Origin of the sequence: Microbacterium oryzae, from assembly GCF_009735645.1 — a bacterium.
Taxonomy (GTDB): Bacteria; Actinomycetota; Actinomycetes; order Actinomycetales; family Microbacteriaceae; genus Microbacterium; species Microbacterium oryzae.
Map to the genome: position 1 here is coordinate 2,319,263 of NZ_CP032550.1, position 113,804 is coordinate 2,433,066.

General features: G+C 68.7%; 101 protein-coding genes (2 of these 101 running past the window's edge). 55 read left to right on the forward strand and 46 right to left on the reverse strand.

The window, feature by feature from the left end; translation table 11 throughout:
- The 4 genes in view from D7D94_RS10870 to mnhG are tightly spaced (each overlapping or abutting the next) and all read left to right on the forward strand, a layout consistent with a single transcriptional unit that may run on beyond the window.
- Nucleotides 1-679 carry the end of a Na+/H+ antiporter subunit D gene (locus D7D94_RS10870; protein ID WP_156242622.1) on the forward strand. The gene continues 878 nt to the left of window position 1, outside the view, so 679 of the gene's 1,557 nt are visible here — the last part of the coding sequence; its start codon lies off the left edge, out of view; it ends in the stop codon at nucleotides 677-679.
- Nucleotides 676-1,266 (forward strand): Na+/H+ antiporter subunit E, encoded by a 591-nt coding sequence (locus tag D7D94_RS10875; RefSeq protein ID WP_156242623.1) that lies wholly within the window; start codon nucleotides 676-678, stop codon nucleotides 1,264-1,266. The genes D7D94_RS10870 and D7D94_RS10875 overlap by 4 nt, the downstream gene beginning before the upstream one ends.
- On the forward strand, nucleotides 1,263-1,529 hold the full coding sequence (locus D7D94_RS10880; RefSeq protein ID WP_156242624.1) for an MrpF/PhaF family protein: 267 nt from the start codon (nucleotides 1,263-1,265) through the stop codon (nucleotides 1,527-1,529). The genes D7D94_RS10875 and D7D94_RS10880 overlap by 4 nt, the downstream gene beginning before the upstream one ends.
- The gene (gene mnhG, locus D7D94_RS10885; RefSeq protein ID WP_156242625.1) at nucleotides 1,526-1,882 is read left to right on the forward strand and encodes a monovalent cation/H(+) antiporter subunit G; all 357 of its coding nucleotides are present in this window, start codon (nucleotides 1,526-1,528) and stop codon (nucleotides 1,880-1,882) included. The genes D7D94_RS10880 and mnhG overlap by 4 nt, the downstream gene beginning before the upstream one ends.
- 6 nt (nucleotides 1,883-1,888) lie before the next feature.
- On the opposite strand, the gene ald is transcribed toward mnhG, so the two are convergent.
- Nucleotides 1,889-2,986: an alanine dehydrogenase gene (ald, locus tag D7D94_RS10890; protein ID WP_156242626.1), complete on the reverse strand. Its 1,098-nt coding sequence runs from the start codon at nucleotides 2,984-2,986 to the stop codon at nucleotides 1,889-1,891.
- A 147-nt stretch (nucleotides 2,987-3,133) separates the two neighbouring features.
- Here ald and D7D94_RS10895 point away from each other — a divergent pair, with 147 nt between their 5' ends.
- From D7D94_RS10895 to D7D94_RS10905, 3 genes are all read left to right on the forward strand, one after another.
- Nucleotides 3,134-4,051 (forward strand): MetQ/NlpA family ABC transporter substrate-binding protein, encoded by a 918-nt coding sequence (locus tag D7D94_RS10895; protein ID WP_156242627.1) that lies wholly within the window; start codon nucleotides 3,134-3,136, stop codon nucleotides 4,049-4,051.
- A gap of 75 nt (nucleotides 4,052-4,126) precedes the next feature.
- The gene (locus D7D94_RS10900; protein ID WP_156242628.1) at nucleotides 4,127-5,158 is read left to right on the forward strand and encodes a methionine ABC transporter ATP-binding protein; all 1,032 of its coding nucleotides are present in this window, start codon (nucleotides 4,127-4,129) and stop codon (nucleotides 5,156-5,158) included.
- Nucleotides 5,155-5,826 carry a methionine ABC transporter permease gene (locus D7D94_RS10905; RefSeq protein ID WP_156242629.1) on the forward strand — a complete coding sequence of 224 codons (672 nt, stop codon included), beginning with the start codon at nucleotides 5,155-5,157 and terminating at the stop codon, nucleotides 5,824-5,826. Before D7D94_RS10900 ends, D7D94_RS10905 begins: the two co-directional genes overlap by 4 nt.
- Nucleotides 5,827-5,922: 96 nt before the next feature.
- On the opposite strand, the gene D7D94_RS10910 is transcribed toward D7D94_RS10905, so the two are convergent.
- From D7D94_RS10910 to argG, 3 genes are all read right to left on the reverse strand, one after another.
- Nucleotides 5,923-8,208 carry an immune inhibitor A domain-containing protein gene (locus tag D7D94_RS10910; protein WP_156242630.1) on the reverse strand — a complete coding sequence of 762 codons (2,286 nt, stop codon included), beginning with the start codon at nucleotides 8,206-8,208 and terminating at the stop codon, nucleotides 5,923-5,925.
- A 161-nt stretch (nucleotides 8,209-8,369) separates the two neighbouring features.
- Complete coding sequence (locus D7D94_RS14560; RefSeq protein WP_425486971.1) at nucleotides 8,370-8,462, reverse strand: VOC family protein; 93 nt, start codon at nucleotides 8,460-8,462, stop codon at nucleotides 8,370-8,372.
- Nucleotides 8,463-8,832: 370 nt separating this feature from the next.
- Nucleotides 8,833-10,251, reverse strand: a complete 1,419-nt coding sequence (gene argG, locus D7D94_RS10915) for an argininosuccinate synthase (protein WP_156242631.1) — start codon at nucleotides 10,249-10,251, stop codon at nucleotides 8,833-8,835.
- Between the two features lie 89 nt (nucleotides 10,252-10,340).
- Between argG and D7D94_RS10920 the strand changes: the two genes are divergently transcribed.
- Nucleotides 10,341-11,051, forward strand: a complete 711-nt coding sequence (locus D7D94_RS10920) for a ZIP family metal transporter (RefSeq protein ID WP_156242632.1) — start codon at nucleotides 10,341-10,343, stop codon at nucleotides 11,049-11,051.
- A gap of 27 nt (nucleotides 11,052-11,078) precedes the next feature.
- Here D7D94_RS10920 and D7D94_RS10925 read toward each other — a convergent pair whose 3' ends face one another.
- From D7D94_RS10925 to D7D94_RS10945, 5 genes are all read right to left on the reverse strand, one after another.
- On the reverse strand, nucleotides 11,079-11,834 hold the full coding sequence (locus D7D94_RS10925) for a Pr6Pr family membrane protein (protein ID WP_173024302.1): 756 nt from the start codon (nucleotides 11,832-11,834) through the stop codon (nucleotides 11,079-11,081).
- A gap of 44 nt (nucleotides 11,835-11,878) precedes the next feature.
- Nucleotides 11,879-12,940: a D-cysteine desulfhydrase family protein gene (locus D7D94_RS10930; RefSeq protein ID WP_156242633.1), complete on the reverse strand. Its 1,062-nt coding sequence runs from the start codon at nucleotides 12,938-12,940 to the stop codon at nucleotides 11,879-11,881.
- Between the two features lie 70 nt (nucleotides 12,941-13,010).
- Entirely contained in the window at nucleotides 13,011-13,739 is a 729-nt protein-coding gene (locus D7D94_RS10935; protein WP_156242634.1) for an amino acid ABC transporter ATP-binding protein, read from the reverse strand.
- Nucleotides 13,736-15,211: an ABC transporter permease subunit gene (locus tag D7D94_RS10940; protein WP_173024303.1), complete on the reverse strand. Its 1,476-nt coding sequence runs from the start codon at nucleotides 15,209-15,211 to the stop codon at nucleotides 13,736-13,738. The genes D7D94_RS10935 and D7D94_RS10940 overlap by 4 nt, the downstream gene beginning before the upstream one ends.
- A 107-nt stretch (nucleotides 15,212-15,318) precedes the next feature.
- Nucleotides 15,319-16,671, reverse strand: a complete 1,353-nt coding sequence (locus D7D94_RS10945) for a M20/M25/M40 family metallo-hydrolase (RefSeq protein ID WP_156242636.1) — start codon at nucleotides 16,669-16,671, stop codon at nucleotides 15,319-15,321.
- Nucleotides 16,672-16,896: 225 nt separating this feature from the next.
- On the opposite strand from D7D94_RS10945, the gene D7D94_RS10950 reads away from it, so the two are divergent.
- The 3 genes from D7D94_RS10950 (at nucleotide 16,897) to D7D94_RS10960 (ending at nucleotide 20,204) form a co-directional block, all read left to right on the forward strand.
- A complete protein-coding gene (locus D7D94_RS10950; RefSeq protein ID WP_156242637.1) occupies nucleotides 16,897-18,180 on the forward strand; it encodes an adenylosuccinate synthase in 1,284 nt (427 codons plus the stop codon).
- A 293-nt stretch (nucleotides 18,181-18,473) separates the two neighbouring features.
- Nucleotides 18,474-19,859 carry a lactonase family protein gene (locus tag D7D94_RS10955; protein ID WP_156242638.1) on the forward strand — a complete coding sequence of 462 codons (1,386 nt, stop codon included), beginning with the start codon at nucleotides 18,474-18,476 and terminating at the stop codon, nucleotides 19,857-19,859.
- Nucleotides 19,860-19,901: 42 nt separating this feature from the next.
- A complete protein-coding gene (locus tag D7D94_RS10960) occupies nucleotides 19,902-20,204 on the forward strand; it encodes a chorismate mutase (protein ID WP_156243424.1) in 303 nt (100 codons plus the stop codon).
- 311 nt (nucleotides 20,205-20,515) lie between these two features.
- On the opposite strand, the gene D7D94_RS10965 is transcribed toward D7D94_RS10960, so the two are convergent.
- From D7D94_RS10965 to D7D94_RS10980, 4 genes are all read right to left on the reverse strand, one after another.
- Nucleotides 20,516-21,247 (reverse strand): hypothetical protein, encoded by a 732-nt coding sequence (locus D7D94_RS10965; RefSeq protein WP_156242639.1) that lies wholly within the window; start codon nucleotides 21,245-21,247, stop codon nucleotides 20,516-20,518.
- The gene (locus D7D94_RS10970) at nucleotides 21,244-22,155 is read right to left on the reverse strand and encodes an ABC transporter ATP-binding protein (RefSeq protein ID WP_156242640.1); all 912 of its coding nucleotides are present in this window, start codon (nucleotides 22,153-22,155) and stop codon (nucleotides 21,244-21,246) included. Before D7D94_RS10970 ends, D7D94_RS10965 begins: the two co-directional genes overlap by 4 nt.
- A gap of 29 nt (nucleotides 22,156-22,184) precedes the next feature.
- Nucleotides 22,185-22,553 (reverse strand): GntR family transcriptional regulator, encoded by a 369-nt coding sequence (locus tag D7D94_RS10975; protein ID WP_156242641.1) that lies wholly within the window; start codon nucleotides 22,551-22,553, stop codon nucleotides 22,185-22,187.
- Between the two features lie 129 nt (nucleotides 22,554-22,682).
- On the reverse strand, nucleotides 22,683-23,987 hold the full coding sequence (locus D7D94_RS10980) for an MFS transporter (protein WP_156242642.1): 1,305 nt from the start codon (nucleotides 23,985-23,987) through the stop codon (nucleotides 22,683-22,685).
- Between the two features lie 79 nt (nucleotides 23,988-24,066).
- Between D7D94_RS10980 and D7D94_RS10985 the strand changes: the two genes are divergently transcribed.
- Nucleotides 24,067-24,654, forward strand: a complete 588-nt coding sequence (locus D7D94_RS10985) for a winged helix-turn-helix domain-containing protein (RefSeq protein WP_156242643.1) — start codon at nucleotides 24,067-24,069, stop codon at nucleotides 24,652-24,654.
- A 93-nt stretch (nucleotides 24,655-24,747) separates the two neighbouring features.
- Nucleotides 24,748-25,845, forward strand: coding sequence for a Gfo/Idh/MocA family protein (locus D7D94_RS10990; protein ID WP_156242644.1), 1,098 nt, complete (start codon nucleotides 24,748-24,750; stop codon nucleotides 25,843-25,845).
- A 15-nt stretch (nucleotides 25,846-25,860) separates the two neighbouring features.
- On the opposite strand, the gene D7D94_RS10995 is transcribed toward D7D94_RS10990, so the two are convergent.
- Complete coding sequence (locus D7D94_RS10995; RefSeq protein ID WP_246171776.1) at nucleotides 25,861-26,649, reverse strand: ABC transporter permease; 789 nt, start codon at nucleotides 26,647-26,649, stop codon at nucleotides 25,861-25,863.
- Complete coding sequence (locus D7D94_RS11000) at nucleotides 26,646-27,779, reverse strand: ABC transporter ATP-binding protein (protein ID WP_156242645.1); 1,134 nt, start codon at nucleotides 27,777-27,779, stop codon at nucleotides 26,646-26,648. The genes D7D94_RS10995 and D7D94_RS11000 overlap by 4 nt, the downstream gene beginning before the upstream one ends.
- Nucleotides 27,780-27,854: 75 nt before the next feature.
- Here D7D94_RS11000 and D7D94_RS11005 point away from each other — a divergent pair, with 75 nt between their 5' ends.
- Complete coding sequence (locus D7D94_RS11005) at nucleotides 27,855-28,817, forward strand: DUF4352 domain-containing protein (RefSeq protein ID WP_156242646.1); 963 nt, start codon at nucleotides 27,855-27,857, stop codon at nucleotides 28,815-28,817.
- Here D7D94_RS11005 and D7D94_RS11010 read toward each other — a convergent pair whose 3' ends face one another.
- From D7D94_RS11010 to D7D94_RS11020, 3 genes are read right to left on the reverse strand one after another with little or no spacing between them, the layout of a single operon-like run.
- Nucleotides 28,818-29,585 (reverse strand): hypothetical protein, encoded by a 768-nt coding sequence (locus D7D94_RS11010; RefSeq protein ID WP_156242647.1) that lies wholly within the window; start codon nucleotides 29,583-29,585, stop codon nucleotides 28,818-28,820.
- Nucleotides 29,586-29,635: 50 nt separating this feature from the next.
- A complete protein-coding gene (locus tag D7D94_RS11015) occupies nucleotides 29,636-30,505 on the reverse strand; it encodes a serine hydrolase domain-containing protein (protein ID WP_156242648.1) in 870 nt (289 codons plus the stop codon).
- Nucleotides 30,506-30,509: 4 nt separating this feature from the next.
- Nucleotides 30,510-31,373 carry a serine hydrolase domain-containing protein gene (locus D7D94_RS11020; RefSeq protein WP_156242649.1) on the reverse strand — a complete coding sequence of 288 codons (864 nt, stop codon included), beginning with the start codon at nucleotides 31,371-31,373 and terminating at the stop codon, nucleotides 30,510-30,512.
- A 105-nt stretch (nucleotides 31,374-31,478) separates the two neighbouring features.
- Between D7D94_RS11020 and D7D94_RS11025 the strand changes: the two genes are divergently transcribed.
- The 3 genes from D7D94_RS11025 (at nucleotide 31,479) to D7D94_RS11035 (ending at nucleotide 33,717) form a co-directional block, all read left to right on the forward strand.
- The gene (locus D7D94_RS11025) at nucleotides 31,479-32,288 is read left to right on the forward strand and encodes an ATP-binding protein (RefSeq protein ID WP_173024305.1); all 810 of its coding nucleotides are present in this window, start codon (nucleotides 31,479-31,481) and stop codon (nucleotides 32,286-32,288) included.
- Between the two features lie 65 nt (nucleotides 32,289-32,353).
- Nucleotides 32,354-32,695, forward strand: a complete 342-nt coding sequence (locus D7D94_RS11030; RefSeq protein WP_156242651.1) for an ArsR/SmtB family transcription factor — start codon at nucleotides 32,354-32,356, stop codon at nucleotides 32,693-32,695.
- Nucleotides 32,696-32,739: 44 nt separating this feature from the next.
- Nucleotides 32,740-33,717, forward strand: a complete 978-nt coding sequence (locus D7D94_RS11035) for an SRPBCC family protein (RefSeq protein WP_156242652.1) — start codon at nucleotides 32,740-32,742, stop codon at nucleotides 33,715-33,717.
- Nucleotides 33,718-33,741: 24 nt separating this feature from the next.
- Here D7D94_RS11035 and D7D94_RS11040 read toward each other — a convergent pair whose 3' ends face one another.
- A complete protein-coding gene (locus D7D94_RS11040) occupies nucleotides 33,742-34,638 on the reverse strand; it encodes a carbohydrate kinase family protein (protein WP_156242653.1) in 897 nt (298 codons plus the stop codon).
- A 234-nt stretch (nucleotides 34,639-34,872) separates the two neighbouring features.
- On the opposite strand from D7D94_RS11040, the gene D7D94_RS11045 reads away from it, so the two are divergent.
- From D7D94_RS11045 to D7D94_RS11065, 5 genes are read left to right on the forward strand one after another with little or no spacing between them, the layout of a single operon-like run.
- Nucleotides 34,873-35,583, forward strand: a complete 711-nt coding sequence (locus D7D94_RS11045) for a GntR family transcriptional regulator (protein WP_156242654.1) — start codon at nucleotides 34,873-34,875, stop codon at nucleotides 35,581-35,583.
- Nucleotides 35,584-35,603: 20 nt separating this feature from the next.
- Nucleotides 35,604-37,313 carry an allophanate hydrolase gene (gene atzF / locus D7D94_RS11050; RefSeq protein ID WP_156242655.1) on the forward strand — a complete coding sequence of 570 codons (1,710 nt, stop codon included), beginning with the start codon at nucleotides 35,604-35,606 and terminating at the stop codon, nucleotides 37,311-37,313.
- A 39-nt stretch (nucleotides 37,314-37,352) separates the two neighbouring features.
- Entirely contained in the window at nucleotides 37,353-38,309 is a 957-nt protein-coding gene (locus D7D94_RS11055) for an ABC transporter substrate-binding protein (protein WP_156242656.1), read from the forward strand.
- A gap of 24 nt (nucleotides 38,310-38,333) precedes the next feature.
- On the forward strand, nucleotides 38,334-39,209 hold the full coding sequence (locus tag D7D94_RS11060; protein WP_156242657.1) for an ABC transporter permease: 876 nt from the start codon (nucleotides 38,334-38,336) through the stop codon (nucleotides 39,207-39,209).
- A gap of 14 nt (nucleotides 39,210-39,223) precedes the next feature.
- Nucleotides 39,224-40,042 (forward strand): ABC transporter ATP-binding protein, encoded by an 819-nt coding sequence (locus tag D7D94_RS11065; RefSeq protein WP_156242658.1) that lies wholly within the window; start codon nucleotides 39,224-39,226, stop codon nucleotides 40,040-40,042.
- 92 nt (nucleotides 40,043-40,134) lie between these two features.
- Here the strand turns inward: D7D94_RS11065 and D7D94_RS11070 are convergent, their stop codons facing one another.
- The 4 genes from D7D94_RS11070 to D7D94_RS11085 all read right to left on the reverse strand — a co-directional run bounded on the left by D7D94_RS11070 (nucleotide 40,135) and on the right by D7D94_RS11085 (nucleotide 43,424).
- Nucleotides 40,135-41,562: a MinD/ParA family ATP-binding protein gene (locus tag D7D94_RS11070; protein WP_156242659.1), complete on the reverse strand. Its 1,428-nt coding sequence runs from the start codon at nucleotides 41,560-41,562 to the stop codon at nucleotides 40,135-40,137.
- A gap of 10 nt (nucleotides 41,563-41,572) precedes the next feature.
- Nucleotides 41,573-42,631: a M23 family metallopeptidase gene (locus tag D7D94_RS11075; protein ID WP_156242660.1), complete on the reverse strand. Its 1,059-nt coding sequence runs from the start codon at nucleotides 42,629-42,631 to the stop codon at nucleotides 41,573-41,575.
- Nucleotides 42,632-42,634: 3 nt separating this feature from the next.
- Complete coding sequence (locus D7D94_RS11080) at nucleotides 42,635-43,057, reverse strand: hypothetical protein (RefSeq protein WP_156242661.1); 423 nt, start codon at nucleotides 43,055-43,057, stop codon at nucleotides 42,635-42,637.
- A 121-nt stretch (nucleotides 43,058-43,178) separates the two neighbouring features.
- Nucleotides 43,179-43,424: a helix-turn-helix domain-containing protein gene (locus tag D7D94_RS11085; protein WP_246171777.1), complete on the reverse strand. Its 246-nt coding sequence runs from the start codon at nucleotides 43,422-43,424 to the stop codon at nucleotides 43,179-43,181.
- A 172-nt stretch (nucleotides 43,425-43,596) separates the two neighbouring features.
- Here D7D94_RS11085 and D7D94_RS11090 point away from each other — a divergent pair, with 172 nt between their 5' ends.
- From D7D94_RS11090 to D7D94_RS11125, 8 genes are all read left to right on the forward strand, one after another.
- A complete protein-coding gene (locus D7D94_RS11090) occupies nucleotides 43,597-44,229 on the forward strand; it encodes a DUF6668 family protein (protein ID WP_156242663.1) in 633 nt (210 codons plus the stop codon).
- A complete protein-coding gene (locus D7D94_RS11095) occupies nucleotides 44,226-44,528 on the forward strand; it encodes a hypothetical protein (RefSeq protein ID WP_156242664.1) in 303 nt (100 codons plus the stop codon). Before D7D94_RS11090 ends, D7D94_RS11095 begins: the two co-directional genes overlap by 4 nt.
- Nucleotides 44,529-44,541: 13 nt before the next feature.
- Nucleotides 44,542-45,297, forward strand: coding sequence for a DUF8175 domain-containg protein (locus D7D94_RS11100; RefSeq protein WP_156242665.1), 756 nt, complete (start codon nucleotides 44,542-44,544; stop codon nucleotides 45,295-45,297).
- A 6-nt stretch (nucleotides 45,298-45,303) separates the two neighbouring features.
- The gene (locus D7D94_RS14530; RefSeq protein ID WP_156242666.1) at nucleotides 45,304-47,160 is read left to right on the forward strand and encodes a TrbL/VirB6 family protein; all 1,857 of its coding nucleotides are present in this window, start codon (nucleotides 45,304-45,306) and stop codon (nucleotides 47,158-47,160) included.
- Nucleotides 47,147-48,658, forward strand: a complete 1,512-nt coding sequence (locus tag D7D94_RS11110; protein ID WP_173024306.1) for an SCO6880 family protein — start codon at nucleotides 47,147-47,149, stop codon at nucleotides 48,656-48,658. The genes D7D94_RS14530 and D7D94_RS11110 overlap by 14 nt, the downstream gene beginning before the upstream one ends.
- A gap of 122 nt (nucleotides 48,659-48,780) precedes the next feature.
- Nucleotides 48,781-50,256 (forward strand): ATP/GTP-binding protein, encoded by a 1,476-nt coding sequence (locus D7D94_RS11115; protein WP_216648718.1) that lies wholly within the window; start codon nucleotides 48,781-48,783, stop codon nucleotides 50,254-50,256.
- Nucleotides 50,253-52,049, forward strand: coding sequence for a type IV secretory system conjugative DNA transfer family protein (locus D7D94_RS11120; RefSeq protein WP_156242668.1), 1,797 nt, complete (start codon nucleotides 50,253-50,255; stop codon nucleotides 52,047-52,049). Before D7D94_RS11115 ends, D7D94_RS11120 begins: the two co-directional genes overlap by 4 nt.
- Nucleotides 52,046-52,435 carry a DUF4913 domain-containing protein gene (locus D7D94_RS11125; RefSeq protein WP_156242669.1) on the forward strand — a complete coding sequence of 130 codons (390 nt, stop codon included), beginning with the start codon at nucleotides 52,046-52,048 and terminating at the stop codon, nucleotides 52,433-52,435. The genes D7D94_RS11120 and D7D94_RS11125 overlap by 4 nt, the downstream gene beginning before the upstream one ends.
- A gap of 13 nt (nucleotides 52,436-52,448) precedes the next feature.
- Here the strand turns inward: D7D94_RS11125 and D7D94_RS11130 are convergent, their stop codons facing one another.
- Complete coding sequence (locus tag D7D94_RS11130; protein ID WP_156242670.1) at nucleotides 52,449-53,123, reverse strand: hypothetical protein; 675 nt, start codon at nucleotides 53,121-53,123, stop codon at nucleotides 52,449-52,451.
- Between the two features lie 95 nt (nucleotides 53,124-53,218).
- On the opposite strand from D7D94_RS11130, the gene D7D94_RS11135 reads away from it, so the two are divergent.
- Together D7D94_RS11135 and D7D94_RS11140 are read left to right on the forward strand one after the other, a co-directional pair.
- Nucleotides 53,219-54,442, forward strand: coding sequence for an ATP-binding protein (locus D7D94_RS11135; RefSeq protein ID WP_156242671.1), 1,224 nt, complete (start codon nucleotides 53,219-53,221; stop codon nucleotides 54,440-54,442).
- Nucleotides 54,443-54,572: 130 nt separating this feature from the next.
- The gene (locus D7D94_RS11140) at nucleotides 54,573-55,016 is read left to right on the forward strand and encodes a hypothetical protein (RefSeq protein WP_156242672.1); all 444 of its coding nucleotides are present in this window, start codon (nucleotides 54,573-54,575) and stop codon (nucleotides 55,014-55,016) included.
- A gap of 26 nt (nucleotides 55,017-55,042) precedes the next feature.
- On the opposite strand, the gene D7D94_RS11145 is transcribed toward D7D94_RS11140, so the two are convergent.
- Nucleotides 55,043-55,195: a hypothetical protein gene (locus tag D7D94_RS11145; RefSeq protein ID WP_156242673.1), complete on the reverse strand. Its 153-nt coding sequence runs from the start codon at nucleotides 55,193-55,195 to the stop codon at nucleotides 55,043-55,045.
- Between the two features lie 200 nt (nucleotides 55,196-55,395).
- On the opposite strand from D7D94_RS11145, the gene D7D94_RS11150 reads away from it, so the two are divergent.
- The 6 genes from D7D94_RS11150 to D7D94_RS11175 all read left to right on the forward strand — a co-directional run bounded on the left by D7D94_RS11150 (nucleotide 55,396) and on the right by D7D94_RS11175 (nucleotide 64,228).
- Nucleotides 55,396-58,200, forward strand: coding sequence for an alpha-galactosidase (locus D7D94_RS11150; RefSeq protein WP_173024307.1), 2,805 nt, complete (start codon nucleotides 55,396-55,398; stop codon nucleotides 58,198-58,200).
- Nucleotides 58,201-58,277: 77 nt separating this feature from the next.
- The gene (locus D7D94_RS11155; protein WP_173024308.1) at nucleotides 58,278-59,309 is read left to right on the forward strand and encodes a LacI family DNA-binding transcriptional regulator; all 1,032 of its coding nucleotides are present in this window, start codon (nucleotides 58,278-58,280) and stop codon (nucleotides 59,307-59,309) included.
- 87 nt (nucleotides 59,310-59,396) lie between these two features.
- Nucleotides 59,397-60,692 (forward strand): ABC transporter substrate-binding protein, encoded by a 1,296-nt coding sequence (locus D7D94_RS11160; protein ID WP_156242676.1) that lies wholly within the window; start codon nucleotides 59,397-59,399, stop codon nucleotides 60,690-60,692.
- Between the two features lie 7 nt (nucleotides 60,693-60,699).
- Entirely contained in the window at nucleotides 60,700-61,656 is a 957-nt protein-coding gene (locus D7D94_RS11165; RefSeq protein ID WP_156242677.1) for a carbohydrate ABC transporter permease, read from the forward strand.
- Nucleotides 61,656-62,564, forward strand: a complete 909-nt coding sequence (locus tag D7D94_RS11170) for a carbohydrate ABC transporter permease (protein WP_156242678.1) — start codon at nucleotides 61,656-61,658, stop codon at nucleotides 62,562-62,564. The genes D7D94_RS11165 and D7D94_RS11170 overlap by 1 nt, the downstream gene beginning before the upstream one ends.
- 32 nt (nucleotides 62,565-62,596) lie before the next feature.
- Complete coding sequence (locus D7D94_RS11175; protein WP_156242679.1) at nucleotides 62,597-64,228, forward strand: FAD-dependent oxidoreductase; 1,632 nt, start codon at nucleotides 62,597-62,599, stop codon at nucleotides 64,226-64,228.
- A 102-nt stretch (nucleotides 64,229-64,330) separates the two neighbouring features.
- On the opposite strand, the gene D7D94_RS11180 is transcribed toward D7D94_RS11175, so the two are convergent.
- Entirely contained in the window at nucleotides 64,331-65,167 is an 837-nt protein-coding gene (locus D7D94_RS11180) for a cation-transporting ATPase (RefSeq protein WP_156242680.1), read from the reverse strand.
- 191 nt (nucleotides 65,168-65,358) lie between these two features.
- Here D7D94_RS11180 and D7D94_RS11185 point away from each other — a divergent pair, with 191 nt between their 5' ends.
- On the forward strand, nucleotides 65,359-65,850 hold the full coding sequence (locus D7D94_RS11185; RefSeq protein WP_156242681.1) for a hypothetical protein: 492 nt from the start codon (nucleotides 65,359-65,361) through the stop codon (nucleotides 65,848-65,850).
- A gap of 22 nt (nucleotides 65,851-65,872) precedes the next feature.
- On the opposite strand, the gene D7D94_RS11190 is transcribed toward D7D94_RS11185, so the two are convergent.
- A complete protein-coding gene (locus D7D94_RS11190) occupies nucleotides 65,873-66,475 on the reverse strand; it encodes a TetR/AcrR family transcriptional regulator (RefSeq protein ID WP_156242682.1) in 603 nt (200 codons plus the stop codon).
- A gap of 65 nt (nucleotides 66,476-66,540) precedes the next feature.
- On the opposite strand from D7D94_RS11190, the gene D7D94_RS11195 reads away from it, so the two are divergent.
- Nucleotides 66,541-67,083: a hypothetical protein gene (locus tag D7D94_RS11195; RefSeq protein ID WP_156242683.1), complete on the forward strand. Its 543-nt coding sequence runs from the start codon at nucleotides 66,541-66,543 to the stop codon at nucleotides 67,081-67,083.
- Between the two features lie 57 nt (nucleotides 67,084-67,140).
- Here D7D94_RS11195 and D7D94_RS11200 read toward each other — a convergent pair whose 3' ends face one another.
- The 3 genes from D7D94_RS11200 to purL form a co-directional block, all read right to left on the reverse strand.
- Nucleotides 67,141-68,274, reverse strand: coding sequence for an L-dopachrome tautomerase-related protein (locus D7D94_RS11200; RefSeq protein WP_156242684.1), 1,134 nt, complete (start codon nucleotides 68,272-68,274; stop codon nucleotides 67,141-67,143).
- 202 nt (nucleotides 68,275-68,476) lie between these two features.
- Complete coding sequence (locus D7D94_RS11205) at nucleotides 68,477-68,635, reverse strand: hypothetical protein (protein ID WP_156242685.1); 159 nt, start codon at nucleotides 68,633-68,635, stop codon at nucleotides 68,477-68,479.
- On the reverse strand, nucleotides 68,635-70,962 hold the full coding sequence (purL, locus tag D7D94_RS11210) for a phosphoribosylformylglycinamidine synthase subunit PurL (RefSeq protein ID WP_156243427.1): 2,328 nt from the start codon (nucleotides 70,960-70,962) through the stop codon (nucleotides 68,635-68,637). Before purL ends, D7D94_RS11205 begins: the two co-directional genes overlap by 1 nt.
- 800 nt (nucleotides 70,963-71,762) lie before the next feature.
- Here purL and D7D94_RS11215 point away from each other — a divergent pair.
- A complete protein-coding gene (locus D7D94_RS11215) occupies nucleotides 71,763-72,206 on the forward strand; it encodes a hypothetical protein (RefSeq protein WP_156242686.1) in 444 nt (147 codons plus the stop codon).
- 7 nt (nucleotides 72,207-72,213) lie between these two features.
- Here D7D94_RS11215 and D7D94_RS11220 read toward each other — a convergent pair whose 3' ends face one another.
- The 4 genes from D7D94_RS11220 to D7D94_RS11235 all read right to left on the reverse strand — a co-directional run bounded on the left by D7D94_RS11220 (nucleotide 72,214) and on the right by D7D94_RS11235 (nucleotide 77,383).
- Complete coding sequence (locus D7D94_RS11220; RefSeq protein WP_156242687.1) at nucleotides 72,214-72,966, reverse strand: hypothetical protein; 753 nt, start codon at nucleotides 72,964-72,966, stop codon at nucleotides 72,214-72,216.
- Nucleotides 72,967-73,298: 332 nt separating this feature from the next.
- Entirely contained in the window at nucleotides 73,299-74,708 is a 1,410-nt protein-coding gene (locus tag D7D94_RS11225; protein ID WP_156242688.1) for a phosphotransferase, read from the reverse strand.
- Nucleotides 74,701-75,480, reverse strand: coding sequence for a GHKL domain-containing protein (locus D7D94_RS11230; RefSeq protein WP_173024309.1), 780 nt, complete (start codon nucleotides 75,478-75,480; stop codon nucleotides 74,701-74,703). Before D7D94_RS11230 ends, D7D94_RS11225 begins: the two co-directional genes overlap by 8 nt.
- Before the next feature lie 67 nt (nucleotides 75,481-75,547).
- Nucleotides 75,548-77,383, reverse strand: a complete 1,836-nt coding sequence (locus D7D94_RS11235) for an AAA family ATPase (protein WP_156242690.1) — start codon at nucleotides 77,381-77,383, stop codon at nucleotides 75,548-75,550.
- A 115-nt stretch (nucleotides 77,384-77,498) separates the two neighbouring features.
- Between D7D94_RS11235 and D7D94_RS11240 the strand changes: the two genes are divergently transcribed.
- Both D7D94_RS11240 and D7D94_RS11245 read left to right on the forward strand, forming a co-directional pair.
- On the forward strand, nucleotides 77,499-77,768 hold the full coding sequence (locus D7D94_RS11240; protein ID WP_156242691.1) for a hypothetical protein: 270 nt from the start codon (nucleotides 77,499-77,501) through the stop codon (nucleotides 77,766-77,768).
- Nucleotides 77,769-77,911: 143 nt separating this feature from the next.
- A complete protein-coding gene (locus tag D7D94_RS11245; protein WP_156242692.1) occupies nucleotides 77,912-78,319 on the forward strand; it encodes a very short patch repair endonuclease in 408 nt (135 codons plus the stop codon).
- 18 nt (nucleotides 78,320-78,337) lie between these two features.
- Here the strand turns inward: D7D94_RS11245 and D7D94_RS11250 are convergent, their stop codons facing one another.
- The 5 genes from D7D94_RS11250 to D7D94_RS11270 are packed head-to-tail and all read right to left on the reverse strand — an operon-like array spanning nucleotide 78,338 to nucleotide 90,083.
- Nucleotides 78,338-81,379 (reverse strand): Z1 domain-containing protein, encoded by a 3,042-nt coding sequence (locus D7D94_RS11250; RefSeq protein ID WP_156242693.1) that lies wholly within the window; start codon nucleotides 81,377-81,379, stop codon nucleotides 78,338-78,340.
- Nucleotides 81,376-82,359: a PD-(D/E)XK motif protein gene (locus D7D94_RS11255; RefSeq protein ID WP_156242694.1), complete on the reverse strand. Its 984-nt coding sequence runs from the start codon at nucleotides 82,357-82,359 to the stop codon at nucleotides 81,376-81,378. The genes D7D94_RS11250 and D7D94_RS11255 overlap by 4 nt, the downstream gene beginning before the upstream one ends.
- Nucleotides 82,340-83,869, reverse strand: a complete 1,530-nt coding sequence (locus D7D94_RS11260; protein ID WP_156242695.1) for an ATP-binding protein — start codon at nucleotides 83,867-83,869, stop codon at nucleotides 82,340-82,342. The genes D7D94_RS11255 and D7D94_RS11260 overlap by 20 nt, the downstream gene beginning before the upstream one ends.
- A complete protein-coding gene (locus tag D7D94_RS11265; RefSeq protein ID WP_156242696.1) occupies nucleotides 83,869-87,258 on the reverse strand; it encodes a Swt1 family HEPN domain-containing protein in 3,390 nt (1,129 codons plus the stop codon). Before D7D94_RS11265 ends, D7D94_RS11260 begins: the two co-directional genes overlap by 1 nt.
- A 2-nt stretch (nucleotides 87,259-87,260) precedes the next feature.
- Nucleotides 87,261-90,083 carry a DUF1156 domain-containing protein gene (locus D7D94_RS11270; RefSeq protein ID WP_216648657.1) on the reverse strand — a complete coding sequence of 941 codons (2,823 nt, stop codon included), beginning with the start codon at nucleotides 90,081-90,083 and terminating at the stop codon, nucleotides 87,261-87,263.
- Nucleotides 90,084-90,243: 160 nt separating this feature from the next.
- Here D7D94_RS11270 and D7D94_RS11275 point away from each other — a divergent pair, with 160 nt between their 5' ends.
- The 3 genes from D7D94_RS11275 (at nucleotide 90,244) to D7D94_RS11285 (ending at nucleotide 94,480) form a co-directional block, all read left to right on the forward strand.
- On the forward strand, nucleotides 90,244-92,853 hold the full coding sequence (locus D7D94_RS11275; protein WP_173024311.1) for a sigma-70 family RNA polymerase sigma factor: 2,610 nt from the start codon (nucleotides 90,244-90,246) through the stop codon (nucleotides 92,851-92,853).
- A 144-nt stretch (nucleotides 92,854-92,997) separates the two neighbouring features.
- On the forward strand, nucleotides 92,998-94,089 hold the full coding sequence (locus D7D94_RS11280) for a DNA cytosine methyltransferase (protein WP_156242699.1): 1,092 nt from the start codon (nucleotides 92,998-93,000) through the stop codon (nucleotides 94,087-94,089).
- Between the two features lie 70 nt (nucleotides 94,090-94,159).
- The gene (locus D7D94_RS11285; protein ID WP_216648658.1) at nucleotides 94,160-94,480 is read left to right on the forward strand and encodes a winged helix-turn-helix domain-containing protein; all 321 of its coding nucleotides are present in this window, start codon (nucleotides 94,160-94,162) and stop codon (nucleotides 94,478-94,480) included.
- Nucleotides 94,481-94,649: 169 nt separating this feature from the next.
- Here the strand turns inward: D7D94_RS11285 and D7D94_RS11290 are convergent, their stop codons facing one another.
- Complete coding sequence (locus tag D7D94_RS11290) at nucleotides 94,650-95,456, reverse strand: DeoR/GlpR family DNA-binding transcription regulator (protein WP_156242700.1); 807 nt, start codon at nucleotides 95,454-95,456, stop codon at nucleotides 94,650-94,652.
- Between the two features lie 218 nt (nucleotides 95,457-95,674).
- On the opposite strand from D7D94_RS11290, the gene D7D94_RS11295 reads away from it, so the two are divergent.
- The 6 genes from D7D94_RS11295 (at nucleotide 95,675) to D7D94_RS11320 (ending at nucleotide 101,980) form a co-directional block, all read left to right on the forward strand.
- Nucleotides 95,675-96,973: an ABC transporter substrate-binding protein gene (locus tag D7D94_RS11295; protein ID WP_246171778.1), complete on the forward strand. Its 1,299-nt coding sequence runs from the start codon at nucleotides 95,675-95,677 to the stop codon at nucleotides 96,971-96,973.
- A gap of 79 nt (nucleotides 96,974-97,052) precedes the next feature.
- A complete protein-coding gene (locus D7D94_RS11300; protein WP_246171779.1) occupies nucleotides 97,053-97,967 on the forward strand; it encodes a carbohydrate ABC transporter permease in 915 nt (304 codons plus the stop codon).
- Nucleotide 97,968: 1 nt separating this feature from the next.
- Nucleotides 97,969-98,871 carry a carbohydrate ABC transporter permease gene (locus tag D7D94_RS11305; RefSeq protein ID WP_246171780.1) on the forward strand — a complete coding sequence of 301 codons (903 nt, stop codon included), beginning with the start codon at nucleotides 97,969-97,971 and terminating at the stop codon, nucleotides 98,869-98,871.
- Nucleotides 98,872-98,904: 33 nt separating this feature from the next.
- Nucleotides 98,905-99,768 (forward strand): ketose-bisphosphate aldolase, encoded by an 864-nt coding sequence (locus D7D94_RS11310; protein ID WP_156242702.1) that lies wholly within the window; start codon nucleotides 98,905-98,907, stop codon nucleotides 99,766-99,768.
- 26 nt (nucleotides 99,769-99,794) lie between these two features.
- Nucleotides 99,795-100,979: an ADP-dependent glucokinase/phosphofructokinase gene (locus D7D94_RS11315; protein WP_156242703.1), complete on the forward strand. Its 1,185-nt coding sequence runs from the start codon at nucleotides 99,795-99,797 to the stop codon at nucleotides 100,977-100,979.
- Complete coding sequence (locus D7D94_RS11320) at nucleotides 100,976-101,980, forward strand: class I mannose-6-phosphate isomerase (RefSeq protein WP_156242704.1); 1,005 nt, start codon at nucleotides 100,976-100,978, stop codon at nucleotides 101,978-101,980. The genes D7D94_RS11315 and D7D94_RS11320 overlap by 4 nt, the downstream gene beginning before the upstream one ends.
- Nucleotides 101,981-102,020: 40 nt before the next feature.
- Here D7D94_RS11320 and D7D94_RS11325 read toward each other — a convergent pair whose 3' ends face one another.
- Complete coding sequence (locus D7D94_RS11325) at nucleotides 102,021-103,031, reverse strand: restriction endonuclease (RefSeq protein ID WP_156242705.1); 1,011 nt, start codon at nucleotides 103,029-103,031, stop codon at nucleotides 102,021-102,023.
- 49 nt (nucleotides 103,032-103,080) lie between these two features.
- Complete coding sequence (locus D7D94_RS11330; RefSeq protein ID WP_173024312.1) at nucleotides 103,081-104,091, reverse strand: restriction endonuclease; 1,011 nt, start codon at nucleotides 104,089-104,091, stop codon at nucleotides 103,081-103,083.
- Between the two features lie 212 nt (nucleotides 104,092-104,303).
- On the opposite strand from D7D94_RS11330, the gene D7D94_RS11335 reads away from it, so the two are divergent.
- Together D7D94_RS11335 and D7D94_RS11340 are read left to right on the forward strand one after the other, a co-directional pair.
- Nucleotides 104,304-106,496 carry an AAA family ATPase gene (locus tag D7D94_RS11335; protein WP_173024313.1) on the forward strand — a complete coding sequence of 731 codons (2,193 nt, stop codon included), beginning with the start codon at nucleotides 104,304-104,306 and terminating at the stop codon, nucleotides 106,494-106,496.
- A gap of 1 nt (nucleotide 106,497) precedes the next feature.
- The gene (locus tag D7D94_RS11340; RefSeq protein ID WP_156242708.1) at nucleotides 106,498-107,673 is read left to right on the forward strand and encodes an McrC family protein; all 1,176 of its coding nucleotides are present in this window, start codon (nucleotides 106,498-106,500) and stop codon (nucleotides 107,671-107,673) included.
- 33 nt (nucleotides 107,674-107,706) lie between these two features.
- Here the strand turns inward: D7D94_RS11340 and D7D94_RS11345 are convergent, their stop codons facing one another.
- The 4 genes from D7D94_RS11345 to D7D94_RS11360 form a co-directional block, all read right to left on the reverse strand.
- Complete coding sequence (locus D7D94_RS11345; RefSeq protein ID WP_246171940.1) at nucleotides 107,707-108,621, reverse strand: IS481 family transposase; 915 nt, start codon at nucleotides 108,619-108,621, stop codon at nucleotides 107,707-107,709.
- A gap of 220 nt (nucleotides 108,622-108,841) precedes the next feature.
- Nucleotides 108,842-109,144 (reverse strand): ScoMcrA-related endonuclease, encoded by a 303-nt coding sequence (locus D7D94_RS14380; RefSeq protein WP_216648659.1) that lies wholly within the window; start codon nucleotides 109,142-109,144, stop codon nucleotides 108,842-108,844.
- A 49-nt stretch (nucleotides 109,145-109,193) separates the two neighbouring features.
- Nucleotides 109,194-111,341 (reverse strand): caspase family protein, encoded by a 2,148-nt coding sequence (locus tag D7D94_RS11355; RefSeq protein WP_156242709.1) that lies wholly within the window; start codon nucleotides 111,339-111,341, stop codon nucleotides 109,194-109,196.
- Between the two features lie 49 nt (nucleotides 111,342-111,390).
- On the reverse strand, nucleotides 111,391-113,397 hold the full coding sequence (locus D7D94_RS11360; RefSeq protein ID WP_173024314.1) for a CHAT domain-containing protein: 2,007 nt from the start codon (nucleotides 113,395-113,397) through the stop codon (nucleotides 111,391-111,393).
- Here D7D94_RS11360 and D7D94_RS14295 point away from each other — a divergent pair.
- Nucleotides 113,380-113,804, forward strand: the beginning of a protein-coding gene (locus D7D94_RS14295; RefSeq protein WP_173024315.1) for a hypothetical protein. It continues 517 nt past the right edge of the window; the window shows 425 of its 942 coding nt (coding positions 1-425); it begins with the start codon at nucleotides 113,380-113,382; its stop codon lies off the right edge, out of view. The two genes, D7D94_RS11360 and D7D94_RS14295, sit on opposite strands and share 18 nt — an antisense overlap.

Genomic DNA, 113,804 nt, shown 5'->3' on the forward strand with positions numbered 1-113,804 from the left:
GCAGGCCGAGCTCAAGCGCATCCTGTCGTTCACGCTCGTGAGCCACGTCGGGTACATGATCTTCGGCCTCGCGATCGCGACCGAGGAGGCCGTCGGCGCGACGATCTACTACATGGTCCACCACATCGTGGTGCAGACGACGCTGTTCCTCGCCGTCGGCCTCATCGAGCGCCGCGCCGGGTCGACCTCCATCCTGCGCGTGAAGGGCCTGTTCACCGCGGCGCCGCTGCTGGCCGCGCTCTACTTCATCCCCGCGCTGAACCTCGGCGGCCTCCCGCCGTTCTCCGGATTCATCGGCAAGTACGCTCTGTTCGAAGCCGCAGCGCGCGTGGGCACGCCCCTCATGTTCACCGTCATCGCCGCCGGCATCATCACGTCGCTGCTGACGCTCTACGCGCTCATGCGGGCGTGGAACCTCGCCTTCTGGCGCGAGGAGGAGGACTCCAGCGAGACCGAGGCGCGCATCGAGCACCTCGCCGACGCCCCCGCGGCCGACGACGAGAGCGAGCGCCGGGCCATCCCGCACATCATGACGGCGGCGACGGTCGGCATGGTGGCTGTGACGGTCGGCCTGACGGTGTTCGCGGGGCCGATCTACGATGTCTGCGAGCGCATCGGCCAGTCGCTGCTCGAGCCGATCTCGCTCGTGCAGCTCGAGGACGTGGAGGGCGACTCATGAGCCCGGACAGCCCGCGGCAGAGACTGCGCCAGCTGTGGACGCAGCTGCCGTTCTTCCTCTGGCTCGTCGTGCTCTGGATGCTGCTGTGGGGCCAGTTCACGGTGCTCGCCGCCGTCACCGGCCTCGTCATCGCCGTCTTCGTCACCACGGTCTTCCGCCTGCCGACGGCGGAGCTGTCGGGGCGCGTCAGCCTGCGCCACGTCGTGCTCTTCGTCGTCGTCTTCCTGGCGTCGCTCATCCGCGGCGCGCTCACCGTCGCCTGGCAGACCGTGACGCCCGGGCAGCCGGGAGCGGCGATCATCCGCGTGCCGCTGCGCACCGACGACGACCTCGTCATGGCGCACACGGCCGTGGCGACCTCGCTCATCCCCGGGTCGCTCGTGGTCGAGGCCGACCGCGAGCGCCGCGTGCTCTATCTCCACGTCATCGGCGTGCGTTCGCTGGACGACGTCGAGCACCAGCGCCAGAGCGCCCTCCGCTGGGAGGCCAGAGCCGTGCGCGCGGTCGGCTCCCGCGCCGACCTCGCCCTCATCCGCTCGGGCGCTCCCGCGTACGAGCAGCGCCTCGCGCAGGAAGGGACCCGATGAGCCCGCTCGTCATCGCCATCCTCGCCCTCTTCGCGATTGCGGCCGGTCTCACGATCGTCCGGATGGTCGTGGGCCCGTCGATCCTGGACCGCGCGGTCGCGAGCGACGTGCTGCTCACCACCGTGCTGTGTGTGTTGGGAGCGGAGGCGGTCATCAACCAGCACACCCGCACGCTGCCGATCATGCTCATCATCGCCGCGATCGGCGTGTTCGGCTCGATCGCCGTCGCCCGCTTCGTCGCGCGGAAGGAGCAGGACCGATGATCATCGACACGATCGCGCTCGTGCTCGTCCTCATCGGCGCGCTCCTGTGCGTGACGGCTGCGATCGGCCTGCTGCGCTTCCGCGATGTGCCCTCGCGCCTGCACGCCGCGACGAAGCCCCAGGTGCTGGGGCTGCTGCTCATCGCGATCGCCGCAGGGCTGTCGCTGCGGTCGTGGGCCGCGGTGGCGATGCTCGTGCCGATCGTCGTCATCCAGATGGCGACCGCGCCGCTGTCGGCGCACATGGTGGGGCGGCAGGCGTACCGCAACCGCACGATCGACGCCGGCGCGCTCGTCGCGGACGAGCTGGCCGACGACGACGAGCGACCGGAGGACGCCGGCCGCTCGCAGTAGGCGCCGTCAGCGCGCGAGCTCGAACCCGAAGGCGGCAGCGACGCCCGGGTTCGCGACCGCGCCCGCGCGCACGTTGAGTCCCTTCGCGAGGGCGGGGTCGGCCTCGGCCGCTCCGTCCCAGCCGCGGTCGGCGATCGCCCCGATATAGGGCAGCGTCGCGTTCGTCAGTGAGCGGGTCGACGTCTCGGGCACCGCTCCGGGCATGTTCGCGACGCAGTAGTAGACCGCGTCGTGCACGGGGAAGGTGGGGTCGTCGTGCGTGGTGGGGTGCGAGCCCTCGAAGCAGCCGCCCTGGTCGATGGCGATGTCGACGAGCACCGAGCCGGGCTTCATCGTCGCGACCATCTCGTCGGTCACGAGCTTGGGCGCCGCGGCCCCCGGGATGAGCACCGAGCCGATGACGAGATCGGCGCCCTGCAGCGCCTCGGCGACGGCGTAGCGCGTGGAGTGCCGGGTCTGCAGCGCGCCGCCGTAGCGGTGCTCGAGCTCGCGCAGGCGCGCGAGGTTCACGTCGATGACGGTGACCTGCGCGCCGAGGCCGAGCGCGCTCGCCGCGGCGTGCTCACCGGCGACGCCCCCGCCGATGACGACGACCTGCGCGCGCGGGGCGCCCGCGATGCCGCCGAGCAGCATGCCGCGCCCGCCCTGCGGCCGGGTGAGGTGGTAGGCGCCGACCGCGATCGAGAGCCGCCCGGCGACCTCGCTCATGGGGGTGAGGAGCGGCAGCGACCGGTCGGCGAGCTGCACGGTCTCGTACGCGACCGCGGTCGTTCCCGATGCCATGAGCGCCTCGGTGAGCGGCTGGTCGGCGGCGAGGTGCAGGTAGGCGAACAGCGTGAGGTCGTCGCGGAGGTAGCCGTACTCCGATGCGACGGGCTCCTTCACCTTCACCAGCAGCTCGGCGTCGCCCCAGACCTCGGCGGCGTCGGACACGATGCGGGCGCCGGCTGCGCGGAAGTCGTCGTCGGAGAAGTGCGAGCCCGCTCCCGCGCCCGCCTGCACGAGCACCTCGTGTCCGCGGTGCACGAGGGCATCCGCCCCCGCCGGGGTGAGTGCCACCCGGTTCTCGTTGTTCTTGATCTCCGTGGGGATGCCGATGCGCATGGTGTCTCCTTCGACGAACGGGCCTCGTGGGCCATCCCCTCGATCGTGGCAGGAAAACCGCCGCAGGTGTTGCATTCTGTGTCGCTCGGTTCGCGTCACGGCGGCCGCTCTGCCTACCGTGGAATCCCTGCACCCGAGGAGCTTCACATGGCATTCCGCATCCGCACCCTGGCCCCCATCTTCGCGGTCGGCCTCCTGGCCGTCGCGGGCTGCGCATCCGACGGCGGCGACGCCGACGCCGGCGCATCGGCCGCATCCGACGAGCGCGGCAGCGAGGCGCAGCCCGTGCAGCTCGGCGTCGTCGGCGCCAGCGAGCCGTACTGGGACGTCTTCGTCGACGCGGCCGAGGAGGAGGGCATCTACGTCGACCTCGTGGACTTCACGGAGTACACGCAGCCGAACCCCGCGCTCAGCGAGGGCGAGCTGGACATGAACCAGTTCCAGCACATCCTCTACCTCGCCGACTACAACAACGCCGCCGGCGACGACCTGCAGCCCATCGGCTCCACGGCGATCTACCCGCTCAGCCTGTACTCCGACAAGTACGACGACGTCGCGGACATCCCCGACGGCGAGACGGTCATCGTCCCCAACGACACCACGAACCAGGCCCGCGGCCTGCTCGTGCTGCAGTCCGCCGGTCTCATCGAGCTGAAGGACGGCGGCAGCCCGTTCTCGACGCTCGACGACATCGAGGACTCCTCCCGCGTGAAGGTCGAGGGCCTCGACGCCTCGCTCATCCCCACGTCGCTGCCCGATGTCGCCGCGGCGATCATCAACAACGACTTCCTGCAGAACGCGAACCTCACCGGTGACGACGCGATCGCGTCGGACGACCCGGCCGACCCGTCGGCGTTCCCCTACATCAACATCTTCGCCACCCGCGCCGAGGACGTCGATGACGAGGTGCTGAACAAGCTCGTCGAGATCTACCAGACGAACCAGGACGTGCTCGACGGCGCCCAGGAGTCCGCGAGCGGCACGGCCGAGTTCGTGCAGACGCCCAAGGAGGACCTCCAGTCGTCGCTGGCCGAGGTCCAGGAGCAGGCGAAGAACGCCGGCTGACACGACCCCAGCGGGTACGATACGCGGGTGGCCCGAGGCCGCCCGCGTATCGCGCTTCCACCGAGCCGAGGACACATGCCGCACATCACGATCTCCGACGTCACGAAGAGCTATCCGCCGCCGCGGCGGGGCGGAGACGCCGTGGTCGCCGTCGACGGGGTCTCCCTCGAGATCGAGCGCGGCGACGTCTTCGGCATCATCGGCTACTCGGGCGCGGGCAAGTCGACCCTCGTGCGGCTCATCAACGGGCTGGAGCCGGTGACCGCCGGGTCGATCGACGTCGACGGGACCGACATCACGGCCATCCCGGAGCGCCGCTTGCGCGAGGTGCGGCAGGGGATCGGCATGATCTTCCAGCGGTTCAACCTGCTGCGCTCCCGGACGATCAGCGGCAACGTCGCGTATCCGCTCGAGGTGGGCCGGATGGCCAGGGCCGAGCGGACGAAGCGGGTCGCGGAGCTGCTCGACTTCGTCGGGCTGGCCGACAAGGCCGGCGCCTATCCCGAGCAGCTGTCGGGCGGCCAGCAGCAGCGCGTCGGCATCGCCCGAGCGCTCGCCGCGAACCCCGGCATCCTCCTGGCCGACGAGGCGACGAGCGCGCTCGACCCGGAGACCACCGACGAGGTGCTCGACCTGCTGCGTCGGGTGAACCGCGAACTCGGCATCACCATCGTCGTCATCACGCACGAGATGGACGTCATCGCCCGCATCGCGAACAAGGTCGCCGTCATGGAGCGCGGCCGCGTCGTCGAGGCCGGGGAGACGTACGACGTGTTCACGCGGCCGCAGACGGAGACCGCCAAGCGCTTCGTGCGCACGGTCGTCCGCGCGCTGCCCGACGGCGACGCGCTCGCGGCGCTCCGCGCGCAGCACGACGGCCGCTTCTTCACCATCTCGTTCACCGACGAGGGCGCGACCGAGGCGCGCGTGTTCGGCGCGCTCGCCCGCGCGGGCGTCGACTTCAACCTCGTGCACGGCGGGGTGGACGACATCCAGGGCCGGGTCTACGGGCTCCTCACCATCGCGGTGCGTGGAGACGAGCAGGCGGTGCGCGACGCGCTCGCCGAGGTGGGCCAGGGCGTGACCGTGGCGGAGGTGGCGGCATGAGCGACATCATCGACGAGGTCGGCGACATCTACCCGGATCTGCTCGAGCAGACGGGCATCATGCTGTGGCTGGTGGCCGCGGCGCTCGTCATCGGCGGCATCGCCGGGCTCATCATCGGCACCGCGGTCACCGTCACGCGCCGCGGCGGCGTGCTGCAGCAGCCGGTCGTCTACTGGGTGCTGAACGTCCTCGTGAACACGTTCCGGCCCATCCCGTTTATCATCTTCATCGCTGCTCTGCAGCCCCTCGCGCGCGCGATCGTCGGCAAGGGCATCGGCAACGAGGCGGTGATCTTCGCGATCTCCATCGCCGCCACCTTCGGCATCGCGCGCATCGTGGAGCAGAACCTCGTCACGGTCGACACCGGCGTGATCGAGGCCGCGCGGTCGACGGGCGCGGGCCCGTGGCGGATCATCCTCACGGTGATCCTGCCCGAGGGCCTCGGCCCCCTCGTGCTCGGCTACACGTTCGCCACGATCGCCATCATCGACATGTCGGCCGTGGCGGGCATGATCGGCGGCACGGGGCTCGGCAACTACGCCATCGCCTACGGCTACCGGCAGTTCGACTGGGTCGTGACGGTGAGCGCGCTCGTCGTCATCATCATCGTCACGCAGATCGTCCAGGCGGTCGGCAACGTGCTCGCGCGGCGCATCCTCCGCCGCTGACGCGCTCGTAAGCCGTCGACGTCCGCGACCGACGGACAGAAGCGGATGGCCGCGCCCCCGGAACCGGGGACGCGGCCATCCGCTTCTCTGCTGGACTCAGCCGGCCGCGTCGACCTGCACGGTCATGGTGCCCTTGTTCTTGTTGGCGCCCTTGACCTCGATCGTCGTGCCGGTGCCGCCGACGATGACGGAGTTCTGCGGGTTCGCGGCGTCGTAGTAGGCGTTCGGGTCGCTGTCGTCGAAGACCCGGATCGCCTTCTGCGACGGCACGGTCAGCGTCGTCATGCCGGCCTCGGTCTCGCGGTGCAGCGAGATCGCATCGGTCTTCTGGCTGCCGAAGGTCGCGTCGAACGCCTGGATGCGGTTGCGGGCGATCGTGCCGTCGGACCACGTGAGCGCCTTCGCGCGGGCGTCGACGGGCAGGGCCTGCCCGCCGCCGGGGTGCGCGGAGGTGTTGTTGTCGGCGTAGAGGCCGTTCACGTACCAGACGAGCAGGCCGTCCTGGTAGGGGAAGTGCTCGACCCCGTCGGGGCTCGTCAGCGGCCATCCGAAGTTGTACGGCCCGGTGCGCAGCACCTCGTCGTACCCGCCGTACGCGCGGTTCTCCGCGATGTAGAAGTGGCTGTACGGCTGCAGGTAGCCGCCGCCCTCGATCACGCTGAAGCCGTCGAGCGTCCAGTCGCTCGCGCCGTCATCCGTCGCGAGCGCGTCGCCCACGGCGATGGCGTCGACCCGGAAGCCCGGGTGCGTGGCCGCGACGTCCGTCCAGTACCGGAAGCGCACCTGCGCGGTCTGGCCGGCGTAGGCGGACAGGTCCGCGGTGAGCGCGGTCCAGCCGTCGGTGGCGCCGGTGATGCCGAAGCCCGCGTTCTGGCCGTTCGGGTCCTCGCTCGTCGAGAGATTCGTCTGCACGGGCGTCCAGGTGGAGCCGTCGGTCGACACCTCGAGGTAGGCGTAGTCCCAGTCCTGCTCGATGTCGTAGTTCACCTGCGCCGTGAGCGAGCCGCCCGCCGGCACCGTGAAGGCGGGGCTGGTGGCGGTGTTGTCGAGGTCGTCGCCCGAGCCCGAGAACAGCTGCTTGCTGCCCTCAGCGGCGTCGCCGACCTCGATGAACTCCTCGCCCTCGGGCAGATCCACGATCGCGGCCTGTGCGCCGCGCGTGCTGGCGTGGAAGGACGGGCCGAGGTCGACGCTCTCGCTCGTGCCGCGCTCCACCACCTCGTAGTCGAGCCAGCCGAGGAACAGCTTCTCGTTCGGACCCATGTGATTCGGGGTGGTGCCGATGGCGCCGTCGCCGTGGCCGAGCCACGATCCCGAGCTCATCAGCGTCCAGTACGCGGTGCCGTTGTCGCCGCCCGCGGTGTCGTAGTAGTCGGGCAGACCCAGGTCATGGCCGAACTCGTGCGCGAAGACCCCGAGGCCGCCGTTCTCCGGCTCGGTGGTGTAGTCGCGGATCCAGATGTCGCTGTCGCCGATCTGCACGCCGCCGAGCGGTAGGTAGGCCGACGGACCCCACTCGCCCACGCCATCCTGCCCCACCGACCAGCGGTGAGACCAGATGGCGGACTCCGGAGCGCCGGCCTCCTCGCCGGGGCCCGCGTGCAGCGCTTGGAAGTGGTCGATGTACCCGTCGGGCTCGTTGATGATGCCGTCGCCGTCGAGGTCGTAGCGATCCCAGACGTCGTAGCTCTGCAGCTCGGCGACGATCTGGTCGCGCGTCTTCCCCGCCGCGACCTGCGCGTCGTACCAGGCGTTCGCGGTGTCCTGGATGAAGCGGGTCATGTCGTCGGCGGACTCCGTCTGGCCGTACGACGCCTCGTTGTTCGCCACCCGGACCCAGTCCGAGACGCCGCCCTCGAGGTCGAAGCGGCCCGACGACATCTCGTCGTACACGCCCCGCATCGACTCGCCCTCGCCGAAGAACATGTCCTCGTAGTGCGCCTTCGAGAAGTCGGGGAGCCAGTAGGTGGAGTTGTCCTCGGCGGTCGGCTCGGGGATCTCGTTGTGGACGGGGCCGGCGGGGGCATCCGGGAAGCGCGGGTCGACGGTGTCGCCGAACTCCACGAGGATCGTGAAGAGCTGAGCGGTCTCGGCCGTGCCGTATTCGACGTACTCGCCGGGCTTCAGCTCGACGACCTTGCTCTTGTGCTTGCCCTGGCCCCTGCTCTTGACCTGGGCCTTTCCCGTGGCGACGAGCTGCGCCGCCTTCTGCTTCGTCGCCGTGCGCTTCTCGGCGAGGGGGTCGGGGCGGTTGTGACTCTGCTCGTGGGCCTGTGCGCCTTCCAGGGGGGCCGGGGCCGCGGATGCCGCGGTGGGAGCAAGGAGCGTGCCGGCCAGCAGGATCGCTGCCGTGCCGAGCGCGCAGGTGGTGCGTGTCTTCACTGTTCCTCCGGAGGTGGGAACCGGCGACCGCTGTGATCGTCGGAAGCCGCGTCGGGAAGTCGCAGTGCGGCTCCCGGAGTCTTCGCGGTGTGCTCACATTACTTTCACAGTCACGAGACCCGGGAAGCTCCGCATCGCGTGTCGAAGAAGCCCGGTGGACGTCAGGAGGTCGCGCTGTTGACCATCCAGTGCACGCCGAACGGGTCGACGAGCATGCCGAAGGAGTCGCCCCAGGGCGCCTGCGCGAACGGCACGACGACCGTTCCGCCCGCGGTGAGCGCGTCGAAGAAGCCGCGCAGCTCGTCCGGAGGATGGCACGCCCCTCCGAGCCGCGGAAGGGCGCTGCAGGCTGGTGTGCCGGGGGTTCGGTGGTGCGGTTCTGGCGTTATGCGGGTCGTATCGGCGACTTCCGCACTGCCGAGTCGGATGGCGCGAGTTTCGGTGGTGCGGTTCTCGCGTTATGGGGGTTGTATCGGCGACTTCGACACCACCGAGTCGGATGGCGCGAGTTTCGGTGGTGCGGTTCTGGCGTGATGCGGGTCGTATGGACCCCCTCCCCGCCACCGAACGAGAACGACGAAGGGCGGCACCTCCGAGGAGGGGCCGCCCTTCGTGAGGAACGCGTCAGTCGGTGCCGGTGTCGAACGCGGCGGACTCGCCCGCGGCGTCCAGCGCCTCGTCGTGCTCGCCGCCGGCGCTGATCTCGTCGGCTTCGCCCTTCTCAAGGGCGCCGATGAGCTCGCCGGTCGTGCCGCCGATGAGGCCGCGCGAGACGTAGCCCTCCAGGCGCGAGCGCGAGTCCGCGATGTCGAGGTTGCGCATGGTGAGCTGGCCGATGCGGTCGGTGGGGCCGAAGGCGGCGTCGCCGACCCGCTCCATCGAGAGCTTCTCGGCCGCGTACGACAGGCCCTGGCCATCCGTCGCGAGGATCGTGTAGTCCTCGCCGCGACGCAGACGCAGCGTGACGGTGCCGGTGATCGTCGACCCCACCCACTTCTGGATCGACTCGCGCAGCATGAGCGACTGCGGCTCGAGCCAGCGTCCCTCGTACATGAGGCGGCCCAGGCGGCGACCCTGCTCGTGGTAGGTGGCGAGGGTGTCCTCGTTGAGGATGGCGTTGACGAGACGCTCGTAGGCGATGAAGAGCAGGGCCATGCCCGGCGCCTCGTAGATGCCGCGCGACTTCGCCTCGATGATGCGGTTCTCGATCTGGTCGCTCATGCCGAGACCGTGGCGGCCGCCGATGCGGTTGGCCTCGAAGACGAGCGCGACCGGGTCGGAGAACTCCTGCCCGTTGAGGGCGACGGGGCGGCCGGCCTCGAACGTGACGGTGACGTCCTCGGTCTCGATCTCGACCGACGGGTCCCAGAAGCGCACGCCCATGATGGGCTCGACGGTCTCGAGCGAGACGTCGAGCTCCTCGAGGGTCTTCGCCTCGTGCGTCGCGCCCCAGATGTTGGCATCGGTCGAGTACGCCTTCTCCGCGGAGTCGCGGTAGGGGTAGTCGTGCGCGACGAGCCACTCGCTCATCTCCTTGCGCCCGCCGAGCTCGGCGACGAACTGCGCGTCGAGCCACGGCTTGTAGATGCGCAGGCGCGGGTTGGCGAGCAGGCCGTAGCGGTAGAACCGCTCGATGTCGTTGCCCTTGTAGGTGGAGCCGTCGCCCCAGATGTCGACGCCGTCCTCCTTCATCGCGCGCACGAGCAGGGTGCCGGTGACGGCGCGCCCGATCGGCGTGGTGTTGAAGTAGGTGCGACCGGCGGAGCGGATGTGGAAGGCGCCGCACGCGAGGGCGGACAGGCCCTCCTCCACGAGCAGCGGCTTGCAGTCGATGAGGCGCGAGGCCTCGGCGCCGTAGGCGAGGGCGCGGCCGGGAATCGACTCGATGTCGTCCTCGTCGGGCTGGCCGAGGTCACCGGTGTAGGTGAACGGGACAGCGCCCTTGTCGCGCATCCACGCGACCGCGACGGAGGTGTCGAGACCCCCGGAGAAGGCGATGCCGACGCGCTCGCCGACGGGGAGGGATTCCAGGACCTTCGACATGGGTTCCATCCTAGATGCGCGCCGTGCCGCGCCCGTCACCATGCCTCTCGCCGCCCTCGCCCCCCGCGCGGTGCGCGAAAGTGGGAGGCATGTGGGAGAGCGTGCTGTGGGGAGTCGTCGGCGCCGCGCCGCTGATCGTGGGAGCGGTGCTGGCGGGTGTCAGGAGCTGGCCGCCCCGGCTGCTGGGCGTGATCCTCGGCTTCGGCGCGGGCGCGCTCATCGCCTCGATCGCCTACGAGCTGTGGGAGGAGGGGCTGCGCGTCGGCGGACCGGTCGCGCTCGCCATCGGCGTCGCCGCGGGCGCCCTCACCTACTTCCTCGCCGACCGCGTCGTCGATCGGTGGACGCGACGTCGCGGCGGCTCCGGTGCGGCCGGCGCACCGCTCGCGATCGGGGCGCTGCTGGACGGCATCCCCGAGCAGCTCGTGCTCGGCATCGGGCTGGCCGCCGGGGAGGGCGTCAGCGTCGCGCTCGTCCTCGCCATCGTCGTATCGAACCTGCCGGAGTCGATCGGATCGGCCTCCGAGATGCGCGACGCGGGAACCTCGCGCGGGCGGGTGCTGAGTCTGTGGGGAGCGGTCGCCGTCGTCTGCGCCGCGGCGACGGTCGTCGGCTTCCTGCTCGCCGACATCGCGACGGACGGCGTGCGGGCGGCGGCCAGCGGCTTCGCCGCGGGGGCGCTTCTCGTCATGCTCGTCGACTCGATGGTGCCGGAGGCCCAGGAGCGCGCGAAGGACGTCACCGGCCTCGCCACCGTGCTCGGCTTCGCGGGGGCGGCCGCCCTCGCCTTCGCGGGCTGACCTGCGGGATGGCCGTGGCCATCCGCCCTACTCGGCCGCGGCCATCCGCTCGGCGGCGCCGCGACGGCGGAAGGCCCAGATGACCCCCGCGCCCACGACGCAGATGCCGATCGCGATTGCCACGATGTAGAACACCACGCCTCCGAACCCGCCCTGCAGGTTCGGGTCGAGGAAGGGGTACGGGTACCACCACGCCGTGCCCGTGACCGGGTCGCTCACGTAGTTCGCGCGGATGAGCGTGTACACCGCCCACACGAGCGGGTACGACACGATCGCCGGGATCACCTTCCAGGGCACGGGCCGCCGGTGCGGCGCGACCAGCGCATCCAGCAGGAGGAAGAGCGGGCAGATGACGTGCAGCAGCTCGTTGGCCCATCCGATGCGGGTGTCGGGATTCTCGATGGGGCGCAGCAGCACGTTGTACACGAGTCCCGTCGTGATCATGTACGTCGAGACGCACGCGAACAGCGTCGAGATCCAGGCTGGCTCCTGCGCTGCCCCGTGCCCATGCCGCCAGGCCCATACGGCCGCGACGACGAAGAGGATGGCCGCCGCGAGGTTGGACTCGATCGTGAAGTAGCTGAAGAAGTTCACCACGATCGTCGGGATGTGGGACGCGAACACCGGCCCTCGCGAGTGCGCGTCTTCGATGGTCCTGACGAGCTGCACGGTCATGGCAGACACGAGACCCACGGCGATGACGACGCGGGCGATCTGCCAGGCGTTCGTCCACCTGCGGGAGGGGGTCTTCCTGACCGCGCTCGTGGTCGCGGCTGCTGTCATTTTTCCGACTCTAGCCGTTCACGCCCGGTGGTCTGCACACCCGGTCAGGCGGTGAATGCGGCGGTGAGCGCCGGAGCGTGGGCGAACAGCGCGGGGGCGCCTCCCGTATGCAGGAACAGCACGTCCTCGTCGCCCGTATATGCCCCGGAGCGAATGCGATGCAGCAGGGCCGCCGCGGCCTTTCCTGTGTAGACCGGGTCGAGCAGGATGCCCTCGGTGCGGCCGAACAGGCGGATGGCCTCGATCGCCCCCGAGGTGAGCGCGCCATAGGCCGGGCCGGCATGTTCGTCGTCGACGACGGCCGGCTCCGAGAGCTCCCGCCCGAAGAACGCCAGCGTCTCCGTGGCGATCGCCGTCGCCGCGGCCGCGAGCTCGTCGGCCTCGGGGGACACCGCGACGCCGTGGATGCGCGGGCGGTCGCTGTCCGCGAGCAGCTCGCGCCCGGCGAGCAGGCCGGCCTGTGTGCCCGCGCTGCCGTTGGCGAAGACGATCTCGGTGAAGGCGGTGCCCGCGGCGACGATCTCGGCATACGACTCGACGTAGCCGAGGGCGCCGATCGCCGTCGACCCGCCGGTCGGGATGAGGTAGGGGCGCAGGCCGTCCGCCCGGAGCTGCGCGACGACGGCGTCGGCCGCGGCGAGCTCGGGGTGCGGATCGTCTGCGCTCTCCTCCACGAGCACGACCTCGGCGCCGAGGGCGCGGTCGAGGAGGATGTTGCCGGACGTCCGGTACTCGGGCGTCGCGTCCTGAGGGACGCGCAGCACGAGCACGGCCTCGAGGCCCGCGCGTGCGGCGGCCGCGGCCGTCTGCCGGGCGTGGTTCGACTGGCCGGCACCCACCGTGACGAGCACGTCGGCCCGCTGCGCGCGGGCATCGGCGAGGAGGTACTCGAGCTTGCGCGTCTTGTTGCCGCCGAGTGCGAGCCCCGTCAGGTCGTCCCGCTTGACCCAGAGGCGCGGGCCGCCGCCGAGGTGATCGCGCAGCCGATCCAGCGGCTGCAGGGGCGTCGGCGTGACGGCGAGGTCCTCCCGCAGCGTGCGCAGGTCGCGGAGGGCGGGGTCCGTGACCTCGAGGAACAGCGGGTCGAGAAGCTCGTCGACGGTCATGACGGCCAGCATAGGGCGAGAGCCGGCACCCCGTCGGGGTGCCGGCTCTCGCCGCGGATCGCCGTCGCGATCACAGGACCTTGGAGAGGAAGTCCCGGAGGCGCTCGTTCTTCGGAGCCCCGAACAGCTCGGCCGGGGGCGCGGACTCGACCACGACACCGCCATCCATGAAGACCGTGCGATGCGAGACCTCGCGCGCAAAGCCCATCTCGTGCGTGACCAGCACCATGGTCATGCCGCCGGAGGCGAGGTCGCGGATGACCTGCAGCACCTCGCCCACCATCTCGGGGTCGAGGGCGCTCGTCGCCTCGTCGAACAGCATGACCTCGGGGTCCATGGCCAGCGCGCGGGCGATCGCCACGCGCTGCTTCTGGCCGCCGGAGAGCGACGCGGGGCGCGCGTTCGCCTTCTCGGCGAGCCCCACGCGGTCGAGCAGTGCCAGCGCGCGCTCTTTCGCCTGCGCCTTGGAGGCCCGGCCGAGCTCGACGGGCGCGAGCGTGATGTTCTCGAGCACCGTCATGTGCGGGAAGAGGTTGAAGTGCTGGAAGACCATGCCGATGCGCTGACGCACCTCGTCGAGCTTCACGCTCTTGTCCATGAGGTCGACACCGTCGATGATGACGTGACCGGACGTGGGCTCCTCGAGCTTGTTGAGGCAGCGCAGGAGGGTCGACTTGCCCGAACCCGAGGGGCCGATGACGGCGACGACCTCGCCCTCCGCCACCTCGAGGTCGATGCCCTTGAGGACCTCGTTGTCGCCGAACGACTTGTGGAGGTCCTTCACGGCGATCTTGCTCATGCGTTGAACTTCCTCTCGAGGCGGTTCGCGAGAACCGTGAGCAGCGTGATGACGACGAAGTAGATGACGGCGACGATCGTCAGGACCTGCGCCGACAGGTACGTCGACGCGATGATCTGGCGCGACTGGAAGGTGAGCTCGGCGAGGCCGATGACGCTGAGGAGCGAGGTGTCCTTGAGCGTGATGATGCCCTGGTTGACGAACGAGGGGATCATGATGCGGAACGCCTGCGGCAGCACGACCTTCTGCATCGTCTTGCCGTGCCCGAGGCCGAGCGAGCGCGACGCCTCGGTCTGGCCCGGGTCGACGGCCAGGATCCCGCCGCGGATGATCTCCGTCATGTACGCGCCCGTGTTGAGCGAGAGCGTGATCGCGCCCGCGACGAACGGGTTGAACTGCACGCCGTCGATCAGCTGCGGCACGGCGAAGAACACGAAGAACGCCTGGATGAGGATGGGCGTCCCGCGGAAGACGTAGACGTACGCCGACGAGATCCACCGGAACGGCGCGATCTTCGACAGGCGGCCGAACCCGAAGACGATGCCGAGGACGAAGGCCACCACCAGCGCGATGAGCGTGGCGAGGATGGTCATCCACAGACCGTCTATGAGGGCCGGCCAGTACTTCGCCGCGACGGAGAAGATGCTCGCGGGTGCGGCGGCGGACTCGCCGGTGCCGATGTAAGTGTCGAGGATCTCCTGGTACTCGCCGGAGTCCTTGAGGTTCGCGAGCCCCTCGTCGAACATATCGATCAGCTCGCCGTTCTGGCCCTTGTTCACGGCCATCCCGTACTCGCCGCCGAGCTCGGGCTCGCCGACGAGCTCGAAGCCCGATCCCTGCTGGATGCCGAACGCGAGGACGGGGTAGTCCTCGAAGTAGCCCACGGCCTGCTGCGCCTTGACGGCGTCGACCATGTCGGTGGTGTCCTGGTACGGGCTCACGCGGAAGCCGTACTGGTCCTTGATCTCCTCGGCGAAGGTCTGCCCCTGGGTGCCGGTCTTGACGGCGACGGTCTCGCCCTCGAGGTCGTCGTAGGAGTCGATCTCGCTGCCCTCGAGGACGCCGAGCTGGATGCCGCCGGTGAAGTAGGGGTCGCTGAAGTCAAAGGTCTCCTCGCGCTCCGGCGTGATCGACATGCCGGCCATGACCGCGTCGACCTGGTCGGACTGCAGCGCCTGCACGGCGGCGTCGAATCCGAGCTGGCGGATCTCGACCTCGAAGCCCTGGTCCTCCGCGATGGCGCGGAGGAGGTCCATGTCGATGCCGACGAGCTCGCCGTCGCTGTTCGAGAACTCGAACGGAGCGTAGGTGGTGTCGGTGCCGATGACGTAGGTCGGGGTGTCCTCGGCGGCCGTGGCGGCGGTGGCGCCGCCGAGGAGCGAGACGAGGGCGATCGCCGATGCGACGAGCCCCGCTCCCGCTCGTCGACCTGCCGTGCGCACCTGGTGCGCGCGGTCGCTGATCTGATGCACGATCTGAATCTCCTCGGGGTGAGCCGGCCCTTCGAGCCCAGCCGGCGACCCTCCACCTTAAATGGTGCTCGACGCGCCCGGAGACCCGAGGAGTCAGTGGGCGGGGGTCAGCGCTTCACGCGCACGCCGTGGTCGCGGCCGAGGAACTCCCGCACCACGTGGTTCAGGGCGTCGACCGTGAGATCCAAGGACTCGAGATCGATCCGCTCGTTGTGCCCGTGGAAGAGGGTGCGGAATGTGCCGTAGTCCCAGCGATCGCTGAGCACTCCGAAGCCGTAGGCCGGAACGCCCCGCAGGCGGTAGAAGCGGCCATCCGTCCCGCCGGCGGCCAGCATCGGCAGGAGGTCGGCGGCGGGGCGAGCACGCCGCACCGCTCCGCGCAGCACGTCGAAGAGCGGGGTGTCGGTGGGCGAGACCGTCGAGTCGACGAACTGGTCGCCCTCGATCTGCACGTGCTCCATCAGGTCGCCGAGCGCCTCGCGCAGATATCCCTCGACGTCGTCGGGGGAGACATCGGGCAGCACGCGGATGTCGAGCTGCACCGTGGCCTCGCCGGGGATGACGTTGTGCTTCTCGCCCGCGCGGAGCACGTTCGGCGAGATCGTCGTGTGCGTGGAGGCGTGCGCGAAGCCCTGCAGCAGGCCGGTCTGGGGGAGCCCCTCGAACAGCCGCTCGGGGCTCTGCAGCGCCGCGGTGGTGTCGACGTCGAGTTCGAGCGCCTCGGCGTACGCGCGCCACTGCGGCGTGATCACCGTCGGCGTGCGGAAGCGCGCGATGCGGGCGATGGCCTCGGCGGCGATGACCGCGGCGTTCCGCGACCCCCACGGCGCGGAGCCGTGCCCGGGCACTCCCGTGACGCGCAGCGTGCGCTGCGCCTGCCCCTTCTCGCCGATCATCACGCCGATGGATGGCCGGCTGCCGGCTGGAGCACCGCCGGACTCGGTGAGGACGTAGTCCGCGTCGATGAGGTCGAGGCGGTGCTCGGTGAGCCACCCGGCGCCGTACACCCCGCCGTTCTCCTCGTCGGCGACGGCCGCGAAGACGAGGTCGCCGCGCGGGCGGAACCCCTGCCGCGCGATCTCGCGGGTCACCACGGCGTACGCGGCGGTGAGGTTCAGCATGTCGATGGCGCCACGGCCCCACATCACGCCGTCGATGATCTCGCCGCCGAACGGGTCGCGGTCCCATCCGGCCGGCTCGACGGGCACGACGTCGGTGTGCCCGAGGAGCGCGAGCGACGGCGCGTGCGGGTCGGTGCCGGGGATGCGGATGATGAGGCTGCCTCGACCGGGGTGCGGCTCGACGACGACGCCGTCGAGCCCCGAGCCCTCGAAGAACGCCTGCAGGGTGCGCACCTGGCGGATCTCGTGCCCGGAATCGGGCGAGCCGTCGTTGACGGCCGCGTTGCGGATCATCTCCTGGAGAAGCCGCGCCGTCTGCTGGCCGAGGGGCACGCTCATGCCGCCACCGCCATCCGCGTCGGCTGCCGATCGATCTCCCTCGTGCGCATCTCCTCGACGGTATCGGAGAACGCCGGGTTTCGAGGGCTGGATGACGTCGGATGGCGGTGCTGCGGCCGCGCGTCGGCCCGCCGATAGGATGGCCGGGGAGAGCGGCGCGGTGATCGTGCGACTCCTCCGGGGCTCGTTTCGGGCCGTCGGGCACAACGACCCAGGAGGTATTCCATGCCGGGCATCGTGATCGTGGGCGTCCAGTGGGGCGACGAGGGCAAGGGCAAGGCGACCGACCTGCTCGGCGAGCGGACGGACTGGGTCGTCAAGTTCAACGGCGGCAACAACGCCGGCCACACCGTCGTCATCGGCGATGAGAAGTACGCGCTGCACCTGCTGCCCTCGGGCATCCTCAGCCCCGGCGTGAACCCGGTGATCGGCAACGGCGTGGTCATCGACCTCGAGGTGCTCTTCGCGGAGCTCGACGCGCTCGCCGCCCGCGGCATCGACGTGTCGAAGCTGCGCGTCTCCGCGAACGCGCACATCATCACGCAGTACCACCGCACGCTCGACAAGGTCACCGAGCGCTTCCTCGGCAAGCGCCAGATCGGCACCACCGGCCGCGGCATCGGCCCGGCGTACGCGGACAAGATCAACCGCGTCGGCATCCGCGTGCAGGACCTGTTCGACGAGAGCATCCTGCGCCAGAAGGTCGAGGGTGCCCTCGAGCAGAAGAACCACCTGCTCGTGAAGGTCTTCAACCGCCGCGGCTCGACCGTCGACGAGGTCGTCGAGGACCTGCTCTCGTACGCCGAGCGCCTCCAGCCGCTCGTCTGCGACACCGGGCTGCTCCTCAACCAGGCGCTCGACGCCGGCGAGGTCGTCGTGTTCGAGGGCGGCCAGGCCACGATGCTCGACATCGACCACGGCACCTACCCGTTCGTCACGTCCTCCTCGGCGACCGCGGGCGGCGCCGCGACCGGCTCGGGCGTCGGCCCCGGGCGCCTCGACCGCATCGTCGGCATCGTGAAGGCGTACACGACGCGCGTCGGCTCCGGGCCCTTCCCGACCGAGCTCTTCGACGAGCAGGGCGACTGGCTGCGCGCGGCGGGCTTCGAGTTCGGCACCACCACAGGGCGCCCGCGTCGCGTCGGCTGGTACGACGCGCCGATCACGCGCTACGCGACCCGCATCAACGGCATCACCGACCTCGTGCTGACGAAGCTCGACATCCTCACCGGGCTCGAGCAGATCCCGGTGTGCGTGGCATACGACGTCGCGGGCGAGCGCTTCGACGAGGTGCCGGTGAACCAAACCGACTTCCACCACGCGAAGCCGATCCTCGAGCACTACGCGGGCTGGAGTGAGGACATCTCCGGCGCCCGCACTTTCGCCGACCTGCCGCAGAACGCGCAGGACTACGTCCTCGCGCTCGAGGAGATGAGCGGCACCCGCATCTCGGTCATCGGCGTCGGCCCCGGCCGGGACCAGGTGATCGTGCGCCACGACCTCGTCTGACGCGGGCGGCTCCGCGCGCTGCGGGCGAGGCGGCGTGTGGGGCGGGGCTCCCGGGCCGGGGCTCCCGGGCCGTCGCTCCTGGGCCGTCGCTCCTGGGCCCTCAGTCCTGGGCCGGGGCTCCCGGGCCGTCAGACGATGTCGTCTCATCCAGGCGACACGATCTTCCGGGACTTTCCGCGTCGCGCCGGTGAGACGACATCGTCTGACGGCTTGCGACGGGCGTCTGACGGCTTGCGACGGGCGTCGGGCGGCTTGCGACGGGCGGATGGCCGGGGCCGGGGGAGGATGAACCCATGAAGTTCTGGATCGGCGGCTGGGGCCCTGCGCAGGGCGGGGAGTCCGAGGGCATCTCGCTCATCACGGCGGGGGAGGCTGAGTCGACCCTCTCGGGCGGCATGCTCGCGCACCGCGGGCTCGCCGCCGCGGCCGAATCGCCGTCGTGGCTCGCCGCGCACCCCGCGCACGACGTCGTGTACGCCGCGCTCGAGGCGGATGGCCGGATCGCGGCGTTCGCGCGCACGGGCGACGCCTCCCTCGCCCGCCACGGCGACGCCGTCGAGGCCGGCGCGGCGGTCTGCCACATCGCGGTCGCCGCAGACGGCTCGCACCTCGTCGCCTCGTGCTGGGGCGACGGTCGGGTCGTCCACGTCCCGCTGCGCGCCGACGGCTCGCTCGGCGCTCCGAACCTCGGCGACCCCGCCGCGGACCCCTACGCCACCGCCCCGGAGCCCGACTTCGCCGCCGCGCTCGAGGGCGAGGGCACCGTCGACGCCCAGGACCTCCTGCGTCAGGGAGCGGACCCCACCGACATCGCCGCCCTGCTCGCCGGCGAGACCACGCGCACGGACTGGTCCGGTGCGATGGACCTCCGCGCGCTCGTCGACGGCGACGCCGACCCCTCCCGCATCGCCGCGATGCTCGCGGGGAATGACGCCGACGACGGCCTCGCCGGACTCCTCGCCGCCCTCGGCCAGGGCGCGGCGGACCCCTACGACGACCCCGCGGTCCGTGGGATCCTCGACGCCGCCCGCGCGCACGAAGGCGACATCCTGCAGAAGGTGACGCCCGCGCCATCCGAGCCGCGGCCATCCCGCGCTCACTCGGCGCTGTTCCTGCCCGGCGGGCTCGTCGCGACGACCGACCTCGGGTACGACCTCGTCCGGTTCTGGCGCGATTCGCCGCGCGGCCTCGCGCCGCACCACGAGGTCGTGCTGCCGTTCGGCACCGGCCCGCGCCACCTGGTGCTGCACCCGAGCGGCTACCTCTATGTGCTCACCGAGTTCTCGGGCGAGGTCTTCGTCCTCGGGCGACGACCGGATGGCCGGTGGGCGCTGCAGAGCGGAACCGCGGCTTCCGGGGCCTCGCTTCCCGGCGACACCGGCGCGGAGATCGCGCGCTCGCGCGACGGCGAGTTCCTCTACGCGGGCCTGCGCGGGAGCGACACCATCGCCGTGCTGCGGGTGCGCGGCGACGGCGGCGTGCTCGATCAGGTCGCGCTCGTCGAAGCCGGGGTCGCGACGCCCCGCCATCACTTCGTCGGTCGCGACGCCGTGCTCGTCGCCGGCCAGGGATCGAACGAGATCGTGTCGCTGCCGCTCGACACGCGCACTGGCGTGCCCGCCCGCCCGCGGTATCGGCTGGCGGTCGGATCGCCGACCCACCTCCTCCCGACGCGCTGACGCGGGGCGGATGGCCGCGCCGGTACTCTCGAACGCATGAGCATGAACGACGAGGAAGCCCGCGCCGAGCTGCTGCGCCTGCGCGCCAGCATCGACAACATCGATGCCGCGCTCGTCTACATGCTCGCCGAGCGCTTCCGCTGCACGCAGCAGGTCGGGCAGCTGAAGGCCGAGCACGACCTCCCTGCCTCCGACCCGAAGCGCGAGGAGCAGCAGGTCGCTCGGCTGCGCGCGCTCGCCGAGGCCGCGCACCTCGACCCGGAGTTCGCGGAGAAGTGGTTCAACTTCGTCGTGGCGGAGGTCATCCGCCACCACACGGCGGCCGCGGAGCAGCGCCAGAACTGACGCGAGCACGCGAAGAGCCGCCTCCCTCTCGGGAAGCGGCTCTCGCCATCCGCTCGCGCTGGGGCATTACGCGGCGCCGTGGGACTAGTGCTCCCTGCGCTAGGTCGGTGCTCCGAACGCGAGGAGTGGTGCTCCGAACGCTAGGAGCGGCGCTTCCTGCGCTCGGAGCGGTGCTCCGAACGCTAGGACTAGCGTTCGGGGTCGAGACCAGCGCTCGGAGCACTAGCCTCGACGACCGGCGCTAGGCCTAGTGCTCCGAGCACTAGTCCTAGCGCGGGGCCGCCGGCCATCCCCACGCCGCCCCCGCGTCCCTAGGCCGGCATGCGGCGCAGGGTGAGATACGAACCGCCCGCGAGCAGGACCACGACCGGGATGGCCCAGAGGGTGAGCCCGAGGGCGCCGGTCTCGGCGAACCAGCGCCAGACATCCGGCCAGGCCTCCTGCCACGTCGCGAGGGCGATGAGGCCGAGGAGGGCGAGGCCGATGGCGAACAGGGTCGCGGTGAAGATCAGCGTGCCGAAGCGCTTGTAGATCGTCGCCGCCCAGAATCCGAGCACGAAGACGAGCATCGTCGCGACGAAGTACGTCAGGGTCGCGGCGGCGGGCCCCGCCTCCCACATCCAGGGGAGGTAGGCGTAGTACCCCGTCATGCCGTAGCCGTCCGTCGCCTGCTCGAACAGACCCAGCGCGAGGAAGATGAGCGACAGGGCGAGCGCGCTGAGCGCCGCGGCCACCAGGGTGCCGAGGTAGAACTCTCGCCGCGTGAGGCTCATCGCCTGCGAGAACGGGAACGACATCGTCAGGGCGTAGACGCCGATGACGAGGAAGTACCACAGCGGGGCCTGCGCGGCTCCCGCCACCTTGTACGCCTCGGGGCCGGCGGCGCCGCTGATCAGCCAGAAGATCAGCAGCGAGAGAACCCACGAGCCCCCGAGGACCAGCAGCGGAACCCAGATGAACGTCTGCGTGTTGACGAACTGCAGACGCACGACGTTGAGGATGCGGCCCCGCGGGATGGCGGGACCGGCGGCGATGGCGGTCATCGGAGTGCTCCTTCCGGGGATGACGACGAGAGGTCGCCTGCGGTGTGCTGCGTGCGGCGCACGATGAGCTGCTGCAGCGAGACGGGCGCGAGGTCGAGCCCCGCGGCGGAGAGGGCGGCGCGTTCCAAGGCGTCGAGTCGGCCGATGAACGTCGCCGACGTCACCCGCCCGAGGCTCTCGCGATGGATGACCTCGCGCCCGCGGATGGCCGCTTCCACGGCCGACGCGTCGCCGACGATGTTCGTCGCCTGAGCGCGGGCGTCGTCGGTGGACTCGTCCATGATGATGCGGCCGTCGTCGATGACGAGCACCCGCTCGATGAGGTTCGCGACCTCGTCGATGAGGTGGCTCGACAGCAGCACCGTGCGGGGATGCTCGGCGTAGTCGGACAGCAGCCGGTCGTAGAAGATCTGCCGCGCGACCGCGTCGAGCCCGAGGTAGGGCTCGTCGAAGAACGTGATCTCCGCCCGCGAGGCCAGGCCGATGACGACGCCGACCGCCGAGAGCTGCCCGCGGGAGAGCTTCTTGATGGTGCGCTTCATCGGCAGCTGGAAGTCGTCGATGAGCCGCTCGGCGAGCTCCTGACTCCAGTTCGGGAAGAACAGCCGCGCCGACGCGAACGCGTGACGCGGGGTCGCGTCGTCGGGGTACTTCTGGCTCTCCCGCACGAAGCACATGCGGCTGAGCACGCGCGCGTTCTCGTACGGGTCCTCGCCGAACACGCGGACCTCGCCGCTCGTGGCGAAGTTCTGCGCGGTGAGGATCGACATGGCGGTCGTCTTCCCGGCGCCGTTGCGGCCGAGGAAGCCGTAGATGGTGTCCTTCTCGACGTCGAAGCTCACGCTGTCGAGGGCGACCTTGTCCTTATAGCGCTTGGTGAGGTTCCGAACCTCGATCACGGCGGTCATGATGTCCCTTCCGGATGGCGGTGGCGGGGTTATGAGGTGGGGTGCGCGACGCGCGCGCGGATGATGTCGGCGACGTCATCAGGGCCGAGCCCGAGCTTCCGGGCTTCGACGAGCAGCGGCTGGACGTAGCGGTCCGCGAATGCGCTGCGACGCTCTTCCAGCAGCAGGTCGCGGGCGCCCGGGGAGACGAACATGCCGATGCCGCGGCGCTTGTAGAGCACGTTCTTGTCGACGAGCATGTTCACTCCCTTCGCGGCGGTGGCCGGGTTGATGCGGTAGAAGGCGGCAAGCTCGTTCGTGGACGGGGCCTGCGCCTCTTCCGCCAGGCTGCCGTCAACGATCGAGTCCTCGACCTGCTCGGCGATCTGCACGAACAGCGGCTTGCCTTCTTCGATCACGGCGGCCTCCGGTGTGTGGGTTACTTACTCAAGTAATGAACCACAGAAGGAGAACTGCGTCAAGAGGGGTTCGGGGCGAATCGCCTGAGCGTGCCGCGAATCCCGGAGGATGGCGGTTGCGAAGGACTGTCAGCCGCGAATTGCTCCGTGGTAAGCGCGATCCTCCGGGTGAAGCGGCCGCTCGTCGAACTGCGCAGCGTGCGCGGTCCACTCCGCCTCCCGTGGCAGCTGCCGCAGCGGACGGCTCGTCGCCGCGAGCACCGTCGCCACCAGGCACAGCGCAGCGGCGAACGTCAGCGTCGTTCCGCGGCCGATCCAGGCGAGCCCGAAGCCGGCGATGAGCGGCGACAGCGGCATCGCCCCTGTCGCGAACACCTGCAGGGCGCTGATCGCGCGCCCGAGCAGCTCGCTCGGCGTCGCCACCGTGAAGTAGCCGAGCAGGCCGGCGTTCAGGGCGGGGATGCCCACCACCGCGATCGACAGCACGACCGCCACGGCGACGGGATCCTCCACGAACGCGAGCGCCACGGTGCCGCCGGTCGCCAGGAGCAGCCCGATCACGAGCAGCGCGCCTGCCCGCACCCGGCGCACGACCGGCGGTGCGACCAGCGCGCCTACGAGAAGGGCGGCGCTGAGTGCGGCCATGACCCATCCGATGTTCGTCGCCGAGGCGCCGTCCTGCTGCAGCGCGTACACCGTGGTCGTCGTCGCAGCGTTGAACCCGAGGTTCACGATCGTTGTCACGAGCAGCACGCCGCGGAGGTCCCGCCGGCTGAGAAGCCACGCGATCCCCTCGCACGCTTCCCGAACGGCGGATGACCGGGGCTCGGCTGCCTGAGGAGTGCGCACCTCGCCGGATGGCGCCGTCCGCACCAGCACCCAGGAGGTGACCGTCGCGATCGACTGGCACACGGCCATCCCGAGCCCGACGAGCCACCCGCCCGCGACGAGGAGCGCGCCGCCGAGCGGGGCGCCGGCGAGGGAGATGACCGCGTCGCGCGCCTGGTTCGCGGCCTGCGCGCGGCCCATCGCCTCGTCGGGGACGAGCTCCTTGATGGCGGACTCGCTCGCGACGCCGAAGAGGCCGCTGCGCAGGGCGATGGCGGCGTTCACGAGGAGGAGGGAGACGAAGGTGACGCTGTCCGTCGCGACGGCGGTGAAGACGAGAGCCAGGGCGAGCCCCGTGACGGCGCCCGCGAGGGTGAGCGGCAGACGGCGGTGTCGGTCCGCGAGGACGCCGCCCGCCAGTGTCGCGACGACGCGGGTCGCGACGCCCACCGCGGCGATGACGCCGGCCTGCGTGGGGTCATCGGTCGCGACGAGCGCGAGCAGGGGGATGGCGAAGCCCACGAGGGTGGCGCCCAGACCGGTCGCGCTGTCGCTCGCGAGCCAGAGCAGATAGGGGCGGTTGCGGGTGAGGCGGTGGCCGGTCATGAGGTCAAGGTAGATGCGCAAGGAGAGTTGCGCAAGTACTCTTGCGCAATTTCTCGCGCGGAAGCCCTAGGCTGGGGGGATGGCGGATTCCGAGGCCTCGCAGCGTCGTTCCGGGCGGACGCTCCCGGCGAAGCAGCTGAAGGCGATGGCGCATCCCGCGCGGCTGGACATCCTCGACGGCGTCGCCCGCCGCGGCTTCGCGCGTGCCGCCGATCTGGCATCCGACCTGGGGCTTCCCGCGAACCAGGTGAGCTTCCACCTCCGCGTGCTCGCCGACGCGGGGCTCATCGAGGAGGCGCCGGAACACGCGCGCGATCGCCGCGACCGCGTGTGGAAGCCGGTCGAGGAGACGTGGCAGCTCGGCACGCCGGAGCATCCCATGGAGGACGAGCGCTTGGGCGGGGTCGTGCTCCACGGCATCGCCGCGCAGCATCAGGACCTGCTGCGCCGCGTCGTCGAGTGGGCGCCGGAGTACACGAGCGGACGCACGGCCGAGGTGCACGGCACCCTGAACCAGCACTCCGCGTGGCTGACGGAGGGCGAGGCGCGCGACCTCCTCGTGCGCATCGGCGACCTGATCGAGGAGGCGCGCACGCGGCACGAGCCCGGCGAGGAGGGCGTGCGCTACTGGGCGATCGACGTCCTCGCGGCCGACGACGCGATCTGACCGGCCACCCGACCCGGGCCATCCGCGGCGGCCGACCCTGGCCATCCGGGCGCTCGACGTGATTCACTCGGGGCACGGCAGCGAGGGGGAGCGATGACCGAACTCGGGGATGGCCCGGTGCGCGTCGTGCAGGTCGGCGCGGGCGAGATGGGGCGGGCGTGGATCGCCGCGCTCGCCGCATCGGACGAGGCGGAGCTCGTGGGGCTCGTCGATCTCGACGTCACCGTCGCGCACGAGGCGCTCGCGGACGCGGAGATCGAGGACGTCCACGTCGGGACGTCGCTCACCGAGGTCGCGCACGCGACGGGTGCCGACGTCGTCGTAAACGTCACCGTGCCGATCGCGCATCTTCCGGTGAATGTCGAGGCGCTGGCTGCGGGGTATCCGGTGCTGTGCGAGAAGCCGGCAGCTCCCACCGTGTCGGATGCGCTGCGCCAGGCCGCCGCCGCGGAGGTGCACGGACGCCTGCTGATGATCAGCCAGTCGCGACGCTGCGTCGGCGGGCTGCGCGCGCTGCGGGATCAGACGCGGCGGCTCGGCGACATCGGGGCGGCGGCGACGGAGTTCTTCCGCGCCCCGCACTTCGGCGGGTTCCGCGAGGAGATGGAGCACGCGCTGCTCGTCGACATGGCCATCCATCACTTCGATGCCGCGCGGTTCGTGCTCGAGCGCGACCCGGTCGCCGTGTACGCGGAGGAGTACAACCCGAGCTGGAGCTGGTACCGCGGCGACGCGAACGCGACGGCGATCTTCGAGTTCGAGGGCGGCGCCCGGTACACGTACAGCGGCAGCTGGTGCGCGCCCGGACGCGAGACCTCGTGGAACGGGCGCTGGCGCGTGAGTGGGGCGGATGGCGCGGCCGAATGGGATGGCGATGGTGCGCCGTCCGCGGAGATCCGCGGGTTGGCCGCGGAGCAGGAGCTCGACACCGCGCCTGAGGACATCGACGGTGCGCTCGCCGACTTCTTGGCTGCGCTGCGCACGGGCGAGCGCCCGGAGACCGACGCGCGCGCGAACATCGCGAGCCTCGCCATGGTGGAAGCCGCCGTGCGGTCGGCATCGACGGGTCGACGCGTGCGCCTGGACGCGGTGCTGCAGGATGCGTACGCGACCGCGCTCGTCGACGAGCAGGATGGCGCCGTGCGCGCGGTGCTGGAGAGCTGGCGCGCGGAGGCGGACGCGGAGGGGTAGCGGGGTCGCCCTGCCTCAGCCGCGGATGTCCCGGCGAGTGAGAGCCGCGACGCTGCCCGCCAGCAGCACGGCGACGCCGATCCACAGCGGCCAGAGGCCGGGGGACGGGCCATCCGAGAGCGGCGTCTCGTGGAAGGCCCACGAGTACGGCGAGAACACGCGCAGCGCGTCGAAGTCGTCCCTCTGGTTGGCGATGCCGTTGAAGAGGAAGGCAGCAGCGGCGACGAGCGCGCCGGCGCCGGTCGCCCAGGCGCGACGCCCGGTGAGCGACCCGACGAGCAGGGCGACCGATCCGCTGAAGAGCCAGAGCCCCACCGCGGCGGCGGTCTGCGGCACGATGTTCGCGCGCTCGAGGTCGAGCTCGAAGGGAGCGCTCACGAGGGCGAGCAGCACGCCGGCGTAGACGCCCAGCCACAGCAGGCGCGCGACGAGCGCGAGCGCCTGGCCGGCGACGTAGCCGCTGCGCGAGATGCCGTGCGCGAGGTCGAGTTCGAGCCGGCCCTGCTCCTCGGCGCCGGCGACCGCCGCGGAACCCCATCCGATGGCGGCGACCGTCGGCAGCACGAAGCCGAGCAGCCCGTAGAAGGTCGCCTGCGCGTAGCCGGCTCCCGTCGCGATCTGGTCGAAGCCGAGGGTGTTGACGAGCGAGGGCGGAAGGGTCTCGAGAAGGCTCATCATCTGGCCATCCAGCCCGATGCTCGGGTACAGCGAGAGGTAGAGCATCATCACGGCGCTGATCGCGAGCGTCCAGATGAGCAGCGCGCGCCACGTCTCCGCCAGCGCCCGCACGAACACGGCGATCACGACGCACTCCCACGCCCGTGGGGCGTGGCGTCGCCGGGCGGGGTGCCGCGGCGTCGGTCTCGCCGGAGCCTGGGCGCGCCGCCCTCCTCGCCAGACGATGTCGTCTCACCGAGGGGACGTGATTCGTCGCGGCTTTCCGTATCGCGTGGATGAGACGACATCGTCTGGCGGCCGGGATGGCCCCCCTCCCGCTCGCGAGACCCGTCCCGCTTCCCGAGCCCGGTGTGGCCCGGCTCGCCATACAGCCGGAGCACCGACTCCTCGAGGTCGGGCTCCTCGACCGTCAGGTCCACGAGCCGGAAGCGCGCGAGCGCCTTCACGAGCGGGTCGATATCGCCCTCCGCGGTGAAGGCGACCCGCACCACGCCCGCCGCGGAGGTCACCGAGAGATCGTGCACGCGGAGCGGCTCCAGCAGCGCCCGCACCGCGCCCTCCTCGACGTCGGCGATCCCCGCGCGCACTCGTCGCACGGATCCGAGCCGCAGCGACGCCACATCGCCCGAGGCAACCACCCGGCCCGCGCTCAGCACCGCGACCTCGTCCGCCGCCTGCTGGATCTCGCTCAGCACGTGCGAGCTCAGCAGCACGGTCTGCCTCCGCTCGCGCGCCTCGCGCACGAGCTCGAGGAACGCCCGCTGCACCAGCGGATCGAGCCCGCTCGTCGGCTCGTCGAGCACCAGCAGTTCGGGCTCGTGCATGAACGCCTGCACCAGTCCGAGCTTCTGCTTGTTGCCCTTCGACAGCGTGTGCACGCGGCGCCCGAGGTCGAGGCCGAGCCGCTCGGCGAGCTCCTCCACGCGCCCCGGCGCCACCGGCCCCGACACCCGCGCGTAGAATTCGAGCATCCCGCGGCCGGTGACCCTGCCATCCAGCCGCAGCTCGCCGGGCACGTATCCGATGCGCCGTCGCAGCGCCGGCCCGCCGTGCTGCGGGTCCTCGCCGAGCACGCGCACCTGTCCGGCGGATGGCCGGATCACGTCGAGCAGGATCCGCAGGGTCGTCGTCTTGCCGGCTCCGTTCGGCCCGATGAGCCCGAAGACCGTGCCCGGCTCGACGCGCAGGTCGAGACCGTGCAGTGCGGTGTGCTGGCCGTACCGCTTGTGGAGCCCGGTGGTCTCGATCGCCGCCATGGCCACACGGTAGCGCCGGGGGAGGGTGCGCGGTAGGAGCTCGTCGGCGACCGTCGCCTCTGCGAGAGTGGAGGCATGACCGACTCCGAGCGGCCGGCGCCGCACTCCTCGCCGGACGAGCCGTCGCCGCTGTCCCAACCCCTGGTGCCGCCGCCCTTCACGGGCGCGGACCAGTCTGCGTATGGGCACCGGCCCGCGGACGCGCCGCCGTTCCAGCCGCCGCACGCGCCGCCATCCGCGCAGCCGTACGGAGTCGCACCGTACGGCTACCCGACGGCACCCCCGGCGATGCCGGGCGGCGGAGGCGGCGGGCGCAACGTGCTCGGGATGATCGCCCTCGTCGCGGCCATCGTCGGCGCCCTGTTCGCGATGATCCCGGGCATCTTCGTCATCGGATGGGGCCTGTTGCCGATCGCGTTCGTGCTCGCGATCATCTCGCTGTTCCAGCGCGGCCCGAAGCGCGCGGGCGTCGCAGCCCTCGTCGTCTCCGTCCTCGGCACGATCATCGGCATCGTCGTCGCGTTCGCGACCCTCGCGTTCTTCTTCACCAGCACGTACGAGGGCGTGAGCGAGGTCGCCGGAAGCCCCGACAGCGGCGTGGTGGAGCAGGGCCGGTCCCCGGCCGATCCCCTTCCCCTCGGCACCACGATCACGAGCGCCGACTGGTCGGTCACCGTCCACAGCGTCGAGTTCGGTGCGACCGACGCCGTCCTCGCCGAGAACGAGATCAACGAGCAGCCCGCGCAGGGGGAGGAGTACATCCTCGTGAACCTCTCCACCACGTACCTCGGCGAGACCGAGGGCTACCCCGCCGAGGTACAGCTCCAGTACGTCACTCCGGATGGCGTGGGCATCGGCGGGTGGGAGACGGTGACGGTCGTGCCCGACGCGCTCGACATCGGCGGCGCGCTACCGACGGATGGCCGGGCCAGCGGGAACATCGCCTTCCTCGTCCCGTCGGCGACGGCGAGGGATGGCGTCCTCTCGGTCTCCGCAGGAATCCTCGCGGACCCGGTGTTCGTCGCCCTCGAGTTGTGACTACGCCTCCGCGCGCGGCGGCTGCAGGGGCGTCTTCCCGGCCTCGAGCTCGGGCGCGACCTGCTTCTCCAGCACCTCGACCGCGTCGTCGGACAGGACGATGAGCCCGTCGAGCTCCTCTCGCACACGCTTGTACGCCACCTGCCGCTCCGCCGCGGTCGCGGACTGGTCGACCGCCGTCCGCAGCAGCTGCTGCGCGCGGTCGAGGCGCTTCCGCTCGGTCTCCGTGAAGCCGCTGTCGCGCACGCGCCGCGCGTCCTGCTCCGCGACGTCGAACGCGACCTCGAAATCGTGCACGGCGTCGCGGTACTCCGCGAGCGTCTCCGCGTCGATCCGCACATCCGCGGATGGCGGCCTCAGGCCATCCGCCACCTTCTTCGCCCGCAGGAACGCGGCCGTGAGCGGCTGCCGCCCGTCGCTCATCGTCGGGAAGGCGATGAGCTTCGCGACGTCGAGCTCGTAGTCGAGCCACCGGTGCATCACCTCGTCGTGCGTGGCCATGAGCCGCTTCAGCCGGTCGTGCCGACTCGCGGCGTCGGATGCCTCGACGTCGTGAGCGGGGCCATCCTGCGCCTTCGCGGCCTTGAGCTGCGCTCGCGCCTGCATCTCGATCGACCGTGCCTCGCTCTTGGCCTTGATGAGCTCAAGGCGGCGCTTGTGGCGCTCCTTCGACTGCTTCGACCACCATCCGCCGAAGCCGCTGGCGACGCCCATGAGCGGGAAGGCGAGCCACCAGTAGCTGCCGAGGAAGTCGAAGAGGGGTTCCACGGCTCCATGCTAGGCGCGCGCCGTCTCGCGCGCGGGGCAGTGAATGGTCGTCAGCCGTCGAGCGCCTCGACCGCGAGCTCCGCCAGCCGATGGTCGCGCGATTCCTCGTGCGCGGTGATCGTGATGACCGCGTCGTGCGCCTGATGCACGATGACGTACTGCCCGTACGCGCCGTCGAGGCGCCATGCGTCACCGGGGCCGTCCCACACGGCGAGCCCGTAGCGCCGGAAGTCCTCAGGGCCCTCGGCGCGCACCCAGTCGCGGTGCATCGCGTCGACGTACTCGGCCGAGACGAGCTGCCGGCCCCGCCAGGCGCCGCGGTCCCGCAGCACGCGGCCGATGCGGGCGAGCTCCTCGGTGCGCAGCTCGAGGCCGCTGCCGCCGACGATCCATCCCTGCGGGCACCGGTGCCACTGCGGGTTGTGGATCTCGAGCGGGTCGAACAGCCGCGGCGTGAGCCAGTCGCGCACGTCGCCGACCCGCGCGCCCAGGGCCCGCATCGCGACGTATGTGCTCGCGTCGGAATAGTGGAAGACGCGACCGGCGGATGGCCGTCGCAGCATCTCCTGCGCGAGGTCCGGCCAGGGGGCGGGCTGGTTTCCGAACCACTCGAAGTCGATGCCGCTCGTCATCGTGAGCAGGTGACGCAGCGTGACGGCTTCGACGCCCGCGCCGAGTTCCAGGTTCGGAAGGTAGTCCGCGACCGGATCGTCCAGCCGCGCGATCCCCTCGTCCACGGCCATCCCCATCGCCAGCGCGCACACGCCCTTGGAGACGGAGTAGATGTTCTCGCGCTCATCGCTGCGCCAGCGATGCTCGGCAGTGTCACCGCGGATGAGCACGTGAAGGCCATATGCGCCGAGGCGCTCCTGCTCTATGCCGCGAACGACATACTCGAGAACGCTCTGCGCCGAGGTCATGCGGTCAGTCTGCCAAAGACCCCACCGCGAGCGCGGCCATCCGGTCGCCGCCGATGTGATCGTGGGCGGTGAGGGTGACGACGGCGTCGCCGCGGAAGACGAGGAGTTGCCCGTACGCGCCGTGGAGGCGCCACGCATCATACGGCCCGCCCCATCCGGCCAGCGCGTAGCGCTCGTATCCGGGGCCGGCATCGCGCTCGACCCAGTCGGAGTGCATGGCATCGATCCATCCGCTCGAGACGAGGGCGCGGCCATCCCACTCGCCCCGGTCGCGGATGAGGCGCCCGAGGCGCGCCATCTCGTCCATCGTCAGGTGCAGGCCGCCGCCCGCGCGGATGAACCCGAGTGGGCATCGGTCCCATTCCGCGTCGGCGATGCCGAGCCGTGCGAAGAGGCGCGGCTCGAGGTAGGCGTGCACGTCGCCGACGACGGAGCCGAGCGCGCGCATCGCCGTGTACGTGCTGGCGTTCGAGTACTGGAAGACGCGGCCGCGCGACGGTCGGCCGAGGAACTCTCGGGCGAGGTCGGGCCAGTCCTCGAACATCGTCTCCGACCACGGCAGGTCGATGCCGCTCGACATCCGCAGCAGGTGCCGCGTCGTGACGGCGTCGACGCCCGCGCCGAGCTCGAAGTCCGGAAGGTATGCGGCCACCGGGGCGTCGAGGTCGAAGGCGCCCTCGTCGGCGGCGATGCCGGCCGCGAGCACGCAGACGCCCTTCGCGACGGACTGGATGTCGATGCGGACATCGGGGGTCCAGCGGTGCGCGGCCGCGTTGTCTCCGATGAGGACGTGCGCCCCATCCGCTCCGAGCCCTTCGGCCTCGATCCCGCGGACGAGGCGGTCGAGGGCGATCTGCGCGCGGTTCATACAGCCAGTGTCCCAGCCCAGCGTGATCTGCAACTAAGCTTCGGCCGAACCGCGCGAAAGGGGCTGCCCAGGATGCCATCCAATCCGTTCACTCCGACATTCGGCGTGACGCCCCCTCTCCTGGTCGGCCGACAGGACGAGATCGACGACTTCCGGTTCGCTCTGCAGGAGGGCATCGGCGCCCCCGAGCGCATGACGCTGCTGACCGGCATGCGAGGCACCGGCAAGACCGTCCTCCTCACCGCGTACGAGGACGTCGCGCGCAGCGAGGGGTGGCTGGTGATCTCCGAGACGGCCGAGCCCGGGATGATCGACCGGCTCACGAAGACGGCCGTCCCCGGGCTGCTGGCCGAGATCGACGAGCAGCATGAGCCGCGACCGGACTTCCGATACCGCATGAACCAGCTGCTCGACGCGATCGAGCCCGAGGACGGCGTGCTGATCAGCATCGACGAGATCCGCGGCACCGAGGACTTCGAGCTGCTGAGCCACACCGTGCAGCATCTGCGTCGCGAGGAGCGGAACGTCGCCTTTGTCGGCGCGGGTCTGCCCTCGTCCGTGCAGACGGTCCTCTCCGCAGATCGGCCGACGACGTACCTGCGGCGTGCCGACCGTCGCCACCTCGGCATGCTGGAGGCCGACGAGGTGCGCGCGGCGCTGGAGGTGCCCATCCTCGACGCCGGACGCGGCATCGCCTCCGATGCCCTCGACATCGCCGTGGAGGGCACTCGCGGGTATCCGCTCATGGTGCAACTCGTCGGATTCGAGACGTGGCAGGCGTCTCGAGACGACAACGAGATCACCGCCGAGCACGCGCAGCAGGGCGTGGCGACGGCGCAGCGCAGGATCGGCGAGCTCGTGCACGAGCCCGCTCTGGCCGATCTCTTCCCCGCGACGAGCAGCAGCCGCGGCTGACGAGTCGGAAGGGCCGGCGCTCGGCCCCTTGACGCCGCCCGCACAACGCCCTAACGTACAACCAAATGGTTGCACGAAGTGATTCACACGAAGCCGAGGTGGACCGGATCTTCCGGGCACTCGGCGACGCGACGCGCCGCGACATCCTGCGACGCACCCTCGACGGCGAGCAGTCGGTCTCGGCCCTCGCCGCCGGATACGAGATGAGCTTCGCCGCCGTGCAGAAGCACGTGGCGGTGCTCGAAGCCGCTGAACTCATCGTGAAGCGGGCCGAAGGAAGGGAGCGCCTCGTGCGCGCCGACCCGGAGACGATCGCGAAGGCGCAGCGTCTCCTCACCGAGTACGAACAGCTCTGGCGATCGCGCATCGACCGCCTCGACGAGCTGCTCGCCGAAGACGACACCTGATTCGCAGAGGATGCCGCGGCATCCGCTTTCAAAGGAGAAATGCCATGCCTGTCACCTCCGTCGTGAGCGACCCCCACGCGCTCACCGTCACGCTGGTCGCCGACTTCCCGGTCGGCCCCGAGCGCCTCTGGAAGGCCTTCACCGACCCGCGTCAGCTCGAGCGGTTCTGGGGTCCTCCCGGATACCCCGCCACGTTCGGCGCGTTCGACCTCCGCCCCGGCGGCATCGCCGACTACGCGATGACCAGCCCGCGCGGCGAGGTCTCGCGCGGACGGTGGGAGTTCACGAAGGTGTCGGACCCCAGCTCCTTCGAGGTCATCGACACCTTCGTCGACGACTCGGGCGACGCGATGGACATGCCCGCGTCGCGAACCGAGTTCGCCTTCACCGGCACGGATGGCGGTGGCCGCGTCACAAGCACCACCCACTTCACCTCGGTGGAGGCTCTCGAGCAGCTGACCGCCATGGGCATGATCGAGGGCCTGACGATGGGGGTCAATCAGCTCGATATCGTGCTGCGGGATCTGCGCGAGTACGCGCAAAGCCGGGGCGCGGAGCTCGAGATCCTCGACGATCAGCACGTGCGCATCACCCGGGTCATCCGCGGTCCGCGTGAGCTGGTGTGGCGCGCGCACTTCGAGCCCGAGCTGATGCAGAAGTGGCTGCTCGGTCCGGATGGCTGGACGATGCCGGTCTGCGAGACGTCCACCGAGGTCGGCGGCACGTACCGGTACGAGTGGGAGCCCGCCCCCGGCGTCGAGGGCGAGCGCTTCGGCTTCGAGGGCGAGGTGCTGCACGTCGAGCCGGGCCGCCGCGCGGTGACGACCGAGCGCATGATCGGCATGCCGGATGGCCCGACGACGATCAACGACCTCTCGCTCTACGAGGAGGACGGCGTCACCCTGCTCACGCAGCTCATCGAGTATCCCGATGCGGCGACGCGCGACATGATCCTCGAGACCGGCATGGTCGACGGCATGGAGGCCTCGTACGCGCGGATGGAGGCGCTCGTGCTGGCGTGATGCCCGGGGCACGCGAGCTGCCGGTCAGTCGCGGGCGGCGAGCTCCCGTGCCCACGGCAGATCGGCCCCCGCGCGCGAGACCGTGACGGCAGCCGCAGCCGCGGCGGCGCGCCCGATCGAGGCGATCGCGGCCTCGTCGAGGTCGCGGCTGCCGGTCTCGACGAGCGAGCGGATCAGCGAGGCCATGAACGTGTCCCCGGCCCCGATCGTGTCGACGACGTCGACCCGCACGGGAGGGATGCGGACGACGTGCTCGGCGGTCGCGAGCAGCGCGCCGTCCCCGCCGAGCGTGACCGCGACCATCCGCGGGCCGAGCGCGAGTACCCGCTGCGCGACCTCATCGACCGGAGTGTTGGGGAACAGCCAGGCCGCGTCCTCGTCGCTCATCTTCACGACGGTGCATTCCGCGGCGATCTCCTCGAAGCGGGCCAGTGCGGTCGGACGCTCGCCGACCAGCGCGGGGCGGATGTTCGGGTCGAACGTGATCTCCTCGGCGTCGCTCGCGCGCAGGATCGCGAGCACGGAGGTCGCGCCGGGCTCGAGGAAGGCGGCGATCGAGCCGGTGTGCACGACCTGCGCAGCCGGGGCGGCGCTCTCCGGCAGTGACCAGTCGATGTCGAATGCGTAGGTCGCGCTGCCGTCGGCGCCGATGCGCGCGGTGGCGGTCGACGTGGCCGCCGGGAAGACGGACTCGGGCAGGACCTGCACGCCCGAGTCGCCAAGGCGAGCGGCGATGCGCGCGCCGCGCTCGTCGTTGCCGATGCGGGTCAGGAGCGCGACGTCGACGCCGAGACGGCCGAGTCCGAGCGCGACGTTGGCAGGGCTCCCGCCGACGTGCTCCTCCGATCCCTCCGCCGCGGTCACGATGTCGATGAGGGCCTCGCCGATGACGAGGACGTCGGTCTGCGAAGGCGAGGTCATGAGTTCTCCAAGCGATACGCGCGGGATGGTGCGGAGGGGGTCAGTGCGTCAGCGCGGTGACGAGGCGCCGGGGATGGAGCTTCTGGTCTGCTGTGACTTCCCTCGATGCTACTCGTCAGCCCTCGGCCGCTTCGGAAGTGATGTCCGCCGGCTCGCGGCACGCGCGGCGATGTTCACGCGGTCGCGACGACCCCACAACATGCCGGAAACATGTGCCCCGCACGATGTCCAGCAATGGATACGTTCACGAGCACAGAGTCGGCGGGCCCTCGCGGTGCCCGCGTTCCCGCTCGCCGCCGCGTGTACGAGGCGCTGCGGACCGAGCTGCTCACCACGGCCGTGTCGCCCTTTCAGCGGTTCACCGAGGAGTACGTCGCCGAGCGCTTCGCGGTCTCCCGCACGCCGGTGCGCGACGCGCTCGCACGGCTCGAGGGCGACGGCCTGCTGATCAATCGCGGCGGCGCGCTGTACCGCTACATCCCCACGCTCGAGGAGTTCACCGAGCTCTACGAGCTGCGGATCCTGCTCGAATCCCACGGCATCGACCGCGCCATCGCCGACCCGACCGTCGGACACTCGCGCCCGGTGCTCGAGCGCGAGATGACGCTGTGGCTGGAGCGCGGCGCACGCCGGGTCGAGCCCGACCCGGGCTTCGTCGACGCCGACGAGCAGTTCCACGTCGAGCTGCTGCGCGCGGCCGGCAATGCGCAGCTCGTGCAGTCGCTGCAGCAGGTGAACCGTCGGATCCGGCCCATCCGCATGCACGACTACCTCACTCAGGATCGCGTCGACGCCACGGTCACCGAGCACCTGGAGATCCTCGACCTCACCCTGCGCGGGCGTCTGCGTGAGGCCCGCGACGCCCTGCGCAAGCACGTCGGCCTGTCCCAGTCCATCGTCGAGGCGCGTGCCGCGCGCGCCATGCAGATCGCGCAGATGTCGTGATCGCGGAAACGGAGAACACCATGCCCGTCCTCAGCTCCCACCTCGCGCCCGTCGCGGCCGTCGCCCGGCTCTTCGACGCCATCCGCTCGGCCCCCGCGGAGATCTGGATCACCCTGCGCGATGAGCAGGACGTGGCCGCCGACGTCGCGGACGTCCGGCGCCGCACCGAGGCGGGCGAGACCCTGCCGCTCGCCGGCTACGTGTTCGCGGCCAAGGACAACATCGACGTCGCGGGGCTCCCGACGACCGCCGCCCACCCGGCCTTCTCGCACATCCCCGAGCGCACCGCGACCGTCGTCCAGCGTCTTCTCGACGCGGGCGCCGTGCTCGTCGGCAAGACGAACATGGACCAGTTCGCGACGGGTCTCGTGGGCGCGCGCAGCCCGTACGGCGCAGTGTCCAGCGCGCACGACGCGGACCGCGTCTCGGGCGGGTCGAGCTCGGGTTCCGGGGCGGCGACCGGATGGCGCATCGTCGACTTCGCCCTGGGCACCGACACGGCAGGGTCGGGGCGTGTGCCCGGCGCCTACAACCGCGTGGTCGGACTGAAGCCGACCCTCGGTCTCCTGCCGCTCGACGGCGTGCTGCCGGCGTCGCCCTCGTACGACACCGTGTCGATCTTCGCGCCGGACGTCGCCCTCGCCACGAAGGTGCTCGACATCGCGGCAGGCGTCTCCGACCTCGACCCGCACAGCCGCTCGTGCCCGGCGGACGTGCCGCAGGCGGCGCCCGTGCGCCCGCGGGTCGCCATCCCTGACGACGCGTCGCTCGTGTCGCTGTCACCCGCCATGCGCGAGGCCTTCGCCGGTGCCGTGCGTCGTGCCGAGGAGTTCGGCGCCGAGGTGCAGACCATCGACTTCGCTCCCTTCCTCGAGGCCGCGCAGCTGCTGTACGACGGCGGACTCGTCGCCGAACGAGGCTGGTCGTTCGGTGCGTTCCTCGCCGCGCACCCCGAAGGTGCCGACCCCTCCGTCGCAACGATCGCAGCCGGTGCCATGGCGGTCGACGGGGTGAGCGTCATCGACGCGCAGCAGACGCTCCTCGCGCTGACCGCCGAGGCGCGGCGTCGCATCGACGCCGTCGACGCGCTCCTCATCCCGACCGCGCCCATCCACCCCCGTCACGACGAGCTCGCCGCGGATCCCCTCGGCGTCAACCGCACGGTCGGCACGTTCACGAACTTCGTGAATCTCATGGACCTGGCCGCTGTGGCGGTGCATGCGGAGACCGTGCCCGGCGAGGGCGAGTTCGGCGTCTCGTTCGTCACGCCGGCCTTCCACGACCAGGTCGCGGCCGACCTCGCTGCGCGCTTCTGCGCTGAGGACCCGGGGGAGCCGCTCGCGTTCTCGGGCGGCGTGGATGTCGCGGTGTTCGGCGCGCACCTTCGAGGCGAGCCGCTCAACGGCCAGCTCCAGGCGCTCGGCGCGCGCTTCGTCCGCGATGTCGTGACCGCTCCGACGTTCCGCATGCTCCTGGTCGAGGGGGAGGTGGACCGCCCCGCGGTCATCCGGTCAGCGGACGGCGCAGAACTGCCGGGCGAGCTGTGGCGCCTCTCTCCGCTCGCGGTCGCGCAGCTGCTGGGGACCATCGCCCCTCCGCTCGCCCTCGGGCACATCGAACTCTCCGACGGCAGCGTCGTCCTCGGATTCACCGCGTCGGTCGTCGGCGAGGAGCGCGACATCACCGATCTCGGCGGCTGGCGCGCCTACCGTGCCGTCGCCTCCGTCTGACCACCCGAGCACTGACCACCCGAGCACGAGGAGAACCCCATGAACGTCACCCAGCCCCTCGCCCTGACCGGTGCTCTCGCCGCGGTCACCCTCATCGCCGGCTGCGCTCCGGCCGAGGCCTCCGCCGAGGGCGACACCATCACCATCGGCACGTTGCGCAGCCAGCCACACCTCTTCAGCCCCTACTTCTACGAGGACGTCGCGGCAGACGGGCTCGAGTTCGAGATCGTGCTGTTCGACACGTCGAGCGACATCAAGAACGCGATCGTGTCCGGCTCCATCGACTTCGGCGTGACGGGCGCGGCATCCGTCATCTCGGGCGTCGCCGAGGAGCAGGACGTCCGCGTCGTCGCCTCAGCAGCGGACGGCGGCACACGCATCGTCGCCTCCCCCGACATCGAGACGGCGGACGACCTCAAGGGCAAGAAGGTCGGCTTCCCCATGGGCGCCACGCAGGAGATCCTTCTCAAGCGCACGCTCGAGGCCGAGGGCATCGACCCCGCAGCCGACGTCGAGCTCGTCAACCTCCCGTTCGCCGACATGGCAGGCGCCTACGAATCGGGTCAGATCGACGCCTTCATCTCCGCTGAGACCGGTCCGTCGATCGCGATCGTCGGCGGTGCGCACGAGCTGCTCTCGGCATACGACACCCCGATCGGCAAGACCAACATCGTGCTGGCCACGAGCAACTCGCTTATCGAGAGCGACCCCGAGCTCGTGCAGGACGTCGTCGACACGCACGTCGCCGCCATCGAGGAGATGAGCGCCGACACCGAGGCGTGGGCGGATGGTCTCGAGAAGGAGTTCGCGCTCGACCCGGAGGTCACGCAGACGGCCATCGACAACACCTGGGCGCGCTGGGAGCTCGACGACGCCTACGTCGCGACCCTCGAGGCGATGGGCGCCGAGATGTTCGCCTTCGACCAGATCGCATCCGAGATCGACCCCTCGCTCCTCGTCGACACCACCTTCGTCGACGCCGCGTCGGCGTCCTGACCCCGAGACCCGAGGGAGACTTCGATGACCGTCACCCTGGAGGCGCTCGCGCCCGACCGCTCGGCGCCACCCGCGCCATCCGCTCGCCTGCGCAAGCGACCCCGTCTCTCATGGACGTGGGCGGTCGCGCTGCCCGTCCCGATCCTTATCCTCATCGGATGGCACCTCGGCGCCGTCAGCGGATGGGTGCTGCCGTTCGACATCAAGATGGCGTTCCTGCCCACGCCGGCGGAGGTGGGTCTGCGGCTGGTGGACTTCGCGGTCGGCGGCATCTACGACGACTCGTACAGCGGAACGCTCTGGGGCCACCTCGGAGCCTCCGCCCTGCGGGTGCTGCAGGGCTTCCTCCTGGCGGTCGCGGTCGGCGTGCCACTCGGGGTGCTCATGGGACGCTCGAAGCTGCTGTTCCGGATGCTCGAGCCAACCGTGAACCTCGTCCGCCCCATCCCGGTGACGGCATGGGCGCCGCTGGCGCTCCTCCTCATCGGGTTCGGCGACCGCTCGACGGTGTTCCTCGTCTTCCTCGCGGCGGTGTTCCCCGTGCTGCTCAACACGATCAGCGGTGTGAAGCAGGTGCCGACGCGCCTGTTCGAGGCCGCGGCCATGCTCGGCACCCCGCCGCTGCAGGCCCTGGCGAAGGTGGTGCTGCCCGCCGCGGCGCCGCAGATCATCGCCGGTATGCGCATCGCAATGGGCCTGGCGTGGGTGATCCTCGTCGTCGGCGAGACCGTCGGCATCAACACCGGCCTCGGCGCCCTGATCACCCAGGCACGGGAGCAGTCGCGGACCGACCTCATCATCGTGGGGATGGTCGTGATCGGCCTCGCCGGGTTCGTCGCCGACCGTCTCCTCTCGCTCGTCTTCGCCGTCGCCTTCGGGCGACGCCCCATCCAGACCTGATGAAGGGAACGCACATGACCGAGAACGACGCCCCCACCGCGGGAGCCCCGGCCGACATCGTGATGGACGGCCTCGGCAAGAGGTACCCCGGCTCGCCGATCGCGGCCGTCGAGGGCGTGGACCTCACGGTCGCCGCCGGCGAGGTGGTCTGCATCGTCGGGGCCTCCGGGTGCGGCAAGTCCACCGTCCTGCGGATGGTCGCGGGCTTCGAGACCGTGACGGATGGCGCGCTGCGGGTCGCAGGGAAGGACGTCGCGGGCGCCGGCCCTGATCGCGGCGTCGTCTTCCAGGACTACGGCCTCTTCCCGTGGCTCACGGTCACCGAGAACATCGCGTACGGGCCGAAGCAGGCGCGGCTGCCGAAGGCCGAGGTGCGGGAGCGCACCGCGCAGGCGCTCGCCGCGGTGGGCCTCGCCCGCGTGGCGGCGTCGTTCCCGCACCAGCTGTCGGGCGGCATGCAGCAGCGCGTGGCCATCGCGCGACTGCTCGCCAACCGGCCGTCGGTGATGCTCATGGACGAGCCGTTCGGCGCGCTGGACGCGCTCACCCGCACGGATATGCAGCATGAGCTCCAGCGCATCCAGCGGCTCGCAGGCACGACCATCCTGTTCGTCACGCACAGCATCGAGGAGGCCGTCTACCTCGGCGACCGCGTCGTGGTCATGGCCGGCGGCACCGCGCATGGCATCTCGGGTCATGTGCGGGAGATCGTCGACATCCGGCTGGGGGCCGACCGCGACCCCACCTCGCCGGAGTTCACCGCCTACGAGCGCCGCATCGACGCGCTCGTGCACGCGGGGAACGACCGGCGGCTGGAGCCCGTCGCCGGCTGACGCGCGGTTCCTGCCATCCCCCTCATTCGCCAGTGCGGGCGACTCGCTTTCCGCCCGGATAGCGGGTCGCCCGCACTGGCGAACGGTCGGAGTCAGAGGCCTCGAGCGACCGCAGCCCCTGCGGCGAGCCAGGCCCGCTGCGTGATCGGCCGGAGGGAGTCGTAGCTCACCAGGCCGTCGACCATCGCCGGGTCGTGCGGGATGGTCACCGCCTCGCGCACGAAGGTGCGGTAGCCGTCGGCGACTCGGGCCACGTCCGCGGCGGTCGCCTTCGGGTCGGCCTGGCTGACGACGGCGACGGCGTTCGCCGCGAGCTGCGCGGAGCGCTCGTCGCGGTCGGAGAGGCTCTCGAGGAGGAGCGCTCCGGCCTCCGCGTGGTCGGCCCGCGTCGTGGTGGCGAGCACGATCTGATCGGTGTGGTCGATCATCCGCAGCCACAGCGGGTCGGTCTCATCGTTGCCGGAGTCGATGATGATGAGCCGGTAGTACTTGGCGGCGACGGCGTGGATGGCGTCGACGTCCTCCGCGGTGATGCGCTGCTGCGTCGCGAGCACGGCGGGCTTCGACCGCAGCACGTCGAAGCGGTCGGCGCTCTGGTGGTGAACATAGCTGGCGAGGTCGGCCGACTGCGCCGAGGTGCTCAGCAGGTGCCGCGTCTGCGGCAGCAGCTCGAGGAGCGTCGCGTCGTGCGGCCCCTGCTCGGTGCGCCATCCGAGCGTGCCGCGGGTCTGGTTGTTGTCCCAGGCGAGCACGCCCGCCCCGCCGTTCCGCGCGAAGGTCGCCGACAGCAGGATGGTCGTGGGCGTCTTCGACGCGCCGCCCTTGGCGTTGACGATTGCGACGGTGCGCGGGCCCGGCCAGTGCTGGGACACCGCGGCGATGTCGGCGCGCTCCTCGCGCTCGGCCGCGCTCGGCGCCATCCGCATTCCGGCGCGGGTGGCGGCGCCCCGCCATCCCTGGGTCGCGGGCTTCTCGACCTGCTCGATGGTCAGGAACGAGCGACGCAGGTCGCGGCGGCGGACGGCCGCGGCGGTCTCGGGCTGCGCGGCCGCGGTGGACGTGTGCGCCTTCTCGACAGCCTGCTCCTCGGCGGTGCGGGCCCATCCCTGTGCGCGCAGTGCGGGCTCCGGTTCGGGCTCCGGCGCAGGCTCCGGTTCGGGCTCCGGCGCAGGCTCCGGTTCGGGCTCCGGCGCGGGCGCGGGTTCCGGCTCCGGCACGACCGGCGCCGGGCGCGCGGCGGGCTCGCGCGGCGGCGGATTGTCGTCCACCTCGGTCGAGCCGTCGGGGTGGATGATGAGCGGCCACTCCCCGTCGGGGTCCACCATGAACGCGCGCACGGGGCGGGCGAGCTGTGCGGCCTTATCCGCGACGATCGTCACGGTCTGCGTCCGCGCGGCGGCGAGGTCGGCGCCCGAGACCGGGTAGCTCGTGCCGCCGATGACGACCTCACCCGTGCCGTCGGGGTGCAGGGTCGCCGTGACGCGCGGCCAGGTGGCCACCTCTGTGCTCGTGCTGCTCATGCTTCTCCTTCTATCCGAGCGTGATGCCGACCTCGGCCATGAAGTCCGCGGGATCGACGTTCTCCCCGTCGACGAGCACCTCGAAGTGCAGGTGGCATCCGGTGGACTGACCACTCGATCCCTCCTCGGCGATCTGCTGACCGCCCTTCACCTCGTCGCCCACGTCGACGAACATGCCGTTGTCGTACATGTGCAGGTAGCGGGTGACGATGCCGCCACCGTGGTCGATTCTGAGATACCCGTTGCCGCCGGAATCGAAACCGCGCTCGACGACGACGCCGTCGTTGACGGACCATATCGGGGCGCCACAGCCCGCGGCGAGGTCGATGCCGTAGTGGAACTTGCGCTCGCCGGTGATCGGGTGGATGCGGTACCCGAAGGGGCTGGTCACGGGACCGGCGTCGGGCGACGCCCATCCCTGCGGGTTCACCTCGCCGGGCGTGGTCTCGCCACCCGCGCAGGTGTTGCCCCCGTTGCCCGGGGCGAGACCGGTGTCGACACCCGAGAGGCCCTCCACGATGGCGACGGCGCCATCCCAGTACTTCTCGTAGTGGTATGGGTCGGCGTTGCGCTGCACGCGGTGGGCGGCGATCGTCGGCGGCAGGTTGTCGCGGTCCTCGATCGTCATCAGCACGCGGAAGAAGCTCGTCGACGAGATGTAGGGGTCCATGCGGTCGGCGTAGGAGCCCCACGCTCCGTTGTCCCGCTGCTGGAAGAGGCCTCGCGAGTCGGGCCCGGCGAGGTCGCCGTAGTCGATGACGGTGAGGCTCGACTCGCCCATCGCCGTCATCACGCCGATGGTCTGATCGCGCACGCCGAGTCCGAGGTCTTTGCCCGCCTGCATGACGTAGGCGGCGTTGACGAGCTGCTCACCGCCGTAGCCGGCGATCTCGGTGTCGGGCACGTCGTCGGGGTCGATGGTGATGCTCGTGCCCGGGTCGGATTCCGGGTTGCACTGCGTCGCCGAGCCCTCGTCGGATCCGAGCAGGACGATGCCGAAGACCGTGCCGAGGATGAGCAGCGGCACGGCCGCGATCGCGACCAGCGACCCCGACTTGCGCTCGGACATCGGCTAGCTCGCCCCCTCGGGGGGCGTGAAGCGGCTGACGAGCCAGGGGGAGCCGGCGTCCTCGCGCGACAGGATGAGCGTATAGGCGCCCGCGTCCGTGGGAACCTCGACGTGCGCGAGGTAGGCGCTGGTGTCGTCGACGATGACGGCCGGTCCGGTGACGGCGGACGCGGGGACGTTGGCGGGGTCGACGTATGCGTAGTCCTGGGCCGCATCCGCGGTGAGAAGCGGCTCCACGCCCTCCCACCAGGCGTCCGCATCGAGAGATGGCCGGGCGAAGGCGGTCATGGCCGCCACCGCGGCGTCGACGACGGCCTGACGCGACGCCTCGTCCCACTCGGGGGCCTCGTGGCGTCCGGGTTCGACGCCGTCGTCGGGCACCGCGTCGGAGGGCGCGGGGGTGAGCGAGCGGACACTCTCCGGCACGGCGGGGCTGCCGGAGGAGGTCGCCGGGGGACAGCGGCGGGCGGCTCCTCACGCGACACGGTGCACCCGGTGACGAGGAGCACGGCCGCCATGGCGGCGGCGGCCATCCGTGTGCGCATGGTCAGTCCTGCTCCTCGACGACCGGCGGCATGACTCCGCCGCGCGGGGCGTTCGCGCCCTTGCGGAGCGTGTCCTTCAGCTCGGCGGTGATGATGAACCACGTCGAGCCGACCTTGTAGCCCGGTATCGTGCCGTCACGGAGCCAGTGGTAGACGCCCTGCTTCGTCATCCCGAGGAGCTCGGCGACCTCGGGAGCGGTGAGCGTGGGCCGACGCCCCTCGAAGAGGGTGTCGAGTGCATCAGTCATCGGAATCACCTGCGCCCCGGTCCGCATGGGCCGAATCTATACGCCGTCCCATTGTGTCGCCATCCTTCATTCGAAAGCATACGCTTCCGCCTTCTCTTGCTCCTGTTTACCCCCGCGTCTAGGTTGTGGTGTAGAAAACTACGGACACCATTCTGAGGGGGAGGGTGACGTCGTGTCAGATGGCAGCAATCCCTGGCTCTCGCGACCTGTCGAGCCGGCGGTGCCCGTGCCCGCGGCGAGCGAGAGCGCGGCGAAGCGGCCGACGGGTCCGTCGGTGCCGCAGCGCGGCGTGCCTGCTCCCGACCCCGCTGACCGCCTGCCGACCCGTCCGCTGCCGCAGGCCGCCGACCTCTGGTGGGTCGGCGCGCACGGCGGATCGGGGGAGTCGACCCTCTCCACCCTCGTGCCCGACTGGCCCGCCGCGGAGCACGCCTGGCCCGAGCCGCCCGGTGACGCGCCGACGCGCGTGGTGCTCGTCGCGCGCACGCATATGCGTGGCCTGCGCGCGGCGCAGGCCGCTGCCACCCAGTGGGCAGCGGGGCTCGTGCCGCACGTGGAGGTGCTGGGCCTCGTCCTCGTGGCCGACGCTCCCGGGCGACTGCCGAGGCCGCTGCGCGACATGACGCAGCTCGTCGGCGGCGGCGTCCCGCACACCTGGACGGTGCCGTGGATCGACTCCTGGCGCCTGGGGGAGCCTCCTTCCCTTCCCGAGGCCCCGCGCGAGGTGCGGCGCCTCGTCGACGACCTGAACGCCCTGCTTCGACCTGGTGCCGACGGCACCGCCCACCGAAAGGAAAATCGATGAGCATGCTGGCAACCGTCCTCGCGACGGGAAGCGACCTCCTCACCGCGGTCCCCCTCGGGATCCCCAACCCCGACCCGGTGCAGCCTCCCGGCACCGAGGGCTTCAACACCGTGATGGGCTGGGCGAAGTGGGTGGCGCTGGCCGTCTGCATCCTCGGCCTGTTCGCCGCGGGCGCGCTCATGGCCATCAACTCCCGCCGCGGCGAGGGTGGCGAGCACGTCGGCAAGATCGGGATGGCCCTGGCCGGCGTCATCGTGATCTCCGCGGCCGCCGCGCTCATCGGCTTCCTCGCCACCTGATCGGAGGCCGCACGTGACCAGTCAGGACAACGAGGAGCGCAGCGCCTTCTCGCGCCCCGGATTCGTCGTGGCGGCCGTCGTCGTGGCTCTGATCGTCGTCGCCGGCGTCGTCCTCGGGATCGTCAACGCCACACGCGACGACCCCGAACCCGACGCCTCGCCGACGTCCGCTCCGAGCACCGCACCCAGCGCGGCGCCGTCTGCTGAGCCCAGTGCCGACGCGGAGACGGCGAGCGTGTGCGGGCTGCCCGGCGAGGAGCGCTCGGGCAGCCTCAACACGGCGCCCGAGACCGCGTGGGAGTACCAGGACGTCATGGCCTACCCGACGTCGCCGGCATTCGGACCGGCCGAGACCTCGCCCGATGGCGTGCGCTTCTGCTTCCAGCACTCCGTGGAGGGCGCCCTGTTCGCCGCCGGGAACGCGGTCGTGCAGGCGTCGTCGCCGGAGACGTCTGCGGCGTGGATCGAGTACTTCCTGTCCGCCGACGCTCCGAACCGCGAGGAGCTGGTGAGCGATGTGTCGTCGGGCGCCTCGTCGGACACGCGCGTGGGCATCGCCGGCTTCCGCGTGCTCGCGTACGACGGCGACACCGCGCGCATCGACATGGCCTTGCAGGCGGTCGGCGGCGGCGACACGGTGTACGGGTCCGCGGTCTACGACCTCGTGTGGGAGGCGGGCGACTGGAAGCTCCTCCCGACGGATGCGAGCAATCCGCTGCGCATCGCGCAGATCCCCGACGCCGCGGGATACGTCGCCTGGGAGGAATGAGCGCGGATGGCGGAGAAGGAGGACGGGTGCGGCCTGATCGACCCGACGTGCTGGGCGGGTGACTGGCTCGAGTCGGCCGTCGGCGATGCCATCGAGAACATGGCGGAGGCGGTGAAGCAGAGCTTCGGACAGGCCATCGCCTCGCTCGGGACGATCTGGATCAACATCGGCACGCCGAACCTCACCGGGTCGGGCGAGGGGTCTTCGCTCGCTCCGGGCAGCGCTGCGCCTGACGCCGGCAACATCACCACGGTCCTCGGCTACGTCACCTGGATCAGCCTCGCCGTGGCGCTGCTGTCGCTGTTCCTCCTCGGGGCTCTCCTCGCGCTGCGGATGCGCGCGGGTGAGGGCATCGCCTCGCTCGGCCGCGTGGGCCTCATCCTCGGCGCGGTCGTCCTCATCTCCGGCGCCAGCGCGCTCGTGACCGGGCTCATGCCGTCGGGGCCGAGCAACGCCAGCGGCGCCGTGGGGTACCTGCAGTCGGGCCTGTGGTGGTACATGGGCGCGGCCGCCGTGGTGTCGGTCATCATCGGGGGAGCCCGGATGGCCTGGGAGCAGCGCGGAGAGCCGGGTCGCGAGACGGTGAAGAGCCTGCTCACCCTGGTGGTCGTCGCGGGTGCGGGCGTCACCGTCGTCGGCCTGCTGGTCGCCGCCGCTGACTCGTTCGCAGTGTGGATCATCGACGGCTCGCTCACCTGCGACGCGTCGGTCACCCGGGATTCGGCGTGCTTCGGCGAGAACATGCTGCTGCTGCTCGCGCTCACCACGAACGCGGGAGCCGGCGGCCTCAGCGCGCTCCTCATCATCATCCTCGGGCTCATCGCCATCATCGGCGCGGCCATCCAGATCGTGCTCATGGTCGCCCGGGGCGGCATGCTCGTCATCCTCACGGGGATCCTCCCGCTCTCGGCGTCGTTCACGAACACCGAGATGGGCAAGTCGTGGTTCAAGAAGTGCATCGCGTGGCTGGTCGCATTCATCCTCTACAAGCCGGCTGCCGCCATCGTCTACGCCGCGGCCTTCCAGCTCGCCGGGACGAACGTCTTCCGCGATGACGGCTCCGGCCTTCTCGCCGTGCTCACCGGCCTCATGCTCATGATCATCGCCCTGTTCGCGCTGCCCGCGCTCATGCGGTTCGTCACGCCGATGGTGGCGGGGCTCGCGGGCGGCGGCGCCGGCGGCGCGCTCGCCGTCGGCGCCCTCGCCTCCCTGCCGAGCGGGGCCGCCGCGGCCGGCCGCCTCGCCTCCGGCAGCGGCAGCGGCGGGGGCGGCCGCACCGGGAGCTCGGGACCCTCAGGGCAGAACGGGCAGCAGGGTGCGCAGGGCCCGACCGGCGGCCAGGGCTCGAGCAGCTCGGGCTCGAACGGCTCGGCGGGGCAGGCCGCGCAGGCGGCCGGGCCGCAGCAGACGAGCACCGGCGCGGGGCGTCCCTCCGGCGGCGGGTCGTCGGGCGGCGGCGGGTCGAGCGGCGGATCTTCGGGCGGCGGTGGATCGTCCGGCGGCGGCGCGAGCGGCGGCGGGCGTGGTGCGTCCGCGGCTGGAGGCGCGGCTCCCGGTGGCGGAGGCGGCGGTGCGGCCGCGGCGTCCGGTGCCGGCGGTGGCGCGGCCGCGGGTGGCGGTGCGGCCGGTGGTGCTGCCGGAGGTGCCGCGGGAGGTGCTGCCGCGGGAGGCGCGGCCGCCGGTGGTGCCGCAGGAGGAGCGGCGGCGGGAGCCGCGGCGGGACCGGTCGGCATCGTCGCGGGCGCCGCCGCGGGCGCGGCGCTCGACGCGGGCAAGAAGGCCGGGCAGGCCGCCGCAGCCGCGGCGCAGGCCCTGGGAGAGCAGGCGACAGGTGAAGGAGGCGGCCCCGATGGCAGCCGTTGACATGAACGCGCGGGGTCCGCGCACCTACGGCAACTGGCGGCGCCCGACGTCGCCGGGCATCCTGGGGCTGGGCTCGGTCGGCACGGCCCTCCTCCTCGGAGGGCTCATCGCCGTGGTCATCGCCGTCATGGTCGCGGGCCTCCTCGAGGCGGTGATCCTCGCGGCCGTCCTCGGCGGCGTGATGCTCGCCGTGCTCACGAAGGACTCGCACGGCAAGAACGTCATCAGCCGCGCCGGCGCCCGCGTCGCGTGGTGGTCGGCGCGCTCGCGCGGCACGCACCTCTACCGCTCGGGCCCGCTCGGCCGCGCCCTGTGGGGCACCTACCAGCTGCCGGGCCTCGCGGCCCCCACCCGCCTGTCGGAGCACACCGACAGCTACGGCCGCCCCTTCGCGCTGCTCTACACACCCGCCACCGGCTCGTACTCGGTCGTCATCGGCACCGAGCCGGATGGCGCGGCGCTCGTCGACCAGGAGCAGATCGACGTGTGGGTGGCCGACTGGGGCCACTGGCTGGCGAACCTCGGGGACGAGCCGGGCGTCGAGGCCGCCTCGGTCACCATCGAGACCGCGCCGGACTCGGGCACGCGCCTGCGCCGCGAGGTCGAGATGAACGTGGACGACGACGCCCCCGCGTTCGCGCGCGAGATGCTGGCGGAGGTCGTCGGCCGCTATCCGGCGGGCTCCTCCACCGTGAAGGCGTACGTCGCGGTCACCTTCACGGCCGCGCCGCGCGCGGGCGGGAAGAAGCGCACGCCCGATGACATGGGCCGCGAGCTCGCCGCGCGCCTGCCCGGTCTCACGGCAGGTCTGCAGGCGACCGGCGCGGGGGCCGCGCATCCGCTGTCGGCGCAGGAGCTCTGCGAGGCCATCCGCATCGCCTACGACCCCGCCGCCGCCCTCCTCATCGACGAGGCGCACGCCGCGGGCGAGACGCCCGAGCTCACCTGGCCGGATGTCGGGCCCTCGGCCGCGCAGGCCTCGTGGGGCGGGTACCGCCACGACTCGGCGTACTCGGTCACGTGGGCGATGACGTCCGCGCCCCGCGGCAACGTGCAGTCGGGCGTGCTCGCCCGCCTCCTCGCCCCGCACCGCGACATCGCCCGCAAGCGCGTGACGCTGCTCTATCGCCCCATCGACGCGGCCCGCGCGGCGGCCATTGTCGAGGCCGACCTGCGCGCGGCGGAGTTCCGCGTGACCTCGACGAGCAAGCCCGCCGCGCGCGACAGCCTCGCCGTGCGCGCGGCGCAGGCGACAGCGAGCGAGGAGGCGTCGGGCGCGGGCCTCGTGCAGTTCGGCATCCTCGTCACCGCCACCGTCGCCGACCTGTCGAAGGAGGCCGACGCCCGCGCGGCCATCGACAACCTCGGGGCGACGGCCCGCCTGCGCCTGCGCCCGGTCTACGGCTCGCAGGACTCGGCGTTCGCCGCCGCCCTGCCGCTCGGCCTCGTGCTGCCCAAGCACATCAAGGTTCCGGCGGAGCTCCGGGAGAAGCTGTGAGCGCCCGGCGTGCGCGGGACGAGCGCGTGGAGAAGCCACGGAAGGCCGCGAAGCCCCAGAAAGCGCAGAAGCCCGACAAGGCGGAGAAGGCGCCGAAGGAGCTGCGCCCCCTGCGCCCCGCGATGCGCGGATGGCTCGGCCGCGGCCGCGGCGGGTCCAACTACGTGCAGCAGGCCGACGAGTGGCGCGGCACGACCGTGCAGGTCTGCGGCATGTGGCCGTTCGCGATCGGCGCCGGCACGCCCATGGTGGGGGTGCCGCTCGGGCGCCACATCCACACCGGGGCGACGCTCTGCTGCGATCCGATCTCGTGGTTCCAGCGCGCCAAGCTCATCAGCAACCCGTCGGCGTTCGTGCTCGGCAAGCCCGGCCTCGGCAAGTCGACGATCGTGCGGCGGATGGCCACGGGGCTCGCCGGCTACGGCGTGATGCCCCTCGTCCTCGGCGACCTGAAGCCGGACTACGTCGACCTGATCGAGGCCCTCGGCGGCCAGGTCATCACGCTCGGCCGCGGCCGCGGATACCTCAACATCCTCGATCCCGGCGAGGCGACCGAGGCCGCCACGAGGCTGCTCGACGCGGGCTTCGAGAAGGAGGCCGCGCAGGTCCTCGCCGACGCGCACGGCCGTCGGCAGACGATGGTGTCCGCGCTCCTGACCATCCTCCGCTCGGCCCCGCCGACCGACCGCGAGGAGACGATCATCGACCGGGCGCTGAAGTGGCTCGACCAGAACCACGACGGCGTGCCCGTGCTCGGCGACCTGCTGCGGGTCATCCAGGAGGGGCCGGCGGAGGTGCGCGCGGTCGCGCTCGATCGCGGCGACGACAAGCGCTACAAGAGCATCACCGAGAACCTCGAGGCCTCGCTCATCGGCCTCGTCGGCGGCGGGCGGCTGGGCGAGACCTTCGCCCGGCACACCACGAACCCCATGCGCCGCGACGCGCCGGTCGTCTACGACGTCTCGGCGATCGACGACTCCGAGATGGAGCTGCAGGCGGCGACACTGCTCGCCTGCTGGTCGGCGGGCTTCGGCACGGTCAACGTCGCCAACGCGCTCGCCGACGCCGGCCTCGAGCCCCGGCGCCACTACTTCGTCATCCTCGACGAGCTGTGGCGGGCGCTCCGCGCGGGGCGCGGCATGGTCGACCGGGTCGACGCCCTCACCCGCCTCAACCGTCAGCGCGGCGTCGGGATGGCCATGATCTCGCACACCATGAGCGACCTCCTCGCCCTTCCCACCGAGGAGGACCGCATGAAGGCGCGCGGCTTCGTCGAGCGCTCGGGGATGGTCATCTGCGGCGGGCTCCCGTCGGCGGAGATGCCGCAGCTCACCGCGGCCGTGCCGTTCTCGCAGGCCGAGCAGGAGCTGCTCATCGGATGGCAGGACCCGCCCGCGTGGGATCCCTCCACCGGGCGCGAGGCCGAGCCGCCGGGGCGCGGGAAGTTCCTCGTCAAGGTGGGCGGGCGCCCGGGCATCCCCGTGAGCGTGCAGCTGACAGCGACGGAGCTGTCGATCAACGACACGAACAAGCTCTGGCACGACCGCTCGCGCGTCGGCCGACGCTCCCGTCGCGCCCGGGAGGGCGCGGGCGCATGAGCACCCCGAGCAACCGCCGCCGCGACCCGGGCGGACTGTCGGGCGAGGTGATCCTGCTGTGGGTGGCCATCGTCGTCGTGCTCGTCGTCGTCGGCGGCGTCTACCTCGCCGTGCACCTCGGGAGCCGGCTGGCAGGCACCGGAGCCGAGGTCCCCGCCGACCCGTTCGAGCTGCTCTTCGGCCTGTTCGGCGGCGATGTCGAGTGGCCGGGAGCCGCGGGCTGGGCCGTCCTCGCCGCGTTCGCCGTCGTGCTCCTCGTCCTGGCCATCCTCATCGCGGTGGCGCTGCGGCGGCGACGCCGCGACCGGACCCGCGTCGACCGCGCCGCCACCTACATGGGACGCGGCCGGGAGGTCGAGGGCCAGTCGCGGAAGGCCGTCGCGCAGACCGCGCAGCGCCTCGGCGTCGCCGACGCGCCGGGCCTCCCGATCGGCATCACGGTGTCCACGCGGCAGAAGCTCCTCAGCTCGTGGGAGGACATGCGCATCACGATCGCCGGTCCGCGCACGGGCAAGACGACCTCGATGGTCGTGCCGGAGATCCTCGAGGCGCCCGGCGCCGTGCTCGCGACGTCGAACAAGCGCGACGTCGTCGACCAGACGCGCGACGTGCGTGCGACGCGCGGGCCGGTGTGGGTGTTCGACCCGCAGGGCATCGCGCTCGAGCCCGCGAGCTGGTGGTGGAACCCGCTGTCGTACGTGACCGACGAGGTGCGTGCGGCGAAGCTCGCAGAGCACTTCGCCGCGGGCTCGCGCGACCCGGGCGCGCGGACGGACGCCTACTTCGACCCCGCCGGCCAGGACCTCCTCGCCGGGCTCCTGCTCGCCGCCGCCCTCGACGGCCGGAAGATCACCGACGTCTACACGTGGCTGACGCGGCCGACGGACGAGACGGCCGTCGACATCCTGCGAGACCACGGCTTCGCGCTCACCGCCGACCAGGTCGCGGGCGTCGTCTCGGCGCCGGACAAGCAGCGCGGTGGGGTGTTCGGCACCGCGCAGCAGATGGCGTCGTGCCTCACGAACCGTCAGGTCGCCGCATGGGTGACGTGGCAGGGCGCGGGGGATGACCGCCCGCAGTTCGACCCGGAGGCGTTCGTCCGCGCGGACGGCGGCACGCTGTACTCGCTCTCGAAGGAGGGCCGCGGCACCGCCGGCCCGCTCGTGACGGCGCTGACCGTCGCTGTCGTCGAGGCCGCGGAGGAGCTCGCCGCGCGCTCGTCCGGCGGCCGCCTCGCGACGCCGCTCGTCGGCGTGCTCGACGAGGCAGCCAATGTCTGCCGATGGCGCGAGCTGCCGAACCTCTACTCGCACTACGGCTCGCGCGGGATCGTGCTCGACACGGTGCTGCAGAGCTGGTCGCAGGGTGTGGAGGTGTGGGGCGAGTCGGGCATGAAGAAGCTCTGGAGCGCCTCGAACGTGAAGATCTACGGCGGCGGCGTGAGCGAAGCCGCCTTCCTCGAGGACCTCTCGAAGATGATCGGCGACTACGACCGCCTGTCGTCGTCGACGTCGCAGGGTCGCGGCCAGCGCACCGTGTCGCAGCAGCTGCACCGTGAGCGCATCCTCGACGTCGCCGACCTCGCCGCCCTCCCCAAGGGGCGTGCGGTCGTGCTCGCATCGGGTTCGCGGCCCACGCTCATCCGCACCGTGCCATGGATGGTCGGACCGCACGCCGAGGCCGTGACCGCCTCGATCGCCGCGCACGACCCGCAGGCCGAGCGGACCATCCAGGAGGCGCAGGACGAGCTGGCCACCGTGCAGGCGACCATCGGAACGGGGGAGACGCGATGACCGAGCAGGGCCAGGCGGTGACCGAAGCGGAGCCGGAGCTCTTCTTCGGGTCGGTCGACGAGTTCGTGCGGGAGTACCTGCGCCACGTCTACAAGCGCCGCATCGACGGCCGCAATCGCTGCTGGGCGGGACGCTGGTGGGAGCACGACGAGGCCGTCATCCGGCTCGAGGCGCTGTGGCGGGCGTGGGAGCACCTGCGCCTCGACCCTGCCACCGGCATGAGCGTCTGGTGGCGCGACCACGCCGACCACCACCTGCCGATGCTCATGGACCCGGATGGGCCGTTCGCGCTCGCGACGGAGGGCGACGAGAACCTCAGCCGCAAGGGCGAGCCCCTGCCGTACGTCGCGCCGCCACCGGGGATGTTCCCCGACGCGCGGGACTGACGGGCGGGTCGGCTCAGCGCGCGGGGCCGGAGCGCTGCGCCGTGATGCCGCGGGTAGCCTTCACCCGCGCCGCGGGAGCAGCGGCCTTCCGTGCCACCGCCGCGGTGGCGGGCTGCGCCTGGCTCGCGCCCGCTCGCGCACGCGTGGCGGCGACGGAGGGGTCGAGGCGCTTCGCTCCGAAGTGCTGAGCGGGCAGGTCGCTCGCCTCGGCGCCCTTCGCTCCGCCCCGTCCGCTCGGGCCGCCCCGCGCCTCCAGGTCGCGGGCCGCGTCCCGGCGCCGCTCGGCGTCCGCGTGCTGCGTCCGGCCGTCCGCCCGCTCCGCCGCCGCGGCGTCGGCGCGCTCCTCGGCCTCGACCTCTGCGCGCGCCCGCTCGCACGGATCCGGATCGTGTCGTGCGGACGCGCGAGCAGCATCCGCTCGCGCATCCTCCTGGTCGGCATGCGCGAACGCGCGCCGCGCCTCGGCCTCCGCCTCGGCCGCACGGGCGCGCTTGGCGGTCACGGCCATCCGCTCTTCGGTGTCCATCCGCTCGGCGGCGCCGTCCATCCGATCGGCCGCGGCCAGCGCCCGCCGGCGCGCTTCCTCGCGAGCCCGGGCGATCGCCGAGCCGATGCGCCCGCCCGCGGCGAGGGCCCGATGCATCTCGCCCTCGAGTGCCTCGGCGATCCCGTCCGTCTCCTCGACCATCCTCGACTCCTCCCGTCTCTCCCTTCATATCTAAAAGAACTAAAGACGTCTAGAACATCAGGCGCTAGGCTCCTCGAGAGCGGAAGGAACGAACCATGGCCACGAACCCCTTCACCCCCACCTTCGGCGTCACGCCGCCGCTGCTCGTCGGCAGGCAGGACGAGATCGACGACTTCCGGGCGGGGCTCCAGGAGGGCGTCGGCGCCCCCGAGCGCATCACGCTCGTCACCGGCCTGCGCGGCACGGGCAAGACCGTCATGCTCAACGCGTACGAGGATGTCGCCAAGAGCGAGGGATGGCTCGTCCTCTCCGAGACGGCGGGGAAGGATGTCGTCGACCGGCTCGCGAACACCGAGATCCCGAATCTCCTGCGCACGATCGAGCCGAACCAGACGCGGTCGCGGATCACGAGCCTCACGATGAGCGGGTTCGGCGCCCAGCGCACCGTCACCGAGCTCAACGAGCCAGCGGCGAACCTCCGCCACCGCATGAACCAGCTCCTCGACGCGATCGACCCCGAGGTCGGGGTGCTCATCAGCCTCGACGAGATCCACCGCAATGAGGACCTCGAGATCCTCGGGTCGACCATCCAGCATCTGCGTCGGGAGGACCGGAACGTCGCCTTCGTCGGCGCCGGCCTGCCCTCGTCGATGCGGGACCTCCTCGCCTCCGACCAGTCGGCCATGTTCCTCCGGCGCGCGGATCGGCGCCATCTCGGCGGGATCGAAGCGGACGACGTGCGCACCGCGCTGCAGGTGCCGATCGTCGACGCGGGCCGGACGATCACACCGGAGGCGCTGGACGTCGCCGTCGAGGGCACCCAGGGCTACCCGTTCATGGTGCAGCTCGTGGGCCTCGAGACGTGGCGGGCGGCGCGTGACAGCGAGCAGATCGGCGTCGAGCATGCGCAGCGGGGCGTCGACCGGGCGCACCGGAAGATGGGTCAGCTCGTGCACGAGCCGGCCCTGGCCGACCTGTCGGCGACCGACCGCTCGTTCCTCGCCGCCATGGCGCAGGACCCGCAGGGGCCGAGCCGCATGGGCGACATCGCGCAGCGCCTCGGCGTCGACGCGAACTACGCCAGCCAGTACCGGATCCGCCTCATCGACGCCGAGATCATCGGGCCCGTCGGCCACGGCGCGGTCGACTTCACCATGCCGTACCTGCGCGAGCACCTGCAGCGGGATGCGCTTCCGGGCCTCCGCGGCGCGTCGTTCCCGGGGCGGCCGGCCCTGGGTGCCGGACCGTCGACGCCTGCCCTGGGCGCCGGCAGCGGTCCTCGGGCCGCGCGTCATCGTGTCGGGGAGATCGAGCGCTGACACCCGTTCGCCGGGTCTGCATGGCCCTGCTGGGAGCACTTACAGAGCCAGGACCAATAGGGTGGGCTGACTGCCCGATATCTTGCGCTGCTCAACCGGCCCAGCGCACCCAGGAGAGCGCGCACCACCGATGACAGAACCGACTGCGGAAGCCGGCGACTTCGAGCGGCTGCGCGACCGTCTACTCGGAGCGACCAGACGCCTCGACGGGCGCGGGGACGAGTTCATCGAGCAGGATGGCCGCAACGCCGTGCTCGGGGTGATCCGGTTCCGGCTGCTTCAGCTCATCGATCAGCGCGAGGCGGTGGGCGCTGCCCTCGAGATGCTGGAGCGGCACGCATCGCGTCTGCCTGCCGGGCTGCGCGCTCGGGCGTACACCTCGCCGATCGCGTCGAACGCGTTCGTGCGGTACGACATGCTGACCGCGCTGGAGCAGGAGACCGACCTGCAGCGCATGCGCCTGCGCCTCGCCACGGCAGGTGAGGTCGAGAACCTCGACGAGGTCTCGCTCGAGGTGCCTTACCTCGACGAAGCACTCGCGCTCGCCGCGGTCGTCGCCGCCGCGCTGCGCTGAGCCCGGGCCGCGACGACCTGCGGGCGCTACCTCAGCAGCGCCGACAGCCACTCGGCCTGGCGTCGCCACTGCAGCCCGTCGCCTACGTGCTCGTTGAACGGGTACTCGACGACGGCTACGTCATCCCCGTAGTGGTTTGCGGCCGCGTCGACCGTCGATGACGGGGACGCCTGGTCCATGAGCGCGACCGAGACGAGGGGGCACGTTTTCCTCGCACGGAGTCTTGGCGGCCGAGGCTAATTCGTATAAGTTAACGCCCATCCTGCTGATTCGTATCAGCTACTCGAAGACGAGAGAGGGAAGCATGCGAAGCACGAACGCACGTGAGCGAGGTGCCATAGCCATCGGAGCCATCGTCGCCGCAGTGGCGACGGCCCTGATGGGAACACCGGCGTACGGCAGTGAGACGGTCGCGTCCGGCGACGCGACCGTCTCCTTCGATGCCGCGGCTGAAGAATGGACGCTCGAGACAGACGACGTGCGGCGGGTGATCAAGTTCGCGGACGGCTCGCTCACCCAGACCGAGCTCGTGAGCAAGGAGACCGGGCGCGACTATCAGCAGCGAGGAGTCTCGACGGAGTTCCGCGTGCGGGTGGACGGCGCCGACCTTCGCGGCTCCAGCGGCGGATGGGGCCTCGACGGTCACGAGACGGCGGTCGAGCCGAACGGGGCGGTGCACCTCACGCTGACCCTCAGTCGGCCCGGCATCAGGGTGGACCGGCAGTACTGGCTCTACCCCGACACCTCGTTCATCGAGGAGCGCACCGATGTGACGAACACCGGGAGCCTCGCCGTGGAGCTCAATGACTTCTCGGCCGTGTCGATGCGTGTGCTCGGCGACGACGCCGAAGACGTCGACATGTATGCGATCAACGGCGACAAGGCGTCGGCCGCGACCTACCAGACGCTCAAGGGGCCGATCCCGATGGCCAGCGGTCTTCAGAACCCGGGCGGCCGTGGCGGCAACGTGCACCAGCCGTTCGTCACCCTGCACGACCGGGAGGCCGCCGAGGGCATCGCCGTCACATGGGACTACACCGGCAACTGGGTCATGAATGTCGGCGACTCGTACGGGAAGATCCTCGTTGAGCCGCGAGCAACGCTTGCGACAGCACTCGCCCCGGGGAACGAGATCACCGGGCCGGTCGGACGGGTCGGCTTCTACCAGGGCGATCTCGACGACATGGGCAACAGCATCCTCGACTTCACGTACCGGTACCTGTGGGACGACACCTCCGACGAGTACTTCCCGCTCATCCGCTACGGCGGATACGGCTCGACGCCCGACATCATCGGCGACAAGATCCGCCAGCTCGCTTACATCGGCGGCGACATGGTGTGGATGGACGACGGGTGGCAGGACGCGATGGGGGACTGGAACGCCAAGCCCGGCGAGCCGCTCCGGGAGTACCGCGACTTCGCGGCGATGCACGGGATGCAGATGGGCTACTGGCTCGTGCCCTGGGGAGCGGAGGGCAAGTCCCAGATCGCGGCCCAGCATCCGGACTGGATGCTGAACGCCGCTGACCGCAAGGCCGGGCTCGACACCATCAACCCCGAGGTGCGCGCGCACATCGACAGCATGCTCCAGGACCGGCAGGAGGAGCTGGGTCCGTTCATGCTGAAGACCGACTTCGGCGCCGACAGCGGCAACCTCGAGAAGGCGAATGCCACGATGGACATCCTGCAGGAATTCGTCGACCACAATCCCCAGGCCGGACTGCAGCTCTGCAGTGACGGCGGCGGCCTCATGAACCTCCGCACGGTCGCCCTGTCGGATCTCGCCCTGCAGCGCGACGGCACCCCGGGCCGTGAAGACGGCTACTGGACGTCGATGATGTACCCCACAGAGAAGCTCATCGCCTCCTACGGGCGCGGCGACGTGGGCAAGTACTCCAAGAGCAATCGTCACCTCCTGAGCTTCCACTTCACCATCGCCGGCGACACGACCGCGCCCGACGAGGCCCTCGAACCGCTCCGCGTGGACGCGGAGATCTACCGTTACCTCGCCTCGCAGGGCGTGATGGGCCGATGGGTCGAGGTCTATCGCCCGACATCCGACAGCGGATCGGTCGTCGGGATCCTGCAGAAGATGAGTGGCGACGGCGAGCGCGGCTACATCACCTTCCCGAAGGCTGCGTTCGCTCTGGGCTCTGCCGTCACCCTGAAGCCGAAGGGCCTCGAGCCCGACCACGCGTACACGGTGGCGAGCCAGGAAGGCTCGGTCCCGACTCAGACGCGCAGCGGCGCCGACTGGATGCGCGACGGCATCGACATCGGCGCGTATGTGGAGGGCGAGATCCTCTACTTCAACCTCGAGAACCGCCCGGGCGCGGGCACCGACGAGGTCGCGCCGACCCCGGCCGCCGAGGTGCGGACGGCACTCGCGACCCGCCTCGGCGAGGACGGCGTCGAGCTCACCTGGAAGGCCGGCGCGGACGACCGGTGGCTGTCGCATTACGCCATCTGGAAGAACGGCGAGCCCTACACCAAGGTCAGCAGCGGCGAGTACTTCTTCGACGCGGGAGCGGCCGTCGACGACGTGTACGAGGTGCGCGCGGTCGACGGCGACGGCAACGTGTCGGCGGGTGCCGTGAGCACGCCACTCGATCCCGAGGCGCCAGCGCGTGCTGTGCTGTCCACGACGAGCGGATGGGCCAGCGGCCTGCACGACGGCACTTACGACGTGAAGATGGACCTGTGGTGGGGTCAGAATGCCCGCGAGTTCCGACTGTACGAGAACGGCGACCTGCTCACGGCGGTTCCGCTCACGCCGGACGGGCGGCAGGCGCAGCATGCCGCCGTTCCGATCGCCGGCCGGGGAAACGGCACCTACGTGTACACCGGCGAGCTCCGCAATGCCGCGGGGGGCACGGAGACCTCGACCGTCACCGTGGAGGTGACGGATGCGGCGCCCGCGAAGCCGGCCCTGCGCATCGCGGGAGAAGACGCGGAACGCGTCGCGCTCACGGATCTTTGGTGGGGGACGAATGCCACCGCGTATCGGCTGCTGGTCGACGGTGAGATCGTGGACGAGCAGGACCTCACGGCACGCTCTCCGCAGGCACAGCACGTGGAGACCGTGCTCGGTGCCCTGGGCGCGGGGCGACACGAGCTGCAGAGCGTCCTCGTCAACACCGCCGGGGAGACGCGCTCCGACCCGGTCGTCGTCGAGGAGCGCTGACGTCGACTTGACATGCGTCGACCTCGCCGCGAGACTACTGATACGAATTAGCACCCCGACGACACATGGAGCCGAAGATGTCCCCCCGCGCCTCACGACCGAGCCAGCGCATGATCGCCGAGCTGGCGAACGTGTCGCAGTCGGCCGTCTCGATGGTCGTGAGCGGTCAGGCGGACGCCAATCGGATCCCGCAGGCCACGCAGGATCGCATCCGTCAGATCATGCGCGAGGTGGGCTACGTGCCGAACGTCGCCGCCCGCCTCCTGCGCTCGCAGCGCAATGGTCTCGTCGGGGTTCACACCTACGAGCGGGTCTTCCCAATCCGCGAGGAGGACTACTACCACGACTTCCTCGTCGGCATCGAGGCCGAGGCCGTCGAGCAGGGCGTCGACCTCGTCCTGTTCACGTCCACGCTGCGTGCAGATGGCACGAGGGCGGTGTACAACGACGGGATGAACCGGCTGCGCCTGGCGGACGGTGCCATCTTCTTCGGCCTCGAGAAGGACGACTCCGAGCTCACGCAGTTGGCTCGTGACGGCTACCCCTTCGTCTTCATCGGCAAGCGGGCCATCGAGGGAACCGACATTCCCTTTGTGACGGCGGACTATGCGGGCGGAATCGCCGCGACCCTCGACGTGCTTCAGGAGGCGGGGCACCGGAGCATCCGGTACCTCGCCTCCACGCAGCGCGCCCTGCCGCAGCACGAGCGTCTGGAGGCCTTCACTGCGGAGGTCACCGCGCGTGGCCTGCGTGACGGCATCGTCGAGGCCCCCGCCGACGAGATTCGCGACCGGCTGGATGAGATCCTCGACGGCGTGACGGCGGTGCTCGTCGAGACCGTTGAACTCGCCGATGCGCTGCACGGCGCCCTCGCCGAGCGGGGGGTCCGCGTCCCCGCAGATCTGGGGGTCGTGGTCCTCGACGCCTCGCCGCCGAACGCCGCCGCTGCGGCGTGGAGCCACGTCGGCTTTCCCAGGCGCGAGATGGGGGCCGCTGCCGTGCGTCTCCTCCTCGCGTGGCTCGAAGCCGGCGTCGTCCCCGAGTCCGTGACCCTCCCCGTCGCCGCTCCGGACCCCCGCTCGGTGGGAAGCGCCCGCTCCGCCGACTGACCTCGCGGTGGGGTGGAATCCCTCCGCCGCTTGATCATCTACTCATACGAAACAGCTACCCGAAGCACAACCCGAAGGAGAAGCAACATGGATGTTGTCCCCGTCATTCGGCGCACGGCGGCGCCCGTCGCCCTGGTCGCCGCGGCCACTCTCGTCCTCGTCGGATGCTCGTCGTCCGCCGGTGGCGATGACGGCGGTTCGGAGCCGCTCACCGTCTGGTTCCCGGGCACCAGCGAGCCCGAGATCGACCTCGTCACCAACACGCTCGTGCCTCAGTTCGAAGAGGAGCACGACGTCGAGGTGGACGTGACGTTCGTCGACTGGGCGGACCTCGCGCCCAAGCTGAACTCCGCCTTCGCCGCCGGCACCGCTCCCGACGTGTTCGGCCACGGCCCTGCCGCCGCCGCCGATCTCGTCGCCAACGAGCGCGTGCTCGACCTCACCGACTACGTGAGCACCCTCTCCGAGGAGGACCGCGACGACCTGGCCGCCTCCCTGATCGGCGGCCAGGTCGACGGCACGCAGTATCTCATCCCGCTCTCCGTGAGCGGACAGCTCGTGGCTTATCGGGCCGACATGCTCGAGGACGCCGGCATCGATCCCTCGAGCCTGCGCACCTGGGATGACGTGCGCGCGGCCGCGGACGAGCTCACCGAGAAGGAGGGCGACACGATCACGCGCGCGGGTCTTCTGCTCGGCACCGCGGCGATCCAGCGCTCGATCTCCTTCAACGCACTCATCAGCGCCGCTGGCGGGCAGCTCATGGACGGCACCGAGGTCGCCTTCGACAGCCCGGAGGGCGTGGCGGCGCTGGAGTTCTTCACCGAGCTGTATGCCGGCGACAGCGCCGTGGGCAACAACCTCGGCAACGACTACCTCAACAGCGCGGCGGCGCAGCAGCCGCTCGTCACCGGCGACGCCGCGATGACACTGCTCACCTCGCAGGCCGCCATGCAGATCGCCGCCGCCGAGCCCGACCTCGAGATCGGCGTGCTGCCCGCGCTGTCGTTCATGCAGCCGGCGGCGTTCGGTGGCGCTGGCGCCGGCCTGTTCATCAACGCCGACACCGAGGCGACCGAGCTCTCCTGGGACTTCATCGAGTTCATGAGCTCGCCCGAGATCAGCACCGCCTATGCCGAGGGGACCGGCAACATCCCGATCCGCGCGTCCGCGGCCGAGTCGGAGTACGTGCAGTCGAGCCGGGTGCTGCAGGCGTTCCTCGCCGAGATGCCGAACTTCGTTCCCAACCCCAACGTCCCCAGCTGGACGCAGATCCGCGACGTGCTCGACGCGCAGCTCGAGCAGGCGCTGGCCGGCGTCGCCACGCCCGATGCCGCGCTGAAGGCTGCGGCCGACCAGGCCGCCGGCATCATCGGAGGCTGAGACCGTCATGACCCTGACCAGCACCGCCGCGGGGGAGCTCGCTACGAGCTCCCCCGCGGGGGCGGGCGCTCGCCCCGCGAAAGCGCGCACGCGTCGCAGCGGCTCACGCCGCCTCGCGCGCGCCGGCTTTCTCTTCGTCCTTCCGGCGGTGATCTACATCGTCGGCTTCCAGCTCGTGCCGGTCGTCTATGGGCTGGTGCTGAGTTTCACGGACTACAGCCCTCTCGCCCGCAGCGGGCCGGAGTTCGTCGGCGGCGCGAACTTCGCCAAGGTCCTCGGCGACCCGCGGTTCCTGCACTCGCTGCTCGTCACCGGACAGTACGTGCTCCTCGTACTGCCGCCCCTGCTGATCCTTGCCCTCCTGCTGGCGATGATGGTGAACAAGCCCTTCCGCGGCGTGGGTTTCTTCCGGTCGGCGCTGTATGTGCCGCACATCGTCTCGCTCACCGCCGTCAGCATGATCTGGCTGTGGCTGTATTCGGACAACGGCGCGATCAATGGTCTTCTCGAGGGCGTGGGCCTCGGTTCGCAGGCGTGGCTGCTCGATCCCGACTCGGCGCTGCCCGCGGTGGCCGCCATGCGCGTGTGGAAGGCCCTCGGCAGCAACATGGTCTTGCTGCTCGCCGGCCTGCAGACCATCCCGGCCGAGCTGTACGAGGCGGCGCGGATGGACGGCGCCGGTGCCTGGGCGCGGTTCCGCTACGTCACGCTGCCGGGTCTGAAGCCGATTCTGATGTACGTCGTCGCGACCGACATCATCTTCCTCGCGCAGTCCTTCGCGGAGGTGTTCGTGCTCACCAAGGGCGGGCCGCTCGAGAGCACGACCGTGGCGAACGTCCTGATCTACAACGAGGCGTTCCAGTACAACTCGATGGGCAGCGCGTCGGCGATGGCCTTCGTCCTGTTCGCGTTCATCGCGGCCTTCTCACTCGTCGCCGTCCGCAACTTCGCCAGGAGGCCGTGATGTCCGTCACCCTTCAGCGCCGTCCCGCATCGGGGTCGGGCTTCCGGCGGTGGCGCCGGCGTCTGCGCCCGGGCTCCTTCCTCGTGCTTTTCGCGTCGTCGATGCTCGTGCTGCTGCCGTTCCTCTGGATGATCAGCATGGCGTTCACACCCACCGAGCAGGCCTTCGGCGATGTGAGCCTCCTTCCGGCGGAGCCCACGTTCGACAACTTCGTGCGAGCGGTCGAGGATGCCAACCTCCTTCCTGCGCTTCTGAACTCGCTCATCGTCGGGGCCATCGCCGTCGCGACGAACTGCGTCTTCGCGATCGCCGCGGGGTACGGCTTCGCGATGCTTCCCTTCCGGGGCAGCACGGCGCTGTTCTACGCGCTCATCGCGACCACGGCCATCCCAATCTCGGTCACGCTCATCCCGCTGTTCCTCATGGCGCGCGGGTTCCCTCTCACCGGTGGCAACGACATCCTCGGCCAGGGCGGAATCGGCCTGCTCGACTCGCTTGGGGGCATCGTGCTGCCGTTCATCGTGCTGCCGCTCAACATCTTCCTCGCGCGGCAGTACTTCTCGTCCTCGGCGCCCGACCTCGCCGAGGCCGCACGCATCGACGGCGCGGGGGAGCTGCGGGTGTTCTGGAAGATCTACCTGCCGCTCGCGCGTCCTCTGGTCGCGGTCATCGCGATCTTCTCCTTCACGGCCGTGTGGGACGACTTCCTCTGGCCGCTCGTGACGATCTCGTCACCCGAGCATCAGACGGTGCAGCTCGCCCTCACCCGCTTCCTCAGCGCGGGGAACATCCAGTACGGCCCCATGATGGCCGGCGCCGTCATCGCCACGCTGCCCGTGCTCATCGTCTTCCTCTTCAACCAGCGGCACTTCATCTCGGGTCTGTCCGAGGGAAGCGTCAAGGGCTGACGCCCGCATACCGGATCGAGGTCTCTTCCGACATGTCCCACCTCACACAGGCAGCCGACCTGCTCATCATCGGCGGTGGCCTCGGCGGAGTCGCCGCGGCCGCGACGGCGGTCGAACTCGGCCGCACGGTCATCCTCGTCGAGCGCGGGGACTGGCTCGGCGGTCAGCTCACGACGCAGGCGGTACCTCCGGATGAGAGCGCCTGGGTCGAACGGGTCTCCTCGCGCAGCTACCACCGGCTCCGCGAGACAATCCGCGGCATCTACCGGCAGCACTATCCCCTCACCGATCACGCCCTCGCCCAGAGGCATCTCAACCCCGGTCTCGGCAGCGTCTCCCGCGTCGCTCACGAGCCTCGCGTCGGTGCGCTCGCGCTCGAGACCGTGCTCTCGCCGGCCATCGCGACCGGTCGGCTGGTGATCCTCCGCCACCGGGAGCCGGTGGCCGTGCACCGCGACGGCCGCCGCATCGTCGCCGTCGACGTGCGCGACCGCCACACCGGCGACGTCATGAGCCTCGAGGGCAGGATCGTCGTCGATGCCACCGAGCTCGGCGATCTGCTGGAGCTGGGCGGGATGGATCTCATCACCGGCGCGGAGAGCCGCGCTGAGACCGGCGAGCTGCATGCGCCCGACGTCGCCGATCCGCTGGACCAGCAAGCGATCTCGTGGTGCTTCGCGATCGAGCACCGCCCCGGCGAGGACCACACGATCGACCGCCCGGCGCGCTACGCGCACTGGCGCGACACACATGATCCGCGCTGGCCCGGATCGCAGCTGTCGTGGGTGGACGTCGTGCCGTACACCCTCGGTGAGCGCTATCACACGATCTTCGCGGGAGACCCGGCTGAAGCAGAGTCGCCGGACGGCGACGACTTCTGGCACTTCCGCCGGGTCATCGGCTCACGCAACTTCGGTCCCGATCTCCGGGATGTGACGCTGGTGAACTGGCCGCAGATCGACTACTGGGAGAAGCCGCTCGTCGGTCCCGGTGTCGATGAGGCTGCACGCGATGAGGCGCTCGCCGGGGCCCGCAGCCTGTCGGAGTCATTTCTCTACTGGATGCAGACCGAGGCCCCGCGCGCGGACGGCGGCACCGGGTACCCCGGGCTGCGGCTGCGACCGGACGTCGTCGGAACCGAGGACGGGTTCGCAAAGGAGGCGTACGTGCGCGAGTCGCGTCGCATCAAGGCGCTCTTCACCGTCACGGAGGGGCATATCGGGCACGACATGCGCGACGGCGCGCCGGCCGAGACGTTTCCCGATACCGTCGGCGTGGGGTCGTATCGCATCGATCTGCACCCCTCCACGTCGGGTCGCAACTACGTCGACATCGGGTGCTCGCCGTTCCAGATCCCGCTCGGCGCGCTCATCCCGCGGGACGTCGACAACCTGCTGCCGGCGAACAAGAACATCGGCACGACGCACATCACGAACGGCGCCTATCGCCTCCACCCCGTCGAGTGGGCGATCGGCGAGGCGGTCGGCGTGGTGGCTGCCCGGGCTCTCGCCGGTGGGCTTTCTCCCGCGGCCGTGCGTGAGACGCACTTGGACGACGTTCAGGACACGCTCGTGAAACTCGGCGCTCCGCTCGAGTGGCCCGAGGACATCCGCACGGCTCGCCTCGAGCACGACCGCATCGTGAACGAGATCGTCCCCGCCTGATCGCGTCTCGGCGGCCCGCTCTCTTCCCGACTCGCCAGTGCGGACGTCCCGGTATCGCGCCCGAAACCGTGTCGCCCGCACTGGCGAACCCGCAGCCCGAGCTCAGCGCCCGAAGAAGTCGTTCAGGCCCGGGATGTCGAAGCCCTGCGCGATGTCGCCGAGCCCACCGCCGGCCTCCGACACCTGGTCACCGAAGCCCTGCGCGTAGTCACCGGCCTCGGTGACGAATCCGCCAGCGCCCTCGGCGATCGACTGCACGTCGAGGTTCTCCGCGATGCCGTCGAAGTCGATGCCCTGCGCCTGGTCGAGGAGCGCACCGCCGACGCTGGTAAGGATGGCCCCTCCCGCGACTACGCCGAGGAGCCCGCCGATGCCGGCCACCGCGGCTCCGGCCATCCCGACACCGCCAGCCCGCGCGAGGAGCCCGCGCAGCTTGCCCGGCTGGGTCGCCTCGGCCCGCGCCGCCACGCGGGCGAGTTCGGGAGCGTCCGCCGAGCGCGGCTGCTCGTGCGGGGGAAGCTCCGCGCGCATGCGCGCGGCGACCTGTGCGCGCTGATCGGGCGTCAGCCGCGCGAACGCGTCGCGATGCACCTGTTCGATCTGGTCGGGGCGCGCGGTCTGCAGCAGGTAGTCGTAGCGGGCGATGGCGGCGCGGTCTTCCGCGGAGCCCGACGGATGCGCCGAGCCGGATGGCCGGGGCGGCGTCGGCCGGGAACCTGCCGGAGGAGCAGGCGGCCGCGGCACGCCCGTCGCCGGCGAGCGGTACCCGTCCGAGCGCTCCTGCGGCCGGGACTGGTCGCCGAGCAGCGACTCGGCGGCACTGCGCGCCTTGGTCATCCAGTCGTTCTGCGACGACGAACCGCGCTGCGACGAGGATGACGAGGACTGCGCGTCCATCGCCTTCTTGGCGAGCTTGATGATCTGGTTGAGCTTGCTCACGATGACCTCCGGAAGGGTCGGCGAAGCCGACTGCTGCCAGAGTCTCCTTCACCCCGACGCATCGGAGCCGGCGGCCCGGAACTCGATGACGAGCTCGTACTGACGGGCCGACCGCGGTGGAAGTACTCCCCCTGTGGGCTCGAAATTAGCGAGCGAGGCTATGGATGGGCCGAGAGCCTGATGCGGACGGCGTGCGCGACGAAGATCCGGGTGGAGGCCAGCGAGTCGCATCCGCATGGGACGATGATCGCGTGATCGGGGACCAGGAGATTCTGGTGGCGCTCCATCGGGCGGCAGGGCGGTCTCGGCTCGTGTCGCCGGGGGAGGAGTCGCCCTGGGAGTACGAGATCCGGGACATCCGTGCGGTGCCTGGCGGGATCGATATGGCGCTCGTGCATCGAGATGGAGTGGGTGCGCGGATGGTCGTGCCGCTGCCGTCGAGCGGCGGTTCGCAGCCCTGGCTCTATGCCGATCCCGATGATGCCGATGACTGGGTCGGCCAGTTGCTGATCTGGGTGGATGAGGAGGTCTACACAGCCGGCCTGCGCGCAGGGCGGACGCGCGTCGACACCGACGATGCGAGCTACGTCGAGCTCACGAGCTACGGATGGCGCGTGAGCGACCCCGCGGAGCACGAGCGTCTCCTGAATTTCGGGACTCCCCAGGGGCGGCTCGAGCCGTAGCGCGGCAGTGACGGCGCGACGGCTATGCGGGGCGCTCGACGGTCAGCGCCTCGATCCGCTTGATCTCCTCGCGCATCACCTGCAGCGCCCACGCTGCGTCGTTTTCCGGTCGGTCGGCGAGCAGGTGCGCCGCGACGCCGTCGACGAGCGCGCAGAGCCGCTTCGCCTCGAGACTCGCGCGCTCGGCTGCCAGGTCCGGTGCCAGCATCGTCACCACGTACTCGCAGAGCGCGAGCACCTGCCGGTACGCCCGGTCGCGGATGGGCCGGAGCTCGGGCAGAGCCGGAGCCTCGGCGATGAGTGCGATGTTCACCTCGAGCTCGGCTCGAGCCTCGGGCTCGAGGGGCAGCACGTGCCTGAGGAGCGCGAGAGCCACCTCCGGGCGATCGCCCGTGAAGTGCGTGGACGCGATGCGCTCGGTCGCGCGCGTGACCATGAGCTCTGCGGAGAACTGCAGGAGGTCCGACCGCGTGGGGAACACGTGTCGCAGCGACCCCACCGCGACCCCGGCGGCCGCGGCGACGGTCCGCACCGAGACCGCTCCGATGCCCTCCGAGCGGATCGTCGACCACACCGCCTCCGCGAGCTGCTCCCGGCGCTGGTCGAGGTCGATCCGTCGCGGCATGAGGACAAAGTAGCACGGTCGTGCTACTTTCCTTTCTGGCACAGGCGTGCCAGAAAGGAACCGTCATGATCTTCGTCATCATCATGGCCTGCGAGATCGGGTTCTGGGTGCTCATCGCGCTCGGGCTCGCCGCGCGCTACGTCCTCCGGCGTCCGCGCCTCGGTGCGGTGCTGCTCATCCTCACGCCCGTCGTCGACCTCGTGCTGCTTGCGGCGGCGGCCCTCGACCTGCGCGGCGGAGGAGAGGCGAGCTTTGCGCACGCGCTCGCCGCCATCTATCTCGGCTTCTCGGTCGCCTACGGTCATCGGATGGTCCGGTGGGCGGATGTGCGCTTTGCTCACCGATTCGCGGGTGGGCCCGCGCCGGTGAAGCTCTACGGCCGGCGCTATGCCGCCGCCTGCTGGGCGGACGTGCTGCGCACCGCGCTCGCGCTCGGCATCGCGGCGGGGATCCTCTGGTTGCTCATGCTCGTCGCCGCGGACGGCACGGACATCACGGCGCTCGAGGGCGTCTTCCCGATCCTCGGCGTCGTGTTCGCCATCGAGCTCATCTGGGCGATCAGCTACACGGTGGCGCCGAAGAAGGCGCCCGCGCACGCGACGCCCTAGACGGGCTCCGGCCGCGCCGACGAGCACCGGAAGGCTGCAGGCCGCTGCTGACCCGCCTCACCGCAGCAGCACGGGACCCGCGTCGATGGCGAAGCGGAACAGGTGGTACGGGTACACGCGCAGGTCCTGGCCATCCTGGTACTTCGCCTGGCGGTGCAGCTGATTCGCCGTGACGTACAGGTGCCCGTCGCGGGCGACCGACATGGTGTCGGGCCAGAGCAACCGCTCGTCGTGCACGAGGGTCTGCATCTCGCCGTCGGGAAGCCGTCGGAGGACGGCGTTGTGCTCCCAGTTCGTCGCGTACAGCCGGCCCTTGTCGTCGGTCTCGAGCCCGTCCGCGCCGCCGCCCTTGTCACCCTCGTCGACGACGGTCGCCGCGACATCCTCGTCCGAGCGCGCGCGGTCACGCAGCGCCGCGGTGTCGACGCTGTACCAGCGGCGCGAGATGAGCGGGCAGTGCCAGAGCCGCTCGCCGTCGTGGGAGATCGCGATGCCGTCCGCGCCCATCTTCACCGGCTGAGGCGCCTCGCCCGCGCTGCGCTCGGCGAACACCCGTCCCTCGGCGACCGGCACCATCTCCTCGGGCGGAAGGGCCTTGGTGGTCGGATGGTTGTGGAGGCGCCGCCACGCCTCGCCGCTGGCGAGATCGACGACGATGATGCCGTTCGGACCCTGGTCGGAGGAATCGGTGATGTACGCGAAGCCCGCCTCGCCCTGGCGCAGATCGAACCGGACGTCGTTGAGGTAGGTCGTCGGCAGGGCGACATCCGGTTCGAACAGGATGGTCTGCGCGATCTCGTCGGTGGCCAGGTCGACGCAGACGAGCTTCGGGCCGCCGCGCTGCGTCTCCTCGAACATCGGGCTTCCGGTGTCGAGCACCCACAGGCGGTCGGCAGGGTCGACGACGATGCTCTGCACCGATACGAAGGCGCCCGGATCGGCGTTGCTCTTCGCCTGGTTCACGGCCACGTTCGGATACGGCTTCGCGACGCCGTCGACGAGCTCGACGACGGTCGCGGGCACCTCGTCGCCCCACTTGGGGAAGTTCACGAAGATGCGCCCTGTGTGCGAGACGCTCACGCCGGTCGGCATGGGGCCGTCGGTGAAGGTGTGCACCACCTCGAGCTCACCGCGCGGAGTATCGGAGACGTCGATGGCCTGGTCATCGCGGCCGAGGAACGGATTCGTCATGCGGTCGAGTCAAGCGGATGGTCCGGGTGCCGCCCAGGGGGTTGCGCGCGGCGGCCGACCCGTTTCGTCTCGTCGCTTCGCTCCTCGCTCAACGTCCGGAGGGTCGCACCCCCCCCGGTCGTTGAGCGAGCGGAGCGAGACGAAACGGCGCAACCCTCTCCCGGACGTTGAGCGAGCGAAGCGAACCGAAACGCCGAAACCCTTACGGGAACAGCAGCGCGAAGATCGCCGACCCGCCGCCCGTCGCGATGAGCGCGATGATCGCGACCCACGCCGTCGCGCGCACGCGGCGCACGCGCTTGGAGGAGTACGCCGCGTAGTCGGCGTCCTCCTGCTCCTCCGGCGTGGGCATCAGCGACATCAGGCGACGGGCTCGACCACCGTCGGGCCGAAGCGGGAGGGCAGCGTCGCGGTGGACAGCTCGCGCAGCTCCGCGGCGGTCACCGTGAAGACGTCCTGCACCTCGAGCGCGGGCTCGCTGTCGGTCACACCGATGCGGGCGACGGGGTAGCCCCGGCCCTCGCAGAGGCCGCGGAACTTCACGTCCTCCTCGCGCGGCACCGTCACGATGACGCGGCCGGTCGACTCGCTGAAGAGGGCCGTGGCGGCGTCCACGCCGTCGCGCGACATGATCTCGGTGAGCCACACGCGGGCGCCGACGCCGAAGCGCAGCACGCCCTCCGCGAGGGCCTGGCCGAGGCCGCCCTCCGACAGGTCGTGGGCCGAGGAGATGAGCCACTCGTCGCGCGCGGCCTGCAGCAGACCCGCGAGGCGCTTCTCGCCATCCAGGTCGACGAGCGGCGGGCGTCCGCCGAGGTGGCCGTGGATGACCTCCGACCAGGCGGAGCCATCCAGCTCCTCGCGCGTGGTGCCGAGGAGGTAGATGTTGTCGCCGGCGTCCTGCCATCCGCTCGGGATGCGGCGGGTGACGTCGTCGATGATGCCCAGCACGCCGACTACGGGGGTGGGGTGGATGGGCGTCTCGCCGGTCTGGTTGTAGAACGACACGTTGCCACCGGTGACCGGCACGCCGAGCGCGAGGCACGCGTCGGAGAGGCCGTCGACGGCCTGCCCGAACTGCCACATGACCTCGGGGTTCTCGGGCGAGCCGAAGTTCAGGCAGTCCGTGACGGCGGTCGGCACGGCGCCCGTGACGGCGACGTTGCGGTACGCCTCGGCGAGGGCGAGCTGCGCGCCCGCGTACGGGTCGAGCTGGCAGTAGCGGCCGTTGGCATCGGTGGCGATGGAGAAGCCGAGGCCCGACTCCTCGTCGACGCGGATCATCCCCGCGTCGTCGGGGAACGACAGGGCCGTGTTGCCGAGCACGTAGTAGTCGTACTGGTTCGTGATCCACGAGGTGTCAGCGAGGTTCGGGCTCGCGACGAGCTTCGCGAACTGCTCGCGGATGCCCTCGGGCTCGGTCGGGCGCTCGAGGCGCGACGCCGAGTCGGCCTGGAGGGCGTCGATCCACGCCGGGTAGGCGACGGGGCGGTCGTAGACCGGGCCGTCGACGGCGACGGTGGAGGGGTCGACGTCGACGATCGTCTCGCCGTCCCAGGTGATGACGAGGCGGCCATCCCCGGTGACCTCGCCGAGGACGCTCGTCTCGACATCCCACTTGCCGGTGACGGCGAGGAAGGCCTCGAGCTTCTCGGGGGCGACGATCGCCATCATGCGCTCCTGCGACTCGCTCATGAGGATCTCCTCGGGCGTGAGCGACGGGTCGCGGAGGAGCACGTTCGTGAGCTCGACCTTCATGCCCGAGCCGCCGTTCGCGGCGAGCTCGCTCGTGGCGCAGGAGATGCCGGCGGCGCCGAGGTCCTGGATGGCCTCGACGAGGTCGGCCTTGTAAAGCTCGAGGCAGCACTCGATGAGCACCTTCTCGGCGAAGGGGTCGCCGACCTGCACCGCGGGGCGCTTGGTGGGTCCGCCGTCGGCGAAGGTGTCGGAGGCGAGGATCGACGCGCCGCCGATGCCGTCGCCGCCGGTGCGGGCGCCGAAGAGCACGACCTTGTTGCCGGTTCCGGTGGCGTTGGCGAGGCGGATGTCCTCGTGGCGCATGACGCCGACCGCGAGCGCGTTGACGAGGGGGTTGGCCTGGTAGACGGAGTCGAACACCGTCTCGCCGCCGATGTTCGGCAGACCCAGGCAGTTGCCGTAGGCGGAGATGCCGGCGACGACGCCGTGCACGACGCGGGCGGTGTCGGGGTGGTCGATGTCGCCGAAGCGCAGCTGGTCCATGACGGCGACGGGGCGCGCGCCCATGGAGATGATGTCGCGGACGATGCCGCCGACGCCGGTCGCCGCGCCCTGGAAGGGCTCGATGTACGACGGGTGGTTGTGCGACTCGACCTTGAAGGTGACGGCCCAGCCCTCGCCGACGTCGACGACGCCCGCGTTCTGGCCCATGCCGACCATGAGGCGCTCGCGCATCTCGTCGCTGACCTTCTGGCCGAAGCGGCGCAGGTAGTTCTTGGAGCTCTTGTAGGAGCAGTGCTCGCTCCACATGACGGAGTACATCGCCAGCTCGCCCGAGGTGGGGCGGCGGCCGAGGATCTTCTTGATCTGCTCGTACTCGTCGGGCTTCAGGCCCAGCGCGTCGTACGGCTGTTCCTTCTCAGGAGTGGCCACGGCGTTCTCGACGGTGTCGGCGACGTGGGCATTGGCGGACGCGGGTGATGCGGGCATGGTCACGCGAGAAGCTCCTGAGGGCCGAGGGGGAGCGGACGAGGGAGAGTCTACCGGGGCGGGATGGCGGGAGTTGGGGGGAGGGGTGTGGCGCGGAGTGTCGACTCAGGACACCGTGCAGGTCAGGCTAGGCGTAGGCGGGCAAGGGACGCCTCTCGAGTGGCTGGGACACCCAGAGAGCCACGGCCAGAGGCAAGAAGCGACTATGTCCGTGGAGGGACTCGAACACTCACGTTTGAGCATCCACCGCGTGCTGTTAGCGGCCGCTCGCGCATTCAGGGGGAGCTCATCCGGCAGGTCTTGGCCGATGACGAGCAAATGGGTCGGAGAGAGCGGGAATGAAACAGTGCGGAGTCCCGAGTCCTTCGTAGGCTGCCAAAGGAGCACGGCCCCCTCTCCGGTCGCGAGCCAGTTGGCCTTCAGGACCTTCCAATCCCAATTCTCGAGGCCGAGCGTAGAGAGTCTCAGAACCTCCGGACGCGCCTGGAGAGCAAGAGCATGTAACCAAGTGCGAGCTCGGCGTCCACGAAACCACCGCCGGTCTTGACAAGCACAGCCGGCACGCGGAGTTTTATCTGGTCCGCATAGCGTCCGCGATCTAGACGACCTCAAGGGCACTGTGGGCAACGTCGACGGGCTGTCTCCTCAGGATGTTCTTGCTGAACTCGACCTTGCCGACAGCGTGGATCCAGCGGACACATTCGCGATTGAGCTCAGCCCAGACGCGCCCGTAGCGAGAGGAAACCGCTTCTCGCCCCAAGCACCCTGGAGAAGTTTACCGGCCGGTCGTCGAAGCCCTGGTGGACCACCAACGCAGCACGACGACCGAGCTGGCAATGCCGGACGTGATGCAAGCTACCCGCGGCGAACTGCGCAATCTCGAGCGATACCGGTCTATTTACTACGGCACCGCACGCGAGTGGAAGTGGAACACCGCCGCGATGACGCTTTCCGAGGATCCGGACGAGGCTGCAGAAACCATTGGTCGCGAGCTCGCCATGCTCATGTCGGGAGACTTCCTTCCGGTCATGGCGGAGCAGCCTGTCATCTCCGTAGGCGATCGGCAGTACCTCATAGAGCGGCCCCTGGTCACGAGCCACCGGTCTATCCGAGTGGACCCGAACTTCGACTCCGAGACAGTCAGCCCGGGCGTCACGATTTCACTTGTGCCCGGTGCCGACGACGGGGTGGTCACGACCGCCCTCGTCGATTGGTCGCCCGACGCTCCGTCGATATTCGGCTGACTCTGCCCTAGTCCTGTTCGTCGCGTCGGTCTTCAATCGGCATAGGAATCGGCTCAGCCACCTGCTCTTCGTCCGCTTCAGTCGCTCCCGACTCGCCGGCGTCGCGGCTTCGCGTTTCGGACGCATCGAGTGCGTGACGGCCCGCGGCGAGCTCCGCGATGCCCTCGTCGTCCACGATGCGCGCGTTGCGGAGCGCCCCGGCGTGCCTTAGCAACTCCTCGAAAGCGGCTCGGGCAGCGTCGGCGTGCCATTGCGCTTCATCGTGAGTCATATTCACGACGGTCCAGGTGTGGATCTCCGTCCCCTCCTCCTCCTCGGGCTCATTGACTTCGAGAGACACCACGACCTCCGCGGCACGTGGCTCGGTGGAACTGAGTACCGGCTCGACTGCGCTGGGCGCCGGTACCTCCACCTTTCTCTTGCGTGCAGTTGGGCTGAGCTTCTCGCGCCACAGCTTCTTCGCCGCGGGCAGCGCATACTCCTCGACGGCGACGGCGACGGCGACGGTGCCGAGCCGGATGGCTACCTCCTGAACTGCGGCCATGAGCCACGGCGGGACGCCTCCTGAGGAGGCCGCGCGCACGACCTGAACGTTCGGCTTCGACATGCTCGGCGGCAGAGGGCGCGGATCATAGGCCTGCCCGCTCAGCGTGCCATCGGACCGACGAGCGCCGCCCGTGCCCACCTTGTTGTCGCCGTCAAGGCTCGACCGAGCCACCTTGAAGATGAACTCCTCGTAATCCGGCTGAGCCTCGGCCACCTCCGCCACCTCTCACTGCGTCTCAGGGCTCGATTCTGACACGGCGCTGTCGCGGCCTACTGTCGGATCACGAGCAGTCAAGGAAGCTTCAAGAGGTCACTCGGCAGCGGAGTCTTCCTCGGGTGCCACTGGTGATTGGCGGGATGCGGGACCTCCAGCGGCACACCGGGTCAGCCCAGTCGATTGACGGACGTACCGCTGCGCTAGTTGCCGCATGCGACGACGGTGCACGCCCGAGCGAGTCGCCACCGGTCGATGCGATCTTGCAGCCGTCGAGAAGGCGCTGGCCGGGGCGACGCAACCGCTGGAGCAAACCCTAGCGCGGCTGAGGGCTAATCAGAGTCAAGGCGTGCCGCGGCCCAGCGAGCGATAGCGACCGCACGCGATCGAGTTAGATCGTTCCCAAGAATGTCAGCGTACTTCAGCTGCCGAACGGCGTATGCAAGCACGAGAGCCGAAAGTTCGCGAACGGACGTACACGATTGATCGGACCAGTCAGCCAATAATGCGAAATAGTCGGGAGCTGGACAGTCGTCGAGGAAGGCGTCGGTGCCGAACTGCTCGCATTGATCAATGGTTGGCCACTCCGCGCCGAAGAGTGGGGAATCTGGATGGAACAAGGGACCTAGCTGGAGAGTGAGGACGTCGATGAGCTGACTCCCGCTCGTCTGGCTGTCGAAGTCGATGATGACAGGGTGGCCGTCCGCTACCAAGACGTTGCCAGGATGAAGATCGCCGTGACGCGGGGCAGAACTGGTCGCAGCAATTCGCGAACCTGGCGGCACCTTGATGCCGAAGCTTGCTCCGCGTTCGACTACAGTCGACCAGGGTGCGAACGGAGCCCCAATCTCCTCGACCGACACGTTCACTCGCTGGCCGATCGACATCTGACCGAGACTGTCCCGAAGAACTGTCGTTGCCGCGACGGCCGCCTCTTCGTCGGTGACAATTAGCTCGAGGAGGGGCACGGGATTCGAACCGACAAGTTGTTGGATAGTAACGTAGAAGCCGCCGCAGAAGCCTCGGATCGTTCCCACAACCCCCGCGGTGATCTGGGCGGGACAAAGGTCTTGAAATCCTCCTGGCTCGCGCGTTTTGATTTGTCGCTTGGCGACGACGCGGGCCATGGAACCGTGATGGCTCTCGATCGAGCACAGCCAAACTGGCGAATCAGTTAGTCCGCCAGCGAGTGGACGTGCGTCGATGGAACTGCCGCCGAACTCGAACGCAACACGTCGAAGCAGACGCCGATTGTGCGCGGTGAGCTCGGAAGGCTCGATGCCAGTGATTTGGATGTCCTGCAGCGCCGACAACGCACTGTGCACCCTTCCTACGTACGCATCGAATTCGAGGGACTGACCTTTCTCGAAGAGGCGCACTCGATCGAAGACAAACGCGTCGTTCCCGAGTGACACGACCCCGCGCTCGGTAGTCGCGAACTGCAAATGCTCAAAGCCGGTATGCCCGCTGAAAACGACGGCCGCCAGGTCCGGATGCTTCAGCAACATGGCTGTGAGCAGGTCGTCGCCCACTTTGTCACTCGGCGCTTCGCCGGAGCGAAACGGTAGTCGCCGGTCTAGGACCAGGAGATCGATGAGGTCTGCTGTCGAATCGACGTGTTCTTGTGCGGACAGCGCATCTGAGTAGACCACGACGTCGAAGCCAGCGGCTTCCAAGGCATCAGTCGTGAACTGTGCCGCGCTCGGCTCGTCCTCGACGAGGATGGCTCGGAATCTAGGCACGAAATCTCTCTCCTCGAAGTGAAAAAATCACGATTCCTCCGCTTGCCTGAAGCGAGAAATTGTACCGCAGGCGGTCCGCGGCCATCCTCATCGCGCTAACACCGAGTCCTTTATGGCTGTCCTTTGTCGACGCGCCCGTCTGCGCGACATGCTCCATCTCGAACGCTTGACCCTCGAAGCGATTGGTGACGGTCACCCAGAAGTGTCGGTCACTGACGCCGTGCCGAACAAGGATCGGAGCTCCAGGCAATCCGCTTGAGGCTTCCTGCGCGTTCAGCAAGGCATTCCCCACGATGATCGAGAACAGCCCAGGATCCGTGTCGATCGAGTCGTCGTCGCCTCTGTCCGCGTCAACGACCTGATCGGGAAAGCCCTGCGGTTGACAATCGACGATGAGCGTAAGTAGCGACGCTCTTGAATATCGAGGCAGGCGATGCGCAGCGGCGAGCGTCTCCAAACCTAGTAGACGGCGTCTCAGGAGATCGATGTTCCTAAACGTCTCACTAGCTTCGTACTGATCACCGATCTCCCTCGCCGCACTGCGCCGGATCCACCCAATGATTGGTTCTGTCTCATGTCGGATGAGACCGCTTAAGGCGTCGAGAATCTCCGGGGAAGCGGGCGCCACATCAGGCTCGTAGACGTAAGTCGGCTCGGAGATCTGTTGGGCTCGCCGCACGGCCGCCGCCAACAACCGCCGCACGGCAGGAACCGTCTCTTCCTCGATGGCAGTGGTCAGTATGCCGATGTCACCGATTGCCGCATTGCGCACGTACCAATCTGCGGCTGCCGCGCGCTCAGACGGCAACCGGCTTTGGAGTGCTTTGGTAGGCGGCTGACTAATGGGACTCAACCTCGTGCTCTGCGTAGAACTCAGCTCGCCGGAGGAATGCATCGCGCCCGCCCTCCATCAGTCCGGTTATCGTGTCTACGATTGGCTGTTCGTCGAAGGCTCCTCGGTTGGATACGAAGCCTCTCGTGCCATCGCTCTCAAGCGAAAGGACGAGCTCCGCAGAGCCGAGCACTGGGATGTTTGCGTTGTGCGTTGCGACGATAGTCTGCGCGCCCCGCTCCTCACGCATCGTCAAAGACGTGATGATGTTCTTCACCAGATATGCGTTATCGAGGTGGTCCTCCGGTTGATCCAAGATAAGAATGCGCGATCCTTCCGTGAGTACGATCGGAAGAGTCACGGCGCACTTCTGGCCCGTCGAAAGATCCTCAACGCTTTTTTGAACTGCGCCGTCGATCAACCTGAAATCGACCCGATCATCGAGCGTCGCTTCGGCTATCGACGAGACACTTTCCTCGTTCTGCAGGGCCGCCAGCACGCGCGCGGCTCGATCGGTTCCGACATTGGTTGCCTCGGATAGGCCAACGAGATCGTTATTTTCAACGTACGCAAGCAACTGGCGAGGCAGAAGCGACCGTGCCATCGAGTCTGCGAGTGCCCGATATTGGAGACCCGAACCCTGCAAGAGCTCGATCAGAAGGTCGCGAAACTTTGTCGAGTCGGCGAGATGATCCACGCTAACCACTACGCGTGACTGCAAATCTCCTGAAACAGCCTGTGCGACTGCTTGGCGCGCCTCGAACAATCCCTCCTGCCAGATCTCGTATTCGTCTAGCAATTGAGATCGCTGGGAGACGAGCTCGTTTGTCGACGCTTGCAACTCGAGGAGTGCGGCTTCCAGCCGAGCGACTTCAGCGAGCTCCGCGTCGATGTTCCTGAGCTTTGCAGTGATTTGGCCGAGCCCCCGCTCCGCGGTCTCCAGCTCTGCCCGGACTGGCGCTGCCTTCAGTCGTAGCCGGTTTTGCTCATTGAGCAAGTCCTTACGAACGGCGTTGAGCGCGGACTCGAGCTCGGAAATTCCGCTGACTAGCTCCACGCTGAGCTGAAGAAGGGACGCGACTCGGTGCTCTACCTCTGCCGCGACGGCCACACCAACTTCTCGCGACGGAACCGCTTCAATCGCGGCTTGCAGTCGGCTGGCCAGCTTGGACGCGTCCGCGATGCGACTAGATGTTCGCTCGCTGGCTTCCGACTGGCCACCAACGGCGAGCAGTTCCGCTTCGAGAACTCTGAGCAACTCGCGCCGTTCTCCAAGATCTGCCGATGAGTCCGTTAACAGCTCGCGCTCCTGGCCAGCGAGCGCCGTGCGGTCGGCCTCCAAGAGGGCGCGTCGCGATGCGCGCTCCCGTGCCTGGTCGGCGTCTTGTCGTAGCCGAGCCAGGTCGCGCGTTAGACGCTTGGCGATCTCCAGGCTGGGAGGTGCAGCAGAGACAACTGCGCGCAGGTCGATGAGATTCAGTCGGCTCGCAGAATTGGATGCAATGCGCTCCAGCTCGTTCTGCCCGAGCGCGAGCGCGGCTGTGGAAAGTTCGCCAGACCGTCCATTCCCCGCCGCGTCGACCACCAGATGGTGCGACGAGTGTTCGTCCTCGACGTCCAGCACCACTTCGCCTGCGCCAAGCAAGTGGGTGATGGCCTTGCGCTGGCGCTTGGCTTCGGCTTGGTCCGCATGCTCGATCCCGAGCGCGTGCCGGATCAGTTCGAGCAGCGTTGTCTTGCCGGACCCCCTCGGCCCAATGACGACGTTGAGGCCTCGCGACAGCTCGACGTCAAGTCCAGCGAGGAATCCACCATTCACGCGCACTCGCGATATCCACACCACGCTATCTTCTCGTTATTCGAGTGGCGGACCAACCTCGACCCGAGGTGACGAGTCATCAAGGGCGCCTCGCGATTGCTGAGCAGGCTCCATCAGCGACGACGAGGGCATCAAACGCATGACCGCACTGTACGCAGGCGCCGCCGTCGAACGCCAGCCCGACACCCTGCTCGATCGCGAGCTCGACGAGGACGTTCGCCGTCTGCAGGTCGACCATGCCGGCTTCGTCGACAACGATCCGATCGCGAGAAGGCAGCACGTACCGAGTTGGTCCGTTGTGTACGGCGCCCGTGCTGGGATCGATTTCGCCCGCTCGAAGCCTGGTCCACTCCTTCGCGCCGCCCTTATGGGCGCCCACTGGTCGCCATGGTCCGAAAGCAGGGCGTGAATACTGGTTGCCGCGGCTGCCCTCGCGCTCGCGGGCCAACGCCGGGACTGGCCCGGTTCGTGCCCTTAAGTCTCGGGGCTCAGCCCCGTTCGGCGCAGTCAAGCCTTGAACTGGCTGGCAGTCGGTACCGTTACCGTTGTCGCATGTCGTGGGCCAGCACCGAAGGTACCGCCCGCTCGATGAGGTCCAACCGCGGAAGGGACACCAGTCCGGAACTCGCGGTTCGAAAAATTCTCCACAGCATGGGCTACCGCTACCGTGTCGACTTCGCTCCACTCGGCGGGCGGCGGCGGGCGGACATCGTGTTCACGCGACAGCGGACCGCGATTTTCATCGACGGGTGTTTCTGGCACTCGTGTCCTATTCATGGGACGAAGCCTCGGCGGAACGCCGACTATTGGAGGCCCAAGCTACGCCGGAACGTCGAACGTGACCGCGAAACCGACAAGCTGCTCCGAGATGCTGGATGGGCGGTACTGCGCTTCTGGGAGCACGAGCCTCCCAAACTGGTCGCAGAAGCGATCATCGGGACGCTACGTCAAAACACGTAGCATCCCGATGTCTCAGCATCAGTCGCGATCGACGATCGCGCTGTCCGCGCTATCCTCGCGACGGACTGTGAAGCCGATGCGCCCGCGTGGCGCCGAGCCATACGGCATCGCGATAGAGAGAAGCGTCGCGACACTCTCGCTCAGCATGAGCGTCGGCCATGCGTCCCTCTTGATGCGATTGGCGCTCGCGCGGCCCTCGTCTCGGAGTTCGTCGCTGCTGACCTCAGGGTCGTAGGCGAAGGTCAGAAGCAGCGCCCCGCGTGTCGCTCTGGACAGCGACTCTGCAACCGGGCCAGCCTCAGCATCCCGATCCGGACGCTGGGTGATCACCTCGAGGGCTGCACGATGCCGCCGCTCGCTTCCGGCGAATCCAGGGCGATCCTTCCGACGCCGGCGCTCAGCGATCGAAACGGTGGCGCCTTCGATCTCCCGCTGATAGGTCGAGTCCAGTTCGGGCACGATCACAGCCCAATCCTTCACTGTCCCTTCATGCGCCGCCTTCTGCATCATGCTGATGGTGGGCTTGAGCTGGTCGGGTGAGGAGAACCGGAACTCGCTAAGAGCCGCGACGACCGCTTCGGTTGAGGCAATGGCGTAGCGGCCATCGAATGTCGTGCCCGCCACCCCGAGGAACTTATGCGGCTCGGACAGCCCGCTCAACAGCGGCTTCACGGCAGCGAAGTGCTTCGCATTGCGACTTCCGTCTTCGCGGTGGTCGTGCTGGTTGAAATCCTTAACGACGCCGCCGTCACCCTCGTAGGTGAGTACCGCGTTGTACATCTTGTTCGCGCCCGTGGGCTTGAGCCAAGGCAGCTGCTGGAAGACAAGCGGCGGCACATGGATGGGCCGCACGACCGGTCGGCCATCCTCCTCGATCTCGGCGAATCGGTGTAGCTGGTCGCGGAACTCCTCCTCGTCCTCGATGATCGAGGTGAACGCGTCGTACAGGTCGTACGACTTTCCCCGCCCATCGAGGACGTTCCGCGCGATGTACAGGCGGACGAGGTCTCCGTAACCTGGACGGTAGCCGAACCACCGGCCCATCTGCATCAGCGTGTCTGCTGCGGCAGCACGGCGACGGTAGTAGGAGATCGTCAGGCCCTCGACGGTGAACCCGCGGCTGAGCTTCGCGCCACCGACCATGATTCGCCAGTACGGACGGGTCTGGAAGTCCATCGCGTCGTAGTCGCTGTCCTTCGTCCCGTTGACGACCACGACGGGATCGCTGTCAGCAGTGATGGCGTCGACTGCCGCGCCGACGAAGGGCTTGAGGTGGTCGAAACTCACTGGAAGCGGATGGTCGGGCCAGTCCCGCGCCTCATTGACCGCCCGGAAATCCGATTCGTACAGCTCGCGCAGTCGGGAGAACGCCGACGGGTTCGTGTACGCCGCACGCCTCCACACACCGCGGAATCGGTCGGCAAGGTCGGACTGGTCGGACGTGCGCACGGACTCGTGGACCAGCATCGTGTGGTGGCGGAATGCGGGTCCTGTGCCGAGCGACTCCCGCCACTTCTTGATCGCCCCCGTCAGAACGAACGCGTCAAGAGCGCCGAGGATCTCGGCCTCTTCCGCGGCAGGGTCTTCGTCGCCGTCGGCATAGAGGTCGCGAACGAAGGCGGCTTCGTTCGATCGAGCCGGGTCCCCCCTGTCTGCTTCGTCAAGTCCCCACAGGTCATGGAAGTCGCGACCGCCCATGTACTGGGATGAGGGCTGAAGGCTGACGAGGAAGTCCTTCGGAAAGAGATCCTCCGAGTCGTCGGGCGAGATGAATACGTTGGCAAATGGCGTGGCGGTGTATCCGACGTACTGTGCGCGCGGCAGCTCGGTGAGCAGGTCGGCGATCAGCTTGTTGATGGCGGAACGCTTTCTGGACTCGGCCGCGACTTCCTGCTTCGAACGCGGGTTGACCGTGTTCACCGATGCCTGGTCAGCCTCGTCGTCGATGATCAGCGCCGGGATCTCCTTGCCATCCGCCCGAATGTTCTTCAGGTCATGCAACAGATTCTTCAGCGAAGTCGTGTTCTTCTTCATGATGGCGATACGTGCATCGACGGAGTAGATGTTCTCGGGCGCGTACACCGGCTTCCCCGTGTCGCGGAGTTCGCCGGTGCGACGGAAATCGAGCGCGTCTCGCCCCAAGCGGAGTTTGCGATAGTCCCGGTCCACCGTCGTCAACCGCTTGATCGCCGGCACCTCCGGCAATGAGTGCACGTCCTGTCCGTGCTTGAGGAATTTGCCCGCGTACCAGTCGGCGTCCTGCGTTCCGATGTAGTCAATCTCGCGGATCGACGACGCATCGTTCCTGTCCGCTCCGTCGAGGATGTTCTCCTCGCCCACGAGCTCCATATCGAGCCGGCGCTGCGTCTGACCGCGCAACAGCTCGATGGTTCCTGTCAGCACGATGATTAAGCGGTAACCGGCGTCGATCGCCTTCGCGACGATACCCGTGAAGTTGGCCGTCTTTCCGCTCTGGACGTGGCCAACGACAAGGCCTTTGGTCTGATATCCCTCGGCCGCGCTAGGGTCGGCGAGGCGCTGGACGATCTCCGTGGTGGAACGGTCGAGAGTTGCCAGCGCATCGACGTCCCATCCCTTCCCCTCGAGAACACCTCGGTACGCGCGCCAGTAGAAGTCGTGGGCGGCGCGGCGCTCCTCGTCGTACCAAGGGGTCCAGTTCTTGGGGTCGACGATCATCGCATCCATCTGAGACGCGCTCGGGAACTCGGAATCGAGAACCTCGCGCAGACCGTCCGAGATTTCGAGCATCTCGTAGATCCGCTCTCGTCGATTCGGAGTGCCGGGCCTGGTGTCCTGGATCCAGTCCGCAGAGGCGAGCGCATCCCACATCGCCAGCGCCATGTGGATTGCCCTGCGTGCGGGGTCGTTGAGATTGGGAACGGTGACAGCCGCCCTGATGTCTGCTTCCGTGACGTTGACCTGTGTCTTGCGCAGCTCGCCCTGCACGCGCCACAGCAGCTCTTCGGGGCCGGTGTCGCGAATCTGGTTCAGAACCTTTTGAACGGCGGCGGTTATGGTCGGGTCGACAGTGGTCGTCATTCGGGTTCCTCGCAGAAGTCATCGAGTGGAGCGCCTATTCCAGAGTGGGCGAGATCGGTGACGTTGACACGGTAGGTCACGCTGGCGACATGCGGGCGCTGAGGAACGACCCGGTCCAAGCGCCCGGAGGTGATGGCAGGGAACTCCTCATCCACCAGATACGCCCGGGGTGTGGAGCGCGGTTGGTGCCGCACCTTGTAGAGATCCGCATCCGCGTCTCGCCAGCCAAGCCCCTCTATCGCTGCATCGAACGTGCGGCGGGTCTGGTCCAGCCTGCTGCGCAGGTCGGCGATGACGGACGGCAGTGTGAAGCCCTGTTCGGCTAGACCCGCTCGAGTGAGTTGGATGGAGACCAGATAGAGAGGACGAGCCGGCTCCGGCTCGAGCTGCGTCTCCGAGCCGATGACGTGCACGCGGGACTCGGACTTCGTGGTTTTCACCTCGGCGTCGAACTGTTCGAACGCGAAGTCGTGCTCCTCGGCCAGTGGGCCCAGCCACGCAGTCATGGCCGCCTCCTCGCCGAGCGTGTCAACCGCGTGGGTCAGTACGAGAAGCTCCCCGAGTAGACCGAGGATCTTCTCCTCGGTGAGCCGTGATCGTCCGGCGAGCAAATCTTTGAGCGACGACACGGCTTCTGACACGGCATGCCGAAACGAAGCCCCCGACTTCAGCTGATCCACGATCGATTCCAGCAGTACGTAGGCCTCGTAATGCATCTCGCGGGCATCGACAACGAGGCGGAACCACTCCGTGCCGTCGCGCTGAACACGCAGCAGCGACAGCCTATCGAACGCGGTGACCTCCGGTTCCGACCCTGCCGCAGGGGTGCGGAGCTCGATCTCTTCACGGCCGGGGTCGATCTCCATCACTACAGGCGGCTCGGCGTGCAGCGTGAAGGCCGACTTCGCACCCAGCCGGAAGTACTCCTCGACCGTTCTAGGGTCTAGGTGGCTCGGGTTGTCACCCGCGTTCGTCGTCATTCCTCAGCTCCTTCTCCTGGCGCGCGGACTCTTCGCGCACGGCCGCGGTCAGCAGTTGGTCCCAGGCTTGCAGCTCAGCCTTCTCGCGCGAGCCCAGGTAGGAGCCCTCGAAGTACCGCGAGTACAGCATGACGAGCATCGTCTTGAGCAGCGGCGCGTCCTCGTTGTCGACACCATCGACGCCCGTGATGAGTGCCCGGTAGGTGCTGTTGAGCCAGATCGTGCGATTCTCGAGATCGATGTGCACGGGCGACTCGGTCGCATCGATCCGCCACCGGATGTCAATCGGATGGGCGTTGGCGCCCTCGACGGACTCATCGAATGCAGTTCGCATCGCCGCACTCATTCCACGACCGGGTCGTACGAGCTCGACAGGACGCTTCTCATACTTTCGACTCTCCCGCCGACGAGCCTCGGCCGCAGCGAGAAACGCGCGGAGAGATTCTCCACCAGGTGCCACTCGGGCGTCGAGCAGCGCAGCCTTGGCGTCGGCGTCGATCTCGAGGCCGGCCTTCTCGGGGTTGATCGTCACGTGCCGTTCGAGCGGCCCTTCGATGTCCACAGCGATGCGAACGTATTCAAGCTCTGCACGGTGAACGGTGAGGGTGTTCCACCCGCCCATCTGCAGCAGCCGGTCGTTGCGATAGAAGTAAAAGCCTTGTGCGAGCCCTCCGGGGCGGCCGCCGAGTCTGAACTCCGGTAAGCCGGCTTGCGCTGCTGGCCACACGTGCGCCTCGGCAACACCCGTAAGACCATCGACCGAGAAGGATAGCTCGGCCGGAAAACGGTCGTTGGGCAGCCGATGGTACCCGAATGGGTCCAGGGCGCTCACAGTGCGGGGGATGCCGGACTCTCCGTAGAACGCGTCAAACACGTCGATGTTGATCGTGATCCGACCAGATGCGATATGCCGGTGGAACACCGTTCCGAGGTGCGTGCGTAGCGCCGTCACGCGTTGATCAAGCCACTGGGAGCGATCGCGCTGGTCGTGGCTGCTGAGGAACGTCCGTGGGCCTACCCACTCGACCACGGTGCCGTTCGACAACGGGAAGTCGACCCGAATCCCCTCAAGCACACCGGCGACGTGGTCGCGGTCCAAATCCCCGATGAGAGTCGGGTCGGCTGCGCCGATCGTGCGACCCGAAGCGAGCGTGCCGAACTTGCGCGAATACACGTTGAGCGTGTCGGCTTGACTCAATGAAGCGGCCTTAAGCCCCAACCCGAAGTGCCCCTGATCGCTCTGGCCGTACGCTCTCTTGAGGGCGTACTCCATAGCGGAATCCATCTGGTCGCTGTCCATTCCGCAGCCATCGTCGATCACCTGCAGGCCGGTAACGGCTCCACTCGTCTCGAGAAATCGGACGAGTACCCGGGATGCTCCGGCGTCGAGGCTGTTGTCGACAAGGTCCGCGACTGCGGTCTCGAACGTGTGATGCCGACCGACGGCCTTCGCGATCGAGGGGTCCGGAGCCGTCTGCCGAAACCGGGTGACATGCGCCGCTTCGCCCATCAAATGTCCTCGAACAGGTTCGGGTACAACCCGAGCTGGGTCCCGTTCTCCTTGACCGTACGCACGACCGAGTCCGGGAAGCCGTCCGCCTTACCGGCATCTATGTCGACTCGGATCTCGAGAGTGTCAGGCTCTGCTCGCCGCAGGTGTTCGAGCAGCTCTTCGGCCAGCTGAACGGCCTGTGCACGCAGGTCGATGCCTGGCTTGAGCTCGATCGAGCCGCGATAGCGGGCGTTCCTAACGACCGCCGGTGCCGGCGGGCGGGACACTCCGCCCGAACCGCCCGAACTCCCGAATCCTGAATCCGACGCAGAATCCGAACCTCCACCCTTTGTGGGCGGCGCCGCGACGCGATCGGCCTCCTCGACCTCTCGTGCCCGCTGTGCCACCGCAAGTCGCGGGCTCACCAGCAGCATCGAGTCAGAGATCGCCGCCGGCGCCGAGTCCTCGATCGGTACTCTGAGTTTCACGAAATCGCCGGTCGCCTCGTCATAGCCGTCGGCAAGGGCGAAACCGAGCTGTTCCCATGCCGGGTCGGTCATCGCTCCCGCGATCGCATCGAGCAGCACGCGCTTGTCGCGCAGTCGCGCCAGGTAGGGGTACCGCACGTGATAGTCCCACAGCTCGTCGACGCGGATCGAACCCGAGTTCCACCTGCTTCGTAGACTGTTCTGCAGCTCGACTCCGATGGACTGCATCGAGAAGTGCGTGATCACCACGTCGGCCTTATCGAAGCGGTCGCCGACCGTGAGGATCACCGACTCGGTCGCACTGTCGGCCTTGATCTGCGAAGTCGTCCAGGACGCTCTTGCTTCGAGCTGCTGCGGATAGATGCCCCAGATCCACGTCTCGCGGATACGCTGCTCGACCGTCTTGTTGAGGGCCGTGATCCGCTGCGATGCTGTCTCAACTTGGCCCTGGGTCAGATCCAGAATCTTGCGCTCGTGGTGGATGGCCTCCCACGCGAGATACTGCCGCGCCGCCTGTTCAAGATCGGCCCAGCGCATTTGATCCGGCGCAAGAACGACGACAGTGTTGACGCCCTGACGCGGCGCGTTCCCTCTGGTCGAAGCGACGTGGTGCGCGAACCCGTGGGCCTTCGAGTCGTAGCTCTTACCGTCGTGGGTGTGAGCAGGACCTGCGATGACGAGGCGGACCTTGTCGGCTTCGACTACTTCGCTGGAGTCCGTGGGCGCATAGACGATATCGGCAAACATCGCGGGGTTTTTCGTCTGGCGCCGAAGGCGATCGACGATGAAGCGTTCGACGTCTGCGACCGAGTACGACTGCGATCGCTCGGCGACCGTGCGGTTGAGCGAGACCTGCAGATCGAACCAGTGCCGGTCCCCCTCGGCGTAGAGGTAGTTGGCGCGCTCACCCAGAAGCTGCAGTGCGCTGCCGAAGTTGCCGATCGTGTCGCCTGGCATGGCGACGCCGAGGAACATGCGCTTGCGTTCGATCCCCTTGTGACTCGAGCGCAGCGTTGCGGCCGATCCGATGAAGGTCGCGCGAGCGATCCGGCGCGTCAGTGCGCGGTTACCGAAGAGCGGCTTCTCCCTATCGATATGGATCGCGGTGCCGTTAGCGCCGTCGATGTCGCTCTCGACGACCGACTTCCACCGATCGCCATCATCGAGGTATCCAGTGAGCTCATCACGCACTGCGGCAGAGTCGAGCGGAATCGATCCGGGCATAATAAGCGGCGATCTGTCACCTGCCGAGTGCAGCGCGTGGACGACCGCGCTCATGAGCCGCAGCACGCCGCGCGTGCGTTGGAACTTCTCGAGTGTTGACCAATCGCCGTAGAGCCGGTCGAACAGCTCCGGATGGATCGGATACGCGTCGCGGATGCGCGACTCGTATGCCGGCTCGCGGGTCTCGGCCGGGAGTTCACCGACGCTTCTGCGGTAGTACTCGACGAAGGTCTTCGCAGTCGCATCGATCCGCCGACGCGCCTCGGCATCCGGCTCCCGGAATAGCCGCCGACGTACGATCTCGAAGGACTCCGTGCTGCTCGCAGGTGTCCAGGGCTGCGCGACGCGGGTGACCACATTCTGCAACTTCTCGAGTGCGGCCCGACCGTGGGCACCGCCCACCTCGAGGTCGGAGGCGACGGGAGCGTCATCGTCGCGGCGGACGTCAGATGCCGGGATTGACACTAGCAATAGAGCGCCCCGCACTGACTTCACGGCCTCAGTGAGTTGCTGCGCGAACGAGAACTGCGTCTCGAACGTGCCTCCGACGAGCGAATCCTGCCCGTAAAGCCCGCGGGCGTACGCGACCCACTCGTCGATCAGGATCACCGAGGGCGAGTGTGCTTCGATCACGTTCCGGATCGCAGCACCCGGGTTGGTGCCCGTGCGGTCGGCCTCGGCAACCTGAGCGTACGCTGCTGCACCGCCGAGCTGCCAAGCGATCTCGCCCCAGATTGTGCGGATCTCCGTGCCGTCGGGCTTCGTCCAGCTCTGCCCCGGCGAGAGCTCATTGCCCACGATCGCAACTCGCTTCACGTCGCCTTCGATCACGGCGGGGTCGGTACCGAGCTCGCGGATCACGTCCTGCGCGCTCTGCGGAAAGTCGGTGATCGTCCTACCACCGAACAGGTGCCACACTGCGAGCATCGAGTGGGTCTTGCCGCCGCCGAACGCGGTCTGCAGGTTGACGACGGGTGCGGCATTCATGTCGCCTGCGATGCGCTTGACCGCGATCCCCAGCAGCGCCTTGAGACCCTCGGTCAGATAGGTGCGCTGGAAGAACTCGATGGGGTCGTTGTAGTCGCTGGAGGCCTCGGCACCCGTCGCGACCTGATGAAGATCGGCAGCGAATTCCGCGCGGGCGAAATCGTTGGCGGCGATATCAGGATGCGGCTGCAGCACCTCCCGCCACGGCGCGAGGTCCGTCGATGACAGAGCCGGCATACCGGCTCCGACTTGAGTGTCGCGGCGCGTCTCGTCGGCGTAGGCCGATCGTTGGAGATCGAGACGCGAGCGACGGATGCTGTCTGCCGCAGCGGCGGCACCGATCGCTCTAAGGAGCCGCTCCATCGTGTCGAGCGCGCGGTAGGCGTCGTCGGCACTGAAGGGTTTCTTGTGCGCCCACGCGTCGCGCACGCCGCGGAGCTCGCTCGCAAGATTCTGCTCGGCGCGAGATAACTCACCGTTGAAGGCGTACCGAAGCGATCCGAGTGGCTCTGTCAGCACCCGGAGCTGGACTTGAGGGTCTGTCGGCGAATAGTGCTTGCCCGCAATCCCGTCCTTCGTCTCAAGCAGCCGTGTCCAGTCGGTGACCCCCTCGGGCAGATGAGGGACGAGGACACGGGCGATGAACGGCTCGAGCGCCTCAGAGATGGTGTCCAGGCCACGGCCGACACGCTCGATGTTCGAGACCATCGTCACGCCTCCAGGTTGTCAAAGTCGAGGGTCGGCGCCGCCAGGCCGACGGGGCGGTCGATCGCGGATACCGCGGCGGCTCGTACCTCGGGCCAGGACGAGCCGAGCGTGTTGAACAGGATGCCGGCCTGAGTGAGTCCACGCTTCTCTGAGATGGCGTACAGGAGGTAGGCGAGCTCGTGGGCTGCGGTCATATCGATGCCGCGCTGCTCCGCGCCCGCGAGAATGCGGCCCGCCGCGTCGAGACCCGAGTCGGAGAGCGCCCGCGCCATGTGCAGTACGACCTCCCACAGCGAGATTCGATCGTCGGAGCGAGGGTCGTAGCCAGCCGGGAGCTCGTCCGGAGCGAAGAGCTTGACCTTGCCTCCACCGCTCGAGATGACGCCCGACCGCGCGAGTCCCGCGACTGAAGCGTTCTTCGCGCTCGCGAGCGTCTCGGCCTCGCCGTACTGCGACACATCAAAGCCATGAGTCTCGAACCATGCCACGCACCAGCGCGTGTCGTCGTCGAAATCGCCCTCCTGCTGCGAGAGCACCTCGTCGAGCACACCGTTGATCGCTCGGAGCGCGTCGCGAATGCTCATGGGTGCGCCCGATGGGTCGATCACTCGCGCGTACTTCGAGAAGGTTGCCATGCCTGGACCGATCGCGGCCTGCGCCATATCGACGGGTGCAATGCTTCCCTGTTGCAGGTTGCGTAGCGCCTCGGGGAGTGTGGACTTCAGCTCAGCGAGGAAGCCGCGGCGGTCGGCGACCGGCGCGTCCTCGGAGCGCGGGCGGAGCGCGAGCACGATAGATGATGCGAGAGCGTTCGTCCCAATGCTGATCATTCGGCCAGCGCGCTCGGACCGGACGGGCCACGTCGCGGTTACCATCCATCCCTCGGAGACCATACCGCTGAGCAGCGTCTCCCAACCTGTGGAGGCAAGCCCATCGGCCTCCAGCTCCGCCTGCTTGAAGGCGTAGTAGACGGTGATGGGGTAGTCGTCGCCCGCGGACCGCCGTGCCTCACCGAACACGTTGCGGAACCCTGACTCGAAGAATTCCTGCGCTGCGTCGCGGCCACCGTGTCGATACGGGTTGGCCACAAGTTCCTCAGCCTTGGGCACGAGCATGGTGCTGAGGAGCTGGGGGTGGATTGCCCGGAGTCCCCGCCGCAACCACACATAGAAGAAGTCGGACAGGTCGGAGTATCCGATGTTGTCGTAGTAGGGCGGATCCGTCGACGCCGTGAGACTCTCGTAGGTCCTCGTCGACGCATCCGCCTGCATAGCGACAGCTGACCCGCGCGCGGGAACTCGGTCGAGCACGTCCGCGATCGAAGCCAAAGCTATGACCGGATCTCCCGATGCACGCGCTAGGGGTGAGGCCTCGACGAAGTCCCACGCCATCGGCACCGCCTGACGCGAGAAGAGGTTCCGTGTCTGGTCCCGCGAATTCGACCACGTTGCGAGGGAGTTGCAGATATCCGCCGTCCGACTGACGCCGAGGCCCAGGTAGGTGGCGACGGCGTCGGCGTAGGCCGCGGCATCCGTCCCTCCCTCTTCGAGGCGGCTGCCCTCGGGAAGGCCGCTGGCGAGGGCATCCTGGAGGACCTGCTCCCGCGCCTCCCCGACGAGATCGCTGAACGTCGTGAGTGCCGTCAGCTGCCGGTTCGTGAATAGGGATGCGAATGTGGTGAGTCCGTACCGAACAACGTTGATACGCCCAGGCCAATCGAAAAGCTCGCCAGATGGGACGTCCGAGGCGATCGCGTCGGCAGCGGCGCGCGCGTGTTTCGCGTCTGCGGGCAAGTAGACGCGCGCCCGCGATCCCTCGGCCACGACGGACATCAACTGAGCGTCGAGTCCGACGTCGCGGCTCTGAGAACGGACGTACTCGAGTGGCACTGCGCTGCCGCAGCCGACACAGCGTGCACCTTGTCGCCCCACGGTTCCGTCCGAGTCCTTCGTTGGAGCCGACTTCGGGTTATGTCCGATTGTGAACTCCACGCGGTCGTTCACGACCGAAGGGACGACGTACGCCTCTTTACCTTTCTTCTTCCCCAGCCACCACGAGCGCACAAGCGGCATCTCGATTCCGCACGCCGGGTTGGGGCAAGTGACAGTTCGAGCCCAGATCCAGGCGATCACATTCGCCTTCGTGCCATCGGGCAGCGTCGCCTTCGGGTAGAGATGTCCGATGCGGCGTTCGGCCTCGTCACGCATCCATTCGCCGTAGCGGCGCACATCCTCGGCGAGACCCGTCGCCTTCGGCCACGAGTTGCGCGTGCCCTCGGCGCCTGGGAAAACCGGCGCGCGTCCCGCGAACTTCGGGGGGATCTCGATCAGCGCCTTATTGATGAGCACCGCAACTGGGTTGAGGTCGCTCGCATGCGCCTCGAGACCGAGACGCTGTGCTTCGAGAGGGATCGTCCCTCCGCCTGCGAACGGGTCGAGAATCGCCGGGGGGTTGCCGTCCGTGGACCGGCGGATTTCGGCGCGCACCTGGTCAAATAGGCTCTCGTCACCGATGTTGTCCCAGTCGACCATGCGCGTGATGAGATCGAAGAGACGCTGGCGCTCGGCATCCACCCGGGCAGCGACGTGGGCGTCGACGTCGCTCAGTCCAGCGTCCGCCGCCTCGCTCCGGAACTCGTCCGCACGCTCCGACGGATCGTCGACCAGCTGTGCGAACAGCACCGCCCGTGCGGTGGCGAGGGGGCGACGCGCCCACCACAGGTGCAGCGTCGACGGGTGCCCGTGCCGAATCGACTTCTCACGCGCGGACTGCGCGTTGATTGCTTCGAGCGGCAGCGCGACCTCGATCAACTTCTTCTTGGCCACAACACTCCCCGTGGTGCTTCCGACCCACCGCGGCATCGTCGTTCGACGCCCTCCGGCGAGGGTCGTCTCCTTTCTATCGCATGGAAGTGACAGACCTCGCGGTCGGCCTGCGCCGACTGCAGGTCCGGCGATGTCGGAGATTACGTTTAGGCTCGCGGCCATGACAGACCGCATCAATGCCGATGAGGCCGACCAGGGGGGAGGGACCGTCCTTCTGGCTCCGGACGCGTCGATCCTCGGCGCGATAGGGCGAGGGCACACTCTCGCCTCAGCGTTGGCCGATCTGGTCGACAACAGTATCGACGCTGGCGCCACCCGCGTCAGCATCCGCTTTGTCACTCACAACGCCGTCGTCCGCTCGATTCGCATCCGCGACGACGGTTGCGGCATGACCTTTGCGCAGCTCAAGCGTGCCATGACGCTCGGCGGCGGGAGCGATCACTCTGGCTCAGATCACGGGCACTTCCGCGTCGGGCTGAAGGCAGCGTCGCTCAGTCAGGCTCGGATCCTGACCGTATTCTCGGCTACAGGGTTTTCACCTGCCGCGGGAATGCGGCTGGATCGAGCACAGTCAGGTCCACAGATCCGTGCGGAGGTGATTGACGCCGGCGCCGCGGCATTCGTGCTTCGAAAGCGCGGGCTCGACGGCGATTCCGGGACCGTCGTGGAGTGGTCGAGCCTGGAGGGCGTTTCGAAAGCCTCAACCTATCACGCACGACGGAACTGGTTCGAGGCAATGATCGTTCAGCTCCGCGATGAGCTCGGTCTGACTTTCCATCGGTTGATCAAGGACGAACGGATCCGAATCGAGATGGACGAACTTGACGAGAGCAGCAATGAGTCCGGTTCCCCCCGCGTGGTGAAACCGATCGATCCGTTGGAGTTCGAGCGATGGGGGTTGACCGGTTATCCGAGAACTCTCGACGCCGAGTTGACGGGCGGTGGCCGCCTCACGATGACGTGCTACATCCTCCCTCCGGCTGTGGATGGGCGGAACGTCAAGATGCTGGGCAAGCCTCGAGCCACTTGGCAGGGGCTCTACGTCTATCGGAACGATCGCCTCCTGCACAGCGGCGGGTGGTTGCAGCTCCGTCCCGATGGGGGCGTCGACACACAGCTTGCCCGAGCGGTGATCGAGCTCGCGCCGGACGCACTTGATGCCGTGGCGATGAACGCTGAAAAACGCGGTGTCGTTCTCCGTCCGTCCGCGCTGCAGGCGCTTGAGCGGGCGCGAACCGACGGCTTCTCGCTGAAGGCCTACTTCGACGACGCCCGAGATGTTTGGCGGCAGGGGCAGCAGCGGGAGCTTCGTGCGCAGCCGTTTGCAGCTGTGGGCGAGGGCGCACCGAGCGGGCTCGAGTCCCTCGTGCAGAAGACGCTCGGCGTCCGCGATGACGCCGTCGCGATTTCGTTCGGCTGGCTCGACCTCGCTCCGGGACAGCTGTACTCATTCGAGCCTGCGACGGGGCTCGTGCGGCTGAACAGTCTCCACCGGGCGGAGCTTGAGTCGGACTGGGCCCGGCTAGAGCTCCTCAAGACGAGCATTTTTCTGCTGCTGGAGTCTCACGCTGGCAAGGAGCGTCTCGCGACCCACACACGGGAGCGTCTCGACGTGATGCACGCCGCGCTCGCATCGGTGGCGATTCGTGGTCATGCGGAAGACGTGAGTCAAGATTCGGGGAAAGGAAAACGTGAAGCCACGGCTCAGGAATCGGTCGACGAGGATCCTGATCGAGGCCGCGCTGGCGACGACGACGAGGTTGAGTTCGTGCTGGTGGAGTCGATCCTTATCCCGGAACGAGATCCCTACGAGCCGCTCGCAGACCCCGCTCTCGCGGACGTTCACGTCGACGGCGACGTTCTGAGGGATCTCCTTCGACGGACCAAGGACTTTTCGTTGCTCTCGGCGCATGAAGAGGTCGAGCTCGCACGTGAGATCGAGATCGGTGTTTTCGCCGCGGAGCGAATCGCGTCGCTCGCGCACGAGGATCGAGTGAGAGGCAGGGGTCTTGACCTGCAGCGGCTGGCGCGGAACGGCGAGCGCGCCATCGACCGGATGGTGCTGTCCAACCTGCGCCTCGTTGTCCACATCGCGAAGGGCTATCAGAACCGGGGCCTCGAGCTCGCGGACCTGGTGCAGGAGGGAGTCACTGGGTTGCTGCGTGCGATCCAGAAGTTCGACAGATTTCACGGCACCAAGTTTTCGACATACTCCACGTGGTGGATCCGGCAAGCCATCACTCGTGCGCTTGCAGACCAGGGGCGCACCATCCGGTTCCCCGTTCACATCGTCGAGAAGCTCCCTGACATCATCAAGGCATGGAAGGAGACTTCGGGCACTTCGACACGGCGGATCAACGACGTGGCAGAGGCGCTGGCTGAAGCACCTGCGATGGTTCGCGCAGTCCTCAACAATGTCGATGCTCCCTACTCGCTCGACTGGCCAGCACTGCTCGAAGCAGCCGACGACGAAACCGAGTGGGTTTCGCTCGCTGATGAGCTGGTCGACGGCCATGACCTCACGCAGGAGGAGCACTTCGAAAGGGCGATGTTGCCTCTTCAGGTCAAGTCGCTTCTCGACGCACTCGGAGAGCGAGAAGCCCAAGTCATTCGATGGCGATTCGGAATCGGTGGGGACGAACCTCGCACCCTGGATGCCGTCGGAGCATCGCTCGGTGTCACACGTGAGCGCGCTCGTCAGATCGAGGCGAAGACACTCGACGCGCTGCGCGGCTCCGAAGGCGCGAAGGCGCTGAGGGCATACCTGTGAAGGCGCTGCCCGCACTGCCTTCGGTGTCGGAGGCCGGGGCGATCATAGAAGCTACGCTCACGTTCTTGATCTCGACCCTAGTCTTTGGCAGGATGTCGCGTCGCAGAGAGCCGAGAACGGCGTGGCCAGCTAGGATTCTGTGACGTGCCCCGCAACATCCGCGTCCTCGATCTTTTCGCCGGAGCGGGAGGGCTGACCGCGGGCTTCCGCGAAGGATCGAAGCGATTCACGAGTGTGGCGGCGGTTGAGATGGACATTGCGGCCGCTGCGTCATATGAGGCGACCTTCGGATCCGGGATCGTCTTCGCCGGACCGATCGAGGAATGGCTCGACACCCAACCCATGCCGGAGAACATCGATGTGGTCGTCGGGGGTCCGCCGTGCCAGGGCTTCTCGACTCTCGGCAAGCAGGATGAGGAGGATCTTCGCAACGGCCTCTGGCGTCACTACGCAGAGACGATCAAGCGGGTGAAGCCGAAGTACTTCGTCGTGGAGAACGTCGCCGCGTTCGAGAGATCGAAGCAGTTCCGGCAGTTCGTCGAAGCGACCGAACCGGGCGGGTTCCTGGAGGAGTACGCGTTTCAGCACCGTGTGCTGAACTCTGCGGACTTCGGCTCGCCGCAGGCTCGGAAGCGCGCTGTGCTGATCGGGCACCTTCGCGCGCTGCCCTTCCCGGGTTTTCCCGAGCCGACGCACGCATCGCAACCCTCGGCCCGCCGTGAAAGGTACCGGTGGGTACAGGATGCGTTCCTCGGCATTCCCGGGGATCCAGACCGCGATCACGTTCTCGGCACGAAGTCCATCGAGATTTCGGGTAGACGCCTTGCGGGTCCCTTCTCAACACGGGAGCTTCACTGGAGCCGGGATTACACCGATCTCTCGAGGAGGCGGATGGCAGCGATTCCGGAAGGCGGGAATCGATTCAACATCAAGGAAGCGGACCTCGCTCCTTGCTGGCGGAAGCATAAGTCCGGTTCCGCGGACGTGATGGGGCGTCTCTACCCCGATCGTCCATCGGTGACGATACGTACCGAATTCTTCAAGCCCGAGAAGGGTCGTTACCTGCATCCGACGAAAAACCGAGCCATCACGCATTATGAGGCTGCGGTCTTGCAGGGATTTCCCGTGAACCACCTCTTCGTGGGTTCGAGGACCGCGATCGCACGCCAGATCGGAAACGCCGTTCCCATCCCTCTGGGCGCAGCGATCGGGCGGCAGCTCGCGAGCGTTCTCTAGCGTTCTTCAACCAGCGCGGCGCAGGCCGCTGCTCCACAGACGAGGACTCTCAGGTCTATAGGCTGCTCACGTGATGGGACGGGATGAGTTCAGGTTTTTTGTGGTCGAGGCACTCCGATCGCTCGGAGGGTCGGGCTCCGTGCTCGAGGTAACGAAGCGCGTGTGGCAAGTGCACGAACACGATCTCCGTACATCAGGTGACCTGTTCTATACCTGGCAGTACGACGTTCGCTGGGCGGCCCAGTATCTTCGAAACAACGGCTACATGAAAGCGGTTGATGGTGATCGGCGCGCGCCCTGGCAGCTAACCGAGCTGGGTCGAACTGCGGATCTCACCGAGATCGTCCTCAGCCCGAAGCTCAAGGCCAAGCACCGACACCCCGATCTCTGAGCACAGTTCAGCCCGCATGAGGAAGCAACGCCTGTTCCCTCTGGCACTCAGCCGCCCAGCGCTCGCGCGCAGCAGTGCAGTGCTGGTTGTTGAGGGCTGCTAGGCGCAGCGCGCCACAGCCGAGACTGCACCGCATTCGCAGGTAGACCACCCCCGCCTGGCGCCACACTTAAGGCGTCAGCACCTCCACCCCTGCCGCGGCGAGCGTCGCCGCAAGCTCCGGGCCCGGCTGCTCGTCGGTGATGAGGTAGTCCGCCTGCTCGAGCGGCACCACCTGGGCGAAGAGCCGCCGGCCGAGCTTGGTCGAGTCCGCGAGGATCGCCACGCGGTCGGCGCGCTGGATCATCTCCGCCATCATCGTCGCGTCGCCGAGATTCGTCGTCGAGTAGCCCGACTCGTGCACGGCGCCGACGGCGATCAGGGCGAGATCGCACCGGATGTCCACATCGGGGGTGCTCGAGCTCAGCGCGAGTGACACGGGCCCCGTCGTCGCCTGCGTGATCGTGCGCACCGAGCCGCCGAAGACGTAGAGGTCGCGGAACACCAGGGGCGAGATCTCGCCCGGGATGCGAAGGTTGTTCGTCGCGATCGTCAGGTCGCGGTGGTTGCGCAGCGCGCGAGCGACCGCGAGCGTCGTCGTGCCGGCGTTCAGCATGATCACCGAGCCGTCCTCGACGAGGCCGGCGGCGACCTGGGCGATCTTCTCCTTCTCCGCCACCTGCATCCGTAGACGCACATCGAGCCCGCGATCGCGCCCCTGGTTCTCTGCCGCGCTCACCGCGCCGCCGTGCGTGCGCACGACCACGCCCTCGCGGTCGAGCTGATCCAGGTCGCGCCGGATGGTGTCGATCGAGACGTTGAAATGAGCGGCGAGATCGCCGACCGTCACTCGACCGAACTCCTCGACGTAGGCGGCGAGATCGGCCTTGCGGCCTGCCGGCAGCCGTCGTCCTCGAGCGGGAGCCTGCGTATCCATGCGTCATCTCTAGCACAGCCACGCGGGAAAACGGCAAGAAACCGCAGAAAGAGCAACGCCGGCGCCCCCATGGGCAGACCCGGATACTGCGTCGCGGTCCGGTAACGGCGCCGATCCCGCTCTTGACGGCCGTCGCGTCCTCCTGCATGCTCTTGCTTAAACAGGCATGAAACGGCAGAAGCCGGAGAAATGCCGCAGGTTCTCGAAGAGGAGAGACGATGGCCATTCAACGGCGTATGCCCCGTCGCGCAGTGATGTTCGCGGGCCTCGCGACCACTGCGGCGACGGCCCTGGTGCTGTCCGGCTGCGGGTCGAGCGACTCCGGCGGCGGATCGGACTCCGGCGGCGACGTGACGATCGAGTTCGCGCAGTGGTGGGAGCCCGAGCTCCCCGACGGCGAGTTCCGCGCCCTCATCGACAAGTTCGAGGAGAAGAACCCCGAGATCACGGTCGATCTCGTCAGCGGCCCCTATGCCTCCACGAAGGAGCAGCTGTTCGCCGGCGCCGCATCCGGCACCATGCCCGACGTCGTCGGCCTCGACGGCGCGTGGGTCAACGACTTCGCGTCGCAGGGCGTCATCACCGACCTCACCGCGCTCATGGCCGAGAACGACTACGACGACAGCGAGCTGGCGAGCCAGATCAAGGTCGACGACAAGACCTACATGATCCCGGTCGTCAACTTCGTGTACCCGATGTTCACCAACGACGACCTGCTCGCCGAGGCCGGGGTCGACGCCCCGCCCACCACGCGCGAGGAGTTCGCCGACGCCGCCGAGAAGATCACCGCCCTCGGCGGCGACACCTCCGGATGGGTCCTCCCGCTCTCGCTCGAGGCGCCGAACGGCGTGCAGAACGACGTCATGTCGTGGGTTTGGGCCTCCGGCGGATCGATGCTGAAGGACGGCCAGCCCGACCTCACGAACGACGACGTCACCTCGGCGACGGAGTTCATCGGCGACCTGTGGGACTCGGGCGTCATCGCCTCGGGCAGCTTCACCATGAAGGAGCAGGACAAGGTCGAGGAGTTCACCAACGGCCGCGTCGGCATGATGATCGACTCGCTCGCGCACATCAACCTCATCCGCGAGACGAACCCCGACCTCAACTTCTCCATCTCGGCGCTCCCCGCCGAGGAGGGCTACGAGGGCGAGCGCGGCATCCCCTACGCCTCCTGGGGCATCGGCGTCGCCGAGAACTCCGAGAACAAGGACGCCGCCTTCAAGCTCGTCTCGTTCCTCATGAGCGAGGAGACGAACTCTGAGCTGTCGACGATGGCGAACGCGTTCCCCGGCAACACGAACTCGGTCCCGGCGTTCGTCGAGGACGACGACCTGTTCGCGAAGGCCTTCGAGATCTACCAGGCGGGGTACCCGGCGAACGAGTTCACTGGCCTCCCCGTCGCGGAGGAGCTCATGCGCCAGCTCGGCGAGCAGCTGCAGTCGGCACTGGATGGCCAGCAGTCGATCCCGGACGCGCTGGAGAAGGCACAGGCGTCCTGGGAATCCGAGTTCTGACCCTCATCCCTCACGGTCGGGCGCCGCGCGAGCGGCGCCCGACCCCCACGGAGGTCGACACACCATGAGCTTGCACACCATGATCACTCCCGACACGGAGGCGATCGTCACCGGAGCTCCGCTCTCGCGGAGGCGCCGCCAGCTGCGGAAGGCCGGCGAGTCCTACGGCTTCCTCGCCCCGACGCTTCTCCTGCTCTTCGTCCTGATGATCGTCCCGATCGTCATGGTGATCGGCTACTCCTTCCAGGACCGCGCCGTCATGGGAGCCTCGTCCGGCTTCGTCGGCCTCGCGAACTACGTCGAGGTGCTCTCCGACCCCGGCTTCTGGAAGGCGACGGGCAACACACTCTACTTCACGGGCGTGAGCGTCGCCGCCCACCTCGTCATCGGTCTCACCTTCGCGATGCTGCTGAACAGCACGCTCATCGGCGTCGTGCCGCGAGCCATCTTCCGGGCCCTCTACGTGCTGCCGTGGCTCTTCACCGCCGCCGTCATCGCCGTGCTGTGGCGGATGCTCCTCGCCCCCAACGGCATCGTCAACTTCCTCCTCACCACCGATGTGGAATGGCTCGCGTCGCCGCAGCTCGCGCTCGGCACGGTCACCTTCGTCAACATCTGGGCGGGCTACCCGTTCTTCATGGTCAGCCTTCTCGCGGGCCTCCAGGGAATCCCGGGCGAGCTGAACGAGGCCGCCACGGTCGATGGCGCGAACGGCCCGCAGCGGTTCTGGAACGTGACCATCCCGCAGCTGCGGCCCATCATCGTCAGCCTCCTGCTGCTCGATTTCATCTGGACGTCGCAGCAGTTCGCGCTCATCTGGATGACCACCGGCGGCGGCCCGATCGACGTCACCGAGGTGCTCAGCACCTTCACCTACAAGCTCGCGTTCGCCCAGTACGACTTCGCCGTCGCCGCGACCTCCGCCGTCCTCGTGCTGCTGATGTCGATGGTGCTCGCGGTGCTCTACGTCCGACACCAGAAGGCGAGGGACTGACATGGCGACAGCGGCCATCACCACCCGCAGCACCACCCGTTCTCGCAACACCGGCGCGGCCCGCACCACCCGCGCGGCCCGCACCCGGATGGCCCGCATCGGCGTCATCATCGGGCTCGTCCTCGGCGCGATCTTCGCCGCCGGACCCGTGCTGTGGATGCTCTCGAGCTCGTTCAAGTCGAACACCGAGATCTTCGAGCTGCCGCCGCGGCTCGTCACCGACTCGTTCTCGTTCGACGCGTACCTCACCATCCTCACCACGCCCGAGACCGTCCGCTTCTTCCTCAACAGCTACGTCGTCGCCGGCACCGTGACGCTGCTGACGCTGCTCGTGGCCATCCAGGCCGCGTACGCGTTCAGCCGCTTCGAGTTCCGCGGCAAGCGGGTGCTGAACGTCGTGATCATCAGCGTGCAGGCGGTGCCGCCCATCACCCTGCTGATCCCGTACTTCGGCCTCGTGGTGGCCCTGAAGCTCTACAACACCTACCCGGGGCTCATCCTCACCTACATGGTGTTCACGCTGCCCTACGCGATCATCATGATGACCGGGTACTTCAACACCCTGCCGCGCGAGCTCGACGAGGCGGTGCGGATGGACGGGGCCGGCTCCATGACGGCCCTCTGGCGGATCCTCGTGCCGATCTCCGTGCCGGGCATCGTCTCTGTCGGGATCTACACGTTCATGATCGCGTGGAACGAGTACCTCTTCGCCCTCACCCTCACGCGCACCAACGACATGCGCACGGTGCCCATCGGCATCCAGCTGCTCATGGGCCAGCACTCCTACGAGTGGAACCAGATCATGGCGATGAGCATCCTCGGCTCGATCCCCGTGCTCATCCTCTTCCTCGTGCTGCAGCGCTACTTCATCAGCGGCCTCACGGCCGGCTCGGTGAAGAGCTGACCGACCTCGACCATCCATCAAAGGAGAACCACAGTGCTGTACACCGGCAAGTCCATCCTCGACGTCGCCAACGAGAACAACTTCGCCATCCCGGCGTTCAACATCAGCGACTGGGCGATGTTCAAGGGGATCATGGACATCAGCGAGGAGAAGGCCGCACCGGTCATCATCGCCATCCACCCCGACGAGGTCGCCCACATCACCACCGACCTCATCCCCGCGATGCACGCCCGCGCGCACCGCTCGAGCGTGCCCGTGGCCATCCACTGGGACCACGGCGGCACCTACGAGCAGATGATCATGGCCATCCAGGCCGGGTTCACCTCGGTGATGATCGACGCGTCGCTGCAGCCGTTCGAGGAGAACGTCGCGCTCACGCGCAAGGTCGTCGAGGCCGCGCACGCCGCCGGCGTGCAGGTGGAGGGCGAGCTCGGCACGATCGGCGCGAACGACAGCTACGGCGAGTCGGGGGCGGCGGAGATCATCTACACGAACACCGCGGACGCCGTCCGCTTCGTCGAGGAGACCGGCGTCGACAGCCTCGCCATCGCGATCGGCACCTCGCACGGCCTCTACCCGGCGAACAAGAACCCCGAGCTGCGCCACGACCTGCTCGAGGAGATCAAGGCGGCCGTCGGCATCCCGCTCGTGCTGCACGGCGGCTCGTCGAATCCGGATGCCGAGCTCGCGCGGGCGGTGTCGCTCGGCGTGAACAAGATCAACATCTCCAGCGACATCAAGGTCTCGTACCACAACCGCATGCGCGAGATCCTCGGCACCGACGAGCGCCTGCGCGAGCCGAACGCCATCCAGCCCGAGCCGCTCGAGGCGATGAAGGTGACGGCCGCGGAGAAGATCGACCTGTTCGGGGCCGCCGGCAAGGCGTCGCTGTACTGAGATCGCGACGAGGGAGGGGGTCGGGCATGGGATCGCTCGTTCTGGGGCTCGGCGGAACCGTCGACTACGAGGTGCGGTGGAACGCGGCGACGCTCGACGCGCTGGCGGACGAGTTCGCCATCCGCCGTGCCGAGCTGACGACATCGGCGCCGATCACGGATGAGCGGTCCCTCGTCGTCACGATCCTCGCCTTCGTCGCCGCGGGTGGCGGCGGGGAGCGGTTCGTGACGTCGTCAGAGATCCTCGAGCGGTTCGCGGACCGGTTCGAGAAGGCCGTGACGCTCGGCGGGACCGGGGTGCGGGCGGGGCTCGCCCTCGACCAGCTCGGCATCCCCAGCGTGCAGCACCTCGTGAGCATCGACGACAACGTGCGGCGCCTGCTGCCGTCGTCGATCCGCTACGTCTGCTCGGCCACCGAGGACTCGCTCGACCCCCACCTCATCGTGCAGTACCCCGCCGGAGCCCGCGTGCAGCTCGTCGACGCGGAGGTGATCGCACCGGCACCCAACCGACTCATCTTCGCCAACGATGCGCCGAACCGGGAGATGGCGCTCGCTGCGGACCTCGGGAGGGAGCTCGCCGACGCGGACATCTTCCTCGTTTCCGGCTTCAACACCATGCAGGACGCTGCTCTGCTGGAGCGTCGGCTGGACGCGCTGCTCGCGGCGATGCGGTCGCTGCCGGATGGCGCGCTCGTCTACTACGAGGACGCGGGCTTCTACCGTCGGGAGTTCTCCGAGACCATCCGGGCCCGCCTGCTGCCGCGGATCGACGTGTACGGGATGAACGAGGACGAGCTGCAGGAGTACCTCGGGCGTCCGGTGAACCTGCTCGACGTGGCGGACGTCTCGGCCGCGCTTCAGGACATCCACCGGCTCATCCCGGCGCCGGCGCTGGCGGTGCACACGCGGTACTGGGCGCTGGCCATTGGCCCGGAGGCGCACCGGCACGAGGCGGCGCTCGAGAGCGCGGTGCGGATGGCCGCCACCCGCTTCCGCCTGGGCGACCGCTTCACGTCCGCCGACCTCGACGAGACCGGGGCCTTGCCGCGGCATGCGGGCGGAGCTCGAGTCGTGGCCTCTCTTCCGGACGTCACCGGCGTCGCGGCGTTCGACATCGACGTCGCGTCGCCGACCACGATCGGGCTCGGCGACACCTTCGTGGGAGGCTTCGTCGCCGCGTGCGCCTCGCGCGAGGAGGCGGCCGCGTGATCGTCGAGCTGCCGTCGAACCGCCCACCCGAGCGCTTCTACCGCGGCGGGGAGCGGATTGCGGCCTTTCGCGGGGAGGACGCGGCGCCGGAGCGCGAGCCGGAGGACTGGGTCGGTTCCGTCACGACGATCTTCGGCGAATCCGAGCTGGGGCTGTCGCGGCTGCCGCACGGGCCGCTGGTGCGAGACGCGATCGCGGCCGACCCGGAGTTCTGGCTCGGCGCGGAGCACGTCCGCCGCTGGGGTGACGACGCTCGCCTGCTCGTGAAGCTGCTCGACGCCGGGCAGCGGCTGCCGGTGCACGCCCATCCGCACGACTCGTTCGCCGCGCAGCACCTGGGTCACGCGCACGGCAAGGCCGAGGCCTGGTACATCCTGCAGGGCGGGTCGGTGCATGTAGGTCTGCGGCGGGATGTGTCGGCTTCGGAGCTCGCGGCGCTGGTGGAGACGCAGGATGTCGACGCGCTCCTAGGCCTGTTGCACGAGGTGCAGGTGGAGCCGGGCGATGTCGTCTGGGTGCCGCCGGGGGAGCTGCACGCGATCGGCGCGGGAGTCTTCCTGCTCGAGCTGCAGCAGCCGGAGGACCTGTCGATCCTCCTGGAGTGGCAGGGCTTTCAGCTTGACGGCGCGAAGGACGGCCACCTCGGCCTCGGGTTCGACGTCGCTCTGGAGGCGGTGAACCGACGGGCGCGGTCGCAAGAGGAGCTGGCGTCGCTGGTGCAGACCGCGCCGGAGCGCGGTTCGGTCTTCCCGGCCGCGGCTGATGAGTACTTTCGGCTCGAGCGGGTGCCGGTGGCGGGCCCATCCGTCGTCGACGCGGGCTACGCCATCCTCGTCGTCGCGCGTGGGTCGGTGACGCTCGACGGGGACGCGGTCGCGGCCGGGAGCACGCACCTCGTGCCGGCGAACCACGGGCCGATCGCGGTGGACGGCAAGGGCGAGGTGCTCGTCGCGCGGCCGCCGGCTGAAGTGCGAGCGATTGGGAGTGGTGGCTGCGAGTAAATTCGAGCGAATGGGTGACTTGCGTGATGCGCCCGAGAGGTTATGCATCTGCCTCTTCGGCGGGCGCGCGAGATATACCATCGCGAATAGCCAAAGCGGCCAGTCTGTTGAGAGGAATTAAAGCGCCTTGCATGGCGTCATAGCGGAAGGTCGCGATGGAAGCCGATGAAGCGAAGTCTTGCGCATCGGTGGTCAAGCCGCTGCTCGTGAACAGCAGGGGAAACTTCCCGCAGTGCTTGGCGACTCCAAACAGTTCCCGCACCTCCTTCACCGAGACGTACTTCTTGCTGTAGTTCTTCACCTGAGCGACGAAGTTAAGTGAATCAACATCGATTCCTCCGTCCCTGCTGAACCTCGTGACGGCGGCGTCGGCAACACCGAGATGACGCATCCATGCAGCGCAAAGTGCTTCCGCGCCCTCGTGCGCAACCCCGTACGGCTGAGCTGCAGGCGCGGCCGCGCGTTCCACGTCTGGTTTCGTCGGCTTCCCGATCAACCCGATGTTTCCCCTCTCGAGTAGCCTTTCGTGCCTATCAGCGTCGGCCCGAGCTTTCGCTCTTATGTCGCCTTCGCGCAGCAGAGCGAGCTTGAGTTCCCGTTCCCCAAACCTCTCGAGAATGCTTTCACGATTACTGAGTGCTTTGTCCTGCGTCTTCTCTTTAAACTCAAATTCGGTCGCCCTGCGGTGCCGTCGACTCCAATTCATGTATTCTTCGGGAAGGGGCGCACCCCGCTCGAGCCGGAAGCGCAGGCTGACAGAAAATGCTGCCGAGGCTGCGATGGCAACCGTCTCGAGTAGCCATTGCCAGTAGGTGATTTGATGCGATGGGCCGTTCTCGTTGTCGTCGTGCCCCCAAAGCGCGATCATTCGTCGAAAGGTGATTTCGTTCAGTGGCACGTTGATCAGTCTGGACGCGGCCTCATTAAGTGCGAGATTGGCGCCTTCGCCCTGCAGTGGAAGCTGTCGAAGAGTGAAGGCAGCTTGAGCTCCGAGGCGGAATGCGTTGAGCATGTCCTCCTTTTGCAGCGGTAAAGGCTTCAGAAGCGACATGTTCTCATTGTGCCACGCTTCGGAGGCGAAGTGTCGCGACACCAAGTCCTCACGTCGTCACTTGTCCGCCGTCTGCCCTGTTGAATGCCGCAACAATGCCGACGTTCACCGCTTTTGTGCCGAGTTCGTTCAGGCCTCGTAATTCGCCGCGAACCGCGTCGTACCGGATGAGGGCGATTTTAGCGCGCCTCGCGAAGGAGATTCCTGCAGCGGTGATGGATCCGCTCGTGAACAGGAGGGCCTGTTTGCCCTCAACCGCTGCCACTCCTTGTAGTGCGCGCAGTTCCTCTACGGGCACGGAGCCAACGTAGTTCTTCACCTGTGCGATGAACTTCGCACTATCAACGTCCACTCCTCCGTCTGCTGTGGGTGGCGTCACTGTTGCGTCGTTCACGCCCAAATAGCGCATCCAGTCCGCTACAAGAACCTCAGCTCCGACGTGCGATACCCCGTAGGGTTGCGGTGCTGGCGGAGCAATGTTCGCTCGATGAGTCGCCTGCTGAGCTTGTTTGCGTTCTTCGACTGCTGCAAGTTCGTCGGCCAGGGCTCGCGCCTCCTGCATGAGGCTCCCGACCCTTGTCCGGAAGGCAATTTCTGCCTGCGTAGCTCGATTTGGTTGCAGTTCGCTCCACACAGCGTCGAGTCTCTGGCGCTCCCTATTGATACGCTTTTCCACTGTTGCCGCTAGTAGACCCTTATGGCGGGACAACAAGGTTGAGCGACTCTTTGATATCTCCGCATTAAGTCGCCGGATCAGCTCCCCGCGTGATATCTCCTCGCGGGCAGGGGTCGACGGCGCTCGTGTTGCGGCAGCTGGTATCGCGGGCCAGGCCCGTTCCTCCGAGGCCATGCGAGCGATCCGGTAGGCACTGATTGCTTCCCGAAGTGCGTCCTCCGGAACGTCAGCGAGAGTGGGCCGTGACTGAAAAGGCCACCACCGCGGACCCGAAATGCTTTTCATGTATTCGAGCAGGCGAGCGCTATACTTCACCTTCGCCGCGGCTTCGGACATCCTCAGGTGCGTCTCGCTCGCTCCCAAACCGCGCGCGAAGTCCAGCATGGCTTCGTCACTGGCCCATCGCCCCGGACCTTCTGATGTTGGCATCAGTCACCCCCCCTGCGAATGGGCTCGCGGTTTCTCGCTCTGCTTCTGCGCGTCCTACTTTGCGCACCACGATCCGGACGCTCCGCTGCTATCGCATCTTAATCCCGAGGGCGACGAGAGCGAGTCTCCTCATAGACTCAGGGCTATTCCCCGAGGAGGAGGTTTTTGTGACTTCGGACGCCAAGGTGCAACGTGCTGCACGCGCGCGAGCGACCCTCGAGATTTTGGCCGACCGCGCAGCCGACGGCTATCTCCCCATCAGCGAGATCTGGGACGAGGCGCAGCGACGGGTTCCGCTGACCGAGCACGAGCAAGAGCCCGTTTCCAAGCGGCGTTCCCGAGGGGAGTCAGATTGGCGTTGGTCAAGCGCCGACCTCGTCGCGGCCGGTTGGCTGCACAAACACCCCGACGGATCCGGCAGATGGGCGATCACTCCCGAAGGCCAGCAGGCACTCGCCGACCTCGAGGGAGAGGAGCTCTACGCGGAGGCAACCCGTCGCTACGCGCTGGGGCGGGTCGAGCTGCAGTCGGCGATCGAAGCTGCCCTGCCCAGCGTCTGGGTATCGTCTGACAGCGCCCAGCGGAAGCTGTTGGAGGCGGCACGCGTCTGGGTGGAGCAGTGCCTGCGCGGCTCCGGCTCCATCTTCGCTCCGGGTAGGGCGGTCTGGACCGAGACAACGATCGACGCGCTCCATCACCGCTGGACAACCGCCGAAAAGATCGATGGAGCCGACTTCATCGAGAACCTGACGTCCCAGCTGGCTGGCGCAGATGACGACGTCAAGCTTCTGATGGCCGAGATCGTGGCTCTGCAAGTGCTGCCGATCGCAACCGCCATGGGCCACGCCAAGAAGACGGAGAAGGTGCAGTCCGTGCTGCGCCAGATGGAACATCCTGTCTCGATCCCGAACCTCTTCGACGAGGCTTTCGGTGGAGGCGCCTTCAACCCCGGGACAGGAATGATGTCGCGGGTCAACCACGCGGTGACTCTGATCGTGAACCTCGCGAAGGCGTGGGTGGAGCTCACTAGCGACGAGCAAGAGAGAGTGCTGACGGAGCCGAAAGCCTGGCGGGACTTCATCTGGAGTCTTGAAGGCGACAACTTCCCGACGCAGCGCTATTCGCTGATGTATCTCGTGCATCCCGGCTTCTTCGGGCCGATCGTCTCCGCTGACCATCGCAACCGGATCCGCGACGCGTTCATCGGGGAGATCGGCGGCCAGCCGAGCGACGACGCCGACGAGGATCTGCGGCGCATCGTCATCGCGCTGCAGATGAAGAACGGCAAGCCGATCGATTTCTACAAGCTCCCGCTGCGCGAGCGGTGGCAGGAGCTTGCTCCGCCGGCGGCCGCTGACGAGAGCCTCGCTCCGAAGGCTGAAACCGAGGAAGACGAACTCACACCGAATATCGGCGTCGACCCGCGCGGGTTCGCCCCGGGCGAGGTCGACTACGACGCGCTGAGTGAGGAGCTGACTCTCGACACAAAATGGCTCCGCCGGGTGGTCGACGCCCTCTATCGGCGCGGACAGATCATCCTCTATGGGCCTCCCGGAACGGGAAAGACCTATGTGGCGAAGGCGCTCACCCGAGCGATCACGCAACGCTCTGACGCCGCTCGGCGCATCCAGTTCCATCCCTCATACACCTATGAGGACTTCTTCGCCGGCTACCGGCCGCGGGAGAAGAACGGTCAGCTCGTGTTCGAGCTCACGAAGGGACCGCTCCGGCGGATCGCCGACGACGCGCGGAAAGACCCAGACGTCGCCCACGTGCTCCTCATCGACGAGATCAACCGCGCGAATCTGTCGAAGGTCTTCGGCGAGCTGTACTACCTGCTCGAGTACCGGGATGAGCCCATCGATCTTCTGTACGCGGGTTCGGGAGACGACGGGGGAGACACCTTCGCCCTTCCGCCGAACGTCCTGATCATCGGCACGATGAACACCGCCGACCGCTCGATTGCGCTCCTCGACTCGGCCATGCGACGGAGGTTCGCGTTCTTCGAGCTCCATCCGGACGTCCCGCCGGTCGCGCGCATCGTCGAGAGGTGGGCCGAGCAGCATCCGCAGGACCTCCCGCTCGCAAAGCTGTTCGCGGAGCTCAACTCCCGCATTCGCGAACGCGAGGATCGGATCGGCCCGAGCCACCTGTTGCGTCGCGAGAACCTGACCGAAGAGGACCTCGCGGCGATCTGGGCGGAGAACCTCATGCCCCTCCTCGAGGAGCGCCATCTCGGCACATCCGTTGACGTCGCTTCGGCCTTCTCTCTGCGCACTGTGCTCTCTGCGGTTCGCAATATGCCCGACGACACGAGTGAGTTCCGCTCGGAGAGTGCTGACTCGCAGAGCTCCTCCTGACATGCCTCGCATCGTCACGGTGCGCGAGGTCGGCGAGACGCTGATCGACGTCACCAGCGAGGAAGCGATCGCGCTCGCCGAAGTGGGCTTCTGCCGAGTGACGCCCACTTCGGCGCCCGGGAGGTGGCGGGCGACGGACGTCAAGCAGGTGGGAGCGGTCGCGCTCCGAGACCTCACTGTCCGTGTCGTGCCGAAAACGCCGATCGAGAGCATTGTCTACATGGCCTCGCTCGGGCGGGTGCAGCTTTCGATCGACCCTCGCACGATCGATGCAGGATTTGATCGCTCGCTGCCGTCCGCGCTCGCTCAGGCTCTCATCGCTGAAGTAGCGACGGCGACCCGCCGAGGACTCGTAAAGGGCTATCAGCAGACATCCGAGTCCTCCTCGGTAGTGCGTGGGCGGTGGGATGTTGCTCGGCAGCTCAGCGTGCGACCGGGCCTGCCGCTCCCCGTCGAGATCGACTACGACGACTACACCGAGGACATCCCCGCGAACCGACTGCTGCACGCAGCGCTGCGGGTGCTCAAGCAACTGGAAGGGCTGCCTCGAGCCGTAGAGCGGGCACTGAACCGCGTGCTTCCTCTGTTCGCGGAGGTCGGAGTGGTGCGTCGCGGGGCACCGCTGCCGACGGTCACCGTGACGCGGCTCAACTCCCACTACGCGCCCGCGCTTCAGCTCGCGCGGGTGATCCTCGAGGCTGTCGCGTGGACCCGAACGGAAGGAGCGCACCACGGCGGCACATTCCTTCTCAACATGGCGAACGTCTTCGAGCGTTTCGTCGCGCATGTCCTCGATGACGAGGTCGGGAAGCGCGGAGGTCGACTCCTCGCGCAGGACCAGAGCTGGTGGCTCGATGCGGACAAGGTCGTGACGCTACGCCCAGACGTCGTGATCTACGACGGAAGCGGACCGCGCACCGTCGCGGACACGAAGTACAAGGCGATCGAGTCGGTCTCGTCTGTCGCTAACGGAGATGTGTACCAGGCGACGGCCTACGCGTTAGCCCTCGGCGTACCGACAGCGCACCTCATCTACGTCGCCGAGGATCAGCCGCGGCGAACTCTTCGCATCCCTACGGCCGGAGTAACCGTCGTCGTCCATGCCGTCGGCCTGGGCGGCACCCCTGAGCAGCTCCGGCGCGAAGTCACGCAACTCGCGCACGAGCTGTGCCCCTGATCACCGTTCCAACACTGAGTGGACTTCGTGGGCCTAGATGTACTGACCCCGACCGTTGTTGATTCGGTCGATGGGGGTCTTGCCTCCGATGCCGAGGTGGCGCCTGTCTAGGTTGTAGTAGTCGAGCCAGGCGGGCAAGGCCGCAGCGCGATCGGCGTTGGAGGTGAACGCGTGGGCGTAGGCCCATTCGGTGGCGAGGGTGCGGTTCAGCCTTTCGACCTTGCCGTTGGTCCACGGGCAGTGGGGGTTGATGAACTTGTGCGTGATGCCGTGCTCGTTGATCACGTTGCGGAATGCCGCGGAACGGCGGTAGGCGAGGGCGTTGTCGCTGATGACGCGTTCGACCCTCACCCCGAGGGCCTCGTAGAACGCGATCGCGCGTTCCAGGACCTCGGCGGCTGTGGTGCCCTTCTCGTCGTCGTGGATCTCCGCGTAGGCGACGCGGGAGTGATCGTCGATGACGGTATGGACGTAGTCGTACCCGATCCCGCGGCCGCGGACCTTCTCGCTGCGGCCGTGCACCCGCCACCCGCCGCCGTCGGGGATCCGGCCGAGCTTCTTCACATCGACGTGGATCAGCGACCCGGGATGGTCGTGCTCGTAGCGCTGCGCGGAGCGGCGGGTGGCGCGGATCACCGCCCCGGTGACCGGGTCCAGCTCCCGCAGCAGCGGCGCGCGGTGACGGCGCAGCACTCGGCCGACGGTCGAGGCGTGCATGCCCAGTCGATCCGCGATGGACGCCGGGCCACGGCGGGTGAGGTGACGCATGATCCGCACTCGCGCCTCCACGCACGACGTCGTCCGGTGCGGATGGGAATGGGCGACGCTGGAACGGTCGACCAGACCCGCCGGGCCATGCTCGCGGAACCGTTGCCACCACCGCCACGCGGTCGTGCGGGAGATGCCCATCTCCGCTGCCACGTGCGCGACCGCACGGCCGGACTGGATGCGCTAAACCAGGATCAACCTGCCCGCCGGAGTCAGCCGGGCATTAGCGTGGGACACGAGAGGCCTCCGTGGACTCGAGGGAACCTAGACAGCTCCAACTCGACCCCGGAGGCCTCTCCTATGTCAACAACGCTCCGGGTCAGTACACCTAGAGACACGCTCAGCGGCGCCACTGTGCGACGCGTGGGAACTGACTGCTTGGCACCACCATCGATCCTTGCTACTCGCCTCGATCGAAATCATTGATGCCGGTGATGACGAAGCCGAGCTCGGCCAGACGGCCTGCAGCCCCCCGACGTCCCCCGTGGAACTCGTTGGAAGTGAGTTGCTCCCCGTGCTGATACCCGTACGCGACGCCGAAGATCGCCTTCGAGTCGAAGCTGCCGCGATCTGTGACGAGGAAATACTCGCGTGCCTTTCCGAAGTCGTGCTCATGAAGAAAGGAGTCTCGACCGAGTCGTTCGAACTCGCCGATAGCGCGTTCCACAGCGCCGCGGTCAGTGAGGCGCGAATACGAGACCATTTGCAGAATCTAGCGGTTAGCGCTCTCGCGCAACTGCTCGGCGCGCGCCTCAGCCCTCGATGAGATCCGCGAGGCCGCGAAGGATCTGCGCGACAGCCGCGTCCTTCCGGGAGCCGCTCGCTGCCACGGCTCCGCCGACAGCCAGAACCGCGCCATCCGAGCCCGCTTCACTCACCCCGCCGTCGTCCGTGCGCTCGACAGCGTTCCCGCCGTGCGAGAGCAGCAGCGCCTCCGAGTGCTCATCGAGCGCCGTGAAAGACGGCGTCTGGCGGTGCGCGTCGAAGGTCGCGACGATCTTCTCGAAGAACGCGCGGTTCGAGATCCTCCCGATGTGCTCCGCGAGCAGGGGCGCCACCGTGCGCGTGAAGTCGCCCTGGCCGTTCGTCTCCCAGGCCAGTTGCTGCGACTCGCAGGCGGCGAACAGCACCTCCCGCTGTCGAGACGTCTCGCCCGCGGCCTCCGGCGTGGTGTCCGTCTCGGAATCCTTGACCCGCTCAAGCGCCTTGGTTCTGCCCCGCGGCGCCGCCATCCCGCGAGCCGCGCGGAACTCGTACTCGTCCTGCTCGGTGAGCTCGACGCCGCGGGGGAGGGACACCTCGCTCTCGGAGACCCTCCGGCTTCCGTTGCCGGAGTGGCACGAGTCGAAGAAGATCGTCAGCGAGACGCGGTCGGGGAGGAGATCCCAGATCCTGGCGAGGTCGTCATCGAGGATCAGCTGCCCCTCGCGGAAGTCGACGGGGCAGATGGCCTCATCCTTGCCGTCCTTCTCGTCGCCGCCCTGCTCATCCGTGACGAAGGTGCCGTGGCCCGCGTACTGGAACACGAGGACGTCGTCGGGTGCGGCGGTCGTGACCATCCGGAACAGCGCCCCGAGGATGTTCGCCCGCGTGGCATCGCTGTTCGTGAGCGTCGTGACGGTGAAGCCAGCGCCCCGCAGCACCTCGCCCCACGACTGCGTGTCTTCGACGGCCCCCTTCAGACGATCGGATGGCTGCTTGTAGTCGTCGATGCCGACGCAGAGGGCGGTCTGGCCGGTGATTCCACGTGGCGAATCCGGCATGGCGATGTCGTCGAGCGGGTCGGCGGAGCGCGCGCCTTCGGGGAAGGAGACGATGGGCTTCCGGAGCCCGGTCACCCGCAGCAACACGCTCTCCATGGTGGGGCCGTCGTTGTCGAAGCCGCCGTGGCTGTCGGCGCCGCTCGCGCGATCACCCGAGTTCTTGTTCGGCGTCAGCACCAGCTCACCACCGGGGCCCTCGAGCAGGTCGCGCACCGCGCCATCCGCCTGGATGTCCTTATGCAGTCCCAGGATGCGCGTGCCGGGATTCGGCTCGAACGCGGCGGACACCAGACAGAGCAGCGACTTTCCGTAATGAGTGAAGCAGTTGTCATCGAGCTCTGCCTTCTCGGTCATCGTGAAGATCGTCAGCTTTCCGATCTTGTCGGTGTGCGGCAGCAGCAGCGTCCGGAACGTGTCCATGCGCACGGCGGGCGCCAGGAACGTGACCGTCTCGAACCGCGGGATGCCGGCCTCCAGCGCGACGGGCACCAGGTGCGAGTGGAAGATCGACCCGGCGCTGTGCCCGAGCGCATGAATGCTCGCGCGATCGGGGTTGTCCTTCATCCACTCGCGGAGCTTCGTCACGAAGACCCGCGCGCCGCCGGCCTTGTCGCTCGATGCCGCGGCGTCGAGTTTCATGTCGCGCCAGACGGGCTCGCCACCGATCGCGCGCGCCCCCTTCTCGATGAGGAAGTCCTTCGCGTCGCCGAGCGGCCCGCGAGAGCCGCCGGTGACCCACCTGCCGATGGCATCCCAGATGGCGGTCATCGCGCCCGACTTCCACACGAAGTGAATGGGATAGACGCCGTTGTCCTTCCACCACTGCACCTGCTGATGAGCGGTCGCGAAGCCGGCCTCGACGCCCACGAGCCCGCCGTGCGCGTAGAGGACGATGGGCACCGTTCCGAGCCCCTTCTCCTCGATGAACGCGGGAAGGTGCGTGCGGAAGATCGCGTCGATGTCGGCCTCGACGGTCGTGAACCGCTGCGCGGTCTGCGGATGCGGAGTCGCCTCCCGCCCGAGGCGGCCGTCGTCGAGCGCGATGACGTGGGGTTTGAGGGCTTCGAGTTGATCGGGGGTGAGCTGCACGCCGCGTGTGCTCGACGGCGCGGTCTCGGTTCCGGTGCTCGCGTTCATGGCTGCCTCTCCTCGTCGAGGGTGATGCCGCTTCGGTGCGTCGGCGGCGTCAGGTGATGGTGACTCGGGCGTGCGGATGGGCGTACGCCACGTATGCGAGCGCCGACAGGTCGTCGTCGACGAGGGCCTGGCTCCGCGCCGTTTTCATAGCGGTGCCGATGTCGGAGCTCTCGAGGGCCTCGTAGAAGTGCCGTGAGAACGCGCCGGCGATCTCGTCGTCGACGGCCCACGAGCATCCGATCAAGACGCCCACCCCTCCTCGGAGGAAGGCCTCCGGAAAGCCCCCGAGCCCGACGACCGAGGTGTCGATGCGACCGACGTCGCAGGCGTTAAGGAACACCATGCGCGGGGCGGACGGTCTCGGTGACGCGAGCGCGTCGGGCAGATCCTGGCGGAGGATCGACGCCGCATAGGACGTGTCGGGGGCGGTGGGATGGTCCCTCCGATACCGCGCAAGCAGGAGGCGCTGGTCGGGTGGTGCGTCCGACCACACCCCGTGCCCGGCGAAGTGGAGCAGATCGAATCCGCTCGCCATCAGCTTCGACATCGCCGCCGCCGTTCCCGGCCGAACCACGCGCGCGTGCAGCCTGCTCTTGATAAGCGCAGCCTCCTCGCGCGTGAAGGACAGGGCGAGCCCGGGGCCCTTGTAGTCGGGGCAGAGGTACTTCGCGCGGCCGCGGCGCACCACCACCTCCCGAGGCAGTGCGGTGTTGTACACCCAGCGGGTGGCGCCGCGCATCCCGAGGAAGTGGTCGACGAACACCTCGGGCTCGTCGGCGACCGACCGGGTCGGGTCGCTGACGTAGACGATCTCCCACGGGATGTCGAACTCGCCGGTGGTCTGGATGACGAGCTCGTCCAACTCGTCGACGCGGTCCCAGAGGAACTGCCGCACCTCGGGAGTGAAGAGCCGGAGCGAGAGGTCCACGCCGATCGCGCGGAGCGCGATGAGCGCGCGCATCCGCTTGGTCTCGGCATCCTCCCCCTCAGGAAAGCGGTGGCGCTCGGCGCGCAGGGCGGCGATCCGTCCGTACACATTCGCGATAAGCCCGGCTTTATCCACCGTCCGCACCCGCCCCTCGACGTGAGACGAGCCGACCTGCACGCCGACGTCCAAATACGACCTGCCGTCCGCGACGGTCTCATCGATGCGGAGTGTGGGCAGCTCGCGCAGGGCAGCCTCCGGCTTCACCGCCGCGGCCTGCGCACGCACACGCTCGTCCTGCGCCTCGTGCTGCGTGATCAGCGACACCAGTCGCAGGGTGGCGAGCGGGAACTCGTCCCGTTGCCGGAACACGAGGGTCACTTCTGCGGTACCCGGATCGACGGCCTCCATCGGGAAACGCACGGTGTCTATGGTGCTGTCTGTGTCTATGGCGCTGCCCGCGCTCATGCTGAGCTGCTGCACGCGCGGGACGCCTTCCACGAGGCGGTAGCCGCGGGCGGCGATGCTCACCCATACGGGACCGTCCCGATCCACCTGGATGGCCGCGGTTGCGGACGCCCTCCCCGGCGCGGGGGTGAGCTCGGTTCTGCTGAGGCGCGCTTCGACGACCGTGATGCCGCCCTTCTGCGTCGTCGCCGGCATCTCGCCCGAGACGTGCGCGAGCGCGTCGGATGGCGGCTCGGTCGGTGCGGGGCGCATGCTCGTCTCGGCGCTCGGTTCGTCGTCTGCTTGCGGCGGCGGCGGGGCACTTTGCGTCGGCTCGCTCGGCACCTCGCCGTCGAGCTCGGACTCGGGAGGCGAAGCGGCGGGGACGAACGCATCTGGAAGCCCCTCGGCCTCGAAGGCGACGTCGCCGCGAGCGATATCGCTCCGGTGCCCTACGTCGGCGCTCGTCGAGATGGTGTCGGAGATCTCCAGGAGGCCAGAGCCCTGCATCCACGAGAGCAGAGCATCGGCCGTGGGAAAGTCCACGACCTGAACGAGGGAACCCGGCGGCACGCCCCAGACGACGAAGACCGACTCCTTCGCCGATTCCGACTGCGGCCGCGCGACAGACGCCTGCCCTTTGAATTTCACGAGGACGGCGACTCGGTGGCGATCGCCCTTCACGCGAATGCTGACACGTGCGACTGTCTGAGCGTCAGGGAAGCGGGATTCGATGCGCCACGCGGCGACGAGTTCGGCGAATGGCTCGCCGACGAACCGCCCCTGCGCGGGGTCCGCGGCTTCCAGGTAGAGGCCTTCGTCGCCGTCCAGCGTGACGAGGGCGCGACCGAATGCGCCCTCTCCCCGTCGGGTTGCGCTCATAGCCGTCCCCAGTCGACCCGTCGATCACAGCGCTGTGTCGACGCCCGGCTCGACATCGAGTCGCGCGTCGGTGAGCGCAGTATAGGAGCGTCGCGCAACCGGCACCAGAGGGGGATGGCGCACTTGAGGTCGGGCCGCATCTCCAATCCGGGAGGAGATACAGCCAAGAAGGGGAATTGGACCGACCGGCGGGGGCTTGAGAACTGCGA

Coding starts and splice junctions, on each gene's coding strand:
- D7D94_RS10875 (WP_156242623.1), top strand. CDS start 676: ATGAGCCCGGACAGCCCGCGGCAGAGACTGCGCCAGCTGTGGACGCAG.
- D7D94_RS10880 (WP_156242624.1), top strand. CDS start 1,263: ATGAGCCCGCTCGTCATCGCCATCCTCGCCCTCTTCGCGATTGCGGCC.
- mnhG (WP_156242625.1), top strand. CDS start 1,526: ATGATCATCGACACGATCGCGCTCGTGCTCGTCCTCATCGGCGCGCTC.
- ald (WP_156242626.1), bottom strand. CDS start 2,986: ATGCGCATCGGCATCCCCACGGAGATCAAGAACAACGAGAACCGGGTG.
- D7D94_RS10895 (WP_156242627.1), top strand. CDS start 3,134: ATGGCATTCCGCATCCGCACCCTGGCCCCCATCTTCGCGGTCGGCCTC.
- D7D94_RS10900 (WP_156242628.1), top strand. CDS start 4,127: ATGCCGCACATCACGATCTCCGACGTCACGAAGAGCTATCCGCCGCCG.
- D7D94_RS10905 (WP_156242629.1), top strand. CDS start 5,155: ATGAGCGACATCATCGACGAGGTCGGCGACATCTACCCGGATCTGCTC.
- argG (WP_156242631.1), bottom strand. CDS start 10,251: ATGTCGAAGGTCCTGGAATCCCTCCCCGTCGGCGAGCGCGTCGGCATC.
- D7D94_RS10920 (WP_156242632.1), top strand. CDS start 10,341: ATGTGGGAGAGCGTGCTGTGGGGAGTCGTCGGCGCCGCGCCGCTGATC.
- D7D94_RS10925 (WP_173024302.1), bottom strand. CDS start 11,834: ATGACAGCAGCCGCGACCACGAGCGCGGTCAGGAAGACCCCCTCCCGC.
- D7D94_RS10930 (WP_156242633.1), bottom strand. CDS start 12,940: ATGACCGTCGACGAGCTTCTCGACCCGCTGTTCCTCGAGGTCACGGAC.
- D7D94_RS10935 (WP_156242634.1), bottom strand. CDS start 13,739: ATGAGCAAGATCGCCGTGAAGGACCTCCACAAGTCGTTCGGCGACAAC.
- D7D94_RS10945 (WP_156242636.1), bottom strand. CDS start 16,671: ATGAGCGTGCCCCTCGGCCAGCAGACGGCGCGGCTTCTCCAGGAGATG.
- D7D94_RS10950 (WP_156242637.1), top strand. CDS start 16,897: ATGCCGGGCATCGTGATCGTGGGCGTCCAGTGGGGCGACGAGGGCAAG.
- D7D94_RS10955 (WP_156242638.1), top strand. CDS start 18,474: ATGAAGTTCTGGATCGGCGGCTGGGGCCCTGCGCAGGGCGGGGAGTCC.
- D7D94_RS10960 (WP_156243424.1), top strand. CDS start 19,902: ATGAACGACGAGGAAGCCCGCGCCGAGCTGCTGCGCCTGCGCGCCAGC.
- D7D94_RS10965 (WP_156242639.1), bottom strand. CDS start 21,247: ATGACCGCCATCGCCGCCGGTCCCGCCATCCCGCGGGGCCGCATCCTC.
- D7D94_RS10970 (WP_156242640.1), bottom strand. CDS start 22,155: ATGACCGCCGTGATCGAGGTTCGGAACCTCACCAAGCGCTATAAGGAC.
- D7D94_RS10980 (WP_156242642.1), bottom strand. CDS start 23,987: ATGACCGGCCACCGCCTCACCCGCAACCGCCCCTATCTGCTCTGGCTC.
- D7D94_RS10985 (WP_156242643.1), top strand. CDS start 24,067: ATGGCGGATTCCGAGGCCTCGCAGCGTCGTTCCGGGCGGACGCTCCCG.
- D7D94_RS10990 (WP_156242644.1), top strand. CDS start 24,748: ATGACCGAACTCGGGGATGGCCCGGTGCGCGTCGTGCAGGTCGGCGCG.
- D7D94_RS11000 (WP_156242645.1), bottom strand. CDS start 27,779: ATGGCGGCGATCGAGACCACCGGGCTCCACAAGCGGTACGGCCAGCAC.
- D7D94_RS11005 (WP_156242646.1), top strand. CDS start 27,855: ATGACCGACTCCGAGCGGCCGGCGCCGCACTCCTCGCCGGACGAGCCG.
- D7D94_RS11015 (WP_156242648.1), bottom strand. CDS start 30,505: ATGACCTCGGCGCAGAGCGTTCTCGAGTATGTCGTTCGCGGCATAGAG.
- D7D94_RS11020 (WP_156242649.1), bottom strand. CDS start 31,373: ATGAACCGCGCGCAGATCGCCCTCGACCGCCTCGTCCGCGGGATCGAG.
- D7D94_RS11030 (WP_156242651.1), top strand. CDS start 32,354: ATGGTTGCACGAAGTGATTCACACGAAGCCGAGGTGGACCGGATCTTC.
- D7D94_RS11035 (WP_156242652.1), top strand. CDS start 32,740: ATGCCTGTCACCTCCGTCGTGAGCGACCCCCACGCGCTCACCGTCACG.
- D7D94_RS11040 (WP_156242653.1), bottom strand. CDS start 34,638: ATGACCTCGCCTTCGCAGACCGACGTCCTCGTCATCGGCGAGGCCCTC.
- D7D94_RS11045 (WP_156242654.1), top strand. CDS start 34,873: ATGGATACGTTCACGAGCACAGAGTCGGCGGGCCCTCGCGGTGCCCGC.
- atzF (WP_156242655.1), top strand. CDS start 35,604: ATGCCCGTCCTCAGCTCCCACCTCGCGCCCGTCGCGGCCGTCGCCCGG.
- D7D94_RS11055 (WP_156242656.1), top strand. CDS start 37,353: ATGAACGTCACCCAGCCCCTCGCCCTGACCGGTGCTCTCGCCGCGGTC.
- D7D94_RS11060 (WP_156242657.1), top strand. CDS start 38,334: ATGACCGTCACCCTGGAGGCGCTCGCGCCCGACCGCTCGGCGCCACCC.
- D7D94_RS11065 (WP_156242658.1), top strand. CDS start 39,224: ATGACCGAGAACGACGCCCCCACCGCGGGAGCCCCGGCCGACATCGTG.
- D7D94_RS11070 (WP_156242659.1), bottom strand. CDS start 41,562: ATGAGCAGCACGAGCACAGAGGTGGCCACCTGGCCGCGCGTCACGGCG.
- D7D94_RS11075 (WP_156242660.1), bottom strand. CDS start 42,631: ATGTCCGAGCGCAAGTCGGGGTCGCTGGTCGCGATCGCGGCCGTGCCG.
- D7D94_RS11085 (WP_246171777.1), bottom strand. CDS start 43,424: ATGACTGATGCACTCGACACCCTCTTCGAGGGGCGTCGGCCCACGCTC.
- D7D94_RS11095 (WP_156242664.1), top strand. CDS start 44,226: ATGAGCATGCTGGCAACCGTCCTCGCGACGGGAAGCGACCTCCTCACC.
- D7D94_RS14530 (WP_156242666.1), top strand. CDS start 45,304: ATGGCGGAGAAGGAGGACGGGTGCGGCCTGATCGACCCGACGTGCTGG.
- D7D94_RS11110 (WP_173024306.1), top strand. CDS start 47,147: ATGGCAGCCGTTGACATGAACGCGCGGGGTCCGCGCACCTACGGCAAC.
- D7D94_RS11115 (WP_216648718.1), top strand. CDS start 48,781: ATGCGCGGATGGCTCGGCCGCGGCCGCGGCGGGTCCAACTACGTGCAG.
- D7D94_RS11120 (WP_156242668.1), top strand. CDS start 50,253: ATGAGCACCCCGAGCAACCGCCGCCGCGACCCGGGCGGACTGTCGGGC.
- D7D94_RS11125 (WP_156242669.1), top strand. CDS start 52,046: ATGACCGAGCAGGGCCAGGCGGTGACCGAAGCGGAGCCGGAGCTCTTC.
- D7D94_RS11130 (WP_156242670.1), bottom strand. CDS start 53,123: ATGGTCGAGGAGACGGACGGGATCGCCGAGGCACTCGAGGGCGAGATG.
- D7D94_RS11135 (WP_156242671.1), top strand. CDS start 53,219: ATGGCCACGAACCCCTTCACCCCCACCTTCGGCGTCACGCCGCCGCTG.
- D7D94_RS11140 (WP_156242672.1), top strand. CDS start 54,573: ATGACAGAACCGACTGCGGAAGCCGGCGACTTCGAGCGGCTGCGCGAC.
- D7D94_RS11145 (WP_156242673.1), bottom strand. CDS start 55,195: ATGGACCAGGCGTCCCCGTCATCGACGGTCGACGCGGCCGCAAACCAC.
- D7D94_RS11150 (WP_173024307.1), top strand. CDS start 55,396: ATGGGAACACCGGCGTACGGCAGTGAGACGGTCGCGTCCGGCGACGCG.
- D7D94_RS11155 (WP_173024308.1), top strand. CDS start 58,278: ATGTCCCCCCGCGCCTCACGACCGAGCCAGCGCATGATCGCCGAGCTG.
- D7D94_RS11160 (WP_156242676.1), top strand. CDS start 59,397: ATGGATGTTGTCCCCGTCATTCGGCGCACGGCGGCGCCCGTCGCCCTG.
- D7D94_RS11165 (WP_156242677.1), top strand. CDS start 60,700: ATGACCCTGACCAGCACCGCCGCGGGGGAGCTCGCTACGAGCTCCCCC.
- D7D94_RS11170 (WP_156242678.1), top strand. CDS start 61,656: ATGTCCGTCACCCTTCAGCGCCGTCCCGCATCGGGGTCGGGCTTCCGG.
- D7D94_RS11175 (WP_156242679.1), top strand. CDS start 62,597: ATGTCCCACCTCACACAGGCAGCCGACCTGCTCATCATCGGCGGTGGC.
- D7D94_RS11190 (WP_156242682.1), bottom strand. CDS start 66,475: ATGCCGCGACGGATCGACCTCGACCAGCGCCGGGAGCAGCTCGCGGAG.
- D7D94_RS11195 (WP_156242683.1), top strand. CDS start 66,541: ATGATCTTCGTCATCATCATGGCCTGCGAGATCGGGTTCTGGGTGCTC.
- D7D94_RS11200 (WP_156242684.1), bottom strand. CDS start 68,274: ATGACGAATCCGTTCCTCGGCCGCGATGACCAGGCCATCGACGTCTCC.
- D7D94_RS11205 (WP_156242685.1), bottom strand. CDS start 68,635: ATGTCGCTGATGCCCACGCCGGAGGAGCAGGAGGACGCCGACTACGCG.
- purL (WP_156243427.1), bottom strand. CDS start 70,962: ATGCCCGCATCACCCGCGTCCGCCAATGCCCACGTCGCCGACACCGTC.
- D7D94_RS11240 (WP_156242691.1), top strand. CDS start 77,499: ATGACCGCACTGTACGCAGGCGCCGCCGTCGAACGCCAGCCCGACACC.
- D7D94_RS11245 (WP_156242692.1), top strand. CDS start 77,912: ATGTCGTGGGCCAGCACCGAAGGTACCGCCCGCTCGATGAGGTCCAAC.
- D7D94_RS11250 (WP_156242693.1), bottom strand. CDS start 81,379: ATGACGACCACTGTCGACCCGACCATAACCGCCGCCGTTCAAAAGGTT.
- D7D94_RS11255 (WP_156242694.1), bottom strand. CDS start 82,359: ATGACGACGAACGCGGGTGACAACCCGAGCCACCTAGACCCTAGAACG.
- D7D94_RS11260 (WP_156242695.1), bottom strand. CDS start 83,869: ATGGGCGAAGCGGCGCATGTCACCCGGTTTCGGCAGACGGCTCCGGAC.
- D7D94_RS11265 (WP_156242696.1), bottom strand. CDS start 87,258: ATGGTCTCGAACATCGAGCGTGTCGGCCGTGGCCTGGACACCATCTCT.
- D7D94_RS11275 (WP_173024311.1), top strand. CDS start 90,244: ATGACAGACCGCATCAATGCCGATGAGGCCGACCAGGGGGGAGGGACC.
- D7D94_RS11290 (WP_156242700.1), bottom strand. CDS start 95,456: ATGGATACGCAGGCTCCCGCTCGAGGACGACGGCTGCCGGCAGGCCGC.
- D7D94_RS11295 (WP_246171778.1), top strand. CDS start 95,675: ATGGCCATTCAACGGCGTATGCCCCGTCGCGCAGTGATGTTCGCGGGC.
- D7D94_RS11300 (WP_246171779.1), top strand. CDS start 97,053: ATGATCACTCCCGACACGGAGGCGATCGTCACCGGAGCTCCGCTCTCG.
- D7D94_RS11305 (WP_246171780.1), top strand. CDS start 97,969: ATGGCGACAGCGGCCATCACCACCCGCAGCACCACCCGTTCTCGCAAC.
- D7D94_RS11315 (WP_156242703.1), top strand. CDS start 99,795: ATGGGATCGCTCGTTCTGGGGCTCGGCGGAACCGTCGACTACGAGGTG.
- D7D94_RS11325 (WP_156242705.1), bottom strand. CDS start 103,031: ATGTCGCTTCTGAAGCCTTTACCGCTGCAAAAGGAGGACATGCTCAAC.
- D7D94_RS11330 (WP_173024312.1), bottom strand. CDS start 104,091: ATGCTGGACTTCGCGCGCGGTTTGGGAGCGAGCGAGACGCACCTGAGG.
- D7D94_RS11340 (WP_156242708.1), top strand. CDS start 106,498: ATGCCTCGCATCGTCACGGTGCGCGAGGTCGGCGAGACGCTGATCGAC.
- D7D94_RS14380 (WP_216648659.1), bottom strand. CDS start 109,144: ATGGTCTCGTATTCGCGCCTCACTGACCGCGGCGCTGTGGAACGCGCT.
- D7D94_RS11355 (WP_156242709.1), bottom strand. CDS start 111,341: ATGAACGCGAGCACCGGAACCGAGACCGCGCCGTCGAGCACACGCGGC.